The following is a 111010-nucleotide window of genomic DNA, read 5'->3' as shown; positions in this document are numbered from 1 at the left end:
CCCGGCGACGACGGCCGCTTCGAGCATCTCGCCGCTGGCCCGGGGGTCACGCCCGACGATCGCCAGCGGCTGGTGGCTGCTGTCGCTCTCGACCAGGACGCGCGCGGCGGCGACCGCCACGCTGAGGGCCAGTTCCGGGGTGAGAAGCTCGCCGTTGGCCAGCCCCCGGACGCCGTCGGTGCCGAACAGTCGCCCCATGGCGGATTCCTTTGCGTCTGCGTTGCGGTGGAGAAAGGGGAGGGAACGCAAACGGCCGGGCGGCCCCTGAGAAACCCAGGGGCACATCCCGGCCGTGTCAGACTCGGCGCAAAATCAGCGCTTCGAGTACTGCGGAGCCTTGCGGGCCTTCTTGAGACCGTACTTCTTGCTCTCCTTGACGCGGGCGTCACGGGTGAGGAAGCCGGCCTTCTTGAGGGCGGGGCGGTCGTCGGGCTCGTTGGTGATGAGCGCCCGAGCGATGCCGAGGCGCAGCGCACCGGCCTGGCCGGTGATGCCGCCGCCACGGAGGTTGGCGATGACGTCGAACTGCTCGTCCTTCTCGGCGGTCACGAGCGGCTCGCGGATGAGCTGCTGGTGCACCTTGGAGGGGAAGTAGTTCTCCAGGTCACGGCCGTTGCAGACGATCTTGCCGGTGCCGGGCACGAGGCGCACCCGGACGATGGCCTCCTTGCGGCGGCCAACGGTCTGGATCGGACGGTCACCGGGACGCGGGGCGCGGACCGGGGCCGGCGCGGGCGTCTCGACGACGACGACCGTCTCAGCGGGCTCCTCGACGGTCTCGACGACCTCGGGCTCGATGATGTCGGACATGCTGCTGCCTTCTCCCGCGCTCACTGCGCGATCTGGGTGATTTCGAACGGCTGGGGCTGCTGCGCCGCGTGCGGGTGCTCGGCGCCCGGGTAGACCTTCAGCTTCTTGATGATCTGCCGCGCGAGCTTGTTGTGCGGGAGCATGCCCTTGACGGCCAGCTCGATCGCCTTCTCGGGGCGCTTGCTCAGCAGCTCCTCGTAGCCGACCTGCTTGAGACCGCCCGGGTAACCCGAGTGGCGGTAGGCGACCTTCGTCTGCCGCTTGTTGCCGGTCAGGGCGACCTTGCCGGCGTTGATGATCACCACGAAGTCGCCGGTGTCGACGTGCGGGGCGAAGGTCGGCTTGTGCTTGCCGCGGAGGAGGTTCGCGGTGTGAGTGGCCAGGCGGCCCAGGACGACGTCAGAAGCGTCGATAATGTGCCACTGACGCTCGATCTCACCCGGCTTCGGGCTGTACGTACGCACAGAATTACCTTGTCTTGTCGTCGGTCTGGGGTCGCGCGCTGGTCGCGAGAAACGCGAACACCGAGCCTACCCGGAAGGGCGGGCTCGCAGCTGTCGCACAACAGCAGGCAACAATACCCGGCTGCGCGGCGCGTGGTCAAAACGTGCAAGGGTCAACACGATCGGTGGCCCCGCCCAGCGCTCGGACGCGACCTCCAAAAATAACCAACTGCCAGCATACCCGCTCCCATGACGCGCCCGGCAGCGGGATCCATGGTCAACAACCTTCGGGTGCCCGCACGTAGCGAAGGTCACAGGTCGATGCCTCTTAGCAGGCTCGAAACAAACGGGACGCAAGGGCGAAATTCCTCAACGGCACGCTTCCGACATGAGCAATGGTGCTGACACCTTCACGACGCGGGCCCACCGTGGCCGCGGCGTGCGGGGACGACGCACTATTGAGAAGCCACCGTCAGGGTTGAGGACGGACCTGACGGTGACCGCTGGACCGGCTTCCCGGCCCGGCGAGGAGGAGTCGTGGCGCGTGCCTGCCGGAGGTACGGCGGAGAACGCAGGCGTGACATGGGAGCGGGTCGACGCTGAGGACGGCGATTTCCGAGCGTGCCCTTCGGTGGACCGGCGGGCCGCGCCGCGACTTCTCGTAACACTGACAACCGCCGCCGGGGATGCGGACGGATGACCGACCGTACGGGGGGAACGCGCCGGACGGTGATCACGGCAGCCGCGCTGGCCGAACCGGCCGCGTCGCTCTCCGGATACACGATCGGCGTCACCGCCGACCGTCGCCGCGACGAGCTCGCCAACCTGCTCGAGAGCCGCGGCGCCCGGGTGGTGCTGGCCCCGGCGCTGCGCATCGTCCCGATCGCCGACGACGCCGAACTGCGCGCCGCGACCCGGGCCTGCCTCGACACCCCGCCCGACATCGTGCTGGTCAACACCGGTATCGGCATGCGCGGCTGGCTCGAGGCGGCCGAGGGCTGGGGCCTGGCCGAACCGCTGCGCGCGGTGCTCTCCCAGGCCTACCTGGTCGCCCGCGGCCCCAAGGCGCGCGCCGCGATCCGCTCGGCCGGGCTGCACGACCAGTGGTCCCCCGAGGGCGAGAGCTACGAAGAGGTCGTCGACCACCTGCGGGCCCGGGGCATCGCCGGCCTGACCGTCGCGATGCAGCTGCACGGGGAGAGCCAGCCCGAATACACCGAGGCGCTGGAGCAGGCCGGGGCCCGGGTGATCGAGGTGCCGGTCTACCGCTGGGCGCCCCCGACCGACCCGGCCCCGCTGCACCGACTGGTCGACCTGATCACGGCCCGCCTGGTCGACGCGGTCACGTTCACCGCCGCGCCCGCCGTGCAGGCGCTGCTGCGGGCGGCCGGGCCGAGCTCCGACGCGGTGCTCGAGGCCTTGCGCTCCGACGTGCTGACCGCCTGCGTGGGCCCGGTCACGGCCGCGCCTCTGCGCCGGCACAACGTGCCCGTGGTGGCGCCCTCCCGGGCCCGGCTGAGCGCGCTGGTCCGCACGATCGTCGACGAACTGCCGAAACGGGCCGTCTCGCTGGAAGTGGCCGGCCACGCGCTGACCCTGCGGGGCCACGCCGCGATAGTGGACGGCGAGCTGCGCCCGCTGGCCCCGGCCCCGATGGCCGTGCTGCGGGCCCTGGCCGCCACACCGGGCCGCGTGCTCTCCCGGGCGGCCCTGCTGCACGCCCTCCCCCGCGGCGCCGACGAACACGCCGTCGAGATGGCCGTGGCCCGCCTGCGAGCCGGCCTGAGCGCCCCCGGCGTCATCCAGACCGTGGTCAAGCGCGGCTACCGCCTACCCGTATAGCCAAGATCGCGAGCCCAAGGCCAAGATCGCTGGGAGCAGCCGCCCCCTCCCCCGCCCGACAAAGGGTGGGCCGACCCTAGCGACCCCGGCGACAAGATCGTGCGAGGGCTGTGGATAAGTCTTTTTGGAGCGTCACCACTCACGCACGTCGCCGTGGTGGGTTTCGCGCTCTGGACGCGTCAGCGGCCAGCGAAACCCGCCGCGGTCCCCGCGGGAGCGGCGGTCTGTACCCACCACCCCGCGAGGACCGGAAGCCTTTGATCTTGCAGTGAAGCAGTGACGAATCAGCCGACCGGCGCCGGATATCCGCCCTGCTCGGAGATCAATGTCGCCATCGCGTGCTCGACCACCGCCACCAGCACCTGCTTCACCGAATCGCGGTGGCGGGCGTCGCACATGACCAGCGGCACGTGCGGCGGAATGGCCAGCGCCTCCCGCACCTCGTCCGGCTCGTAACGCGGCGCCCCGTCGAAGCAGTTCAGCGCGACCAGGTACGGAAGGTGACGGTTTTCGAAATAGTCGAGCGGCGCGAACGCGTCGGCGATCCGCCGGGTGTCGACCAGCACGGCCGCGCCGACCGCGCCGCGGATCAGCTCGTCCCACATGAACCAGAAACGGGTCTGCCCGGGCGTGCCGAAAAGGTAGAGGATCAGGTCGTCGGCCATCGTGATGCGGCCGAAGTCCATCGCCACCGTGGTGGTCCCCTTGCCGGGCACCTTGGAGGCGTCGTCGACCCCCTGACCGGCCGAGGTCATCACGGCCTCGGTGGTCAGCGGCTCGATCTCGGAGACCGCCCCGACCAGCGTCGTCTTGCCCACGCCGAAGCCTCCGGCGACGACAATTTTCGCGGAGGTGATCTCTTTGGGTTGCGCCCCCGCCCGCTCAGAGCTTGCGAAGTCCACTCAACACCCTTTCCAGCAGGTTCATCCGCTCCGAGAACCCAGTTTTGGGAGCGGCGCTGTGCAACGAGAGCAGTCCGTCGGCCACCATGTCGGCGACCAGGACCCGCGCCACACCCAGCGGTAGCCGGGTCAGCGCCGAGAGCTCGGCCAGCGATTGCGCCTTCGCCTCGCACAGCACGGCGATGCGGTATTTGTCATGCCCGGCGAACCGGGCCTCTTGCAGACCGGCCTGGCTGGCGACCAGGACCGCCTCGATCGGGATGTCCCGGCGTGGTTCGGTGCGGCCGCGGGTGACCGCGTACGGACGCACCAGGTTGCCTCTCGGATCCTGCGGCTGGCCCACGCGATCACCCCCTTCCGACGGACCGGCGACTAATGACTGACAGTTTCACGGGGGGCCGGCGACAGCGACGCGCCGACCCGCTCGACCAGCAGCGCCATCTCGTAGCCGACCTGACCCACGTCGCAGCTGCGCGCGGCCAGCACGGCCATCGAGGACCCGTCGCTGATCGTCATGAGGAACAGGTACCCGGAATCCATCTCGATGATCGTCTGCTGGACCTCGCCCGCGTTGAACATGCGGGACGCGCCCTCGGTCAGGCTGACCACACCGGACGTGATCGCGGCGAGCTGGTCGGCGCGGTCGGCCGGGAGGTCGCGCGAGGCCGCCAGCAGGATGCCGTCCGCGGACACCGCCACGACGTGGGCGATGCCGGCGACGCTGTTGGCGAAGTTGTTGAGCAGCCAGCCCATGTCCTGCATGGTGGGGGGCCTGGTCACGGTCAGTTCTCCTTAGCCTGGGAGGCGGTGGACTCGGCAGTGCCGTCCGTCCGCCCACGTTGCACTCCCCGGTGATACGCGGAAAGAAGCCCGCGGACCTCATCAGGACTGCGACGATTTTGGTTGCGCGGCCCGGCCTGGACGCCTCCAGGAACGAGTTGCGCCTGGGGAACGCGCTTGGGTAGCCCGGATCGCGTGGTGCCGGCGTCGACCGGTTCCGCCGCTGCCATCGCCTTCTGCCACCCGTCGTCAGCCGATGTCTTCCACCGGTCGTCCGCAGCCGCACGGGGCTTCGGAACCGACGGTCCATTGTGCCCTCTCGCCGCGGCGGGAGGTGCGGCGGGCGGCGACGTCGGCGCGGGCGGCGGCGGTGCCGCAGCCGGGGACGCGGGTGCGGCGGCCGGCTTCGGCGACGGCGTGGAGCCGTTCGGCGGTGGCGCGTAACCGGCGGTCGGCATGCCCCACTCCTCCTGGCTCGAGTTCTCGTGGTTGCGGAACCAGCTCTGCTGCATCTGCACGAAGATCGGCGCGTCGTTGCGTTCCTCGGCCGTCGGCGGCGCCGGCGTGGAGGGCACCGGCGGCATCGCGGCCAACGCGGCGCCCCAGCCGTTGCCGGTGGGGGCCGGCGGAGCGGACGCGACAAAGGGCGGTGCGGACGCCACGGGAGGCGCGGAGACCACCGGCGGCGCGGAGACCACCGGAGGAGCCGGCGTCGCGGCCGCGAACCCGTTCATCGTCGTGGACGTCTGGGTGGCGTCGATCGTCTTGGAGACGCGGTTCGGCAGCGGTGGCCGGTTCGGCGTCGGCCGCACGTCCGGTTCGGACGGTGGGCGCTGCGACGGGAACATCGGCAGTTGTGGGTGCGCGCTGGGCGGCGGCGGGGTGGGCTCGTGCCACGGCTCGGGCGCGATCGTCGGCAGGGTCGCGGTGGCCGCGCGGGCCGACCGGGCGTCCCAGCCACCGCCGTACGGCGCGGTGCCCAGTTCCTGCGGACGCGGGGGCGGGTCGAGGCGCCGGCTCGGCAGCACCACGATGCTGCTCGGCAGCGTGACCTGGGCGACGGTGCCGCCCTCGAGGTTGGCCCGCAGCTCGACGCGGATGCCGTAGCGCGAGGCGAGACGGCCGACCACGGCCAGACCCATCAGGCGGAACGCGGCCACGTCGACGCTCGGCGGCTCGGACAGCCGGCGGTTGAGCTGGTCCATCTGCTCCTCGGACATGCCGAGGCCACGGTCCTCCACCTGGATCACCACGTAGTCACGGATGCGGCGGCCGTCGGCGACCACGACCGTGTTGGGCGGTGAGAAGCGGGTGGCGTTGTCGAGCAGCTCGGCGACCAGACGCACCACGTCGTTGACGGCGAGCGCGGCGATCGAGATGTCGGTGTCGACCGTGCCGAACTCGATGCGGTTGTAGAGCTCGACCTCGGACTGGGAGGCGCGCAGCGCGTCAACCAGCAGGGCGTCCTCGCGACGCGGGGCGCTGGAGTCGGCACCCGCGAGGACCAGCAGGTTCTCGTCGTTGCGGCGCATCCGGGTGGCCAGGTGGTCGAGCTCGAACAGCTGGGCCAGGCGCTTCGGGTCCTCCTCGGTGCGCTCGATCTGGTCGAGCTCACCGATCATCCGGTCGACCAGCGACTGCGAGCGCCGGGCCAGGTTGAGGAACATCGTCGAGACGCTGGTGCGCAGCGCGGCCTGCTCGGCCGCGATCCGGACCGCCTCGCGGTGGACGACGTTGAACGCCTGGGCGACCTGGCCGACCTCGTCGCGGTTGGGCAGCTGGATCGGGTCGCGGACCGAGCGGACGATGTCGTCGGCGCCACCTTCGCCCAGGTTGCGGGCGTCGCGCAGCCGGGCCACGGCGTCGGGCAGGTCGCGGTTGGCCACCGCCAGGGCGCCCTCCCGCAGCCGGCGCAGCGACATGTTCAGCGAGCGGGCCAGGATGACGGCGAGCGTGATGGCGATGATCAGCACCAGCACGACCAGCGCGGCCTCGATCGCGGCCTGGCGCACGACGGCGTCGCGGTCGGACGACGCCTGCTCGACCACGTCGGACTCGAGCTCCTGCTCGGCCCAGCGCATCAGGTCGACCACCGCACCGAAGGCCTGCGCGATGTCGGACGGCACCACGGCGGCGGCGCTGGAGGCGCGGCCGAGCTGACCGGTGAGGTTGTCGACCAGGTTGACCGCGTCGCCACTGACCACGTTGTCGACCAGGGACCGCTGGGCCGGGCTGGCGACCAGGGAGAAGGCCTGCAGCGCCTCCTGCTGGCTGGTCTGGGTCGCGATGAACGTGGTGCGCTACTCGGCGCTGGTGTCCTTGACGACCTGGGCCGCGAAGGAGACCGCCTCCTGCTCGGCGGTGCCGGCCTTGGCCCGGGCGAACGCGGCGATCGCGCGCAGCTGGTCGGCGATGTCGCCGTCGCCCGCGAACTGGCTGACCGCTTCCACATAGGCGACCAGGTCGGTGATGACGACGCTGTAGCGCGAGACCGCCTCGGAGACCGAGATGTTGACCCGGTCGCCGACCGCGGTGCGCGTGGCGTCCATCGTGTCCAGGTGGTCGTCGATCCGGACGAGCCGGTCCTGCACCGTTCCCGGCGGGTTGTCGATCTCGCCCCGCTGCGCGCGGTAGACCTGGATCTGCGCGTCACTCGACCGCACGGCGGACTGGTACGCCTCTTCGGCGGACTTGGGATTCTCGGGGTCGGGCAGGATATTGCCGAGGTATGCGGCGGCAGCCATCCGCTCGACGTGCAGCATTTGGGTAAGGGCGGAGACGTCGGTCTCCAGTTTGGTCAGTTGCTCGACCTGTCCGGCGTCGGCGGCACGTTGCCCGACGTCGACGAGTCGAGTGGTGGCCAGCGCGATGACCGCGACAAGTGGAACCACCAGAATGAGAGCCAGTTTGGCGCGGATCCGGGCGTCTCGCAGACGGGGGAAGACACCACGGCGCGTCACCTGGGTCGAAGATCCGGTGCTCACGACTTCTCCTCCGTGGTCATCCCCGTGGCTCTTCGCCCGCAATTGCTCGCGCGGCCCGGGAATTTCATCAGAACGGACATCCGTTTGGGAAGTCTGCAAAGACCCGGAAACGAACTTCCTGCCCGACTGCCAGGAAAGGTGCCCGTTCTACATTCGACACTTTTGCTGCTTTGACGTGCACGAATATGTTTCCAGACACATTCAGTAACCGCACGATCACACGACACTCCCAAGATTCCAACCATTATGTGAGACAACCGTCTCGTTCCATCGATGGTGAGCCGCTTGACCAGGGGCCTTCACGTTGGCAAGGTTTGGCGCGATCGAACGGACACATTGTCCGTATCGGCATGCGCGCCGCCCAGCCACGATGCTCGGCAACGACGCCTTCCCCGCCCCCATAGGAGGCACCGCAGTGCGGCTCCCCCGCATCACCGCGGCCATCGCCGTGGCATCGATGCTCCTCGCCGGCGCGGCCGGCTGTACCTCGGACGACGACGAGGCCGACAGCGGCGCCCAGGTCGTGGTCGTCGCGGCCGACTTCAACAACTCGTCGCTGGTCGACCAGGCCTACGCCCGCGCTCTGCAGCTGCGGATCGAGCAGATCAACGCCTCGGGTCAGCTGGGCGACCGCGAGCTGCGACTGGTGACGAAGGACAACCGGAACGACCCGACGGTGTCGCTGCGCAACATCAGCACGTTCGCGGACGACCCGGCGGTCGCCGCGGTGGTCACCGGCTCCTGCGACGAGTGCGTGGTCCGGGCGTCCAAGACGATCAACGACAAGACCGTGCCGGTGATCGCGCTCGCCGCGTCCGACCAGGTGGCCAGCCCGGTTCCCGAGCGGCAGTACATCTTCAAGCTCAACCCGAACTCCGCCGACAGCTCGGCCGCCCTGGTCAACGAGCTGGTCCGGGCGAACGCGCGCAAGATCGCGGTGCTCTACTCGAACGACCTGTACGGGGTCGACGCGAACCGGGCGCTGGGGGCGGCCCTGGAGAACACGCCGGGCTTCAACGTCACGGTCGCCCGCGCGGTCAAGCCGGGCTCGACCGACATCACGCAGTCCGTCGGCACGCTGACCGACACCGAGCCGGACGCGCTGGTCGTGCTCACGCCGCCCGACCTGGCCGCGCTGGCCGCGACCAGCGCCCGGCGCGGCGGTTTCACCAAGCGCCTGCTCTTCGACGCGGCGGCGGCGAGCGACCTGTTCATCGCGCGCGACGCGGCGGCCGCCACGAACAGCGCGACCATGGTGTTCACCCAGATCCTGGCGATCGACGACGTGGTCGCGACGACGCCGGCGAAGTCGGCCCGCAAGCAGTGGTTCCGTGACTACACCTCGCGCTACGGCAGCTACTCGGGTGTGGCCTCGTTCGCCGCCGACGCCGCCGACCTGATCGCCGACGCGGTGGCCCGGGTCGGCGCCGACCGTCCGCGGATCCGCGAGATCCTCGAGACGTCCCAGGTCGACGGTCTGTCCGGTCCGATCCGCATCACCCCCGACAACCACTCCGGCCTGATGCCGCAGGCGCTCACCCTGCTGGTGGCGCGCAGCGGCCGGTGGCGGCTCGCGTCATGATCCGGATCAACCAGGTCTCCCGCACGTTCACCGGGCGCTCGGGCACGGTCGAGGCGCTGCGCGAGGTCAGCCTGGACGTCGCCGACGGCGAGTTCGTGGCCGTCGTGGGCCGTTCCGGCTGCGGCAAGTCGACGCTGTTGCGGCTGATCGCGGGCCTGCTGCCGCCGACCGGGGGCGGCATCGAGGTGGGCGGGCAGGCGGTGCACAAGCCACGCCGCGACGTGTCGATGATGTTCCAGCGGCCGGCGCTGCTGCCCTGGCGTTCGGTGCTCGACAACGTGCTGCTGCCGGTGCAGATCTTCGGCTGGCGCAAGGCGCAGTACCGCGACCGGGCCCACGAGCTGCTGGCGTTGACCGGCCTGACCGGGTTCGAGAAGCGGCTGCCGCACGAGCTCTCGGGCGGTATGCAGCAGCGGGTGGCGCTCTGCCGCGCGCTGATCGGCAAGCCGCAGGTGATGCTGATGGACGAGCCGTTCTCGGCCCTCGACCCGCTGATCCGCGAGGAGCTGTCGGTCGAGTTGCAGCGCATCCACATGGAGCAGCGGGCGACCACCGTCTTCGTCACCCACTCGATCGACGAGGCGGTGCTGCTGGCCGACCGGGTGGTCGTGCTCAGCCCGCGCCCGGGCCGGGTCCGCGAGATCGTCGACGTGCGGATCCCGCGTCCGCGCACGCTGGGCCGCACGGCCCACTCGGACGAGGTGGCCCGGTGCAGCGGCCTGCTTCATGATCTTTTAATGGCCTGACCGGTCACTCTTCGTACAAATAACTAAGCGGGATTTTAAGAATCGACTCCCGCTGTTGAGCGCGCAGGCGAGGGAACCGTAACGTGCCAGTCATGGCTTTTCGGACCTGGGTGAAGTTGGTGGGAGCCGCGTTCGGCGCCGCCGCGCTGGTCGGCGCCGGTCAGCTGGGCCTGGCCTACGGACTGGGCATCCTCAGCTTCTCCCGTGTCGTCGAGATCACGGCGCGTGACGAGTGGACCGGCCAGCTGGCCTGGGTCGCCTGGTTCGCGCTGACCGCGGCCGCCGCCGGTGGAGTGGCCGCCCGCCCACGTCTGCCCCAGCAGGCCGGCGCCGGCACCCGGCTCGTCGGCGGGGTGGCCGCCGGCCTCGGCGCGGCGATGATCGTGCCGCTGACCATGCAGCCGGCCCGCGCGGCCGAGATCGCCGGCGTGAACGCGGTCTTCGTGATCGGGGCGTGCGCGTTGATCGGCGCGGCGGCGGGCATCTTCGCCGCGTACGCCGCCCTGGGCCGGTCCGCCGCCCGCTGGAGTCTCACGACGCTGAGCAGCGTGATCTGGGCCGTCGCGCTCGTCTCGGTGGCGCCCTCGCTGCGTTCCGGCGAGACCCTTCCCCCCGTACGCCTCGGCGTGCTCGACGCCACGTTCGTGCCCGACGGCGTGCTCGACCGGGTCGCGCTGCTCACGATGCCGGTGATCGCGCTGATCTGCGGCCTTGTGCTGGGGTTCACGGCCCGCAACCGCTCCCTGTCGACGACGGCGATCGCGCTGGCCGGGCTGCCCGGCCCGGCTCTGCTGACCGCTGCCTACCTGGTCGCCGGCCCGGGCACGACCCGCGCCCAGGAGATGCCCTACTGGGCCGCGATGACGGCCGCCGGCGCCGGGGTCTTCGGCTCGGTGCTGGCCGCCGTCCTGCGGCGGGGCCCGGCCACCGATCGCCCGGATTCGCCCGACGCGGCCGAGCCCACTCCGGACCGCCCGCCGCTGCCGCAGCGCGAGTCGCCCCGGCCCGATTCGGCGATCGCGAAGGCGGGCGGCTCACTGCCCGGCACCGGCGCCGCCCAGGCCGTCACCGGCCGCGCCTCGGTCGCGGCCCGCGCGACGGTCGCGGCCCGGGCCGCCGTGGCCGCCCAGCGCCCCGAGCACGAGCTGAAGCCCTCGGACACCGGCGTGATCACCATGCCGCCGTTCAACGGTTTCGCCCCGCCGGCCCCACCGCAGCGCCCCGACGGCGAGATCGCCGACTGGGTGAGCGGCCTCGGCCGCCCTCAGTAACCCATAGGCGAACATCAATGAAATGACTCATCGGGGAGGTACCGCGGCGGCGGACCGGCGCTGACGATGAAGGCATGAACGCCGACCGGCTCCCTCGCCTCCGCCGGCTCATCGCCGGCCTCGCCCTCGTCTTCGCGCTCTCGGGTCTGGCCCTGACCGGGCCCGCCGTGGTGGCGCCGACACACACCGACGCGGCCCAGGCCGCCGTCTACTCCAGCTGCACGATCTCCCGCTGCTCGGCGGCCCGCACGGCCCGCACCGGCTGGAGCTCGCTGGACTGGCCGACGAGCTCCGGCTGGTACTCGTGGCCGTACGGCCAGTACAACTACACCGGTGGCACATTCCAGAACCGTGAGCGCCAGCTGCCGCTGAACGCGACCTACAGCGAGTACGACGTCTATTCGCGGGCCCGGGGCGCGGCCCGTGACGCGTACCGGATCGTCGTCAACCGCTCGACGCGGGAGACGTGGTTCACCCCGGACCACTACGTGACCTTCTACAAGCTCTGACTCTCCCGGGTGGCCGGCAGCGGCACGTAGACCTGGCCGCCGCCGGCCACGAACTCGGCCGACTTCTGGCCCATCCCCTGCGCCTTGAGCTCGTGACTGATCTTCATCGAGCAGAACTTGGGCCCGCACATCGAGCAGAAGTGGGCGGTCTTCGCGGCCGCGGCCGGCAGCGTCTCGTCGTGGTAGGAGCGGGCGGTCTCGGGATCGAGGGCCAGCTCGAACTGGTCCTCCCAACGGAACTCGAACCGGGCCTTGGACAGCGCGTCGTCCCACGCCTGGGCGCCCGGATGCCCCTTGGCCAGGTCGGCCGCGTGCGCCGCGATCTTGTAGGCGATCATCCCGGCCTTCACGTCGTCCCGGTCCGGCAGGCCCAGGTGCTCCTTGGGCGTCACGTAACAGAGCATCGCCGTGCCGAACATGCCGATCATCGCCGCGCCGATCGCCGACGTGATGTGGTCGTAGGCCGGAGCGATGTCGGTCGTCAGCGGCCCGAGCGTGTAGAACGGCGCCCCGCCGCACAGCTCGACCTGCAGGTCCACGTTCTCCTTGATCTTGTGCATGGGCACGTGGCCCGGGCCCTCGACCATCACCTGTACGTCGTACTCCCAGGCCCGGCGGGTCAGCTCCCCCAGCGTGCGCAGCTCGGCGAACTGGGCCTCGTCGTTGGCGTCGGCGATCGAGCCCGGCCGCAGACCGTCACCCAGGGAGAACGTGATGTCGTAATCCGCGAATATCGCGCACAGCTCATCGAAGTTCGTATAGAGGAAATTCTCCTCATGGTGCGCGAGACACCAGGCCGCCATGATCGACCCGCCGCGCGACACGATTCCGGTCACGCGGGGGGCCGCCAGCGGCACGTGCGGCAGCAGGACTCCGGCGTGGACGGTCATGTAGTCGACGCCCTGTGCGGCCTGTTCCAGCACCGTGTCGCGGAACAGCTCCCAGGTCAGCTTGACCGGATCGCCCTTGACCTTCTCCAGCGCCTGATAGAGCGGGACGGTCCCGATCGGCACCGGCGAGTTCCGGATGATCGCCTCGCGCGTCTCGTGGATGCGCGGCCCGGTCGACAGGTCCATCACCGTGTCGGCGCCCCACCGCGTCGCCCACGTCATCTTCTCCACCTCCTCGTCCACCGAGGAGGTGACGGCCGAGGTGCCGATGTTCGCGTTGACCTTCACCAGGAACCGCGACCCGATCACCATCGGCTCGCTCTCCGGGTGGTTGCGGTTCGCCGGCAGCACGGCCCGGCCGGCCGCGATCTCGGAGCGCACCAGCTCGGCCGGCACGTTCTCGCGGATCGCCACGAACTCCATCTCGGGGGTCACCACGCCGGCCCGTGCCGACGCCAGCTGGGTGCGGCCGCTCACCCAGGGGGCACGTAAAGGCGGCAGACCCTCGGCGGCGACGCTGCCCGGTCCGGACGTGTCATACAGCCGTACGGGATCGTTGCCGTCGCTCAGCTCGACCGACATGAACGGCACCCGGATGTCCGGGCTCGACCCCTTGACGTACGTTTTACGCCTCATATACCTTTCCTCCCCGTCGGAGGGCGCACTGATCCCCTGCGGAGGCGCCCTCCCCTGTGGAGAGCACACCGATCCCCTGCGGAGGCGCCCTTTTTCTAAAAAGCGAAGTGATTCAGCGGCCCAGGCCCAGCGCCCAGCCGCCACTCACGCCCACCAGCAAGCGCGTCGGTCACATATCGCTTGGCGGCCCGCACGGCCACCGGCACCGGATCACCCAGGGCCAGCCGCACCGCGATCGCCGACGAGAACGTGCAACCCGATCCGTGGTTGTTGGCGGTGTCGACCGGCTCACCACGCAACGTCTCGGTGACCCCCTCGAAGCGCAGCACGTCGACCGCGAGCTCGCTGCCGGTCACCACCACGGCCCGCGCGCCCAGACCGGCCAGGTGTTCGGCCATCTCCGGCACGGACAGGTCAGGATTCGAGACCAGGGCCGCGGCCTCCAGCCGGTTCGGGGTCAGCACACAGGGCCGGGTGAGCAGCGGCGCGACCGACGCGGTCTCGGCCAGCCGGGCCCCCGACGTGGCCACCAGCACCGGGTCCACGACCAGGTTGGGCAGCCGGTCGGCCCACGAGGCGATCAGCTCCCCCACGGCCGGGTCCCCGATCATGCCGACCTTCACGGCCACCACCGGCAGGTCGGCCAGCACCGCCTCGAGCTGCGCCGCCACGACGTCGACCGGGATCGGGTGGATCGCGGTCACGCCGAGGGTGTTCTGCGCGGTCACGGCGGTGACGACCGAGGTCCCGTACGCCCCCAGGGCCGCGAACGTCTTGAGGTCGGCCTGGATCCCGGCGCCGCCCCCCGAGTCCGACCCGGCGATGGTCAGCACCACGGGCGGCGTCATGACAGGCCCGCCGTCAGCTCGGCGGCCACCGCGGCCGGATCGCCGGCCCGCATGATCGCGCCCAGGACGGCGACACCGCTCGCCCCGGCCGCGACGCACTCCTTGACCTCGGCGGCCGAGGTGACCCCGCCCAGGGCCAGCCACGGCACGGCGCCCGCGAGTCCGGCGGCGCGCGACGGGCCCAGGGCCGGTCCGTATCCCGGTTTGGTCGCGGTCGGGAAGACCGGTGACAACGTCACGTAATCCTCTGTGGACAGTCGGGGTACACCGTGGCACGAGCGGCCGATCAACCCCACGTCGTCGACCGGTAGCGGGTCGGCTCCGGCCAGATGCACCGCGTCGCCGCCGAGCGGGTCGGGGCCGGCGACGATCAGGCGGCCGGGCGGGACCACCTCGCGCAGCGCGTCGGCGAGGGCGGCCCGTTCGCCGTACGGGAGATCTCTCTCGCGCAGAACAACCCACGCCGCGCCGCCGCGGACCGCTTCCCGCACCACCGCAACCAGGGGTTCGCGGGCGATCCGCCGGTCGGTGAGCACCACCAGCCCGGCCGGCGTCACCACCGGGCCCGCCCCTCGTCCGATGTGGAGGCCAGCGCGTGGAACCGTTTCGGGATCCGCCCGGCCTCGAAGGCAAGCCGCCCGGCCAGCACCGCGTGTCTCATCGCGGCCGCCATCGCCGCGGGCTCGTCGGCCCGGGTGACCGCGCTGGCGATCAGCACCGCGTCGCAGCCGAGTTCCATGGCCAGGGCCGCGTCCGACGCCGTCCCGATGCCGGCGTCGAGCACCACCGGCACGTCCACGCTCTGCCGGATCAGCCGGATGTGGTGCGGGTTCGAGATGCCCAGCCCCGACCCGATCGGCGACCCGGCCGGCATCACCGCGGCGCAGCCCACGTCGGCCAGGCGGCGGGCCAGGATCGGGTCGTCGCTGGTGTACGGCAGCACGGTGAACCCGTCGGCGGCCAGTTCCTCGGCCGCCCGCAGCAGCTCGACCCCGTCCGGCAGCAGGGTGCGTTCGTCCCCGATCACCTCGAGCTTGATCAGGTCGGTCTCGAAGGCGTCGCGGGCCAGGCGGGCCGTCTTCACCGCGTCTCCGGCCGTGTAGCAGCCGGCCGTGTTCGGCAGCACCCGCACGCCGAGCCGGTCGAGCATCGGCAGCAGCCCGGGCCCGGCCGCGTCGACCCGGCGCAGCGCCACGGTGACCAGGTCGGTGCCGGACGCGACGATCGCCTCCTCCAGCGCGGCCAGGCTGTTGGCGCCGCCGGTGCCGAGGATGAGCCGCGAATTCTCGAAGAGGTCCATGGTCAGCCTCCCTGCGCCGCGGTCAGCACCTCGACCGAATCGCCGTCGCCGAGCTTCGTGACGTTCCAGGTCGAGCGCGGCACCACCTCGCCGTTCACCGCGACCGCGACCCCGCGCCGGGCCTCGGTGATCGACTCGACCAGCGCCAGCACCGACGGGGTGTCCCCTTCGAACGGTTTCCCGTTCACCGTCAGCCGCATCAGAACCTCCGGGGCGAGAAGTCGGCGACATCCTGGCCGTCGAGGACGACCCCGGCGATCAGGTCGGCGGTGACCGGGGCGAGCAGGATGCCGTTGCGGAAGTGCCCGGCCGCCACCACCACCCGGTCGTCGAGCCGGCCCAGCATCGGTGCGTTGTCCGGCGTTCCCGGCCGATGCCCGACCGTGGTCTCGGTGAGCTCGAACTCGGCCAGCCCGGGCACGATCTCGAGGGCCGCCCGCAGCAGGTCGTGGACGCCACCCGCGGTCACCAGCCGGTCGGTGCGCTCCTCCTGCGTCGCGCCCACCACCACCTCGCCGTCGGCGCGGGGCACGATGTAGACCTCGTTGCCGTCGACCGCCGCGTCGAGCACGTGCCGCAGCAGCCCCGGTTCGCCGCGCAGCCGCAGCACCTGCCCCTTGACCGGCCGCACGGGCAGGCCGGTGAGGGCCGCCGTGCCACAACCGGCCGCCACCACGACCACTCTCGCATCCACGTCGGAGAGCGACTCGATCCGCTTAGGCACGATCCGATCGCTCAGCCGCTCCCGCAGCGCGTTCACCACCCGGCGCGGGTCCACCTGACGCTCCCGGGAAGCCAGGACCCCGGCCCGTACGCGAACAGACAGCGCCGGTTCCAGCGACCGCAACTCGGAGGGCCGCAACAGCGGCAGCTGCTGCCGTGTCCACAGTCGAGCCCGCCCGGCCAGGTCGTCCGCCGTCAACGCCAGGCTCAGCGTGCCCGTCTTGTCGTAGCCGACGTCGACGCCCAGCTCCTCGGCGAAGGCGGGCCATAGGTCGGCCGACCGGTCGAGCAGCCGGATCAGCGCCGGGTCCTCGTGCTCGGACTCGCCACCGGGCGCGAGCATCCCGGCCGCCACATGCCAGGCGCCCTCGTCCCCGCCGTCGAGCACGGTCACGTCGGCGCCGCGGGCCACGAGCCGCCAGGCGATCGAGAGCCCGATGATCCCGCCGCCGACAACGGTGATGTCGCTCATGCCCGGCCTCCCGGTGCCGCGGTCCCGACCCGGTCCGAGCGGGACGCGAGCGCCCGCAGGAAGTCCGCCGTCGCGCCGCTGGGGTCGGCCGCGACCGCCGAGATCGCGGCCACGCCGTAACACTCCAGCTCGGCGACCCGGTCGGGGGTGATGCCGGCGATCGCGATCACGGGAGTGCCCGGCACGGCCCGCGTCACCGCGGCGACGCCCGGTGGCCCGATCGGTTCCGGCAGCCCGGTCTTGGTGCGGGTGGCGAACGCCGGACCCACGCCGAGATAGGTCGCGCCGGCGGCCACCGCGGCCCGCGCAGCCTCGGGGTTGCGGCAGGTGGCGCCGAGCACGGCGGCCGGCCCGAGCACCCGGCGGGCGGCCGCGACCGGCAGGTCTTCGGCGCCCACGTGCACGCCGTCGGCCCCGGCCGCGAGCGCCACCCCGACCCGGTCGTCGACCAGGCAGACGGCCCCCGCGGCCCGGCACAGCTCGAGCGCCGCGGTGGTCAGGGCGTACGCGTCGCGGTCGCTGGTCTTGACCCGCACCTGGACGGCGACCGGGCCGTGCCCGAGAACGCCCCGCACGACGTCGAGCGAATCGGTGACGATGTGCAAACGCGGCAACAACAACGGAAGCTCCTCCCTGCGCCGGCATGATCCGGATCAGGTTCGACGGTCGGGGGCCGCGTCAGCCCCCCTCTCAGCCCGGTGCACCGGACTCCCGTGGGGTTGTTGCTTCGGACCATAACCCGGTCCGCCGAGGAAAACTAGCGCACGTCCCAAACCGGCGCCGGAGTCTCCACGACCTCGCCGTCACCCTGGAACAGCACGAAGCGGTCGAAGGAGCGGGTGAACCAGCGGTCGTGGGTGACCGCGATCACCGTGCCCTCGAACTTGTTCAGCCCCTCCTCCAGCGCCTCGGCCGAGGCCAGGTCGAGGTTGTCGGTCGGCTCGTCGAGCAGCAGCACCGTCGCCCCGGAAAGTTCCAGGAGCAGCACCAGGAAACGCGCCTGCTGACCACCCGAGAGGGTGCCGAACCGCTGGTCGCCCTGGGCCGCCAGCTCGTAGCGGTTGAGCGCCTTCATCGCGCCCGCCCGGTCCATTCCGGACCGGTGGTCGTCGCCCCGCCACAGGATCTCGACCAGGGTGCGTTCGAGCAGCTCGGGCCGGTCGTGCGTCTGCGAGAAGTGGCCGGGCCGCACCCGCGCGCCGAGCCGGGCCACCCCGTTGTGGGCCACGTGGGCCAGCGGAGCGCCGTCGACCGGTTTGTTCTCGGCCTCGGGATCGGACCCGCCGGCCGCCAGCAGCCGCAGGAAGTGCGACTTGCCGGTGCCGTTGGCGCCCAGCACCGCGACCCGGTCGCCATACCAGATCTCCAGGTCGAACGGGAAGGTCAGATCCTCCATCTCCAGCTGTTCGCAGATCACCGCGCGCTTGGCCGTGCGCCCGCCCCGCAGGTTCATCCGCAGCGACTGCTCCTTGGGCGGCAGCGGCGGCGGACCGGCCTCTTCGAACTTGCGCAGCCGGGTCTGTGCGGCCTGGTAGCGCGAGGCCATGCCGTCGTTGAAGGTCGCCTTCTGCTTGAGCGACAGCACCAGATCCTTGAGTTTCTGGTGCTCCTCCTCCCAGCGCCGGTGGTTCTCCTCCATGCGGTCGTGGCGGTGCACCCGGGCCTCGTGCCACGACGCGAACCCGCCCGGATGCGTCCAGGCTGTGCCGCCCTCGACCGCCACCACCCGATCGGCGGTCTGGGCCAGCAGCTCGCGGTCGTGCGAGACGTAGAGCACGGACTTCGGCGACTCGCGCAGCCGCGTCTCGAGCCAGCGCTTGCCGGGCACGTCGAGGAAGTTGTCCGGCTCGTCGAGCAGCAGCACCTCGTCGTCGCCGCGCAGCAGCAGGTCGAGCGCGAACCGCTTCTGCTGACCACCCGACAATGTCCGGACCGGACGGTGACGCACCTCGTCCCAGGTCTTGCCGAGGATCGCCACGGCGACGGTGTCGAAGAGCACCTCGGTGTCGTATCCCCCGGTCTCACCCCAATGAGCCAGAGCGTTCGCGTACGCGATCTGGCTGCGCTCGGTCTCGTCGAGCGCGGCGGACGCGGCCGCCAGTCGTTCCCCGGCCGCCCGCAGGTCGGGGCGCACGAGCGAGAGAGCCAGATCCTCCAGCGTACGGTCGTCGCCGATCATGCCGATGAACTGGCGCATCACGCCGAGGCCGCCGGAGCGCGCGATCGTGCCCTCGGGCAGCGCGAGGTCGCCGGCGACCATGCGGAGCAGCGTGGTCTTGCCCGCTCCGTTCGGCCCGACCAGCGCGACCTTGGCCCCCTCACCGACCCGGAACGCGACGTCGGCGAAGAGCCGGCGCCCGTCGGGCAGCACAAAACCGGCTCCGGCGACATCCACGTAACCCATGGCCGACATCTTCCCCGGCCGGGGCCGTTGTCGTCAGTCGGTTTTCCGGGCCACCCTCAGCACGCGGAAGCCCTTCTGGCTGGCCACACGCTCCACATCCCAGCCGCCCTCGACGAGCCAGGTGTGCAGCGAGTCACCACCGAGATGCCGGTTGATCACCAGCCAGGCCACGCCGCCGGGTGCGAGCCGGGGCAGCCAGCGCTCCATCAGCGCCCGCAGCTCGGCCTTGCCGACGTGGGTGGGCGGGTTGCTCCAGATCTGGTCGAAGCTCACCCCGTCGGGCACCTGGCCGGGCTCGACGACGTGGACGCGGGCCGCCAGCCCGAGCGTCCCGGCGTTGACCGCGGTCAGCTCGCGGGCGCGCGAGTTCACGTCGACCGCATAGACCGTCGCCCCGGGAGATTCGCTCGCGAGCACGCAGGTGATCGGCCCGTAGCCGCACCCGAGGTCGAGGAACGTGCCCGTGACCCCGGCCGACGGCAGGTCGCCCTTGCGAAGCAGCACGGCCGTGCCCGGGTCGAGCCGGCCCGCGCTGAACACGCCGGCGGCGACGGCCAGCCGGTAGTCACGGCCGGCGACGCTGAACTCGATCTCGCCGCGACGGTCGGGCGTGGTCGGCTCGGCGCTGAAGTAATGATCGGCGCTCACCGGACCAGTCTGCCGCCGGTCAACGCGCGAGCGCGCACGGGGGTGCCGCACAATCTGTGCGTTCATTGATCACCATGCGCTCCTAGCGTGGTCGCCATGCGGTACGGCACCCCTTCTCGAGCAGCCCACCGCGCGACCGCCGACGGCGGCCTGGTGCTCCTGGTCCGCGGCATCGGATCGGGCGGACAGCATCGGCCGTCGCCGGCGCCACCCCTCCCGCGCCCCCGCAAACCTCCGGGCCGGCGCCGGGCGGCGGTGGCTCCGGCGTTGATCGTCGAGCCGCAGCGGGCCGCGCAGTGGCTCACCCGAGGCCTGGCCGGGGTGATCATCCTCGGCCTGGCCCTGATGATCGGCTTCCTGGTGACGGGACCCGATCGGCGTCAACAAACCTCCGGCGCCGCGGCCGCGCCGGCGCTCGACTCATTGACCCTCGGCGAGATCTTTCCGGATCAGGACGATCTGCGACCGGCGGGCGCCACGGGGGCCTACCGGATCGAGATGCGGCACTTCGACACGGACTGCCGCGAGGCCACCACCGGGGAGCTGGGCGCGCTGCTGGCCCGCAACGGGTGCAGCGAGGTGGCGCGAGCCGGGCTGACCTCGCCGTACGGGGGTTACCGGGTCACCGCCGGGGTGTTCACGCTGGCCGACGCCCAGAGCGCCGCCACGGTGAACGACCTGGTGCGCGAACAGGTGGTCAGCGGGGCCGGCGGGTTCACGACGATCCCGGCCGGCGCCGGCGGTGACCCGGCGACGGCCTCGATCGGCTGGCACGTACGGGAGAACTTCCTGCTCTACTGCGTGATCACCCGGCCCGACGGGACGTTGGTGCACGACGACGACCCGTACGCGAAGAGGATCACCGCCGAGATCGTGGACAACCACCTCGGCGGGGTCCTGAGCGGCCGGGCGGCTCCCCCACAGCCGCCCGGTTCGCTCCTCTAAGAGCGCATCCTTCTCGTGGCCTCGGCCCGGGCGGCATAGTCGTCCTCGCCGGGATAGCCGACCTCGATCAGCGTGAGCCCGTGGGCCGGCGCCACCGTGACCTCGCTCGAGCGTTCCGTACGGGTGAGCAGCGTCGACGGCCAGCCCGGGTCACGCCGCCCGTCCCCCACGACCAGCAGCGCCCCGACCAGGCTGCGCACCATCGACTGGCAGAACGCGTCGGCCTGCACCGTGGCCACGACCACGCCGTCCGGGTCGCGCCGCCAGTCGAACCGCGTGATCGCCCGGATCGTGGTCGCGTGCTCCTTGCGCTTGCAGTAGGCCGCGTAGTCGTGCTCGCCGGTCAGCCCGCCCGCGGCCACGTTGAGCCGGTCGAGGTCGAGCGGCCGCACCCAGCCGATCGTGTCGTGGCGCCGCAGCGGTTCCGGGCCCCACCCGGTGTCGGCGACCCGGTATTCGTAGCGGCGGAACGTGGCCGAGAACCGCGCGTCGAACGTCGGCGGCACCGGGGTGACCGCCTTGACCCGGGCGTCGGGCGGCATCAGCGCGGCCAGCCTCCGCATCAGCGACGATTCGAGCTCCCCGTAGACGCCGGTCGGCAGGTCGATGTGGCAGACCTGGCCCGAGGCGTGCACCCCCGCGTCCGTACGCCCGGCGACCGTGAGGCCCAGCGGGGTGTCCACGCCCACGAGTCGCCCGAGCGCCTCCACCAGCACGCCCGCCACCGTGCGGCGCCCCGGCTGGGCGGCCCACCCGGAGAAATCGGCGCCGTCGTACGACACGTCGAGTCTCAACCGGACGGTTTCCGTCATCGCGCAGCTCTCCCCATGACAAAGAAAGAACCCGGCACCCCCGTACGGGGTGCCGGGCCTTCTGACAACCTGAGAACTCAGGCCTTGGTGTCGGTGTCTTCGCCCTCGGCCTTGTCGCCGGGACCCTCGGCACCCTTGTCACCGGAGGCGTTCACCGGCGGCTCGGCGTCCTGGTCGGCGGTCGCGGCCGGAGCCTCGTCCTCGCGGGCCAGAGCCTCGACCTTGTCCTGCTGCGCGGCGGCCTTGCGGGCCGCCTTCTTGGCCGGGGCGGTGGTCGCCGCGACCTGCAGCTCCTCGACCAGCTCGATGACGGCCATGGGAGCGGCGTCACCCTTGCGCGGGCCGGTCTTGGTGATCCGGGTGTAGCCACCCGGCCGGTTGCCGTAACGCGGAGCGATCTGCTCGAACAGGGCGTACACGACGTCCTTGTCCTTCACCGTGGCCAGCACCCGGCGACGCGAGTGCAGGTCGCCGCGCTTGGCCTTGGTGACGAGCTGCTCAGCCAGGGGGCGCAGCCGGCGGGCCTTGGCCTCAGTGGTCTTGATCTTCCCGTGCCGGAAAAGCTCGGTGGCCAGGTTGGCCAGGATGAGCTTCTCGTGCGCCGGGCTGCCGCCGAGGCGGGCTCCCTTGGTGGGCGTGGGCATTGCGAATGCTCCTTGTAAAAGGCGGCCGGGGGCTCTTTAGAGCTGCTCGGTCTCGCGGTAATCGTCGGTGTCGTAGTCCACGTCGCCGAACGAGTCCACGACGTGCGCGGGGTCGAAGGACGGCGCGCTGTCCTTGAGGCCCAGCCCCATTCCGGCGAGCTTCATCTTGACCTCGTCGATGCTCTTCTGACCGAAATTCCTTATATCCAGAAGGTCGGCCTCCGTCCGCCCGATGAGTTCACCAACGCTGTTGATGCCCTCACGCTTGAGACAGTTGTACGACCGGACGGTCAGGTCCAGCTCCTCGATCGGCAGCGCCAGATCGGCCGCGAGCTGCGCGTCCTGCGGCGACGGGCCGATGTCGATGCCCTCGGCGGTCTCGTCCAGCTCACGGCACAGGCCGAACAGCTCGACCAGGGTCGAACCGGCCGAGGCCAGCGCGGTGCGGGGCGAGATGGAAGCCTTGGACTCGACGTCGATGATCAGACGGTCGAAGTCGGTGCGCTGCTCGACACGGGTCGCCTCGACGCGGTAGGTCACCTTCATGACCGGCGAGTAGATCGAGTCGACCGGGATGCGGCCGATCTCGGCGCCGGCGCTCTTGTTCTGCGCCGCCGTGACGTAGCCACGGCCCCGCTCGACGGTGAGCTCCATGTCGAGCCGGCCCTTGCTGTTGAGCGTGGCCAGCTTGAGGTCGGGGTTGTGCACGGACACGCCGGCCGGGGGCTGGATGTCACCGGCGGTGACGTCGCCCGGGCCCTGCTTGCGCAGGTACATGCTGACCGGCTCGTCGTGCTCGGAGCTGACGGTGAGCTCCTTGACGTTCATGACCAGCTCGACCACGTCCTCCTTGACACCGGGGATCGTGGTGAACTCGTGCAGGACGCCGTCGATCTTGATGCTGGTGACCGCCGCGCCGGGGATGGACGACAGCAGGGTACGCCGCAGCGAGTTGCCGAGGGTGTACCCGAAACCCGGCTCCAAAGGCTCGATGGTGAACCGGGAGCGGGTCTCGCTGATCGACTCCTCGGAGAGGGTCGGCCGCTGGCTGATGAGCACGCGTTTCTTCTTTCTGTCAGGCCACCCACTATTTGATGGCCATCGGGATGATGCAGCCCAGTGCCGGCCCCGAGGGCCGGCACTGGGCGGAGCGCTACTTGGAGTAGAGCTCGACGATCAGCTGCTCCTGGACCTGGGTGTCGATGACACCGCGGGCCGGGAGCGAGTGAACGAGAACCTTCATCTCGCTCGGGATGGGCTCGAGCCACGCCGGCACGGGCCGCTGACCGGCCTGGGCCTGGGCGACGACGAAGGGGGTCATCTCCTTCGACTTCTCCCGCGTGGTCACGATGTCGTGCTCCTTGACGCGGTACGACGGGACGTCGACCTTCACGCCGTTGACCAGGAAGTGGCCGTGCTTGACCAGCTGCCGGGCCATGTCCCGGGACTGCGCGAGGCCGGCCCGGTAGACGACGTTGTCGAGACGCGACTCGAGGATCTGCAGCAGCACCTCACCGGTCTTGCCGGGCTTGGTGACAGCCTCCTCGTAGTAACCGCGGAACTGCTTCTCGAGCACGCCGTAGACGCGGCGGGCCTTCTGCTTCTCGCGGTGCTGGAGCAGGTACTCGGTCTCCTTGGTCCGGCCACGGCCGTGCTGGCCGGGCGGGAAGGGACGCGACTCGAACGGGCACTTGGGCCCGTCGCACTTGCTGCCCTTGAGGAACAGCTTCATCTTTTCGCGGCGGCAGCGCTTGCAGTCCGCACCTGTATAACGAGCCATCTCTATCTCTCTCTCAGACCCGGCGGCGCTTCGGCGGGCGGCAACCGTTGTGCGGCTGGGGCGTCACGTCACTGATCTGCCCGACCTCGAGGCCGGCGGCCTGGAGCGAACGGATCGCGGTCTCGCGGCCGGAGCCGGGACCCTTGACGAAGACGTCGACCTTGCGCATGCCGTGCTCCATCGCCCGGCGAGCGGCGGCCTCGGCGGCCAGCTGCGCGGCGAACGGGGTCGACTTGCGCGAGCCCTTGAAGCCAACCTGGCCCGAGGAGGCCCAGGAAATGACCGCACCGGTCGGGTCGGTGATCGACACGATGGTGTTGTTGAAGGTGCTCTTGATGTGCGCCTGCCCGTGGGCGACGTTCTTGCGTTCCTTGCGCCGGACCTTCTTGACTGCGGCCCCTGCGCGTGCCTTCGGTGGCATAAGTCAGTGCGCTCCTATTACTTCCGACCCGGCTTCTTCTTACCAGCGACCGTGCGCTTCGGACCCTTGCGCGTACGCGCGTTGGTCCGGGTGCGCTGACCCCGCACGGGCAGACCCCGGCGGTGACGGATGCCGGCGTAGCAGCCGATCTCGACCTTGCGGCGGATGTCCGCGGCGACCTCGCGGCGCAGGTCACCCTCAACCTTGAAATTGCCCTCGATGTAGTCGCGGAGCTGGACCAGCTCCTCGTCCGTGAGGTCCTTGGCGCGCTTGTTCAGGTCGATCGCGGTGGCAGTCAGTGCCTCGACGGCACGGGTGCGACCGATCCCGTAGATGTAGGTGAGCGCGATCTCCATACGCTTCTCGCGTGGGAGATCGACGCCGACGAGTCGTGCCATAAGTGGGCGTACTCCTCAGGATCAATTCGGAGGTCTGTGCCCCTCCCACCCCGTCTGCCCGGACGGGCCCCGGCCTCCGCGCCGGGGGTACGGCCACTGACGTGGCCCTGGGACGAGCTTGTTCGTGATGCCGGATCTGGCAGCTTTACCGGGGACTCAGCCCTGGCGCTGCTTGTGGCGCGCGTCGGTCTTGCAGATGACCATGACGCGGCCGTGCCGCCGGATGACCCGGCAGTTGTTGCAGATCCGCTTGACGCTCGGCTTGACCTTCACGGTTTGCCTTAACTCTCAGTCGGACGGGAACTAGTTGCTCCCCGTACCCCACACTCGATGAACCGCTCCGAGGAGGACCAGCTCACTTGTAGCGGTAGACGATTCGCCCACGGGTGAGGTCGTACGGCGAGAGCTCGACGACGACTCTGTCCTCGGGAAGGATGCGGATGTAGTGCTGCCGCATCTTGCCGGAGATGTGTGCAAGAACCTTGTGACCATTGGCGAGCTCAACGCGGAACATGGCGTTCGGCAGGGGCTCGATCACGCGGCCCTCGATCTCGATGGCTCCGTCTTTCTTAGGCATGTCCTCCGCTACCTGACATTGGGGTTCGGGTCTGGCTGTGCAGCGTCTTACCCGAGTACGGTGTGCGAACTCGGACCAGCCGCGGCTCCCCGCCGCCCTCGAAGCGCTGAGGACATGCGGGAGTGGACGCTGCGCGCCAGCTAGCCAGTGTACGCGCGCCGCAACGGCCACGCCAAACCGAGGTCGCCCTGACCCGGAGTCGGGTGTGTCGGCCCGTTAAAAATCGGACAGAGCGGCCGAATTCACTCGCCGGTGGCCGGTCGGCGGGGCTTCGGCGGCAGATCACCCCGCGAGACCGCCTCCGCGATGAACGCCTTGCGCTGCTCCTTGGTCGGCTTCGCGGGCAGTTCCCCGGCCGCGATGGCCCGGTTGTAGAGCGCCTTACGGTCGCGCTTGTGTTCCCGCAGCCGGCGCCGGTGCTCCTGCTCGGCGGCGTGCTTGCGCGGCTCGCCCTGGGCCAGGCCCCCGGCCGTGCGCAGCAGCAGCACGACACCCCACGGCCCGAGCACCCAGACCGGCCAGTAGAAGATCGTCTCGTTGCTCGCCAGCGCGGCGACGCCCCAGATCAGCGTGAAGAAGACGGCGGCCTTGGCCCACGCGCCCCACACGTGCGCCATCCAGGCCCCGGTGGCCTTCTCGGTGGCCTTGTCCCCGGTCATGACCGGGGAGGGCGGCTGCGGGGCCGCCGGCACGATCGGAGCCGCGTTGGGCAGGTCGGTCAGCAGACGGTCGAGGTCGGCGTAAGTCTTGGCCGAATAGGCCCCCTGGACCCGCTCGTCGTACTCGGTGAGGTCGAGCCGGCCCTCCTCGAGCGCGAGCTGCAACTGCTCGGCGACCTTCCGGCGGTCCTCGTCGGCTGCCCGCATTCCCTCCCGGCCCATGCCTTCCATGGTGACAACCCTCTTCCAGTACGGGTCGGGTCAGTGCCCGCGGCCGCCGAAGCGCTGCCCGAAGAAGCCGAGGATCAGCGGGATGAGCATCCAGACCGGCCACGGGTAGATCCAGTGGCCCGACGCCACCATGGTGAAGACCCAGATCAGCGTGCAGACGACCACGACGCCCGCATATCCGCCGACCCACTGCCGGGGGCTGGGTTCGGGCGCGGCCGGTGCTCCCACGCCGGCTGCCGGCGAGGGCGGCGCGGCGGCCGGCTGGACCTGCGAATGCTGCACGGGCACCGTGCCGGGCAGGTCGTCGAGCAGCCCGTCGAGGTCGGCGTAGGTCTTGGCCCCGTACGTCTTCTGGAGCCGCTCGTCGTACTCGTGGAGATCGAGACGACCTTCGTCGAGCGCCGTCTTCAACTGTTCCGCGACCGCCTTACGGTCGGCGTCGCCCGCCCGCATGTCTTCCCGACCCATGCGTCCCAGCATGCCCGAGAGAATCACCCATCGGTAGTCAGGGCTGACGCGAGGTGACGAGATCGCCGAGCCGGGCCCGGCCCCCGTCGACCGCGGTGGTCACCCAGACGCCGTCTTCGAGGAGGCACATCGTGTGCTCGACGTGGGACGCGATCGAGTTGTCGCGGGTCACCACGGTCCAGCCGTCCGACAGCTCGGCCGTGCGGGGCGAGCCCATCGTGATCATCGGCTCGATCGCCAGGCACAGGCCGGGCTCCAGGCGCGGACCCTTGCCGGGCTTGCCGTGGTTGAGCACATGCGGGTCCTGGTGCATCTCGGTGCCGATGCCGTGCCCGCCGTAGCCGTCGACGATGCCGTAGCGGCCCGCCTTGCGAACCGTCTTCTCGACGTTGAACGAGATGTCGGTGAGCCGGCCCCGGCCGTTGGCCGCTCCCCGGGCCGCGGCGGCGATGCCGGCCCACATGGCGTCCTCGGCCACCTGGGCCATCTTGAGCAGGGCCGGGTCGGTCTCACCGACCCCGACCGTGATGGCCGAGTCGCCGTGCCAGCCGTCCAGGATCGCGCCGCAGTCGAGCGAGATCAGGTCGCCCTCGCTCAGCACCTGCTCGGCGCTCGGGATGCCGTGGACGACCTGCTCGTTGACCGAGGCGCAGATCGAGGCCGGGAAGCCGTGGTAGCCCTTGAACGAGGGCACCGCCCCGGCGTCGCGGATGACCTTCTCGGCGATCGCGTCGAGGTCGGCCGTCGACACACCGGGCGCCACGGCGTCCCGCATCGCGTCGAGCGCGGCGGCGACCACCAGGCCGGCGCCGCGCATCTTCTCGATCTGTTCCGGGGTCTTCAGCTGGATGTCCAGCTGGGGGCGGCGCATGTCAGCCCCCGTAGGACCGCAGGGCGTCGATGGCGCGCACCGTGACGTCCTCGACCGGTCCGGTCGCGTCGATACCTACCAGCTTGCCCTGAGCGCCGTAGAAGTCGACCAGAGGTGCGGTCTTCTCGGCGTACTCGACCAGGCGGTTGGCGATGGTCTCGGCCTTGTCGTCGTCCCGCTGGAACAGCTCCGACCCACAGCGGTCGCAGATGTTCTCCTTGCTGGTCGGGTCGAACTCGACGTGCCAGATCTTGCCGCAGCCCCGGCAGGTCCGGCGGCCGGACAGCCGCCGGATGACCTCGTCGTCGTCGACCACGAGCTCCATCACCAGGTCGAGCGCCGTTCCGAGGTCGGCCAGCAGCTTGTCGAGCGCCGAGGCCTGCGGGACCGTGCGCGGGAAGCCGTCGAGCAGGAAGCCGTCACCGGCGTCCGGCTCGGCCAGCCGGTCCCGGACCATGTTGATGGTCACTTCGTCCGGAACCAGCTGACCCGCGTCCATGTACCGCTTGGCTTCGACCCCCAGCGGCGTGCCCTGGGAGACGTTGGCGCGGAAGATGTCGCCTGTCGAGATCTTCGGTACGGCCAGATGGGCGGCGATGAACTCAGCCTGGGTCCCCTTGCCGGCCCCCGGAGGGCCCACCAGTACCAGCCGCACCTACATCGCCTCGCTTCGGTGAGAACGAGCCTCGCATACCGCCGACGCAAGAGCCCCCCGGCTCCGCGTCCCCACTACCGGAGGAACCCTTCGTAGTTGCGCTGCATCAGCTGGCTCTCGATCTGCTTCACGGTCTCCAGACCCACACCCACCATGATCAGCACTGCGGTACCGCCGAACGGGAAGTTCTGGTACTGCTGCTGGTTCAGCCAGATGAAGAAGAAGTTCGGCAGGACCGAGATCAGACCAAGGTACAGCGCGCCCGGCAGGGTGATCCGGCTGAGGATGAAGTCCAGGTAGTCGGCGGTGGGCTTGCCCGGGCGGATACCCGGAACGAATCCACCGTACTTCTTCATGTTGTCCGCGACCTCGGTCGGGTTGAACGTGATCGAGACGTAGAAGTACGTGAAGAAGATGATCAGCAGGAAGTAGACCCCGATGTACAGCGCGCTCGTGGGGTCGGCCAGCCACTTCTGGATCCAGACCTGGTAGCCCTTGAGGTTGTTCGGGTCGAAGAACTGCAGGTACAGCTGCGGCAGGTACAGCAGCGACGACGCGAAGATGACCGGGACGACACCGGCCTGGTTGACCTTCAGCGGGATGTAGGTCGACGTGCCGCCGTACATCCGGCGGCCGATCATGCGCTTGGCGTACTGCACGGGGATGCGCCGCTGCGCCTGCTCGATGAAGACCACGAGGCCGATGATGACCAGAACCAGCAGGATGACCAGGATGAACTTGGCGACGCCGCTCGACTCCTTGATCGTCCAGCCTTCACCGGGGAGGCGGGCCGCGATCGACGTGAAGATCAGGACGGACATGCCGTTGCCGACGCCGCGGTCGGTGATGAGCTCGCCGAGCCACATCACCATGCCGGTGCCGGCGGTCATGGTCAGAACCAGGACCGAGAGCGTGAGCCACATCGGCAGCCCGGTGTTCTCCGGGATGATCTGCAGCGTGGCGTCGTTCTGGTCACAGGCGTTGCCGAAGAGCTGACCGGTCCGCGCCAGGGCGACGAACGCCGAGGACTGCAGGACGGCGAGCCCGAGAGTGAGGTACCGGGTGTACTGCGTGATCTTTGCCTGGCCGGACTGGCCCTCCTTGCGAAGCTGCTCGAGGCGGGGAATGACCACGGTCAGCAGCTGCAGAATGATGGAGGCCGTGATGTACGGCATGATGCCCAGCGCGAACACCGACAACTGGAGCAGCGCGCCACCTGAGAAGAGGTTCAACAGGTTGAGCACGCCACCGTCGGCGTTCTGAGAGTTCACGATGTCGAGGCACCGCCGCACGTTGGTGTAGGAGACACCAGGGCTGGGCAAGGTGGCACCGAGCCTGTACAGCGCAATGATAAAGATCGTGAACAGCAGTTTCTTGCGCAGGTCAGGCGTCCGGAACGCACTGGTAAAGGCGGAGAGCAACTTCTTCCTCCTGCGCGAGGTTACCGTCGAAATCGACGGGTGGGGGAAGGCATCGGTCCGGACGACCGATATCCCTAGCTGGGAACGGACTCTAACAGTCTTGGCGCAACGCGGTGAGTCACGGTAGCGCTCACCGCGCGTAGGCATTTGACCGGCTTGCGAAACCGCAGGTCAGACGCCACAAAGGGGATGCTGCCCGAGCGACGCGTTTTGCGGCGCCCGGGCAGTCACCCCCACAAGCCTCACAGCTGGGTGGTGGACCCACCAGCAGCGGCGATCTTCTCCTTGGCCGACTCGCTGAACGCGTGCGCGCTGATCGTCAGCGACACGCCGCCCAGCTCACCCGAGCCGAGGACCTTGACCGGCTGGTTCTTGCGAACCGCGCCGGCCTCGAACAGCTCGTCCGGTCCGACCTCGCCGCCGTTCGGGAACAGCTCGGCGAGACGGTCCAGGTTCACGACCTGGAAGACGACCTTGTTGCGGGGCCGGTTCTTGAGCCCCTTGAGCTTCGGCAGGCGCATGTGGAGGGGCATCTGCCCACCCTCGAACGCCGCCGGCGTGTTCTTCCGGGCACCGGTGCCCTTGGTGCCGCGACCGGCGGTCTTGCCCTTGGAGCCCTCACCACGACCCACACGGGTCTTGGGGGTCTTGGCTCCGGGCGCCGGACGCAGGTGGTGGACCTTGATCGCCATTACTCGACCTCCTCAACAGTCACGAGGTGGTTCACGGCGAAGATCATGCCCCGAATCTCGGGGCGGTCCTCCTTGACCACCACATCATTGATCCGCTTCAGCCCGAGCGACCGCAGGGAGTCCCGCTGGTTCTGCTTGCGGCCGATCTCGGACCGGATCTGGGTGACCTTCAAACGGGCCATCAGTGCACCGCCGCTTCCGCACGCGCCGCCAGCATGGCCGCCGGCGCCACGTCCTCGACCGGGAGGCCACGGCGGGCCGCGACCTGCTCCGGCGACTCGAGGCCCCGCAGGGCCGCGACGGTCGCGTGCACGATGTTGATCGGGTTCGACGAGCCCAGGCTCTTCGAGAGCACGTCGTGGATGCCCGCGCACTCCAGCACTGCACGCACCGGGCCACCGGCGATGACACCGGTACCAGCCGAGGCCGGCTTGAGGAGCACGACACCCGCGGCAGCTTCGCCGGTGATCGGGTGCGGGATCGTGGCGCCGATCCGCGGAACCTTGAAGAAGTGCTTCTTGGCCTCCTCGACGCCCTTGGCGATGGCCGCGGGCACCTCCTTGGCCTTTCCGTATCCGATACCGACGGTGCCGTCGCCGTCGCCCACGATCACCAGAGCGGTGAAGCTGAAGCGACGACCACCCTTGACCACCTTGGCGACACGGTTGATCGCGACGACCCGCTCGAGGTGCGGGGTCTTCTCGACGGGCGCGTTGCCGCGGCCGCCCTCACGGCGGTTGTCCCGGCGGTTGCCACCCTCGGTGTTACCGCCGGACCCGCCGCCTCGGCGCTGCTGACCAGGCATTGGTCAATTCCTCCTAGAACTCGAGTCCGGCTTCGCGAGCGGCATCGGCAAGCGCGGCGATACGCCCCGCGTACTTGTTGCCACCGCGGTCGAAGACGACCTTGGACACGCCAGCGGCCTTGGCCCGCTCGGCGAGGAGCGAACCGACCTTGCCGGCCTGAGCGCTCTTGTCACCCTCGCCGCCCCGCAGGGACGAGTCGAGGGTCGACGCCGAGGCCAGCGTGTGGCCCTTGAGGTCGTCGATGATCTGCGCGGTGATGTGCCGCGAAGAACGGGTGACGACCAGGCGGGGACGCTCGGCGGTGCCACGGACGTTCCGGCGGACCCGGAAGTGCCGACGCGCCTTTCCGACAGCCCGCTTGGCGGCGGCACCCGCGCCATTGCGACGCTTGAGCAGCGTGGCGGTCACTTCTTACCTGCCTTTCCGGCCTTGCGGCGGATGACCTCGCCCTGGTACTTCACGCCCTTGCCCTTGTAAGGCTCCGGCGGGCGGATCTTCCGGATGTTGGCGGCGACCTCGCCGACCAGCTGCTTGTCGATACCCGCAACCGTGAACTGGGTCGGCTTCTCGACAGAGAAGCTGATTCCGGCCGGCGGCACGACGTTGACCGGGTGCGAGAAGCCCAGGGCGAACTCGAGGTCCTTGCCCTTGGCCGTGACCCGGTAGCCGGTGCCGTTGATCTCCAGCGTCTTCTTGTAGCCCTCGGTGACGCCGATGATCATGTTGGCGACCAGGGTACGCGAGAGGCCGTGGAGCTCCTTGGCCTTGCGCTCGTCGTTGGGGCGGTTGACGTGCAGCTCGGCACCCTCCTGAGCGACCGTGATCGGCTCGGAGACGGTGTGCGAGAGCTCGCCCTTGGGGCCCTTGACCTTGACAGTCTGGCCCGTGATGGTGACATCGACGCCGGCCGGGACCGGGATCGACTTACGTCCGATTCGCGACATGGTTTCTCAGTCTCCAGTTACCAGACGAAGGCGAGGACTTCCCCGCCAACGCTCCGCTTGCGGGCCTGCCGGTCGGTCAGCAGTCCCTGGGACGTCGAAATGATCGCGACGCCCAGGCCACCGAGCACCCGGGGGAGCTCGTCGGACTTGGCGTAAACCCGGAGGCCGGGCTTCGAGACGCGCTTGATGCCGGCGAGGCTGCGCTCGCGGTTCTGGCCGTACTTGAGCTCAACGACCAGACGCTTGCCGACAGCGCCTTCCTCGGGCTCCTCAGCCGTCCAGGAGGCGATGTAGCCCTCGCTCTTGAGGACCTCGGCGATGTTCGCCTTGATCTTCGAGAAGGGCATGGTCACCTTGTCGTGGTACGCCTGGTTGGCGTTACGCAGACGCGTCAGCATGTCTGCGATCGGGTCCGTCATCGTCATGGGTGTTCGTCAACCTTTCTCGCCGGGGTTCCCACCGTGGGGGCAGGCCTACGGCGAAGCGGTGTATCAACCCGGCCTTCAGTCCGCTTTTGGGCGGTGGGCTGGGGCGGTTGGATGGGGTTACCAGGAAGCCTTCGACACGCCGGGCAGCTCGCCGCGGTGGGCCATGTCCCGCACACAAACGCGGCACAGGCCGAACTTGCGGTAGACCGAGTGCGGGCGACCGCACTTCTGGCAGCGGGTGTAAGCACGCACGGCGAACTTCGGCTTCGCGGCCGCCTTGATGATCAGCGCCTTCTTAGCCATGCTCAGTTCTCCTTGAACGGGAAGCCCAGGAGCTTGAGCAGCGCCCGGCCCTCGTCGTCGGTCTTGGCGGTGGTGACCACGGTGATGTCCATACCGCGCGGACGATCGATCCGGTCCTGGTCGATCTCGTGGAACACCGACTGCTCGGTCAGACCGAACGTGTAGTTGCCGTGGCCGTCGAGCTTGCGGCCGTCGAGCCCGCGGAAGTCGCGGATACGCGGCAGCGCGATCGACAGCAGCCGGTCCAGGAACTCCCACATCCGGTCGCCGCGGAGGGTGACCTTCGCGCCGATCGGCATGCCCTCGCGCAGCTTGAACTGCGCGATGGACTTGGTCGCCCGGCGAACCAGCGGCTTCTGACCGGTGATGGTGGTCAGGTCACGCACGGCGCCGTCGATCAGCTTGGCGTCCCGCGCGGCCTCGCCGACACCCATGTTCACGACGACCTTGACCAGGCCGGGAATCTGCATGGGGTTGGCGTACTGGTGCTGCTCCTGGAGCCCCGCAACAACCTCGTTGCGGTACTTCTCCTTGAGACGGGGCAGCGTCTTGGTCTCGGTGGCGGCAGTCATCAGAGTTCCTTACCGGTCGTCCGAGCGATACGGACCTTGTTGCCGTTCTCGTCGACCTTGTAACCGATGCGCGTCGGCTTGCCCTGGTCGTCCACGATCTGCACGTTCGAGATGTCGATCGCGGCTTCCTGGGTGACGATGCCACCGGTCTTCGAACCACGCTGGGTGGTGCGGATGCGTTCGTGCTTCTTGACGCGGTTGACGCCCTCGACGAGGACCTTGTTACGCGTCGGGTAGGCCGCGATGACCTTGCCCTTGGCGCCCTTGTCCTTGCCGGCGATGACGACGACCGTGTCGCCCTTGCGAATCTTCACGGTCAGAGCACCTCCGGCGCCAGGCTGATGATCTTCATGAACCGCTTGTCGCGCAGCTCGCGCCCGACCGGGCCGAAGATGCGGGTACCGCGGGGGTCCCCGCCGTCCTTGATGATGACGGCGGCGTTCTCGTCGAAGCGGATGTACGAGCCGTCGGGACGGCGACGCTCCTTGGCGGTGCGGACGATGACGGCCTTGACGACGTCACCCTTCTTCACACCGGCGCCCGGAATGGCGTCCTTGACCGTGGCCACGATGACGTCGCCGATGCTCGCGTAACGGCGACCGGAGCCGCCGAGCACGCGGATGCACAGGATCTCCCGGGCACCCGTGTTGTCAGCGACGCGCAGTCGCGACTCCTGCTGAATCACGTCTGTCTCCTATGTCTGCCAGTTCTCCGGTGGGGCACCGAAGCTTGGCGGAACGATGGTGGGCCGGGCCGGCCGGAGCCGGCCCAGCCGCACTCACTTGGCCTTTTCGAGGATCTCCACGACACGCCACCGCTTGGTGGCCGACAGCGGACGGGTCTCCATGAGCAGAACCCGGTCGCCGACGCCGCACGCGTTCTGCTCGTCGTGCACCTTGAGCTTGCGGGTACGACGCAGAACCTTGCCGTAGAGGGCGTGCTTCACACGGTCCTCGACCTCGACGACGACGGTCTTGTCCATCTTGTCGCTGACCACGAGACCCTCGCGGACCTTGCGGTTCGCGCGGACCGTGGCCGTGCTCTCGTCACTCATGCTGTCACCTCATCCGGCGCAACCGAGAGCCCCAGCTCGCGCTCACGCATGATCGTGTAGATCTTCGCGATGTCCTTGCGGACGACCTGCAGCCGACGGTGATTGTCGAGCTGGCCGGTCGCGCCCTGCACGCGAAGGTTGAACAGCTCCGCCTTGGCCTCCCGCAGCCGCGAAACCAGCTCCTCACCGGAGAGTTCGCGCAGCTCGGCTGCCTTAACGCCCGCTGCCATCAGCTTTCACCCACTTCGCGTGTCACGATGCGGCACTTCATCGGGAGCTTGTGGATCGCGCGGCGCATCGCCTCGCGCGCGATCGTCTCGTTCGGGAACGACATCTCGAAGAGGATGCGTCCCGGCTTGACGTTCGCCACCCACCACTCGGGAGAACCCTTACCGGAACCCATGCGGGTTTCGGCCGGCTTCTTCGTCAGAGCGTTGTCCGGGAAGACCGAGATCCAGACCTTGCCGCCACGCTTGATGTGACGGGTCATCGCGATACGAGCCGACTCGATCTGCCGGTTGGTCACGTACGCGGGCTCCAGCGCCTGGATACCGAACTCACCGAAGACGACCCGCGTGCCGCCCTTGGACGCGCCGTGGCGGTCCGGGTGGTGCGGCTTGCGGAAGCCCTTCGGGGGCTTACGCGGCATCAGCATTGGTCAGCCCTCCTGCTGCGTTTCGGCCGCGGCCGGAGCAGCGGCGGTGTCGTTCTGCGGCGCGGCCGGCGCGTCAGCGTTAGCTGCGGCCTGCTGCGCGGCCCGACCGGCCTCGGTCCCGCCGGCGGTCGTGCCGGACGAACCGGAACGGCCACGACGCGGACGCTCGGGACGGTCACCGCGGTCGCGGCGCGGGCGCGCGGGCGCCTCCTGCACGGCCTCGCGGCCGGGCACGGCGTCGCCCTTGTAGATCCAGACCTTCACGCCGATGCGGCCGAACGTCGTACGGGCCTCGAAGAAGCCGTACTCGATGTTGGCGCGCAGCGTGTGCAGCGGGACGCGACCCTCACGGTAGAACTCCGTGCGGCTCATCTCCGCGCCGCCCAGGCGGCCGGAGACCTGCACCCGGATGCCCTTGCAGATCGGGTTCTTCATGGCCGACTGCATGGCCTTGCGCATCGCCCGGCGGAAGCTGACCCGGGAGGACAGCTGCTCGGCGACGCCCTGCGCCACGAGCTGAGCGTCCGACTCCGGGCTCTTCACCTCAAGGATGTTGAGCTGGACCTGCTTGCCGGTGAGCTTCTCGAGCTCGCCACGGATCCGGTCGGCCTCCGCGCCCTTGCGGCCGATGACGATGCCCGGCCGGGCGGTGTGGATGTCGACCCGGACCCGGTCACGGGTCCGCTCGATGTCCACCTTGGAGATGCCGGCGCGCTCGAGGCCCTTGGACATCATGCGGCGGATCTTGACGTCCTCGCCGATGTAGTCCTTGTAGAGCTTGTCCGCGAACCAGCGGCTCTTCCAGTCGGTGGAGATGCCGAGGCGGAATCCGGTGGGGTGAACTTTCTGGCCCATTACTCGGACTCCTCCGTGGTCTGGGTCTGGGCAGCCGGCTCCGCCTTCTTGGCCGGAGCGGCCTTCTTCGCCGCGGCGGCCTTCTTGGCCGGGCGGGCGACCTGGACCGCCTCGACGGCGATCGTGATGTGGCAGGTGCGCTTGCGGATCCGGTACGCCCGGCCCTGCGCCCGCGGACGGAACCGCTTGAGCGTCGGACCCTCGTCCACGAACGCCTCGCTGACCAGGAGCGCGTCCGGGTCGAGCCGCTCGTTGTTCTCCGCGTTCGCGATAGCGCTCGCGAGCACCTTGTAGACCTGCTCGCTCGCGGCCTGCGGCGCGAACTGCAGGACCGTGAGAGCCTCCTTCGCGGGCAGACCGCGGACGAGGTTGATCACACGGCGAGCCTTGTTCGGCGAGATGCGGACGTGCTTCGCAACCGCGCGACTGCCCGGCAGAGCCGGAGCGTCGTTCTTTGCTGGCATCGCTGTAACCCCTTTCTTATCCGTGGACTGACTAGCGCCGACGGCTCTTGCGGTCGTCCTTCTCGTGACCCTTGAACGTGCGGGTCAGAGCGAACTCGCCGAGCTTGTGACCGACCATGGCCTCGGTGATGAACACCGGGACGTGCTTGCGCCCGTCGTGCACGGCGATCGTGTGCCCGAGCATGTCGGGGATGATCGTCGAGCGCCGCGACCAGGTCTTGATGACGTTCTTCGAGTTCTTCTCGTTCTGGACTTCCACCTTCTTGATCAGGTGGTCGTCGACGAACGGGCCCTTCTTCAGGCTGCGTGGCATCTTCTAACTCCCGTTACCCGCGCTTGCGGGTGGCGTAGCGGCGGCGAACGATCAGCTTGTCGCTCTCCTGGCCCTTGCGGCGGGTACGGCCCTCGGGCTTACCAGCCGGGTTGACCGGGTGGCGACCACCGGAGGTCTTACCCTCACCACCACCGTGCGGGTGGTCGATCGGGTTCATGGCGACACCACGGACGGTCGGGCGCTTGCCCTTCCAGCGCATGCGACCGGCCTTGCCCCAGTTGATGTTCGACTGCTCGGCGTTGCCGATCTCGCCGACCGTCGCGCGGCAGCGGATGTCGACGCGCCGGATCTCGCCGGACGGCATACGCAGCGTGGCGTACGCGCCCTCACGGCCGAGCAACTGGATGCCGGTGCCGGCCGAACGGGCCAGCTTGGCGCCACCGCCGGGACGAAGCTCCACACCGTGGATCGTCGTACCGACCGGGATGTTGCGCAGGGGAAGGTTGTTCCCCGGCTTGATGTCTGCGCCCGGGCCGGACTCGACGCGGTCGCCCTGCTTGAGGTCCTTCGGCGCGAGGATGTAGCGCTTCTCGCCGTCGGCGTAGTGCAGCAGTGCGATGCGGGAGGTGCGGTTCGGGTCGTACTCGATGTGCGCGACCTTGGCCGGCACGCCGTCCTTGTCGACCCGCTTGAAGTCGATGAGCCGGTACTGGCGCTTGTGGCCACCGCCCTGGTGCCGCGTGGTGATGCGGCCGTGGACGTTGCGACCACCCTTCTTGGGCAGCGGAACCAGCAGCGACTTCTCCGGCGTGGACCGGGTCAGCTCGGCGAAGTCGGCGACGCTGGAGCCACGACGGCCCGGCGTGGTCGGCTTGTACTTACGGATAGCCATTGTTTTACAACCCCTTAGCTGACCGGGCCGCCGAAGGCCTCGATACGGTCACCGTCAGCCAGCTTGACCATCGCGCGCTTGGTCGCCTTGCGCTGACCGAAGCCGGTCCGGGTGCGCTTGCGCTTGCCCTCGCGGTTCGCGGTGTTCACCGTCAGCACGCGGACGTTGAAGATCTGCTGGATCGCGATCTTGATCTGGGTCTTGTTCGCGTCCGGGTGGACGAGGAACGTGTACCAGTTCTGGTCGAGAACGCTGTAGCTCTTCTCCGACACGACCGGCTTGATGATGACGTCGCGCGGGTCGGCGATCGTGCTCACTTGTTCTCCCCCTCGGCGGTCGCCGGCGCGCCCAGGAACTCGTCGAGCGCGTCCTTGGTGAAGACCACCTCGTCGGCGACCAGCACGTCGTACGTGTTGAGCTGGCCCGCCTCGAGCAGGTGCACGGTCGCCTCGTTGCGCAGCGAGAGCCAGTTCAGCTCGTCGGTGCTGCTCAGCACGACCAGGACCTTGGTGGACTCGGTGGCCTTGCGCAGGGTGGCGATCGCGGCCTTGGTCGACGGCTTGTCGCCGCTGACGAACGCCTCGACCACGTGCACGCGGCCGTCGCGGGCCCGGTCGGAGAGGGCGCCACGCAGGGCGGCGGCCTTCATCTTCTTGGGGGTCCGCTGGCTGTAGTCGCGCGGCACGGGACCGTGCACGACGCCACCGCCGGTGAACTGCGGCGCGCGGATCGAGCCCTGGCGGGCGCGACCGGTGCCCTTCTGCTTGTACGGCTTCTTGCCGCCACCGGCGACCTCACCGCGGGTCTTGGCCTTGGCCGTGCCCTGACGGGCGGCGGCGAGCTGGGCCACGACGACCTGGTGCATCAGCGGGATGTTGGCCTGGACGTCGAACACCGAGTCCGGCAGCTCGACCGAGCCGGCCTTGTTGCCCTCAACGTTGATCACGTCGACCGAGCTCACTTGGCACCGTCCTTCTTCGCCGCGGAGCGGACGAGAACAAGCGCACCCTTGGGTCCGGGCACAGCGCCCTTGACCAGGATCAGGTTGTTCTCCGCGTCCACCGCCTGCACGGTCAGGTTCTGCACGGTGAAGCGCTGGCTACCCATGCGACCGGCCATCCGCACGCCCTTGAAGACGCGACCGGGGGTCGCGCAGGCGCCGATGGAGCCGGGCGAGCGGTGCTTGCGCTCGACACCGTGGCTGCTCTTGAGGCCGTGGAAGCCGTGCCGCTTCATGACACCGGCGTAGCCCTTACCGCGGGTCTTGCCGGTCACGTCGATCACCGAGCCGACCGCGAACGAGTCGACCGTGACCTCCTGGCCGAGCTCGTACTCGCCGGCGTCGGTGGTGCGCAGCTCGACCACGTGCCGCCGCGGCGAAACGCCCGCCTTCGCGAAGTGACCGCCCTCGGGCTTGTTCACCTTGCGCGGGTCGATGGCGCCGAACGCCAGCTGGACGGCCGAGTAGCCGTCCTTCTCGTCAGTGCGGACCTGGGTCACGACACAAGGGCCGGCCTGGACCACGGTCACGGGGACAACCTTGTTGTTGTCCCAGACCTGGGTCATGCCGAGCTTGGCGCCCAGGATCCCCTTTACTTGCCTGTCCATTAGTCGCAGATCCCTACAGCTTGATCTCGATGTCGACGCCAGCCGGCAGGTCGAGGCGCATGAGCGAGTCGACCGTCTTGGGAGTCGGGTCGATGATGTCGATCAGCCGCTTGTGCGTGCGCATCTCGAAGTGCTCGCGCGAGTCCTTGTACTTGTGCGGCGAGCGGATGACGCAGAAACGGTTGATTTCCGTGGGCAGCGGCACCGGGCCAGCAACCTGCGCCCCGGTACGCGTCACCGTCTCGACGATCTTCCGCGCCGAGGAGTCCACGACCTCGTGGTCATAGGCCTTGAGCCGGATGCGGATCTTCTGTCCCGCCATGGTGGCTTCTGTTTCCTTCTCTCGATGCCGCTACGTGCGAAAGCGGCGGCTCTCGCATGCCCGCAGGACCGTTGATCCTGCGTTGTCCGACCCCCGCGGTCGGGCGTGTCGCGCTGACTCTCAGAAAGCTGCGCAGGGCAGCACTCTAGATCGCGGGGATCTTGAGGTGTCCCGGGCCTGAATCAGACCCAGTGCAGGGCGGCTCGTAAACACACCCAGACACCCGGCGAGGGTGGCCGGCTGCACAAGGCAGCTGACCACCCCGCTCGGACGCAACCTGACTAGTATGCCGGATTCTCTCCAGCAATGCTAATCGGGGGTTACCGACGCCTGTCTCAGACGTTGATCTTCGTGACCGTGCCGGCGCCGACGGTGCGGCCACCCTCACGGATCGCGAACTTCAGGCCCTGCTCCATGGCGATCGGCTGGATCAGCTTGACCGACATGCTGGTGGAGTCGCCCGGCATGACCATCTCGGTGCCCTCGGGCAGCGTGACGACGCCGGTGACGTCCGTGGTGCGGAAGTAGAACTGCGGGCGGTAGTTCTGGAAGAACGGGGTGTGCCGGCCGCCCTCTTCCTTCGAGAGGATGTAGACCTGGCCCTCGAACTCCGTGTGGGGAGTCGTGGTGCCCGGCTTCACAACAACCATGCCGCGCTCGACGTCCTCGCGCTTGATACCGCGGAGCAGCAGACCGACGTTCTCACCCGCGCGGGCCTCGTCGAGCAGCTTGCGGAACATCTCGATGCCGGTGCAGACGGTCTTCGTCGACTTCTCGCGGATGCCGACGATCTCGACCTCCTCGTTCGGCTTGAGGATGCCGCGCTCGGCGCGACCCGTGACCACGGTGCCACGACCGGTGATCGTGAAGACGTCCTCGATGGGCATGAGGAACGGCTTCTCGGTCTCACGCTCGGGCTGCGGGATCGCGGTGTCGACCGCGTTCATGAGCTCGAGGAGCTTGGCGGTCCACTCCTTGTCGCCCTCCAGCGCCTTGAGCGCCGAGACACGCACGACCGGCAGGTCGTCGCCCGGGAACTCGTAGGTGCTGAGCAGCTCGCGGACCTCGAGCTCGACGAGCTCGAGGAGCTCCTCGTCGTCCACCATGTCGCTCTTGTTCAGGGCGACGACGATGTACGGAACGCCGACCTGGCGGGCCAGGAGCACGTGCTCCTTGGTCTGCGGCATCGGGCCGTCGGTCGCGGCGACCACCAGGATCGCGCCGTCCATCTGGGCGGCACCGGTGATCATGTTCTTGATGTAGTCAGCGTGGCCGGGGCAGTCCACGTGCGCGTAGTGACGCGCCGCGGTCTGGTACTCGACGTGCGCGATCGAGATCGTGATACCACGGGCCTTCTCTTCAGGCGCCTTGTCGATCTCGTCGAACGGGGTGTACGGGTTCAGGTCCGGGTATTCGTCGTGCAGGACCTTCGTGATGGCCGCAGTCAGCGTCGTCTTACCGTGGTCGATGTGACCAATGGTGCCGATGTTGACGTGCGGCTTAGTCCGCTCGAACTTCGCCTTCGCCACTGGTGTCCTCCTGTGGACTGTGGAATAACTTTCGCCCGGCACGCCCGATAAGGCGATGGGGACTCTGTCGACTGCTCGTGCGCGTGCGGCCCTCGACGGACCGCACGCGCCTCAACGCGTCAGGCGCCGGTGGCCTTAGCGATGATCTCCTTCGCGACGCCCTGAGGGACCTCGGCGTAGGAGTCGAACTGCATGCTGTAGCTAGCCCGGCCGGCCGTCTTCGACCGCAGGTCGCCGACGTAGCCGAACATCTCGGACAGCGGCACCAGCGCCTTGACGACTCGGGCGCCGGAGCGCTCCTCCATCGACTGGATGATGCCACGCCGCGAGTTGAGGTCGCCGATCACGTCGCCCATGTTGTCCTCGGGCGTGGTGACCTCGACGGACATCATCGGCTCGAGCAGCGCGGGGTCGGCCTTGCGGGCCGCTTCCTTCATCACCATCGAACCGGCGATCTTGAACGCCATCTCGGACGAGTCGACCTCGTGGTACTGGCCGTCCAGCAGGGTCAGCTTGACGCCGACCAGCGGATAGCCGGCGAGGACGCCGTACTGCAGGGAGTCCTGCGCGCCCGCGTCCACCGACGGGATGAACTCGCGGGGGATGCGGCCACCGGTCACGGCGTTGACGAACTCGTAGGTCGGGCCGTCGGCCGCGAGCGGCAGCGGCTCCACCGAGACGACAACCTTCGCGTACTGGCCCGAGCCACCGGTCTGCTTCTTGTGCACGTAGTCGATCTTCTCCACCTTGCGGCGGATCGTCTCGCGGTACGCGACCTGCGGCTTACCGATGTTCGCCTCGACGTTGAACTCGCGACGCATGCGGTCGACGAGGATGTCGAGGTGGAGCTCGCCCATGCCGGCGATGATGGTCTGCCCGGTCTCCTCGTCGTTGAAGACGCGGAAGGTCGGGTCCTCCTCGGCCAGACGCTGGATCGCGGTGCCCAGCTTCTCCTGGTCCGACTTGGTCTTCGGCTCGATGGCGACCTGGATGACCGGCTCCGGGAAGGTCATCGACTCCAGGATGACCGGGTTGGCCGGGTCGCTGAGCGTGTCGCCGGTGGTGGTCTGCTTGAGACCCTGGACGGCGATGATGTCGCCGGCCTGCGCCGTCGGACGCTCTTCACGCTTGTTCGCGTGCATCTGGTAGATCTTGCCGATCCGCTCCTTGCGGTCCTTGGTGGAGTTGACCACCTGGGAACCGGAGTCGAGCGTGCCGGAGTAGACCCGGACGTAGGTGAGCTTGCCGAGGTGCTTGTCCGTCTGGATCTTGAACGCCAGGCCGGAGAACGGCTCGGAGTTCGACGGCTTCCGCAGCATCGGCGTCTCGCCGTCGGTCGCGGTGCCCTCGATGGCCGGGATGTCCAGCGGCGACGGCAGGTAGTCGACCACGGCGTCGAGCATGGGCTGGACGCCCTTGTTCTTGAACGCCGAGCCGCACAGCACCGGGTTGGCCTTGCTGGCGATCGTGGCGCGCCGGATGGCGGCCTTGATCTCCTCCAGCGAGAGCTCCTCGCCCTCGAGGTACTTCTCCATGACCGCGTCGTCGACGTCGGCCAGGGTCTCGATCAGCTTCTCGCGCCACTCGTTCGCGGAGTCGGCCAGGTCGGCCGGGATCTCCTCGATCGCGTAGTCCTCACCCTTCTGGGTCTCACCACGCCAGGTGAGGGCGCGCATCTCGACCAGGTCGACGACGCCGATGTGGTCGCCCTCGAGCCCGATCGGGATCTGGAGCACCAGCGGCGTCGCGTTCAGCCGGTCGATCATCATCTGCACGCAGCGGAAGAAGTCCGCGCCGGTCCGGTCGAGCTTGTTGACGAAGCACATCCGGGGGACGTTGTACTTGTCCGCCTGACGCCAGACGTTCTCGGTCTGGGGCTCCACGCCGGCAACGCCGTCGTAGACCGCGACCGCGCCGTCGAGCACGCGCAGCGACCGCTCGACCTCGACCGTGAAGTCGACGTGGCCGGGCGTGTCGATGATCTGGATCGTGTGGCCCTTCCACTCACACTTGGTAGCAGCGGAGGTGATGGTGATACCACGCTCCTGCTCCTGCTCCATCCAGTCCATCGTGGCGGCGCCGTCGTGGACCTCACCGATCTTGTACGTGATACCGGTGTAGAAGAGGATCCGCTCAGTGGTGGTGGTCTTACCGGCATCGATGTGCGCCATGATGCCGATGTTGCGTACGTTGGCGAGCGCGTCTGCGGCGGCCACTTCAATCCCTACTTTTCTTCGTCGTCGTCTCGTGAACCGGTACGACTTGCGCTGGGGCCCGGCTTGTCACCGGGCCCGGCAGCAGCGGGGTCTTACCAGCGGTAGTGCGCGAAGGCCTTGTTGGACTCCGCCATCTTGTGGGTGTCCTCACGCCGCTTGACGGCGGCGCCGAGACCGTTGCTGGCGTCGAGCAGCTCGTTCTGGAGACGCTCGATCATGGTCTTCTCACGGCGGGCCTTGGAGTACTGGACCAGCCAGCGGAGACCGAGGGTGGTCTGACGCGGCGTACGGACCTCGACCGGCACCTGGTAGGTCGCGCCACCGACGCGGCGGCTGCGGACCTCGAGGGTCGGCTTGACGTTGTCCATGGCACGCTTGAGCGTCACCACGGGGTCGGTGCCGTTCTTCTCGCGGCAGCCCTCGAGGGCGCCGTACACGATGCGCTCAGCGAGCTGACGCTTGCCGCCGACCAGGATCTTGTTGACCAGCTGGGTCACCAGCGGCGAGTTGTAAACCGGGTCCGCGACCACTGGGTGGCGCGGAGCAGGGCCCTTGCGCGGCATGTCAGCTCTTCTCCTTCTTCGCGCCGTAACGGCTGCGAGCCTGCTTGCGGTTGCGGACACCCTGGGTGTCCAGCGAACCGCGGACGATCTTGTAGCGGACGCCGGGGAGGTCCTTCACTCGGCCGCCACGCACGAGCACGATCGAGTGCTCCTGCAGGTTGTGGCCGACACCCGGGATGTACGCCGTCACCTCGATCTGGCTGCTGAGCTTCACACGAGCGACCTTGCGCAGCGCAGAGTTCGGCTTCTTGGGGGTGGTGGTGTACACGCGCGTGCACACGCCGCGCCGCTGAGGACTTCCCTTCAGCGCCGGCGTCTTGGTCTTGCTCGTCTTCGCCTGGCGGCCCTTTCGGACCAGCTGCTGGATCGTGGGCACCGGGTTTCTCCGCTCCCTTCGGCCGCTTCCTAGGCGGCCGCACCGTCTGTTTCTGCCTTTGTGTGCTGGTCAGCTCCCCCCGATGGGGAGTTGTCCGGCACCCGCGGTCGGGCGTGTCGTCCGGCTCACGGTCCCGCCGCGCGCTTGTCACGCGCACCGGGTCTTGTCTTGGTCGATGCCGCGATGGACACCGGCTCGGCGTATCGCCACCAAGTCGCGGAGTAGGCGACTCGGGCGCACGCACGAGTTGCCCGGGCAAGCCCGGGCACGAGGGGAAAGATTACCCACCCCGAGCACCCAGGTCAAAATGAGCCCTGGCACCACGCGACGGATATCTCCGATACAAGTGTACCGGGTGCCTCACGGAAGCAACGCCGCGGTGCCAGATCCGGCCCCTCAGGCAGATAACTGCAACACCAGAGTCAACGCCAGAGACAGCAGTGCGATTCCCGCACCGCACGACCCGCACACCATTCCCGCCATACCCAGCCCGGCGCCGGTGAACCGCACCTGGCCGGTCTGACCCGAGCGGCGGACCTGACGGCGGGCCACGATGCCGATCGCGACCGCTCCCCCGCCCACGAGGACGCTGAGCAGCGTGAAGGCACCCGACACCCAGCCGCCCCAGCCGGAGGCCGAGCCGGCCACACCGAAGCAGAGCACCAGGAACGAGGCCAGGATCGAACCGATGCCGGCGATGAGCGATCCGATGGCCAGGCCCGAGGTGATCGGCTCGACCCGCAGCTGGACCAGCCCGAACTCGGTGCCGGGCAGCGCGTCGACCCGTTCCGGACGCCACCGGCCCGAGGGCGGCGGCGGGGGCACGGCGCTCGGGTAGGGCGCCTGCGGCGGGGGCGGGACCGTCATATCAAGAGCATGTCACCCGTACGGGGCGAGCCGCACCCCGCCTAGTCGGTGCCGGGCGAGAAGTCGGGGCCACCGGGCGAGCCGGCCAGGTGCAACAGGCCGGCGATCGACGCGATGACCAGGGAGGTCAGGGCGAGGACGATGCCGGCCCAGGCCAGCCGTCGACCCCGCCGGATCCACGCCGAGCCGGTCAGATAACCCTTCGCCTCGTACGCCTGCCGGGCCGTCTGCCGGGCCAGCAGCAGCGCGACAGTGGCGGGAATCACACCGCCGACGAAGGCGCCGGTCAGGAAGCCCACCAGCCCCAGCGCGAAAACCGCCCGCGCCTTCGACGAGGGCTCCGGATCGGGGTCCATCGGGTGGCGGGTCGGAACCTGGGCGGGAACAGTCACCACCCCATCTTAGGAACGCCGAAAGGCGGCCGCGCACCAGCGCGACCGCCTTTCGAACGGTGGACCTTAGCGGTACGACCCGAAGTCGAAGTCGTCCAGCGGCACAGCCTGCCCGCTGGCCGGCCCGAAGCCGTAGTCGGTCTCCGGGTATCCGGTCATCGAGTAGACCTTGGCCTTGGCCTCCTCGGTCGGCTCGACCCGGATGTTGCGGTACTTGCTGATGCCCGTACCGGCCGGGATGAGCTTACCGATGATCACGTTCTCCTTGAGGCCGACGAGCGAGTCGCTGCGCGAGTTGATCGCCGCGTCGGTCAGCACCCGGGTGGTCTCCTGGAAGGAGGCCGCCGAGAGCCAGGAGTCCGTGGCCAGCGAGGCCTTGGTGATACCCATCAGCACCGGGCGACCGGCGGCGGGCTCGCCACCCTCGCCCACGAGCCGGCGGTTCTCCGACTCGAAGAGCGCCCGGTCGACCAGCACGCCCGGCAGGAACTCGGCCGCGCCGGAGTCGATGACCGTCACCCGCTTGAGCATCTGGCGGATGATGATCTCGATGTGCTTGTCGTGGATGAGCACACCCTGCGAGCGGTAGACCTCCTGGACCTCGGAGGTCAGGTGGACCTGGACCGCCCGCGGACCCATGATCCGCAGAAGCTCGTGCGGGTCGATGGTGCCCTCGGTCAGCTTCTCGCCGACGCCGACGTGGTCGCCGTCGTGGGCGCGGAGCTTGACGCGCTTGGAGATCTTGTCGTAGACGATCTCCTCGCTGCCGTCGTCCGGCACCACGATGATCTTCCGCGAGCGCTCGCCGTCCTCGATGCGGATGCGTCCCGGGGTGTCGGCGATGGGCGCCTTGCCCTTGGGAACGCGGGCCTCGAAGATCTCCTGCACACGCGGCAGACCCTGGGTGATGTCCTCACCCGCGACACCACCGGTGTGGAAGGTACGCATCGTCAGCTGGGTACCCGGCTCACCGATGGACTGGGCGGCGATGATGCCGACCGCCTCACCGATGTCCACGCCCTTGCCGGTCGGCAGCGAACGGCCGTAGCAGGCCGCGCACACACCGAGCTTCGACTCACAGGTGAGCACCGAGCGGACCCGGACGTTCTCGACGCCGGCGGCGACCAGCTGGTCGACCAGGATCGAGTTGAGGTCCGCGCCCCGCGGGACGACCAGGTTGCCGTTGGCGTCCTTGATGTCGTCGGCCAGCGTCCGGGCGTGCACACCGGTCTCGGCGTGCACGTGCACGACCAGGGTGCCGTCGGCCTCGCGCTCGCCCACCTGCATCGGGATCGCGCGGTCGGTGCCGCAGTCCTCCTCGCGGATGATGACGTCCTGCGAGACGTCCACCAGACGACGGGTCAGGTAACCCGAGTCGGCGGTACGCAGCGCGGTGTCGGCCAGACCCTTACGGGCACCGTGCGTGGAGATGAAGTACTCCAGCACGGTCAGACCCTCGCGGTACGACGAGGTGATCGGCCGCGGGATGATCTCACCCTTGGGGTTGGCCACCAGGCCGCGGATCGCGGCGATCTGCCGGAGCTGCAGCAGGTTACCGCGGGCACCCGAGTTGATCATGACCCAGAGCGGGTTCTCGTGCGGCAGCGAGTTCTCCATCTCCTTGGAGATCTCGTTGGTCGCCTTCGTCCAGATCTCGATGAGCTCGCCGCGACGCTCCTCGGCGGTCATGAGACCCCGCTGGTACTGCTTGTCGATGCGGTCGGCCTCGACCTGGTAGCGCTGCAGGATCTCCGGCTTGCGCTCCGGGCCGATGACGTCGCCCATACCGATCGTCACACCCGACCAGGTGGCCCAGTGGAAGCCGGCCTCCTTGAGCGCGTCCAGGGTCGCCGCGAGGCTGACCTTGGGGAAGCGCTCGGCGAGGTCGTTGACGATCGCCGACAGCTGACCCTTGCGGATCTCGTAGTTCACGAAGCGGTAGCCCGGGGGCAGCGTCTCGTTGAAGATGACCCGGCCGAGCGTGGTCTCGACGAGCAGCGGCTCGCCCTCGGTCCAGCCCTCGGGGGCCTCCCACTTCTCGGCCTTGGCGCCGTTGTCGACACCGATGACCTCGTGGAGGCGGATCTTCACCGGCGCCTGCAGGTGCAGTTCGCCGTTGTCGAAGGCCATCCGCGCCTCGGCGTCCGAGCTGAACACCCGTCCCTCGCCCTTGGTGCCGGGCGTCTCGTGGGTCAGGTAGTACAGACCGATGACCATGTCCTGGGTCGGCATGGTGACCGGCTTGCCGTCGGCCGGCTTGAGGATGTTGTTCGACGAGAGCATCAGGATCCGGGCCTCGGCCTGCGCCTCGGCCGACAGCGGCACGTGCACCGCCATCTGGTCACCGTCGAAGTCGGCGTTGAACGCCGTACACACGAGCGGGTGGATCTGGATCGCCTTGCCCTCGACCAGCTGCGGCTCGAAGGCCTGGATGCCCAGGCGGTGCAGGGTCGGCGCACGGTTCAGCAGCACCGGGTGCTCGCTGATGACCTCTTCGAGGACGTCCCACACGACCGGCCGCTGACGCTCGACCATGCGCTTGGCCGACTTGATGTTCTGCGCGTGGTTCAGGTCGACCAGGCGCTTCATCACGAACGGCTTGAACAGCTCCAGCGCCATCTGCTTGGGCAGACCGCACTGGTGCAGCTTCAGGCGCGGGCCGACGACGATGACCGAACGGCCGGAGTAGTCGACGCGCTTGCCGAGCAGGTTCTGACGGAACCGGCCCTGCTTGCCCTTGAGCATGTCGGACAGCGACTTGAGCGGGCGGTTGCCCGGACCGGTGACCGGCCGGCCGCGGCGGCCGTTGTCGAACAGCGCGTCGACGGCCTCCTGCAGCATCCGCTTCTCGTTGTTGACGATGATCTCGGGCGCGCCGAGGTCGATCAGTCGCTTGAGGCGGTTGTTGCGGTTGATCACGCGGCGGTACAGGTCGTTCAGGTCGGACGTGGCGAAACGGCCACCGTCGAGCTGCACCATCGGGCGCAGATCCGGCGGGATGACCGGGACGCAGTCCAGCACCATGCCGAGCGGCGAGTTGCGCGTGTTCAGGAACGCGGCGACGACCTTGAGGCGCTTGAGCGCACGGATCTTGCGCTGGCCCTTACCGGTGCGAATGATCTCGCGCAGGTTCTCGGCCTCGGCGTCCAGGTCCATGTTCTGCAGCAGCGCCTTGATCGCCTCGGCGCCCATGCCACCGGTGAAGTACTCACCGAAGCGGTCCCGCAGCTCGCGGTAGAGCAGCTCGTCGGTGACCAGCTGCTTGGAGTCGAGCTTGCGGAAGGTGTCGAGCACCTCGTCGAGCCGGTCGATCTCGCGCTGCGCCTTGTCACGGATCTGGCGCATCTCGCGCTCGCCGGCCTCCTTGACCTTGCGGCGCACGTCGGCCTTGGCACCCTCGGCTTCGAGCTCCGAGAGGTCCTGCTCCAGCTTCGCTGCCCGCTTCTCGATCTCGGAGTCGCGGCTGTTCTCGGACTGGCGCTTCTCGGCGAAGATCTCGTTCTCGATGGTGGACAGGTCGCGGTGACGCGCCTCGGCGTCAACGCTCGTGACCACATACGAGGCGAAGTAAATGATCTTCTCGAGGTCCTTGGGCGCCAGGTCGAGCAGGTAGCCCAGCCGGCTCGGCACACCCTTGAAGTACCAGATGTGCGTGACCGACGCGGCCAGCTCGATGTGGCCCATGCGCTCACGGCGGACCTTGGACCGGGTCACCTCGACGCCGCAGCGCTCACAGATGATGCCCTTGAACCGGACCCGCTTGTACTTGCCGCAGTAGCACTCCCAGTCCCGCTGAGGACCGAAGATCTTCTCGCAGAAGAGTCCGTCCTTCTCGGGCTTGAGCGTGCGGTAGTTGATCGTCTCGGGCTTCTTGACCTCGCCGTGCGACCACTGCCGGATGTCGTCAGCGGTGGCCAGGCCGATGCGCAACTCGTCGAAGAAGTTGACGTCGAGCACTTGGTCTATCCCTCGTATTTCTTGCTCGAATGGGTTCCAGGCCGGCGGTGACGGCCCCGGGGCTCACACCCCGGGGCCGTTTCCGTCAGATCTCTTCGACGCTGCTGACGCCCTCGTTCGGGCGCCGTGACAGGTCGATACCGAGTTCCTCCGCGGCCCGGAAGACCTCGTCGTCCGTCTCGCGCATCTCGAGGGCAACACCGTCGCTGGAGAGCACCTCGACGTTCAGGCACAGCGACTGGAGCTCCTTGAGAAGCACCTTGAAGGACTCGGGGATTCCCGGCTCCGGGATGTTCTCGCCCTTGACGATGGCCTCGTAGACCTTCACGCGACCGAGGACGTCGTCGGACTTGATGGTGAGCAGTTCCTGCAGCGCGTAAGCGGCGCCGTAGGCCTGCATCGCCCAGCACTCCATCTCGCCGAACCGCTGGCCACCGAACTGCGCCTTACCACCCAGCGGCTGCTGCGTGATCATCGAGTACGGGCCGGTCGACCGAGCGTGAATCTTGTCGTCGACCAGGTGGTTCAGCTTGAGGATGTAGACGTACCCGACCGAGACCGGGTCCGGCAGCGGCTCGCCGGAGCGGCCGTCGAACAGCTGCGCCTTGCCGTCACCGTTGACCAGCCGCTTGCCGTCGCGGTTGACCAGCGTCGACTCGAGGAGGCCCTTGATCTCCTCCTCCTGCGCACCGTCGAAGACGGGGGTCGCGACGTTCGAGTCCTTGGGGGACTCGTGCGCCTCGATCGCGCGCAGCTGGCGCTTCCACTCGGCGTCGTCGCCCTCGACCTCCCAGCCGGTCTTGGCGATCCACCCGAGGTGGGTCTCCAGAACCTGGCCGATGTTCATACGCGAGGGCACACCGAGCGGGTTGAGCACGATGTCGACCGGGGTGCCGTCCTCAAGGAACGGCATGTCCTCGACCGGCAGGATCTTGGAGATGACGCCCTTGTTGCCGTGGCGGCCCGCGAGCTTGTCACCGTCCTGGATCTTGCGCTTCTGGGCGACGTAGACCCGGACCAGCTCGTTGACGCCCGGGGGCAGCTCGTCGCCGTCCTCGCGCGAGAACGTGCGGACGCCGATGACCGTGCCGGTCTCACCGTGCGGCACCTTCAGCGAGGTGTCCCGGACCTCCCGGGCCTTCTCACCGAAGATCGCGCGGAGCAGCCGCTCCTCGGGGGTCAGCTCGGTCTCGCCCTTGGGCGTGACCTTGCCGACCAGGATGTCGCCGGGCACGACCTCGGCACCGATCCGGATGATGCCGCGCTCGTCCAGGTCGGCGAGCATTTCCTCGCTGACGTTGGGGATGTCGCGGGTGATCTCTTCCGGGCCGAGCTTGGTGTCGCGGGCGTCGACCTCGTGCTCCTCGATGTGGATCGAGGTGAGGACGTCCTGCTGGACGAGGCGCTGCGACAGGATGATCGCGTCCTCGTAGTTGTGGCCCTCCCAGCACATGAACGCGACGAGCAGGTTGCGGCCGAGGGCCATCTCCCCCTCGTCGGTGCACGGGCCGTCGGCGATGACCTGGCCGGCCTCGACCCGGTCACCCTCGAACACGACCGGCTTCTGGTTGACGCAGGAGCCGGCGTTGGAGCGGCGGAACTTGTGCAGCAGGTACGTGCGGCGGTGGCCGTCGTCCTGGTGGACCGTCACGTAGTCGGCGCACAGGTCCTCGACGACGCCGCCGACCTCGGCGACGACCACGTCACCGGCGTCGACCGCGGCGCGGTACTCCATGCCCGTGCCGACCAGCGGCGACTCGGCCTTGACCAGCGGCACGGCCTGACGCTGCATGTTCGCGCCCATGAGGGCGCGGTTGGCGTCGTCGTGCTCGAGGAACGGGATCATCGCGGTCGCGACCGAGGTCATCTGACGCGGCGACACGTCCATGTAGTCGACCTCCGTGCCGGGCACGTAGTCGACCTCACCGCCCTTCCGGCGGACCAGGACGCGGTCGTCGGCGAAGGTGCCGTCGCTCTTCAGCGTGGCGTTCGCCTGCGCCTTGATGTAGCGGTCCTCCTCGTCAGCCGTAAGGTAGTGCACCTCGTCGGTGACGGTGCCCGCCTCGACCTTCCGGTACGGCGTCTCGATGAAGCCGAACGGGTTGACCCGGGCGAACGTGGAGAGCGCGCCGATCAGACCGATGTTCGGGCCTTCGGGCGTCTCGATCGGGCACATCCGGCCGTAGTGGGACGGGTGCACGTCGCGGACCTCGAAGCCGGCCCGCTCACGCGAGAGGCCACCGGGGCCGAGCGCGGACAGACGACGCCGGTGGGTCAGGCCCGCCAGCGGGTTCGTCTGGTCCATGAACTGCGACAGCTGCGACGTGCCGAAGAACTCCTTGATCGCCGCCACCACGGGACGGATGTTGATCAGGGTCTGCGGCGTGATCGCCTCGACGTCCTGGGTCGTCATGCGCTCGCGGACGACGCGCTCCATCCGGGACAGGCCGACGCGGACCTGGTTCTGGATGAGCTCGCCGACCGTGCGCAGGCGCCGGTTGCCGAAGTGGTCGATGTCGTCGGCCTCGTAGCCCTCCTCACCGGCGTGCAGCCGGCAGAGGTACTCGACGGTCTTGACGACGTCTTCCTCGGTGAGGGTGCCGCGGACGATCGGGACGTCGATGTCCAGCTTCTTGTTGAACTTGTAACGGCCGACCTTGGCGACGTCGTACCTCTTCGGGTTGAAGAAGAGGTTGTCGAGCAGGGTCTGCGCGTTCTCCCGGGTCGGGGGCTCGCCGGGGCGGAGCTTGCGGTAGATGTCGAGCAGGGCTTCGTCCTGCCCGGCGATGTGGTCCTTCTCCAGGGTGGTCATGAGCAGCTCGGACCACCCGAACCGCTCACGGATCTGGTCGGCCGACCAACCGATCGCCTTGAGCAGGACGGTGACGGCCTGCCGGCGCTTGCGGTCGATGCGGACGCCGACGGTGTCGCGCTTGTCGATGTCGAACTCGAGCCAGGCGCCCCGGCTCGGGATGACCTTGACGCTGGAGAGGTCACGGTCGGAGGTCTTGTCCGGCTCCTTGGTGAAGTACACGCCCGGCGAGCGGACGAGCTGGCTCACCACGACGCGCTCCGTGCCGTTGATGACGAACGTCCCCTTGGGGGTCATCATCGGGAAGTCACCCATGAACACGGTCTGGCTCTTGATCTCGCCAGTGGTGTTGTTGGTGAACTCCGCGGTCACGAACAGCGGCGCGCAGTAGGTCAGGTCCTTCTCCTTGCACTCCTCGATCGAGGCCTTGACCTCGTCGAATCGGGGAGACGAGAAGGACAGCGACATTGTGCCGGAGAAGTCCTCAATGGGACTGATCTCTTCGAGGATCTCTGCGAGGCCCGAGTGGGCGTGCGGGTCGTCCGTCGACCGGGCCTGCCAAGCCTCGTTCCCGACCAGCCAGTCGAAGGACTCCGTCTGGAGGGCGAGGAGGTTGGGGACCTCAAGTTGCTCGGTGATCCTGCCGAAAGAGACACGGCGGGGTGCGTAAGCGCTCGACGTACGGCTGGTCTTCGCAGGGCGGGAAGCTGCCAAGATGCGTCCTTCCGAGGACCGGTGCTGCTGATGCGGCTGCAGCTGCGGTATGCAACTGTCTGCGTGCACTCCAACGAGCCCCCAGGAATTCATCCGGATGGATGTCCAGGCAGGGCTCAAGACAGAAGGCAGCGCAAACTAGCAGTGTAGCCGCTCGGCTAACCGCTGTCCAGCCCACACCTGAGGGTGCCTGCGGAGCGTGTCCCCACAGCCTCTGACCTGCGCCTCATCGGGCCAGGGCCACCAGCGGGGCCGCTCGGAACGCGGCAACTCTCCCTCGGGTGCCTTGCCGCGGGACCTGATTGCCCACGGGTCGGCTGTCGCAAGCGCGGAAACTTGCTGTCATCAGCGTGCCTGTCAGGGGACACACAGTCAAGGGTTGCGACGTGGGTCAGCCCCTCGCCGTCGCCCGCCCGGCGCGCTGTAGCGACCATACTCCACGGCTTGCCCGATTGGGCCCGGTTTGTGCGTCGGGAGCCGGACAGCCGGCATCAGGCCCCTGACCAGCGACGACAGCGAAAACAGACGAATGGCGAGGACCCACACACGGGGTCCTCGCCATTCGCAAGAGAAAGCGGTGGAGCGTTAGATCACTTGAGGGTGACCTTGGCGCCTTCGCCCTCGAGCTTGGCCTTGGCGGCCTCGGCCTTCTCCTTGTTGACACCCTCGAGGATCGCCTTGGGGGCGGACTCGACGGCGTCCTTGGCCTCCTTGAGGCCCAGGCCGGTCAGCTCGCGCACGACCTTGATGACCTGGATCTTCTTGCCACCGTCACCCTCGAGGACAACGTCGAACGAGTCCTGCTCGACGGCAGCCTCGGCGGCACCGCCGGCGGCCGGGGCAGCGCCCGCGATCGCGACGGGGGCAGCCGCGGTGACCTCGAAGGTCTCCTCGAACTGCTTCACGAACTCCGACAGCTCGATCAGCGTCATCTCCTTGAACGCGTCGAGCAGCTCGTCGGTGCTGAGCTTCGCCATATCTGGCAACCTTTCCTAGCTTCTGATCAAAAAGTCTTGCTGGTTCGCGGTGGCTCAGGCCTCCGCGGGACCGTCCTTCTCGCGCTTCTCCTGAAGAGCGGCCGCGAGGCGTGCCACCTGCGAAAGCGGGGCCTGGAACAGACCGGCCGCCTTGGTCAGGTTGCCCTTCATGGCGCCGGCCAGCTTGGCCAGCAGAACCTCACGCGACTCGAGGTCAGCGATCTTGTTGACGTCAGCCGCCGTGATCGCCTTGCCCTCGAAAACACCGCCCTTGATGACCAGGACGGGGTTGGCCTTGGCGAAGGCCCGAAGACCCTTGGCTGCCTCGACCGGGTCGCCGCTGATGAAAGCGAGCGCGGTAGGACCGGTGAACAGCGTGTCGAGGCCCTCGATGCCCGCGTCGGTAGCCGCGCGCTTCGCCAGGGTGTTCTTCGACACCGCGTACTTGGTGTCGCTGCCCAGCGAACGGCGCAGCTCGGTGAGCTGCTTGACCGTGAGACCGCGGTACTCGGTCAGCACGGTGGCCGACGAGTTACGGAAATCGTCGGTGAGCTCGGCAACGGCGCTGGCCTTGTCGGCCCGGACCGGCTTGTCCGCCATGTCCCTCCTCTCTCAGTGCTCGAACCACTGGTCGAACTCGAAGGAGGGGTGGAACGAGAAACGCCCCGGCGCAGGGCGCACGGGGCGGAGCAGGCACATTCGGCTTTCGCCGCAGCCCGATCACGAACCGTTCTCCCCTGCGCGGGCCGCCCGCATTCGCGGAACCTTCGACCGGAGCATCTGTGTCAGAAGACAAGAGCCACGGCGACCAGCGGTCTATGGGTGGAACTTCGACAACGAACTGTACGCGACACATCCGGCACCGCCAAATCGGCCCCGGTCAGGAACGGGTGCGGCGGAAGTGGGCGTAGAGCGTGAAAGATACGGCGGACCACAGGGTGGCCCAGGTGACGAGCAGGACCAGAGTGGCCGCGGGCGGGGCCTTGACGTCGTTCAGGGCCCGCGCGGTGGCCATGACGGGTGGGACCAGCCACGGGGTGATCGAGCCCTGCAGGCCCAGCACGACCACCAGGACGGCCGCGGTGACCAGGACGGCGACGCCGTTGCGGACGCCCCGGGTCACGGCCCGGCTGGCCAGGGCGCCGACGGCCACAGCGGGCGGAACGGCCAGCAGGTGAGCCAGGACGCCGAGCGCGGTGCCGGAGCCGACGGCCTTGGTGGTGTCGATGCCGTGGAACAGCCAGGGGGTGACCATGGCCAGGGTGCAGACGACCAGAGCGAGCAGGGCCGCCGCCAGCAGGCCCGCGGCGGCCTCGGAACGGGGGCCGACGGCGACGCGGGCCAGGCGGCGCTGCACGTCGGGCTCGGTGTCCAGCAGAAGCTTGGTCTGCCAGGCCAGCACGGGGAAGAGCGCGGCGGCCGAATAGCCGTAGGCCACCGCGGCCGGTGAGGCTCCGCCGCCGTAGATGACGCCCAGCACGACCAGGACGGCGATCGCGGGCGGAAGGATGCGGCCGCCGCGCAGGAAGCCGGCCAGACGCATCCGGATCAGGGCGCTCACCGGCCCGCCTCGCGGACGCCCAGGACGGCGTGGCCCTGGGCCCGCAGCCGGACCACCGCCTCGTCGGCGTCGGCCCGGCGGACGGCCACCTCGATGACGACCTCGTCGCGGGCCGGGGCAGGTGGCGGTGGGGCCGGCGCGAGCGTGGCGTCGGCGACCTGCCAGTGGATCGCGCCGGGGATGCGGGCCGTCTCGCCGCGGTGGTCGCTGAGCAGGACCATGCCACCGGCGGCGGTCACCTCGGCCACGATGCCCGGGATCAGGGTGCGGGCGACGGCGTCGAGGCCCTCCCACGGCTCGTCGAGGATGAGCAGGCCGGGGCGGGCGATCAGGGCCTGGGCGAGGCCGACCTTCTGGGCGGTGCCCTTCGAGAGGTCGCTCAGACGGGTGCCGGTGTGGTCGGCGAGCAACAACCGCTCGATCCACTCGTCGGCCTGGCTCGGGTCGTGGCCGCGCACGAGGGCCATGCGGTGCAGGTAGTCGCCCGCGGTGAACGGCTGGTCGGCCGGGAAACGCTCGGGCACCCAGCCCACGACGGGCGGACGGTCACGCACGGCGCCGCGGGACGGCCGCAGGACCCCGGCGGCGAGCTGCAGGAGGGTGGACTTGCCGGCGCCGTTGCGACCCAGCACGACGACCGTCTGGCCGGGCTCGACCGAAGCGTCGACGGCCTGCAGCGTCCAGTCGGCGCGACGACCGTATCGGAACCAGAGCCCCTCGAAACGCACGACGGAACTTTGCCACAGAAAAGCCCCCGGGGATGTCCCCGGGGGCTTCCGTGTTCAGCGATCAGGCCTCGGCGTTGGTCAGGCCCTTGACCACGTTCGGGTCGACCGGCACGCCGGGGCCCATGGTGGTGGTGACGGTGACCTTCTTGAGGTACTTGCCCTTGGCGGCGGACGGCTTGGCCCGCAGGACCTCGTCGAGAACCGCGGCGTAGTTGTCGGTCAGCTGCTCGGCCGTGAACGACGCCTTGCCGATGATCAGGTGCAGGTTCGAGTGCTTGTCGACCCGGAAGGTGATCTTGCCGCCCTTGATCTCGTTGACGGCCTTGGTCACGTCCATGGTGACGGTGCCGGTCTTCGGGTTGGGCATGAGACCACGCGGGCCGAGGATGCGGGCGATACGACCGATCTTGGCCATCTGGTCGGGGGTCGCGATCGCCGCGTCGAAGTCGAGCCAGCCACCCTGGATGCGGGCGACGAGCTCGTCGGTGCCGACCTCGTCGGCGCCGGCCGCGACGGCCTCCTCGGCCTTCGCGCCCTGGGCGAAGACGATCACGCGGGCGGTCTTGCCGGTGCCGTGGGGCAGGTTGACCGTGCCGCGGACCATCTGGTCGGCCTTACGCGGGTCGACGCCCAGGCGCATGGCGACCTCGACGGTCGCGTCGAACTTGGTGGGGCTGGTCTCCTTGGCGAGCTTGATCGCGTCGGCCGGCTCGTAGAGCTTGTTCTGGTCGATCTGCTCGGCGCCCTTGCGGTAGCCCTTGCTGCGCTGCATGTTCACTTACTCCTGTGGTAGATGGCGGGCCCCCACGGATTCGAGGGCCCTCCCACTGACTTGCTCTTGCTTGTCAGATCTTGGCGACCTGGTTGAAGTTGAGCTCCACCGGCGTCTCACGGCCGAAGATGGAGACCAGAACCTTCAACTTCTGCTGGTCGGCATTGATTTCGCTGATCGAGGCGGGCAGCGAGGCGAACGCGCCGTCGGTGACCGTGACCGAGTCGCCGACCTCGAAGTCGAGGACCTTGACCTCGGGCTTGGCCTTCTTCTCCTCCTGCTCGACGGCCGGCGCCAGCCACTTCAGCACCTCGTCGAGCGAGAGCGGGGCCGGGCGGTCGACGCGGTCGGTCGCACCCACGAAGCCGGTGACGCCGGGCGTGTTGCGCACGCAGGAGTACGACTCGGGGCTCAGGTCCATGCGGACCAGGATGTAGCCCGGGAAGACCTTGTTGTTGACCTGGACGCGCTTGCCGCCCTTGACCTCGACCTCTTCACGGGTCGGGACCTCGACCTGGAAGATGAAATCCTCCATGTCGAGGCTGGTGATGCGGGTCTCGAGGTTGGTCTTGACCTTGTTCTCGTAACCCGCGTAGGAGTGCACGACGTACCAGTCGCCCGGGGCGTAGCGCAGCTTCTGCCGCAGCTCCTGCACCGGGTCGTAGTCTTCGTCGTCTTCCGCGGCCGGCGCGGCGACCGGCTCGGCGGCCTCCGCCTCGGGCGCCTCCGGCTCAGCGGCCTCGACCGACTCGTCGGTGTCCGCCGTGGCCACCGACGACTGCTCGTCGACGGCCTGCGCGGTCTCGTCGTCGTACTCAGGCACGCTCGCTCACTTCCAACTAAGTCTTCTCAAACGGCGGGGTCAGCCGCCGAACGCCCAGAGGATGGCCTTGCCCAGGCCGAGGTCCAGCAGGCCGACGATGGTGGTCATGACCGCCACGAACACGATCACGATCGTCGTGTAGGTCAGGAGCTCCTTGCGCGTGGGCCAGATGACCTTACGCAGCTCGCTGACGACCTCACGGAAGAAACCACCGATACGTCCGAAGAAGCCCGTCCGGCGAACTTCCTTCTTCGGCTTGGCCGAACGCTCGGCGACGGCGGTGCCGCCCCGGCCTACCGGCTCGGCGTCGTCGTCGGGCTGGTCCTTGTCGTCCTCGACGGCGTCGTCGAACACCTCGTCGTCGGCAGGGTCGCCGGCGTCACCGGGTCGGTTCCTGTCGGCCATGGCGCCCTACTTCCGTCATCGGTGGTGGGGGTCCCCTGTCGGCGCTCGCCACGGGCGCGGAGGTCGTGCGGACCGCGCACCGGGCGGGCACGTCTAGGAGGATTGCGCAGGGGTGACAGGACTTGAACCTGCAGCCTGCGGTTTTGGAGACCGCTGCTCTGCCAATTGAGCTACACCCCTTCGCGAGGCAGCTGAAAACCCCGATCCAGGCAGGCTGGTTCGGGGGTTCATTGCCCCACGGCGCACCAGTGTACGGGTTCACATCGGGTTCGCCCAACCCGGGCTCGCCCTGGGCCGTGTCTAGCGCTTCCGGATCGTCGCCTGGGCCATCGAGAGCACCTTCTCGCCCTGGCAGGTGGCGGTCAGCGCGAGCTTGGTGTGGCCCTCGTCGGTGGTGCCCTTCACCGTGGCGGTGACGACCACCTCGGTGCCCTCGTCGGTGTCGGGAACCGGCACCGGACGGGAGAACCGTACGCTGTATTCCACGACCGAATCGGGGGCGCCGGCCCAGGTGGTGACGGCCCGGCCGACCAGGGCCATGGTGAACATGCCGTGCGCGATGACGCCGGGCAGCCCGACGCTCTTCGCGACGCGGTCGCTCCAGTGGATCGTGTTGAAGTCACCTGAGGCGCCCGCGTAGCGCACCAGGTCGGCCCGGGTGATCCGGAAGGTCTGCGGCTCCAGCGTGTCACTCATCAGTGGTCCTCTCCCCGCTGCACGAGCTTGGACCAGACGGTGACCACGGGCTCGCCGTCGGCGGTGGTGACCTCGGTGCGGGTGGTCAGGAAGTCGTGCCCGCCGCGCGAGGTGATCTCGTCGACCGAGTTGACGCAGACCAGCGCATCGCCGGCCACGACCGGGCGGGTGTAGGCGAACTTCTGGTCGCCGTGCACGACGCGGCTGTAGTCGAGGCCCAGCGCCGGGTCGTCGATGATCTGCCGGCTGGACGTCATCGTGATCACGACCGGGAACGTGGGCGGCGCGACGACGTCGGCGTAACCGATCGCCCGCGCGGCCTCGGGGTCGTGATATTCGGCGTCGGTGGCGCCGATGGCGCGGGCGAACTCGCGGATCTTCTCGCGGCCGACCAGATAGGGCTCGGTGGGCGGCCAGCTGCGGCCGATGAAGGACGGGTCCAGGGGCATACCCAAGAACTTACTTCCTCGTCACGGCCCGGCCGAAACGACCGAGGACAGGCCGGAACGACACTGCGCCGCCCGGTCCAGGACCGAACGGCGCAGGGTGAAGAAAAAGGAAGATCAGCGGGTCTCGCGGTGCAGGGTGTGCTTGCCGTCGCGCGGGCAGAACTTCTTCAGCTCGATCCGGTCCGGGTCGTTACGCCGGTTCTTCCGGGTGATGTAGTTCCGCTCCTTGCACTCCGTACAAGCCAAAGTGATCTTCGGACGGACGTCGGTCGCCTTGGCCACGACGGGTTGCCTTCCTGCTAACGGGGTTGAACGACGCTCCAGACTACTTCGACTGGGCGCCGACATGCAAAGTGGGACCCCGGGTGGGATCCCTATTGCAAAGTAGCGGTGGCCGGACTTGAACCGGCGACACAGCGATTATGAGCCGCTTGCTCTGCCATCTGAGCTACACCGCCAGAGCCAGGCTCAAGTCCATCGCCTGTGGCGGGAACGAACCCGGTAGAGCCCCCTTACGGAATCGAACCGTAGACCTTCTCCTTACCATGGAGACGCTCTGCCGACTGAGCTAAGGGGGCCTGCGCGCGTTCTCTCGATTGCGGCGCGAGGGAAAGCTTACACGGCCTCCGACCGGGGGTGAAATCGACTCCCCCAAACCCGTGTCTTCGCAGGTCAGATTACTGCGCGGAGCCTGCGGACCTCGCCCGCGTCGGTGGTCGCCGGCTCGGTCTGGGCGCTGAACCAGGCCTCCAGGCGCTCGTACGGCAGGGGGCGGCTGAACAGATAACCCTGGCCGATCTCGCAGCCCATCTCTTCCAGCAGGTCGAGGGTGAGCTCGCTCTCGACGCCCTCGGCGACCACGGTGAGGCCGAACTCCCGGGCCAGGCTGATCACCGCCCGCACGATCGCGAGGTCGCCGGTGTCGGTCGCCATCCCCTGCACGAAGCTGTCGTCGATCTTCACCTCGTGCACCGGCCACTGCCGCAGATAGGACAGCGACGAGGCGCCGGTGCCGAAGTCGTCGACGCTGAGCCGCACCCCGAGGTCGCGCAGGCGATAGAGGGTGGGCAGCACCCGCTCGATGTCGCCCAGCATGCCGGGCTCGGAGATCTCGAACGTGACCTGGGCCGCGGCCACGCCGTACTGCTCGAGCAGCGAGGCCACCTGGTCGGGGAAGCGGGAGTCGAGCAGGGTGCGTACCGACAGGTTGACCGCGATCGAGAGCGGGCGTTCCTGGTCGGCCCACTCGCGGCAGCGGCGCAGGCCCTCGGTGAGCACCACCTCGGTGAGGCGGGACAGCTGGCCGGTGTGCTCGGCGACGGCGATGAAGTCTTCCGGCGCCACCTCGCCCTGGGCCGGGTGCTGCCAGCGGGCCAGGCATTCCACGCCGACCAGGTGGCGGTCGGTGAGCGTGACCTTGGGCTGGAAGTAGACGTCGAGGGCGCCGCTGTCGAGCGCCGTGCGCAGGTCGGCCGCGATGCCCAGACGGCGTACGGCCCGGGACTCGAGCGCGGGGTGGAAGAGCTGGACGCCGTACGGGAGGACCTTGGCCGCGTTGGCCGCCAGCTCGGCCCGCTGCAGCAGCGTCTCGGGGTCACCGCCGTGATCGGGGTAGACCGCCACGCCCACCGCGGTGTCGACGTCGAGAGTGAGGCTGCCGACCGTCATCGGGCCGCGCAGCTGCTCGCGCATGTCGGTGGCCAGCTGGACCGTGGCGTCGGTGCTCTCGGCGCGCAGCGTGACCACGAACTCGTCGCCGCCGATGCGGCCCACCAGGGCGCCCGGGCCGGCGATGCCGCGCAGACGGCCGGCCACCTCGGCCAGCAGCTTGTCGCCGGCGGCGTGACCCATCGACTCGTTGACGTCGCGCTGGCCGTCGACGTCGAACAGCAGAACCGCGACGACCTCGTCCTCGGCACGCACCTTGACCGACTCGGCGAGCGCGTCGGTGATGCGGCGGCGGTTGGGCAGCGCGGTCAGGCGGTCGTGGTAGGCGTCGTAGAGCAGGCGGTCGACCAGGCGGCCGTTCTCGACGGCGGCCGCGGCGTGGGCGGCGATCGTCTCGAGCACCTGGATGTCGGCGACCCGGAAGGAGCGGGTGTCGCCGAGCCGGTTGACCACCTCGAGAGTGCCGATCGTGGTCTGCCCGGAGCGCAGGGGGACGATCAGGATGTCTTTGATCTTCGCGGCGCGCAGCGGCTTCCTCTGCTCCTGCGTGTCGGCGAAGCTCGGGCCCACGGCCAGCGTGCCGCCGCTCGTGACCGCCTGCTCCCGCACCGAGGCCGGGGTCGGTGAGAGATCGAGCAGGCCCTGGTTCTCCACCCGGGCGGTGAGCAGCACCTCGGGGTGGCGGCCCTGGGGGGCGAGCCAGAGGGTCGCGTATTCCGAGCGCATCAGGGCCTGCACCCGGCCGAGCAGCACGTCGGGCAGACCGGAGTCGGCGCCCACCTCGCGCACGGCCTTGGTCAGCTCGTAGACCTCGGCCAGGGTGCGGTGCTGCCGGAAGAACTCGGCGAACGACCGCAGCATCAGGATCAGGGCGGCGACGAGAACGGCCAGCAGGACGGCGGACCAGCTGGTGGCCTCGAGCGCGACCAGGAAGACCAGGCCGATGACGACGTTGATGCTCGCGAAGATCAGGGCCGAGACGCCGCTGCGGAGCACCTCCTGCCCGGCCTTGAAGCCCTGCACCACGCTCATCACGCCGGCCAGGCTGGAGATGTCGGCCACGGTGTAGACCAGCAGGGCGGCGGCGAGGATCAGCCAGGCGCGCGGGTCGTCACCGCCGTACCTCGGGAAGGCGGCGATGACCAGGGAGGCCAGGGTGATGCTGGCGGCGCTCTTGGCGACGTTGAACCAGAGCTTGGACGGCGTGATGACGGCCGACCGGATGACCTGGGTGACCATGGTGGCGAGCGCGACGACGCAGATCACCATCGGGGGCGGCAGATAGAACAGAATCAGGACGAAGGGGACCTCGACCAGGACGATGCTGTAGGTGCTGCGCCGGATGACGACGTTGAAGACGCCGACGTAGACGAGGCAGACGCCGAGGAACGCGATCAGGCCGAACGCCCAGTCGGCATACCAGCGGTGGTCAGCCACCCAGAAGACGGCGAAACAGATGAGCGTGAAGACGGCCAGCGGGCCGGTGATGAGCCAGGCGTACTGGGCGGAGCGCGGCCGCACCTCTCGACGCTGGGCCATCCCGCTCCTCGTTGGTCAATGACGCCGGTTGAATCGTCAGTCAGCCGGCGATGAAACCTAGTCCCACTCGACGCCGATGTTTGTCGTCTGGGCAGGACCCGAGTTGGCCGTGCGCGCGGCTGCTGCGTTGGCACCGTCGGCGCTGTTCGCAGTTGCCGCTGCCACGCCCCCGAAAACGGCGGCGAGCACGAAAACCAAGCCGGCGAAACGGCCCAGCTTCCTCGCGATCATGTTTGTCTCCTGCGATTTTTACGCGTTCCGGTGGGGGTTCCATGATGGTGCCACACGCGGTGTGCGACTGGCAGTGTCCGACGCCGGGTCGAAACCGCACATGAGGAAATCCTGACCGAACGGTTGAGTTACGACCCCCACGGTTACGCGCAGAATTGACGACTTTACGTCCGAAATATTGGGAGAAGTGAGGGCAATTCGCATGTCCGGCGTCAGGCGATCTTGACGTCAGGCAGCCCTGACGCCATGCTCTCCCGCCGTGACGACCTCACCGGACGATCTCGAGCGACAGCACACCCTGTCGACCGCTACAACGCGCTACGACGAGTTGAGGATGCGTGACGCGCTGGCCGCGGTGGCCGGGGAACACGGCATGCCCCTCACCCAGGCCGAGGCGCTCGAGATGCTGGCGTTGAGCGAGGTCGTGACCCGCAAGGCCGGATATGGCCGCCAGTCGATGGTGCGGGCGGCCCGGGACGCCGGCGCCTCGTGGACCCAGATCGGGGCGGCGCTGGGCACCACCAAGCAGTCGGCGTGGGAGGCCTACAACCGCTGGGCCGAGGAGCAGGCCCGCGCCTAGGCGGTCGCGGCGGGGAGTTCGGTCGCGCTGTACTGCGACCACGAGCCGGGATAGAGGCGGCCCGGGGCGAAACCGGCACGTTCCAGGGCGAGCAGGTTGTGGCAGGCGGTGACGCCCGAGCCGCAGTAGGACACGACGTCGGCGCCGTCGGTCACGCCGGCCGCCACGAAACGCTGCCGCAGGATCTCGGCGGGAAGGAAACGACCGTCGGCGGTGACGTTGTCGCGGCACGAGACGTTGCGGGCGCCGGGAATGTGGCCGGGCCGCGGGTCGATCGGCTCGGTCTCGCCGCGGAAACGCTCGGGCTGGCGCGCGTCGAGCACCACGAACTCACCCGAGGTGGCGTCGGTCAGACCGGCCAGGCGTTCGGCGGGCCACGGGCGTACGGGGAAAACCGCGCGGGGCCGGCCGGGTGCGTCGGTTTCGCGTTCCTTCCCGTACGCATCCAGCCCGCCGTCCAGCAGCGCGGCCTCGAGCCCCAGGGCCCTCAGCATCCACACGAGCCGGGCGGCCATCACGCCCCCGGCGTCGTCGTAGGCGATCACGGTGTCGTCCGCGCCGATGCCCAGCGCGGACATCCGCTCGGCGAAGTGGGCGGGATCGGGCAGCGGGTGGCGCCCGTCGGCCGGGGTCGGCGGGGCGGCCAGATCGGCGTCGAGGTCGACGAAGACCGCGCCCGGCAGGTGGCCCCGCGCGTACGCGTCGGCGCCCCGGCGCCCGTCGAGGTAGGCCCGCACGTCGGCGAGGATCACCCGGTCGTGGTTGTCGCGGACCCATTCGGCACTGACGACCGGCTCGATCACCCTCGGCGCTCCCTAACGGTTGACGGGTCTCCGGCGCCCGCGCGGCCGGAACCGGACCAGGGCGGTCCCGGCCATCGCCACCGCGATCACGGTGATCATGACGGTGACGACCGGGGCGTTGATGCTCGTGGCGATGACGACCAGCCCGAGCGCGGTGCCGAAGAGGAAGTGGTAGAAGCCGGCGTCCCGCACGTTACGGAAGGCCCGGGCGGTCGGCTCCGGCGCCCGGCCGGTCAGCAGAATGACCAGGCCGAACACCGCGAGAACCGCTCCGGCCACCCCGCCGGCCAGCATGGTCCACGAACTGGTGCTCATGGCCTCAGTCTGCGGCCATGAGCGGCGGGATCAGCGGTAATTCGTGAACTGGAGGGCGACGCCGAAGTCTTCGGCCTTGAGCAGGGCGATCACGGCCTGCAGGTCGTCCCGCTTCTTGCCGGTGACCCGCAGCTGGTCGCCCTGGATCTGGGCCTGGACGCCCTTGGGGCCCTCGTCGCGGATCTTCTTGCTGATCGCCTTGGCCTTGTCGGTCTCGATGCCCTCGATGACCTTGCAGTCGATCTTGTAGGTCTTGCCGGACTGCCGGGGCTCCCCCGCCTCGAGCGACTTCAGCGAGATGTTGCGCTTGACGAGCTTCTCCTTGAAGACGTCGAGGGCGGCGCTGGCCCTCTCCTCGGTCTCGGAGGTGATGGTGATGCCGGCGTCGCCCGACTTGGCGACGGTGGTGCCCGTGCCCCGGAAGTCGAACCGGGTGCCGAGCTCCTTTTCCGCCTGGTGGAACGCGTTGTCGACCTCCTGCTGGTCGACCTTGCTCACGATGTCGAAGGACGGGCTGGCTGCCATGATCAGGACTCCTGCGATGCGGGCTTCGTCGATGAAGGCGGGGCCCGGGAACCGGGCGCCGACATGCCGACCGTACCCGGTTGCGAATCCGCACCGCGGTACGGCTAAGCTGTTCTCCGCTGCCACGGGAGACCGTGGTGGTGTGCCCAGGCGGGTTGCCCGAGCGGCCAATGGGAGCGGACTGTAAATCCGTCGCGAAAGCTTCGAAGGTTCGAATCCTTCACCCGCCACAGGCAGACAGGAAGCCCCCGACTCCGGTCGGGGGCTTTCTTCGTTTAAATGTCTTCCCATGACGCTGCCGGAAAGCCATGAGCTGACCACCGCCGACGGGCGACTTCTCCGCTATTGCCTCTATGGGCCGGTGGACGGGACGCCGGCGATCTTTCACAGCGGGTCGCCGAGCTGCCGGTGGAAGCGGCCCGACCTGATCGCGACGATGGAACGCAGCAAGCTCCGCCTGCTCGTGTACGACCGGCCCGGGTACGGCGGGTCGAGCCGGCAGCCCGGGCGGACGGTGGCCGATGCCGCGTCGGACGTCCGCGAGCTCGCCGACGCGTACGGATGGGAAAGGTTCGGGATCTTCGGCGGCTCGGGTGGCGGGCCGCACGCGTTGGCCTGCGCGGCGCTGCTCGGCGATCGGGTGACCCGGTGCGCGGTGCTCTCCGGGATCAAGCCGCGGGACGGGGTCAGCGAGGAGTCCGTGGTGCGGTCGCGGATCGCCGAGAACACGGCCCACGTCATGGCGGCGGTCGATGCGGGCGGGCCGGAGATGGTCGGGCAGGCGGGGCCGCCCGCGAAGGACGACCCGGACGCGATGGCCCGGCTGCGGGCGACCTTCGTCGAGAGCCACGACGGCTGGGCCGACGACACGCTCGCCTTCGGGCGGCCGTGGGGCTTCGACGTCCGGACGATCGGGGTGCCGGTCGGGGTCTGGCGGGGGACGAACGACACCGCGGTGCCCGGTGCGGAGCCGGAGTGGCTGCTGGCGAACATTCCGGGCGCGGCCGGACACGTCTATGACGGCGGGCATCTGCCGGGACAGGACGTCTACGGCGAGATCTACGACTGGCTGTCGTCCAGCCAACTCACAGCCACGCGGGGATGAAACAGCAGGTTGGCGACGTTCCATGGATGCGTGGTCCTACCGGATCACCGATCTAAGGAGTCCCTGTTGCACAGCCATCACAACGGCCTCAAGACGGCCGCTCTGCTGGGTCTGCTGACCGCCATCATCCTGGGCGCCGGCTATTGGCTCGGCGGCAGTGGCGGTCTGGTCTTCGCGGTTCTCATCTCGCTGGCCATGAACGCCGGCACCTATTTCTTCTCCGACAAGCTGGCGCTGCGGGCGATGCGCGCGCAGCCGGGCAGCGAGGCGCAGTTCCCCGAGCTCCATCAGATGGTGCGCGAGCTCTCCTCGGCCGCGCGGCAGCCGATGCCCCGGCTCTACGTCTCCCCCACGATGCAGCCCAACGCGTTCGCGACGGGTCGTAACCCGCAGCACGCGGCGGTCGCCGTCACCGAGGGGATCGTCCGGCTGCTCAGCCCGCGCGAGCTGCGGGCCGTGATCGGTCACGAGCTGTCGCACGTGTACAACCGCGACATTCTGATCTCGAGCGTGGCCGGCGCGCTGGCCGGCATCATCACGATGCTGGCCCAGCTGGCGATCTTCCTGCCGCTCGGCGGGTCGGACGACGAGGACAACCCCAACCCGGCCGCCCTGCTGCTCATGCTGATCCTCGGACCACTGGCCGCGAGCGTCATCCAGCTGGCGATCAGCCGCAACCGCGAGTTCCAGGCCGACGCGGACGGCGCCGAGCTGACCCGTGACCCGCTGGCCCTGGCGAGCGCCCTCGAGAAGATCCACTACGGCGCGCAGCGGCTGCCGTTGCCGGCCGACAACCGGCTCACCAGCGCCGCGCACCTGATGATCGCCAACCCGTTCCGGGGCGGCGGCCTCGCGAAGCTGTTCTCCACCCACCCGCCGATGGAGGAGCGCGTCGCCCGCCTGCGCCAGCAGGCCGGCGCCATCCAGTACGCCCGCTGACCCCACTGAAGTACGAAAGGGCCGCCCGGTTCGGGCGGCCCTTTGCTGTGAGCACCCCTGTGTTTCCCGACACCACTCCGCATATTGCGGATGTGTTTCGAGCGGCCCCGGCGTTAGGGTCCGAAGGCCGTAACGGTCGTTACGCATCGAGCGAAGGAGGACGGGAAAGTGACCGCGTTGCGTCAGTACCTCAGCGTTTGGCAGTTGCCGGGCGGGCGGGTTCTCCTCAGCGTAGGGATCTTGGCCCGCCTCGGGATCGGCATGACCCCGCTGGCCCTGCTGCTGCTCGTGCAGCAGGCGACCGGCAGCTACGCCGCGGCCGGCCTGGCCGGTGGCGTCTACGCGCTCGCGGGCGCCGCGCTCAGCCCGGTCGCGGGCCGGCTGGCCGACCGCATCGGCCCCTCCCCGATCCTCACCGCCACCGCCGTGCTGCACCCGCTCGCGCTGGTGACGCTGGTGCTGACCAGCCGGGGCGGCGCCGGCGTGCTGCCCTGGATCTTCGTGATCGCGGCCGTGGCCGGCGCGACCTACCCGCCGCTCACCGCCGCCATCCGGCGCGCGTGGACGGACATGACCGAACCCGGCGGCGGGCAGCATCACCTGCGCGGGGCGGCCATCGCGGCCGAGACCTCGCTGTTCGAGCTGGTCTTCGTGCTGGGCCCGATGCTGGTGGCGGCCTTCGTGGTGGTCACCAGCCCGGGTGCGGCGCTGCTGGGCGCGGCGGCGGCCACGTTCGCGGGCACACTGTGGATCTCGCGGCTGCCGGTCATGCGGCAGCACCACCGGCACGAGGCGGACGACACGGCCCGCGGGCTGGGCCCGCTCAAGGTGTCGGGCTTCCCCGCCCTGCTGGTCTGCGTGATCGCGCTGGGCATCGGGTTCGGGGCGGCCGGGGTGATCGTCCCGGCCTACGCGAGCCAGCACGGCGGCGGGGACGGCCTGGGCGGCGTACTGCTGGGAATCTGGGGTGTCGGCAGCGCGATCGGCGGCATCTGGTTCGGCACCCGGCGACCCGCGATGGAGCTGCCCCGGCAGTTCGCGTGGCTGCTGGGCGCGGTCTCCCTGAGCTTCCTGGTGCTGGCCTTCATGCCGAGCCCGGTCTGGCTGGGCACGGCCCTGGTGCTGGGCGGCGCGGTGATCGCCCCCGCGCTGACCGTGGAGACCAACCTGGTGGGCCGTCTGGCGCCGCCCGCGATGCTGAACGAGGCCTACACCTGGGTCGTGACCGTCTCGGTGGCCGGCAGCGCCGCCGGCGGCGCGGTGGCGGGCGCGATCGTCGACCAGCCGGGCGGGCTCGGCTGGGCCTTCGCCTTCGCGGCGGTCGTGCTGATGGTGGCCGCGCTGGTGGCGGCCGTGCCGCACGGATCGATCGCCCGCGCCGACCGCCGGGCCACCGCCCGCCTGCAGGAGGCCCTGGGCGGCTAGACCCCTTTCACGAGGGTGAGGGCCTGGAAGCGGATGCCGGCCCGGTCGTCGTAGACGTGGAAGTCGAGGATCTCGAAGGCCTCGGCGGCATGGGCCAGCAGCTGGCGGTCGGAGCGGAACGAGAAGAAGCGCGGGGGGACGTGCTGGTCCTCGCCGGCCACGCCCTCCTCCTGGTCGCCGCCGAAGACGCCCAGATAGAAGAGGCCGCCGGGAACCAGCACGGCGCGGATGGCCCGTAAGGCGGCGTCCAGGTCGGTGTTCGGCACGTGCAGGAGCGTGTTCAGCGAATAGACCGAGTCGAACGACCCCTCGGGCAGACCGAGGGCGACCACATCGCGTACGAAGGCCCGGATGCCCTTGGCCCGGGTCTTCTCGACCATGGCGGGCGACAGGTCGACGGCGGTGACGTCCAGGTCCTCGGACTGGAAATAGGCGCTGTCCTGGCCGGTACCCGAGCCGACCTCGAGCAGGGTGCGGGCGCCGGCCACCCGCAGGCGGTCGAGGAACGCGGCCCGCTCGTCCACTTTCCAGCTCGACTTGGGACTGGCGTCGCGCCGGGCGGCGGCGTCCGCGCCGTACGAGGCACGGTTCCGCTCGATCACCGCGTCGTACCCCGTCGGGCCGGCGTTCTCGAGGCGCAGTCTCATGGTTTCTCCCCCTGCCGATCGCTCCTGCCGCTCGGATAGCCTGACCCCATCGACGGGGGTGCGTAAAGGAGCGTCCGATGGCGAAACAGGTCCGGGCCGACATCGAGACGATGCGGGCCGCCGACGCAGATCGGCAGAAGGTCGCCGACCAGCTGAAGACGGCGCTCGACGAGGGCCGTCTCACGCTCCACGAGTACGACGAGCGGGTCGGGCTGGCGTATTCGTCGAAGACCTACCAGGAGCTGCTGATGCTCCTCACCGACCTGCCCCGCCCGGGTCTGAGCGCGAGCGAGGTGCGCGCCCGGCACGACGCCGAGCGCCGTCGCGCGGCCCGGAGGCTGCCCACGGCGATGCTCGTGCTGTGGACCATCTGGGCGTCGCTGACCGTGGTCAACCTGGTCGTCTTCGCGCTCGTGGTGGCCGGTGCGAACGACGACATCTACCCGTGGCCGGTGTGGATGCTCGTGCCCGGGGCGGCGCTGGCGGCGGTGACCGTGGGTGTGCAGGTCATCCGCCACCAGCAGCAGCACTAGCGGCGTCTACGAGGCCGGGAAGAGCGCCCGGTTGAGCAGCGGGGCGATCGCGTGGGCGTACGCGAGCGTCATATGGCTGTTGTCCTTGTAGACCAGCACGTTGCCGACCACGATCGGGCACTTGGTGGCGTTGCAGAACCACGGCGTCGGGTCGATCACGCGGATCTTGTCGGCGCGGGCGGCCTCGGCGACGAGCTGACGCCGGTTCTTCTCGGCGATCGCCTTGGTGACGGTCCGGTCACACTTCGCGAGCCGGCGGGCGTTCACCGCCGCGCACTCGGGCGCGTCCTCGGCCGGCCACGGCGTGTCCTGCAGCAGCACCTTGGGGATGCCGTCGAGCTTGTCCCAGGTCTGCTGCCAGCGCTGCACCCAGATCGGGTCGTCCTCGAGCCCGGTGCGCTCGACGGTCTCGCCGCTGTCGAGGATGATGCCGCCGTTGTCGAGGTCGTTGGAGGCCATCACGACCAGGTCGGGCTTGGCGTCGGCGACCCGCTGGATGATCTGGTCACGCCAGGTGATGCACTCGGTGTAGGGCCGCTTGAGCGCCGAGTTGAACGTGAGCACCTGCGGCAGCTGGCAGGCCGCCTTGGTCAGCGCCACCAGCCGCCAGCCCTGGCTCTTGGCGACGTCGTCGACGGCCGGGAACCAGTGCGCGGCGTGCGAGTCGCCGATCAGGTACATGGTCTTGGCGCCGGCCGGATCGCCGTACACGCATTCCTTGTTCTGATTGACCTGCGTGTAGTTGAAGTGGCACTGGTCGTCGTAGATCTGCGGGCTCTGCGCGCCCGCGTCGGGCACGGCCGGCGTCAGGTTCTTCGGCAGCTTGGCCCCGCCGATCGAGGCGGTGATCAGCTCGGTCATGCGGGCCTGCGGGTCGGCCGCGTTCGCGATCTCGGCCTGCGTGTCGGGGGCGGCCGGGCCGGCCGGCAGCGGCGGCGTGAACTGGCCGATGATCAGCGCGAAGCCGGCCACCGAGGCCGACAGGACCAGGCCCAGGGTCAGGCCGCGGCGGGCGCGGTCGCGCAGGTAGGGCCGCATCCGGACCGGGTTCTCGACCGTGTGGTAGGTGACCCAGGCCAGGCCGAGCGCGGCGACCGCGAAGACCAGGTTGCTCTTGATGCTGGGGTCGCGCGAGAACGCGGCCGGCCAGATCATCAGGACCGGCCAGTGCCACAGGTACCAGCCGTACGAGAGCTTGCCGATGAACCGGAACGGGCCGGTGCCGATGAGCCGGCCCGCGCCCCACCCCTCGGCGCTCGTGCCACCGGCGATCACCGCGGCGGTGCCGAGGACGGGCAGCAGGGCCATGTAGCCGGGGAAGGCGGTCGACTCGTCGTAGGTGACGGCGGCGATGACCACCGCGACCAGGCCGCCCCAGGTGAGCACGGCGGCCAGGGCTTTCGGCGTACGGCGGAGGAAGCCCGCCCCCACCGCGACGAGCGCGCCGATGCCCAGCTCCCAGGCGCGGGTGTGCGAGCCGAAGTAGGCCCACGGCGCGGCACTGGCGGTCTGCTGGATGCTGACCACGAGCGAGACCACGACCAGGGCGCTCAGCGCGAACAGGGCCCGCCGGTTGGCCCGGCGCCCGGCCCAGACGACGAGCAGCAGCAACGGCCAGATCAGGTAGAACTGCTCCTCGACCGCGAGCGACCAGAGGTGCTGCAGCGGAGAGGGCGCGGCGGTGGCGTTGAGGTAGTCGGTGCCCTCGTACGCGAGCCGCCAGTTGATCCCGTAGAACGTGCTGAACAGGGCGTCCAGCGAGATCGATTTGAAGCGGGTGGCCGGCAGCCACAGCCAGGCCGCGACCACGGTGGCGACGACCACCACGGTCGAGACCGGCAGCAGGCGGATCGCGCGCCGGGCATAGAAGCCGGGCAGCGAGATCGTGCCGGTCTTACCGAGCTCCTTGAGCAGCAGCGTCGTGATCAGGAAGCCGGAGATCACGAAGAAGACGTCCACACCGACATAACCGCCGGCGAAGGTGCTGATCCCGGCGTGGCTGAGCACCACGAGGACGACCGCGATGGCACGAAGGCCTTCGATGTCGGGCCGGAACCCGATGTGCGGCCCCGAGGCACGCGGGGTCGCCGGAGGCGCCGAGGAGCCCTGCCCATCCTCGGTCGAGGACGGAGGCCGCTGGCCGACGATGGGGGTATGGACTGAATAATTCATGGTCGCCGCACAAGATACTCATCAGCTGGGCCCAGCTCCACCTGAACTGGTCCGCGCTAGGGTCGAAATGTGACCTTGACCGATCGTGTTCCACTGTCCGTTCTTGACCTGGCCACGGTCCGTGAAGGGCACTCGAGCGCCGATGCTCTGCGCGGCACGATCGCGATCGCACGCACCGCCGACGAGCTCGGATACCGAAGGTTCTGGGTAGCAGAGCACCACAACATGCCTGCCGTAGCTTCGACGACGCCTCCCGTCCTGATGGCTTCCGTGGCCGCACAAACCAGAACGATCCGGGTCGGATCGGGTGGCGTGATGCTGCCCAATCACATGCCGTTCGTGGTCGCCGAGCAGTTCGCCATTCTCGAAGCGCTGCATCCGGGACGTATCGACCTCGGCATCGGTCGCGCGCCCGGAACTGATCAGGCCACGGCGGCCGCTTTGCGAGGTGTGTCGCCCTATCTCACGGTCGAGCAGTTTCCCGACCATCTGCGGACGGTGCTGGCACTCCTCGGCGACGACCGGATCGACGCCGGCCCGGCCGCCCGGCTGCGCGCCACGCCCGTCACCGAGAGCTATCCGGAGATCTGGATGCTCGGTTCCTCGACCTACGGGGCCCAGGTTGCCGCCGCCCTCGGACTTCCTTTCTGTTACGCATATCACTTCGCGGCGACCTCCGACGTGGATCACGCCCTGGACCTCTACCGGAGCGGTTTCCAGCCGTCGCCGCGCTTCCCTCAGCCGTACGCGATGGTCAGTGCCTCGGTGATCGCGGCCGACACGACTTCCGAGGCCCAGTTCCTGGCCGGGCCCAGCCGCGTCATGGTGCAGAGCCTGCGGTCCGGTCGCCTCGGGCCGATCGTCGCGCCCGAACACGTCGACCTCGACCCCGCCCTGCCCGGCACGCAGTACGCCGGGACGGCCGACGAGGTCGTGGCGGCGCTCGACGATCTGGTCGCGCGCACGGGCGCGCAGGAACTGATGCTGGCCGGGACGGTTTATGACCCTGCGACCAGGCAGGACACTCTTGCCCGAATCGCGAAAGCTTGGGGGCTTTAGGCAGCACGGGGTCGCGGTTTCACTCACCGCGACGACATGATCGCTCTATGAGCTGGCAGCTGACCGACGACGTCGAGACCTTCGCCGCCACCGCGGGCGACTTCCTGCGCTCCCGCCCGATCGAGCACACCGTCCTGCTGACGGTTGTCGGGACGCTCCAGAGACGCGGCCCCTACGCGTACGGGCCGAAAGCTCCGGTCCTCGGCTGGTGGAGCACGCCCGCCGGTCAGGTCGCCGGGGTGCTGGTGCAGACGCCGCCCCACCCGGTGATGTTCAGCGAGCTGCCGCCCCGGGCCGTGCCGGCCGCCGTGCTGGCGCTGGAGGGGCATGCGCTGCCCGGGGCGAACCTGCCGGCCGACGCCGTGGACGGGTTCGCCTCCGGCTGGCGGCGACGGGCCGGGGTGCGCACCCACATCGTCCGGCGCACCCGGCTCTACCGGCTCGGGTCCCTGATCTTCCCGCCGGAACCGCCGTCCGGGCACGCCCGCTTCGCCAGGCCCGAAGACAGCGGACTCGTCCAGGGCTGGCTGCTCGCCTTCCACGACGAGATCGGTGAGCGGCGGCCCGCCGACCCGGCCGCGGCCGTCGACGACCGGGTGGCGTACGGCGGTGTGCTGCTCTGGGAGGACGGAGGTCAGCCGGTGGCGATGGCGATGTGCTCGCAACCCGAGGCGGGCATGGTTCGGGTTCAGATCGTCTACACGCCGCCGGTACGCCGTGGGCGGGGTTACGGCGGGGCGGTGACCGTGGTCGCGACCCAGGCCGCGCTCGACTCCGGGGCACGCGATGTTGTGCTCAACACAGATCTGGCCAACCCGACCAGTAATGCTTTGTATCAGCGGCTGGGCTACCGCCCGGTCGAAGATCGAGTGATCGTGGAGTTCACGGCATGACAGACGGCAAGGTGCTCTCGGTGAACGTCGGCGTCGCCCGGCCCAACCCGGCCAAGCGCAGCGGCGGCATGACCGGCATCGACAAGCTGCCGGTCGAGCACGCGGTCGACGTGCGCGCGCCCGGCCCGAAGACGACCGGCCTGCACAGCGGCGTGGTGGGCGACCCGATCGGCGACATCAAGAACCACGGCGGCGACGACCAGGCGGTCTACGCGTACTCGCGCGAGGACTACGACTGGTGGGAGGCGTCCCTGGGCCGGTCGCTGCCCGCCGGCATGTTCGGCGAGAACATGACCACGGTCGGCCTCGACCTGAACGAGACGCAGATCGGCGAGGTCTGGCGGGTCGGCGACACGCTGGAACTGCAGCCGTCGTTCGGTCGCATCCCGTGCTCGACGTTCCAGGCCAAGATGGGTGAGAAGCAGTGGCTGAAGCGCTTCGCGCGCGAGGCCCGCACCGGCACCTACCTGCGCGTGATCACCCCCGGCCCGCTCCGCGCCGGCGACGGCATCACGATCGTGCACCGCCCGGCGCGCAGCATCGGGGTGTCGGAGGCCTTCGACATCTACATGCACCGCTCCGAGGAACTGGCCCGCCTGCTCGAGGCGGAGGCGCTGCCGGCCGGCCTGCGGTCCGAGATCGAGCGCCGCCTGTGACAGTCCTGGTGCTGGGCGGCGCCGGGGTCGACCACGTGGCGTACGTGCCGTCACTGCCTCTGCCGTCGGGCGACTCGGTCCACGTGCCGTCGGTGCACACGCGGGCGGCTCAGACCGGTGACTTCGTGGCGCTGGGACTGCACGCGCTGGGGGTGCCGGTCACCCACCTCGACGTGATCGGCGACGACGTCGAGGGGCAGCTGGTCCGCGATCTGCACGAGCGGGCCGGTGTGCCGTTCGTGGCGGTCACGACCCCGGCCGGGACCAAGCGGTCAGTCAACCTGGTCGGCCCGGACGGGCGGCGGTTGTCGCTCTACGACACGAGCCGTTCCGCCAGGGTGACGCCGTTCCCGGCCGATCTGGTCGCTTCGCTGGCGGCGGGTGCGCGGCACGCCCACGTCTGCATCACAGCGCCGTGCGACGCGGCGATCCCGGCGTTGCGCGCGGCCGGCCTGACGATCTCGACCGACCTGCACGACTGGGACGGCCGGAACCCGTACCACCGCGCTTATGCCGACGGCGCCGACGTCGTCTTCCTGTCCGCGGTCAACCTGCCCGATCCGCCGGCCGCGATGCGGTCGCTGAACGCCCGGACCGTGGTGGCCACGGCGGGCGCTGAGGGCGGCTGGGCCCTGATGGACGGCGTGGTGCGCCGCTTCCCGGCCGCCCTTCCCCCGGCCCCGGTCGTCGACTCGAACGGCGCCGGCGATGCGTTCGTGGCGGGTTTCCTTTTCGGCCACCTCAACGGCGAGCCGGTCGAGCGCTGCCTCGAGTTCGGCGCGGTTGCCGGCGCTCACGCGTGCACGGTCCCGGCCACCGAGGTCAACCCGATCACCCGCGACGCCCTCCGGGTGTCAGGACAGGGCGTCGAAGAGTAGCTGGGGGGCGAAGCCCAGGACGACGGCGGCCGCGGCGGCGGTGATGAGGGCGGCGGCGACCGGGCGGGTCACCGGGAAGCGGGGGTGGGTGGCGGCCTCGAGGAGGGTGGGGTCGGCCACCGGGATGCCGACGCGTGGTGGGGTGCTGTAGAGCAGCGCGGCCACGCGGACGTAGTAGGCCAGGGCGATCACCGCGTTCAGGGCCACCACCACGGCCAGCCAGGTCTGGTCGCCGTCGATCAGGGCGTCGACGATGGTGACCTTGGCGAACAGGCCGGCCAGGCCCGGGGGCAGGCCCGCGAGGCCGGCCAGGGCCAGCACCAGGGCGGCGCCCAGCCAGGGGGAACGGCGGGCGGCGCCGCGGTAGGACGTGATGTCGCCGCCGTCGGTGCCGGGTGGGCGCAGGGCCACGACCACGCCGAAGGCGATGAACTCGAGGATCACGAAGAAGACGGCGTACGCGGCGGCGGCCCGCACGCCGTCGGCGGCCAGGGCCAGCGGGGCCAGGATGTAGCCCGCCTGGGCGATCGAGGACCAGGCCAGCAGGCGGACCATGCGGGTCTGACGCAGCGCCACCAGGTTGCCGACCGTCATGGTCAGCAGGGCCAGGAAAGCGGTCAGCGCGGCCGCGTCGAGGCGGATCACGACCGCGGCCAGGGCCAGCACACCGCCCAGCTTGGAGGCCGTGGAGAGGTAGGCGGCCACCGGCAGCGGGGCGCCCTCATAGGTGGGTGGGGCCCAGGCGTGCAGGGGGACGGCGGCGACCTTGAAGGCCAGGCCGATCACCAGCAGGGCCACGCCGGCCTGGGCCACGGGAGCGGTCGGGCCGGCGCCGTCGATCAGGCGGTCGAAGTGCAGGGCACCGGTGGCGGCGTAGTTCAGGGCCGCGCCCAGCAGGGCGATCGCCGTGGAGACGACGCTGATCAGGAAGAACGTGACCGAGGCGGAAGCGGCCGAGGTGGTCACCTTCTCGCCGGGCGCGAACCGGCGCAGGCCCACCAGCAGATAGAGCGGCAGGGTCAGGGTCTCCAGGCCGACGATCAGGGTGATCAGGTCGCCGGCGTAACCGACCACGACGCCGCCGGTCATCGAGGCGGCCAGCAGGAAGCAGTACTCCCCGACCGGTGCCGTGCCCAGTCGCAGCGCCGGAACCGACAACGCCAGCACGCCGACCGTCAGCGCGGCGAAGACGACCGCGGCGGTGGCGGCCAGCGGGCTCGGCACCCACGAGCAGGCATCGCCGGCCGGGGAACAGAACGTGCCGGCCCGGGAGCCGGTGATGATCGCGCAGACCGCCGTGGCAAGACCGCCGCCGCCGAGAGCACCGAGAACCGCGGCCCGGCGCCCCACCAGCAGGTCGGCCAGGAGTACCAGCACGGCGGTGCCGGCCGCGGCGTACAGGGGAAGCAGTGAGATGTGGTCGACGGCCTGGGCCTTCATCGGAACGCCTCCGTCAGGGCTCGCACGGGAGCGCTCGTCGCGGCCAGCACCAGGGTCGGCGCCAGGCCGACGGCCAGGGTCAGGGCGGCCAGCGGCGACCAGGCCAGCCATTCGGCGCCGGAGATCTCGGCGGGCACGGTCTGCTTCGAGGGGCCATGAGTGACCTTGCGGAGCAGACGCAGGAAGTACGCGGCGGTGAGCGCGCCGCCGATCGCGGCCAGCACGGCCAGCGTGACCCAGAGGCCGCCGCCCCGCTCGACGGCCGCGACCACGGCGAACGCCTCGCCCCAGAAGCCGGCCAGCCCGGGCAGGCCGAGCGATGCGATGGCGGCGAAGCCGAGCAGGGCGGCCAGCCGGGGCGCCGACTCGCGCAGGCCACCCAGGTCGGCCAGCTCGCCGGTGTGCGCCCGGTCCTTGATCGCGCCGGCCAGGAAGAACAGCAGGCCGGTGATCAGGCCGTGGGCGACGTTGCCGAGCAGCGCCGCCTGCAGGCCGGTGGCGGTCAGGGTCGCGATGCCGAGCAGGACGAATCCCATGTGGCCGACGCTCGAATAGGCGATCAGGCGTTTGAGCTCGGTCTGGCGCAGGCAGATCAGCGCGCCGGCCAGGATCGCGGCGGCGGCGAGGATGCCGAGCACGGGGGCGGCCCACTCGGCACCCTGGGGCGTCACGCCGACACCGATGCGGATCAGGCCGTACGTGCCCATCTTGAGCAGCACGCCGGCCAGGATCACCGAACCGACCGTCGGGGCCTGGGTGTGCGCGTCGGGCAGCCAGGTGTGCAGCGGCCAGAGCGGGGCCTTGACCGCGAACGCGACGGCGAACAGGGCGAACGCCGCGTACTGGGTGGATCGGCTCAGGCCGGCGCCGCCGGTGAGCTGGACCAGGTCGCCGGTGCCCGCGGTGACGGCGACCAGGACGACGCCCAGCAGCAGCAACACCGAGCCGAACAGCGTGTAGAGCACGAATTTGCGGGCCGCACGCCGTCGGTCCTCGCCGCCCCAGCCCGCGATCACCGCGTACATGGGAAGCAGGACGACCTCGAAGAAGAGGAAGAACAGAATGAGGTCGAGAGCGAGGAACGTGCCCAGGATGCCGGTCTCGAGGACCAGCAAGAGAGCGATCAGCGTACGGCCGGAGCCCCCGCTCGGCACGCGCCAGACCGTGTACGCGCAACAGAGCAGGGTGAGCAGGCCGGTGAGCGCCACCAGCGGGTACGACACACCGTCGACGCCGAGGTGGAAGTCGAGGCGCAGGGCGGGAACCCAGGAGACGTCGAGTTCGGCCCACGGGCGTACGGCCAGAGGGTTGACCGAGTAGGACGTCCAGGTGTCGTTGCAGGCGAAGGGCAGCACGACGATCGGGACCAGCGCGGCGGCGGCGAAGATCGTGCCGGTGACGCGGGCGGCGTGGTCCTTCCCGGCCGGGAAGAGCGCGAGGACGGCCGCGCCGAGCGCGGGGATCAGCAGGACGGCGATCAGGGCCACGCTCATGCGGCGGCTCCGGATAGGTCTTTGTGCAGCGCCGTGCTCATGCGGCGGCTCCGAACAGGACGGCTACGGTGCCCAGCAGCAGGGCGCCGGCGAGGACGGCCGCGGCCGCCGCGGGCAGCGGGATGCGGTGGGCGTAGGCGAGGGCGGCGCCGACGGTCGACGTGGTGCGGCCGGTGCCCTCGACGGCCGCGTCCACGACCTTCTCGTCGACCGTGGTCACCGCTCGGGCGAGCGCGCGGACCGGCCGTACGAGGAAACGGTCTTGCATCTCGTCGAGCCGGAAACCGGACGCCAGCAGGGGACGCGCACGCCCGAGGGCCATCGCCGGATCAACGCCGGGCACCTCGCGCCACAGCCACCAGGCGGCGGTCGCCCCGGCCGCGAGCAGGATCAACGGCAGGACGACGGCGACGCTGAGGTGCGGATCCTCGAGTTCGAGGGCGGTGCGGAACCCCGGCGCGTACGCGGCCAGGCCGAGCAGCACCGAGGGAACCGCCAGCAACAGGATCGGCCAGCGCATGGCCGCCGGGGGATCGTGCGGCGCCTCGGGCTCGGTGTAGCGGGCGTCGTCGAAGCCGACCTCCCAGTCCGGGCCGTCGGGGCCGTGCGCCCGCGAGATGCCGAAGAAGACGCGGAGCAGCAGGCGGGTGGCGTACCAGGCGGTGACCGCGACGGCGAACAGCGCGGCGATCCAGACGACCCAGCCCACCCAGACCGGTGTCGCCCCGCCGCCCTCGGTGGCGTGCGCGGCCGCGGTCAGCACGTTCTCCTTCGACCAGAAACCGGCCAGCGGAGGCAGCCCGGCCAGCGCGCCCAGACCGACCACGAACGACCAGAACGTGACCGGCATGTGTTCGCGCAGACCACCCATGCGGGACAGATAGTTGGTGCCGACCGCGTGGATCACCGCCCCGGCCGCGAGGAACAGCAGCGCCTTGAACGCCGCGTGAGTCAGCAGGTGGAACAGGGCGGCGGCGGGCGATCCGACGGCCAGCGCGCCGGTCATGTAACCGATCTGACTGACCGTCGACCAGGCCAGGACGCGTTTCAGGTCGTCCTGGGCGGTGGCGCTGAGCGCGCCGAGCAGGATCGTGATCGCGGCCATGACGCCGAGGACCGCGAGGGCGGCCGGCGACTGATCATAGAGCGGGTAGAGCCGGAAGACCACATAGACACCGGCGGCGACCATCGTGGCCGCGTGGATCAGCGCGGAGATCGGGGTGGGGCCGGCCATCGCGTCGGGCAGCCAGGTGTGCAGGGGGAACTGGGCGCTCTTGCCGGCCACTCCGGCCAGGATCAGGATCAGCGCGGCCGGGTGCGGCGGGTGGGCCAGCACGGCGGAGATCTCGCTGGTCCGGGCGTCGACGATCAGGATCGCGACGCCGAGCAGGAAGCCGACGTCGCCGACCCGGGTCACCAGGAACGCCTTGACCGCGGCGGCCGGGGCCTCGGGGAGCCGGCGGTCGTGACCGATCAGCAGGTAGGAGCAGGCGCCCATCACCTCCCAGCCGACCAGCAGGGTGATCAGGTCGCCGCTCGTGACGACCAGGAGCATCGCGCCGGTGAAGAGGCTGACCTGGGCCGCGTACGGGGCATAGCGCGGATCGTCGTGCAGATAGGCGACCGAATAGACCTGGACGGCCAGGGCGACGACGCTGACCGCGAGGGCGATGTAGAGGGCGGCGTGGCCGGCGCTGACACCGAGGGTGAGCTGGATGTCGCCGAGGCTCACCCAGTGTGCTGTCCACTCCTGTGTACGGCCGGTGATGAGGCAGCCCAGCGTCACTACCAGTGCGATCGCGGCGCCGGTGATGCCGAGGATGGCGGCGGGGCGGCGGCGGTCCTCGTCGTCGCCAGGTTTCAGCAGCAGACCGATCAGGCCCAGGAGCAGAGGTACGGCGGGAATCAGCGCGGCGGCGGTCAACTCGTCACCTGCGCGTTCTGGTCCTGCTCGTGGTCGTGCTCGTGCAGCGCCACTTCATCGAGCACCACGGCGCGGCGGAGGCGGTAGTACTGCAGGACGATGGCCAGGCCCACGCCCACCTCGGCGGCGGCCAGGACGATCACGAACAGGGCGAAGATGGCGCCCGCTCTCGGCTCGGGGACGGCGTAGGCCCAGGCCTCGGGCTGGACGTCGGTGAGGGCGGCCTTGATCGTGCTGTCGGCCGCCACGAGGATCAGGTTGACGGCGTTGAGCATGAGTTCGACGGCCATCAGGACGAGGATGGCGTTGCGTCGCCGGAGGACTCCGTAGACACCCAGAGCGAAGAGCAGAGCGGCTACGACGTACGGGATCACGGCGTGCATCAGGTCCACTCGCCTTCCCGCTTCGGGTCCTGGCCGCTGGGCAGTTCTCTGCCTTCGCCGGCCCGGGGGTGCTCGTTGCCGGCGTTGGTCGGCAGGGCGGGGCGTCGGGGCGCGGCGGGGCGGGCGCCTTCGATCGCTCGCTGCTCGACCACCTCCACCTCTTCTCCCACCACCTCCCCCTCCACGAACATTTCGGATTTATCCGTCTCGCCCAGCTTGGGGCGAGCCTCGTGAGCCCGGAAGACGACGTCGTGGGCCTGGTCCTTGAGCAGATCCTCGCGGGTGGGCTCGCGCCTCGGGCTGTTCTCGTCGACCAGCTCGCCCTCTTCGCCCTCCTCGGCCGCGCGTTCGGCGGCGCGCTGGGCTCGGAGGCGGGTCTGGGCCGCGGCCTGACGGGCGGCGATCCGCTCCAGACGGGCGACCACCTCGGGCGACTCCCCGACCGGGCCCGGGGTGACCGGCACGGCGCCGGCGTTCGGGTCGGGGCGGGCGCCGATGTCCGGGCGGGACAGCACGATCGCGCCGACCAGGGCGGCCAGCAGCAGGATCGACAGCACCTCGAACGGCAGCACCCAGGCGCCGAAGATCTGCTCCCCCACGCGGGCGCCGGTGCCGGGCGGGGGCAGTTCGTACTCGGTCCAGCGGAACGCGTCGACCAGCAGCACGGTGAGGCCGAGCCCGACACCGCCCCCGATCAGTGCGGCCGGGAGGGCCGGGCGGTCGAGATCCTTCGACGGCCCGATGGGTGCGCGGGTCAGCATGACGGCGAAGAGCAGCAGCACGACCACGGCGCCGACATAGACGAGGATCTGCACCCAGGCCACCAGTTCGGCGCCGAGCACGAGGTAGAGGCCGGCGACGGCGCCCAGGCTCACCACGAGGTAGAAGCCGGAGCGGACCAGGTGGGCGCTGGTGACAACCAGGGCACCCGAGCCCACCGCGATCGCGCCAAGAGCCAGCATCAGCGCGTCGGCGACGGTCACCGCTCCCGCTCCGGTCCGTCCGGGGTGGTGCCCCCCGGCGCTTCAGGGGTCGTTTCCGCGGGTGGCGTGGCCTTCGCGGGCGGCGCGGCTTTTGCCGGCGGCGACGCGGCGGGGGCGGCGGCCTTGGTCGGGGGCGTGGCGGTGGTGGCGGGACGGCGGGCTGTCTTGGCGGCGGTGGCCGCGCCCGGGCCGGCGGCCTTGCGGGCGGCGGTGGCCTCCTCCTTGGAGGGCTCGCCGAGCACGTCGTGGGCCGGGGGCGGCGGGACCGTACGCATCCAGTCGCCCAGCCGGTCCTTCGTGTGCAGCAGGTCGAGGACGTCGGTCTCGGCGTATTCGAACTCGGGCGTCCAGTGCAGCGCGTCGAACGGGCAGACCTCGATGCAGATGCCGCAGTACATGCAGAGCGAGAAGTCGATGTCGAACCGGTCGAGCACGTTGCGCTGCCGCGCCCGCGCCGCGCCGGGAACGACGACCTCTTCCTTGTGCGAGTCGATGTAGATGCACCAGTCGGGGCACTCCCGGGCACAGAGCATGCAGACCGTGCAGTTCTCCTCGAGGAGCGCGATCACTCCCCGGCTGCGCGGCGGAAGCTCGGGCTCGACATCGGGGTACTGCTGGGTCGTCGACCGCTTGGTCATCGTCTTGAGGGTGACGGCAAGCCCCTGCACAAGGCCCTTGCCGGGCGTGCTCCGCTCCCCGTCGTTACTCACAAACGCATATCCTGCCCCGTCGCCCCATTTGATGCGAGCACACCCCCATCAGATCTTCCGGTAGCCTGATTGCGGGGTCAGAAATCCGCGCCTAGGAGGCATCGCATGACCGCTGCTACCAGCGACATGCCGCCTCACGGCGTGTGGACTGCTGCGGATCTTGACCGCACGCCCGAGGACGGTATTCGTCGCGAAATCTACGACGGAGAACTCCACGTGACCCCCTCCCCCTCGATCATCCATCAGGCACTTTCCGGACGCCTGTTCGCTGTTCTGGACGCGTCCTGCCCTGAACACCTCTTCGTCACCCTGGCCAACGACGTGATACTCGGCCCCGACCGGACCCACATTCCCGATCTGCTGGCGGTCAACTTCGAGGCCGCCAGGTCGGGGTCGCACAAGTTCGCGGCACGAGATGTCGTCCTGGCCGTGGAGATCGTTTCCCCGAGCACACGAAGCACCGATCAGGTGAAAAAGCCGAAGTACTACGCCTTGGCCGGCATCCCGTTCTACTGGTTGATCAAAACCAGCGACGGCCTCACCGTCACGGCGTACGAGCTCGACACGGAGACGCGGACCTACGAGCCGATCGGCATCTTCCGCGGTGACGACACGATCCGCCTCGACCGGCCCTGGCCGGTCGAGATCCCGCTGAGCACCATCCGTCCTCGCAACCTCTGACACCGCGGCCGCCGCACAGACCGCTGCGCGTGGTCGGGGCGGAACGCGTCGTGCCCGGCCACCGGGAACATCCCGGTCGCGCGCTACGGCCGTTCGTTTCGCCTCGGTCGCGCGCGGCAGCCGCCGAAGGCGGAGGGCTGACCTGCTGTTTTTCGAGACTCGGGGCGCCGTACGGAATGGGTCGGATTGTGATCTTGAGACTGGATAACAGTAAAAGTGATTAATATAGAAGATCATCTGTTTAATGCCCGGGTGTCCGGTTAATGGCTGCGTGACCGCTTCATCCGAGCGAACGGAGATCTGAGAATGACGAGCAGGACCGGACGGATGGCCTTGGCCCTCGTGGGATCGGCCGGACTGGTCGGGGCGCTGGCGGCGCCCGCGGCAGCTGCGGAGCCGGAAACTCTGGCGACACCCTGTGTGCAGAAGGTGAGTGTCGTCAACAACGGTGGGTTCGTGATGAACTTCCAGCTCACTACGCGTGATGGGCAGCTGTCGGCCCCGACCGACGACTACCCGATCAACCAGTGGCGGATCGTCGACCTCGCCTCGACGCCGTTCGCCGAGGGCGTCGACGTGCGCCCGCTGGTGCACGCCCAGGCCGGCAACACCGTGCCGGGCAACGTGTTCGTGTCGTACTGCGCGAACGGGCAGACGGCGACCTACACGGCCAGTGGAACGACCCTGAACTACTCGGTCACGCTGCTCACGTGAGCACCTTGACCACCGTGGTCAGCACGAGCTGACCCAGCGCCACCGGCACGAGGACCAGCCAGCAGAGACGCTGCAGCTGGTCCTCGCGCAGGCGCGGGTAGGTCACGCGGAACCAGATGATCACGAACGAGACGGCGAAGACCTTGACCAGGGTCCACAACCAGCCGAGCTGGTCGGCGAACGGTCCGTGCCAGCCGCCCAGGAACAGCACGGTGGTCAGGGCGGCGATCACGATGATGCCGACGTATTCGGCGAGCAGGAAGAACGCGAAACGCAGGCCGGTGTACTCGGTCATGTAGCCGAAGACCAGTTCGGAATCGGCGATCGGCATGTCGAACGGCGGGCGGCGGATCTCGGCCAGCCCGGCGACGAAGAAGACGATCGCGGCGGGGGCCTGCCACAGCAGCCACCACGGGCGCCACGCCTCGACGATGCCGGGCAGGCTGAGCGTGCCGGCGGCCATTGCGACGCTGGCTGCGGCCAGCACCAGCGGAAGCTCGTAGCCGAGCAGCTGGGCGGCGCCGCGCAGACCGCCGAGCAGGCTGTATTTGTTGGCCGAGGCCCACGCGGACATCAGCACGGCGAGCACACCGACGCCCAGCACGGCCAGGACGAAGAACAGGCCGACGTCGAGCGCCTGGGCGACCAGACCGTTCGGACCGAGCGGGATGGCGAGCAGGACCAGGAGGTACGGGAACAGGGCGACGATCGGGGCGAGCCGGAAGACCCGCCGATCGGCCTCGCCGGGAGCGACGTCCTCTTTCTGGACGAACTTCACGCCGTCGGCGACCAGCTGGGCCCAGCCGTGGTAGGCACCCGCGTACATCGGACCGAGTCGGCCCTGCATGTGGGCCATGACCTTGTGCTCGGCCTGGCCGACGACCAGCGGCAGCACGAGGAAGGCGACCACGACCGCGACCACCCGGACGATGAGATCGAGCCAGATCGGCATCAGTCGGCGTCCCGGGCGGGGCGGCGCGCGGGGCGGGCCGGTCGCTCCGGCGCGGGTGGAGCCTGGCCGGCTCGGGGGCCCCACTCGTTCGGGTCGGGGACGCCGGGCGGGCGCATCGGGGCGCGCTTGGCGGTGCCGGCCTCCGACTCCCCCGGCTCCTTGGCGCCCGGCCACGACTTGGCGACCCGGGACGCCAGCACGAACTCCTTGCGCAACGGATGCCCCTCGAAGCCGGGCGGCAGCAGCAGGGGACGCAGGTCGGGATGCCGGGCGAAGGTGATGCCGAACATCTCGTACGTCTCCCGCTCGTGCCACGCGGCGCCCGGGAAGAGCTCGATCACCGACTCGACGACCGGGTTGTCACGGGGCACGAGCGTGCGCAGCAGCAGGGAGTGGCGGCGGCGGGTCGACCACAGGTGAGCGACGACCCGGAAGCCGTCGTCCTGCTCGTCCACGGCCGACAACCAGTCGAAGAAGTCGCAGCCGAGGGCGCCGTTGTGCTTCGCCGTGCCCACCGTCTCCCACCAGCGGGCGACCGGCACGTCGACGACGGCGCGCTCGTGGCCGGGGCCGCCGCCCGAGAGGCCGGCGACGATCTCGCCCGGCGGCGCGTCCGGCGAGTCGTCCGCCAGCAGCGCGACCAGGCGCTCGCCGACCTCTTCAGGCGTCATGGGGTCATCCTATGAGTTGCGGCGGTCACAGCCCGGGCAGGCGGCCGTTCCGGAAGACGTCGACGAAGTCCTGGTGGTCCTCGCGGGCCTGGTCGCCATAGCGGTGGGCGAACTCGACCAGGTGCCGTACGAAGCCGGCCTCGTCCTTGTCGATCTCGGCGACGATCGCCTCCTCGGTGGAGAAGTCGACCAGGTCGTGGCTGGACTCGTCGTCGGCCACGGAGTGCATGCGGGCGACGGCCCGGCCCAGGTCGGCGATGACACCGGCCAGCTCCTCGGGCTCGTTGACGTCGGCCCAGTCGAGGTCGGCCGCGTACGGGGAGACCTCGGCGACGAGCTGACCCACACCGTTGAGCGTCGTGTAGCCCACCCACGGGTCGGCGTGGGCCTGCAACGCGTGCTGCGACTCGGCCGTACGGTGGCCCTGGTGCTGGAAATAGGACCGCACCCGCTCGTCGTCGATCCAGCGGGCGACGGCCGGGACCTGCGCCTGCTTCATGTAGATGACGACGTCGTTCTCCAGCGCCTCGGTGTGCCCCTCGAGCAGAAGGTTGTACGAGGGCAGGCCGGCCGATCCGATGCCGACACCCTTGCGCAGCTTGATGTCCTTGATGTTGGTCGACACCGGGCGGGTCGCCTTGGGCAGTGTCGGAAGGTAGCGCTCGAACGCCTCGCGGACGGCGCTGACGGTGGGCTCGTCGACCTCGTAGACGCCGTCGGCCAGCGCGAACCGGCGCTCGTAGTCGTCGATCGTGGTCTGCGAGTCGAGCAGGTCGATGCGGGTGCTGAGACGGGCGTCCTGCAGCACGCGGCGCAGCGCCCCGTCCGCGTTCTCGAGGGTGATCGAGCCGATCGCGTCGTCGCCGCCCTGAGCGATGGCGCGCAGCTCGGTCAGGTAGGAACGGGCGAACCCGGTGACCAGCGCGGTGATGTGCTCGTCGGAGAGAGCCTTGGAGTAACCGATCAGGGCGACGCTCGCGGCGAAGCGCTTGAGATCCCAGGAGAAGGGTCCCACGTACGCCTCGTCGAAGTCGTTGACGTTGAAGACGAGGTGGCCGGAGGCGTTCATGTAGGTGCCGAAGTTCTCGGCGTGCAGGTCGCCGTGGATCCAGACCCGGCTCGTACGGTCGTCGAGGAAGCTGGTGTCGGCGTACCCCGCGGACAGGTCGGCATAGAAGAGCGAGGCACTGCCCCGGTAGAACGCGAACGGCGAGGCAGCCATCTTGCGGAACTTGCGCCGGAAGGCGGCCGGATCGATGGCGATCAACTCGCCGAATTCCCTGGTCAGAACGTCGATGATGAAGTCCGCGCGAGACTGATCCGTCATAGTGCGGAGACTAGTCCCCACTTGCACGTGGCGGAGCCACCATCGGGGCAGTCAATGCCGCCGCCTCGGCGGTCTTCGCGGCGCCGGCGGTTTGCGCGGCCCCGGCGGTCTGCGCGGCCAGCGGGTCGGGCCGCGGCACGCCCCCCGGCCCGGCCTGCTCGGCGGCGATCTTCTCCTGGAGGCGGAGGATGCCGTGCAGCAGCGCCTCGGGCCGAGGCGGGCAGCCCGGGACGTAGACGTCGACCGGAATGATCTGGTCGACGCCCTTAGTTACCGAGTACGAATCCCAGTAGGGGCCGCCGCAGTTCGCACACGAGCCGAACGAGATCACGTATTTCGGCTCGGGCATCTGGTCGTAGAGCCGCTTGATCGCCGGAGCCATCTTGTCGGTGACCGTGCCCGAGACGACCATGAGGTCGGCCTGGCGCGGACCGTGGGCGAACGGGATGACACCCATGCGCATGAAGTCGTGCCGGCTCATGCTCGACGCAATGAACTCGATCGCGCAGCACGCGAGCCCGAAGTTGAACACCCAGAGCGAGTAACGCCGCCCCCAGTTCAGCACGAACCGAATGGGTTCCCCGAGCACTCCTGGCAGACCGGCCACGACGTCAACCTACTCCGTCGGCGGGGCGGGGCGCTGGAGCAGGCTCAGGAAGCCGGTGAGCAGCGCCTCGCGCAGGGGCGGCGGGGCGACATTGAGCAGCGAGTTCACCGCGGCCATGCGGGTGAAGTCGCCGCCACCCAGCCCCAGGCCGTCGGCCAGGCCGGCGATCAGCTCGGGCGTGACCATCTCGGGTGTCAGCGCCGCGGCCGCCTCGAGCAGGGGCGCGGGCAGGTCGGCCGGGCCCTTCGCCCGAGCGGCGGCCACGGCGTCGGCCAGGTCGAGCGCGAACTCGCCGACGGTCGCAGCCACAGCGGCGGTCACGGTGAGATGGATGGTCGCGGGCATTTCCCCGTACGCCATCTGGGGCTGCGTATGCCACCCCCGCGCGGCAAGCTCGTCGGCCAGCACAAACAGGTCGACGCCCGCCTCGAAACCGTCGCCTGCGGCCCTGCTCGTGGAGTCGTCGCCCGCCTCGAAACCGTCGCGCGCGTGCCTGCTTGTGGACAGGCACACGACGGTGGTCTCGGGCGGGGCGAACAGCCGCACGCCGTCGGTCTGCCGCACCGCCTCGGCCAGGGTCGCGACCGCGGCGCGGGTCTGCTGGGCCAGCTCGAGGTAGCCGGCGTCGCCGATGTGGCGCAGGGTGGCCACGGCGGCCGCGATCGGGCCGCCTGAGCGGGTGGACGAGATGACCGGGTTGATCATCGTGTAGCCCGGCCAGCCTGCGTACGCGAAATACTGCGGCCGGCGCAGAGCCTCGTCGCGGTGCAGCAAGAGCGAGACGCCCTTCGGCGCGTACGCGTATTTGTGCAGGTCGACCGAGATGCTCGTGACGCCGGGGACGCCGAAGTCGAACGCGGGCAGGTCGGCGCCGAGGCGTCGCAGGTAGGGCAGCACCCAGCCGCCGAAACACGCGTCCACATGGAACCGCACGCCCCGCTCGGCGGCGATCGCGGCGAGCTCGGGGATCGGGTCGACGACCCCGTGGGCGTACGAGGGGGCGGACGCGGCGACCAGCACGGTGTCGGCGGTGATCGCGGCCCTCGTCGCGGCCGGATCGGCACGCAGATCGTCGCCCACCGGGACGACGTCGAGCGCGACCCGCAGATAGTGGGCGGCCTTGGCGAAGGCGGCGTGGGCGGTCGACGGGATCACCAGGCGCGGGGTGGCGAGCTCGGGGCGGGAGTCGCGGGCGGCCTTGACTGCCAGGATCAGCGACTCGGTGCCGCCGCTGGTGACGCTGCCTCTGGTCTCTTCGTCGCCGCCCAGGAGCCGCGCCGCCGCTCCGACGAGGGCGTTTTCCATCGCCAGCAGGGACGGGAAGGCGGTCGGGTCGAGGCCGTTGACGTGTGCCGAGATCGCGTGAGCCTGGCGGGCCAGTTCGTCGAGGCCGTCGAGCGCCGGGTCGTAGACATAGGCGAACAGCCGGCCGCCGTGCGTGGGCAGGTCGGCCGCCCGCAACTCGCGCAGCTCGGCGAGGATCTGCTCCCCCGGAACGCCCTTCTCGGGCAGCGCCTCCAACATGCCGATCACGCTATCCCAGGCCGCGGGCCCGGAGGACCGCCGAAGGTGGGGCCTCGACCCAGTACCAAAGGCGCTGGGCGGGGGCGCCGGCATGCGTTTTGCTGTGGCGGTCGCCCGAGCTGGGCCCGGCCCAGGCGACATCCGATGGGAAGCGCGCGATGAGAGGAGTCGCCAGGTGAGAGCGCGAGCCGTTGTGGTCAGGGGTGGCGGATCAGCGCGAGCCCCGCGGAGCGACCCGAGCGGGAGCGGAGGCGCTGCGGTCAGGGGTGGCGGATCACGTCTCGGTAGGAGCGGAGAAGGACGACGGCGGCGCCCACGAGCAGGGCCGGGACGACGGTGAAACCGAGCAGCACGCCCAAGCGGGCGGTGTCGTTCTGCTGGGCGGCCTCGCCGGTCGAGGAGGAGACATAGCCGAAGAGCTGGAGGATCAGGGCGTAAAGGCCGGGGCCCAGCGCCAGCCCCAGGGTCTCGCCGGCGGTCCACAGGCCGGTGAAGACGCCGGCCTGGCGGCGGCCGGTGCGGGCGGTGTCATAGGCGATGCAGTCCGGCAGCATCGCCATCGCGAAGACCTGCTGACCGGCGTAACCGACGCCGATCACCGCGACGATCAGATAGACCGCCGCGGGTGGCAGGGCCGGCGCGCTCAACAGGGCCAGGGCGCCGGCGGCGAAGAGCAGCGAGCCGGCGGCCAGAGAGGCGGGCTTGCCGAAGCGGTTGCCGACCCGGGTCCAGAGGGGCATGACCAGCAGGGCGGGGCCGACGAAGGCCGCGAACAGGAAGGTGGCGCCGGAGGCGCGTTCGACGACGTGGTCGGCGAAGTACTGCACGCCGGCCAGCATCGTGCCGATGCCGACCGCCTGGACGATCCAGAGGAGGAGCAGTGCGCGGAACGGACGATTGGCGGCGGCGACCCGCAGCTGAGTGCGGAGGTCGGGCTCGACCGCCTCCACCGAGCGGGAATCGGCGCCGCGGGTTCCGAAATAGACGCCCAGCGTGCCGGCCACGATGAGGGCGCCGACGAAGACGCCCGACCAGCGGTGACCCGCGATGCCGCCGCCGGTCTGCTCGACGACGAGCGGGGCCAGGGCGCCCGAGATGAGGATGGCCAGCGCCAGCACGGCGACACGCCAGGTCATCAGGCGGGTGCGCTCGGCGTAGCCGTCGGTGAGCTCGGCCGGCATGGCGACATAGGGGACCTGGAAGAACGCGTACGCGGTGGCGGCGGCGAGGAAGGCGAGCGCCACGTAAGCGCCGGCGCCGGGGCCGCTGCGCACGGGGCCAGCGAAGATCGCAGCGAACAGGACCGCCAGCAGCAGTCCACCGGTGAGCAGGAACGGACGCCGGTCACCGCGGCGGTCGGAGATCCGGCCGGCGACCGGATTGACGAGCACGTCCCACGCTTTCGGCAGCAGCACGAGGAGGCCCGCCACGCCAGCCGCGACACCTAACGTATCGGTCAGATAGGGCAGCAGAAGCAAACCCGGCACGGTGCCGAAGGCACCCGTGACCAGCGAACCTAGGGAATATCCCGCCAAAACACGACGTGGGAGGGCGGCCGCCGACCGTACTCCGGGAGTGGGATCAGCGGTCGTCATGAACGCGGATGGTAACCACGATCATGTGATCCCGCCTACGCTTCGCCAGATGAAAAAGGTTGCGGCCGGGGTCGCCGCCAGCCACCTGGCCACGGCCAGGGCCGGGCAGCGGATCCTGCGGGACGGCGGAACGGCGGCGGATGCCGCGGTCGCAGCGGTGCTGGCCTGCTGCGCGGCCGAGACGATCTATACCGGGCTGGGCGGGGGCGGCTTCGCGACGTACTTCGACGCGGCCACCGGTGAGGTCACCTGTCTCGACTTCTTCGTCTCCGTGCCGGGCACCGACGGTGACTGTGAGCCGGGTCCGATGGTGGCGGTCGACGTCTTCTTCGGCGGGATGCCGCAGGTCTACTCGATCGGCGGGGCGAGCGTCGCGGTTCCCGGAGTGCCGGCGGGCTGCGGCGAGGTGCATCGGCGCTGGGGGCGGCTGCCGTGGGCTGAGGTCGTGGCGCCGGCGGTCGAGCTGGCGCGCGACGGCGTCCCGGTGCCGGCCGCCCACGCCCGGACGCTCGACTCCTGCGCCCCGGCGCTGGCCTGGGGTGAGGGCGCCGCCGTCTACACCCCGAATGGCCGCCAGCTGAAGGGCGGTGACCTGCTGTTCCACGATGGACTCGGTACCGCGATGGCGCGACTGGCCGAGGCCGGGCCACAGATCTTCTACACGGGCGACTATGCCGAGATCATGGTCGACACCGTACGTGCCGCCGGAGGCTGTCTGGGGCCGCGTGACCTGGCCGATTACCGGGTGCTGGAGACGCCGGTCGATCACGCGATGATGGCCGGGCATCGGGTGCTCGCCCGCCACGACATGAACCGTACGGTCGACACGATCGCCGGGCTGCCCGATGATCTGTCCCGGCCGGGGCGGGCCGTCGGTGTCGCCTCCGCGCTGCGTGACCAGGGGCGGCAGAAGATCGGGGACACGACCAACGTCTCGGTGGTCGACGCCGACGGCAACGCCTGCGTGATCACGACGACGTTGGGGCTGGGGGCCGGGGTCTGGCTGCCGGGGCTGGGGATCAACCTGAACTCCATGCTCGGCGAGGGTGAGCTGGTCACCGACGACATGCAGCCGGGCAAGCGGATGTCGTCCAACATGTGCCCACTGGTGGTGATCGACCCCGAGGGCCACCTCGCCGTGGCGGCCGGGTCGGCGGGGGCGAGCCGGATCCGTACGGCGCTGGTCGACACCCTGCTCGGTGTGCTGGCCGACGGGCTCGAGATGGGCGAGGCGATCGGGCGGCCGCGCTTCCACGTCGTCGACGACACCGTGCACGTCGAGCCGGGCTATCCGCGCGACGAGCTCGGGGCGCTGGCCGCCGCGGGCTGGCAGATCAAGCAGTGGCCCGGCCTGAACCACTACTTCGGCGGGGTGACCGCCGTCGGCCAGGCCGGCGCGGCCGGCGACCCTCGCCGCGGCGGCGTCGGCCTGCTCCTGTGAGTCACCAAGAGCGTCATGGTGAAGCGCCGAGCGTCATCGTGAAGTGCCGAGCGTTGTGGTGAAGTGCCGAGCGTTGTGGTGAAGTGCCGAGCGTCATCGTGAAGCGCCAAGCGTCATCGTGAAGCGCCAAGCGTCATCGTGAAGCGCCAAGCGTCATCGTGAAGCGCCAAGCGTCATCGTGAAGCGCCAAGCGTCATCGTGAAGCGCCAAGCGTCATCGTGAAGCGCCAAGCGTCATCGTGAAGCGCCGAGCGTCATCGTGAAGCGCCGAGCGCTGTGGTGAAGCGCCGAGCGTCGTAGTTAAACGCGAGCTCAATGCCGTCGGCCGAGAAGCATCGGGCCGGCTGTGAGTCTTCTGATCCCCTGTGGATAACCCACTTCTACGGGTTGACAAGGCGTAAGGTCGGCCGTACTTCCCTGGGCGGGCGGGGGAGGTGGCGGCTGCTCCGTAGAACCGGCGATGCGGCGGCCACTCCAAGAGCCAGCGACGCAGCCGCCGCCCCGCGAACCGGCGAGACGGCGGCCACTCCTGAATGCCGACGGGGAAACGACGGCCACCCCCAAGAACCGGCGCCGGGCATCACATCGTTCGGGCGGCGATGGCCTTGGCGTCTTCGGCTGTTTCGCGGATGCCGACCTCGATGGGGGTGGGCTGCAGGCCGAAGGTGCGCTCGGTCAGTGAGCTGTCCATGTGGAACGGCCGGTAGAACTGGTAGTCCATCTCGGCCAGTTCGCGGGACATCGGGTGCACCAGGCCGGCCGTCCGCATCACGAAACGCGGCAGCTTGTGCATGGTCAGGTGGGGCTTGCCGACCAGGTCGCAGTAGCGGTCGGCCAGCTCGCGGATCGTGATCGCGGGGACCGTGGGCGCGTGCCATGCCTTGCCCCAGGCCCGCTCGTCGTGGGCGAGGGTGACCATCGTGTTCGCCATGTCGCCGGTGTAGGTGAAGCTGTGCGGCAGGTCGGGGTCGGCGGTTGCCCAGGCGGCCCGGCCGGCGTTGACGGCGGGCAGGATGCTGTACGAGAAGACGCCGACGGCGCCCGCGCCGATGTAGTCGGAGCCGCGCACCTCGACCGTGCGGACGCCGCTGGCCAGCGCGTCGCGCCACATCTTGATCCGCACCTGGCCCTTGCGGCCGACGGCGGCGAGTGGGCTGTTCTCGGTCATGTGCCCGCCGGGCTGCGGGCCGTAGACGTAGAGGTTTCCGGTGATCACGTAGACCGCGCCGGCTGCCTTGGCCGCGGCGATCATGGCGTCGTTCATCGGGAACCAGAGCTTCGTCCACTCCGTGTACTTCGGGTTGGCGCAGTTGTAGATCGTCTCGGCGCCCTGGGCGATCTCGGTCAGGCGGCGGGCGTCGGAGGCGTCCGCGGCGATCAGCTCGATCTGCGGGTGCGCCGGGCCCCGGCCGCTGCGGGTGACCATGCGGACCTGGTCGCCGCGGGCGACGAGGAGACGGGCGACGGACGAGCCGATCGGACCGGAACCGACGATGACGTGGGTCGACATTGCTGTTCTCCTTTGCGAGCACCGCTCTCTGTTGAGAACAACGTTCCCACGCGCGCCGTCAAAAAGCAAGAGCACTGCTCTCGTTATGGCACACTGGTCCGCATGAGCGCCTCCGGAGTACGTGCCCGCGTCCGGGCCGAGATGACCGACGAGATCAAGGCCGTGGCCCGCCGTCACCTGGCCACGGACGGGGCGAACTTGTCGCTGCGCGCGGTCGCCCGCGACATGGGGATGGCCTCGTCGGCGGTCTACCGGTACTTCGCGAGCCGCGACGAGCTGCTGACCGCGATGATCATCGACGCCTACAACTCACTGGGCGAGGCGGCCGAGCAAGCCGCGCAGGGTGCGGCCGGAAAAGCGACAGGAAAAGAGGCCGGAAAAGAGGCGGCGGAGCAGAACGGCAAGACCGAGCTCGACCGATTTCTGGCGGCCACCCACGCCGTACGGGAATGGGCCCTGGCCGACCCGCACCAGTGGGCGCTGATCTACGGCAGCCCGGTTCCGGGTTATCAGGCGCCGCAGGACACGATCGGCCCCGCCACCCGGGTGATCCTGCTGATCGCGGACATCGTGAAGAGCGCCTACGACAGTGGCCGGATCGCCGAGCGGCCGCCGATCACCGGGCAGTTCGCCGAGGAGCTGCGCGTGGTGGCCGACAACTACGCCGCGGGCACCCCACCCCGCGCGGTCGCGGCCGCCCTGTCCGCCTTCCTGCACCTGAGCGGCGCGGTCAGCTCGGAGCTGTTCGGCCAGCTCAACAAGTCGGTCGAGGAGGACCGGCGCGGCTTCTTCGAGTTCCAGATGCGCGGCGCGGCGTTCCTGATCGGGCTGACCGACAACCTGTAGCAGGGCTGACCGACAACCTGTAAGCAGGGCTGACCGACAACCTGTAAGCAGGGCTGACCGACAACCTGTGACCAGGGCTGACCAAGGCAAGCTGTAAGCAGGGCTGACCAAGGCAAGCTGTAAGCAGGGCTGACAAAACGAGCTGTAAGCAGGGCCGACCAAAATCAGCGGCGAGCTCTGAGCACGTGACCGCCCGCCGTTCCGGGCGGCACATCGGTGCGGCCGAAGTAGCGGGCCGCCAACTCGGACGGCCCAAGATCCTCGATCTCGCCGAACTCGGAGGCCCCGAGCAGAGAAGCAACCTCCTCCGGCTCGAAGTAGGTCAGCCACGGCTCGCCCAGCTTGGCGACCCGCGCGGCCCGGGCCTCGAGCCACTCCCGCCGCTCGGCCGGCATCTGCGACGGCGGCTGCGCATAGTCGAAGACCATCTCGTTGCCCTCGCGCGCGGCCACCACCCGTACCGTCTCGCGGAACCCGTCGAGCGTCAGATAGGGCACCACGCCGAGCCAGAGGAAGAACGCCGGCCCGTCCAGGTGCAGCCGATCGGCCAGCGACTCCTTCTCGAAGTCGACACCCAGATAGGTGAGCGACGACGGCGCCGAAATGCCCGATCCGGCCAGCCGCTCCCGCTTCCAGGCCTGCGTGTCCGGATGGTCGACCTCGGTGACCCGCAGACCGGGGTGGGGATTGCGATAGGCGAACGTGTCCAGACCGGCGCCGAGGACAACCATTTCCCGTACGCCGTGAGCCACCGCCGTGGCCAGGGCATCTTCGGCGAAGCGGGTCCGGGCGGCGATGAACAGCCGCATCCCCCGGCGGGGCGCGTCGGCCAGCAGGTCCGGCTCGGCGACGCCCAGGATCCGTACGGCCAAGGGGTCTCTGAAGATCTCGCCGCCCTCGAGGATCTGGTGCGCCGCCCGATAGCGGGCCGCACTCATCGCCGTACGGCTCGGCTGACCGCGCCGCATCAGAAAAGACCGGTCATCAGGGCCGCCAGCTCGCTCGGGCCATGTCCACGTGTTCCCCCTTCAGAGGTACGCCCTCGGACAGCAACCGCTCGCGCGCCTCCTGCTCGTGGCCGGGCGGCATGCGTCCGGAGCTGTTGACCACCCGGTGCCAGGGGACGCCGCCACCGTGCCGGGCCATGATCGTGCCGACCTGCCGGGCCGAGTTGCGCCCCGAGGCGTCGGCCAGGGCGTCGGCGATGGCGCCGTACGACATCACGTGGCCTTCCGGGATGCGCTCCACGAGGGAAAGCACCTCTTCGACGTACTCCTGAGGTGTCACCCGGGCCACGATATAGGTGACACCCGGGCCACGATATGGGATCTCGGCCCGGTTCGGCCGGCCCGCCCGAGCACAATTGGCCGGTGCGTGAACTGGTGACCGGAGCGCGCCGGATCGTGGTCAAGGTGGGTTCGTCCTCGCTGACCACGGCTTCCGGCGGGATAGACGAGCAACGCGTCGACATGCTGGTCGACGTGCTCGGCGGCCTGGCCGCCGGCGGGCGTGAGGTGGTTCTGGTCTCGAGCGGCGCGATCGCCGCCGGCCTGGCCCCGCTGCACCTGCGCCGTCGGCCGCGCGACCTGGCGACCCAGCAGGCGGCCGCGTCGGTCGGGCAGGGACTGCTGATCGGGCGCTACGCGGCGGGCTTCGCGCGGCACGGGCTGCAGGTCGGCCAGGTGCTGCTCACCGCCGACGACGTCACCCGCCGCGCGCACTACCGCAACGCGTACCGCACGCTGCGCAAACTGCTCGACCTGGGCGCGCTGCCGATCGTGAACGAGAACGACACGGTCGCCACCGACGAGATCCGCTTCGGTGACAACGACCGGCTCGCCGCCCTGGTCGCCGCGCTCGTCCAGGCCGACCTGCTGGTGCTGCTCTCCGACGTCGACGCGCTCTACACGGGCAGCCCGTCCGACCCGTCGTCGCGCCGCATCGCCTACGTGGGCGACGAGTCCGACCTCGAGGGCATCAACATCACCACGCCCAGCAAGTCGAAGGTCGGCACCGGCGGCATGGTCACCAAGGTCGAGGCGGCCCGCATAGCGACCGGTTTCGGCATCCCGGTCGTGCTCACCGCCGCGCCCCTGGCCGGCGCCGCATTGGCCGGCGACGACGAGGTCGGCACCCTGTTCCGGCCGGCCGACAACCGCCCGACGGCCCGGCTGTTCTGGCTCGCGCACGCGACCGCCCCGCGCGGCCGGCTCCACCTCGACCCGGGCGCGGTGGCCGCGGTGGTCGCGCGGCGCAAGTCGCTGCTGCCTGCCGGCATCACCGCGGTCGACGGCTCGTTCGCCGCCGGCGACCCGGTCGACCTGGTCGACGCCGGTTCGGGGGCGCCGGTCGCCCGCGGGCTGGTCAACTACGACGCCGTCGAGCTGCCCGCGCTGCTGGGACGCTCGACCCCCGAGTTGGCCGCCGCTCTGGGGCCGGGATATGAACGAGAGGTCGTGCACCGCGACGACCTCGTCCTCCTATAAAGGGATCCGTCATGACGACTGTCCTGCAGCAGGCCGCCGACGCACGAGTGGCCGCCATCGACCTCGCTGCCGCCACCCGTACGGAGAAAGACCGCGCCCTGCTGCTGATGGCCGACCGCCTGGTCGAGCGCTCGGCCGACATCGTCGCGGCGAACGAGGTCGACGTGGCCAACGCCCGTTCCGGCGGCCTGTCCGAGTCGATGATCGACCGGCTCACGCTGACCCCGGCGCGGGTCGAGGCGATGGCCGAGGGGCTGCGGGAACTGGCCGCCCTGCCCGACCCGGTGGGTGACGTGGTGCGCGGGTCGACGCTGGCCAACGGGCTCGAGCTGCGTCAGGTGCGGGTGCCGTTCGGGGTCGTCGGCATCATCTATGAGGGCCGGCCCAACGTGACCGCCGACGCCGCGGGCATCTGCCTCAAGTCGGGCAACGCGGCGCTGCTGCGCGGTTCGGGCTCGGCGCTCAGCTCGAACGCCGCGATCGTCTCGGTGCTGCGCAAGGCGGTCGCCGACAGCGGTCTGCCGGCCGACACGATCCAGCTGCTCGACGCCACCACGCGCGACTCGGTGAAGGAACTGATGCGGGCGCGCGGGCTGGTCGACGTGCTGATTCCCCGCGGCGGCGCTTCCCTCATCCGTACGGTGGTGGAGGAATCGACCGTGCCCGTGATCGAGACCGGGGTCGGCAACTGTCACGTCTATGTGGACGAACACGCCGATCTGGAGAAGGCCCTCGCGGTGGCGGTGAACTCCAAGACGCAGCGTCTGTCCACCTGCAACACCGCCGAGTCGCTGCTGGTGCACGCCGACATCGCCGAGCGGTTCCTGCCGCTGGTGCTGCCCGAGCTGGCCGAGGCCGGCATCACCGTGCACGGCGATCCGCGCGTGGCGGCGTACGGGGAAACGGTTGTCCCGGCCACCGACGAGGACTGGGGCAAGGAATACCTGTCGGCCGATCTCGCGGTGGCGATCGTCGACTCGCTGGACGACGCGCTCGACCACATCCGCCGCTACGGCACCGGGCACACCGAGGCCATCGTGAGCGAGTCGGTGACGGCGACCCGGCGGTTCACGGCTCGCGTCGACGCGGCCGCGGTGATGGTGAACGCGTCGACCCGGTTCACCGACGGGGGCGAGTTCGGGTTCGGCGCCGAGATCGGCATCAGCACCCAGAAACTGCACGCCCGCGGGCCGATGGGGCTGCCCGAGCTGACCTCGACGAAATACATCGTGACGGGCAACGGCCACATTCGACGGTAGTTCTCTACGACTCCGCCGGCGTCGGAGTCGCCTCGGCCGTGATCTCCACGGGCGGCCGGGGCGACTCCGACGTCGTCTTTTCCGGGGCGGGTTCCGTGGTAGCGGGCGGAACCGGCTCCACCGACCGCGTCGGCTTCGGCTCCACCGACCGCGACGGCTCCGGCTCCGCGGAGCGCGAAGGCGTTGCCGAGGGCGAGGGCGTTGCCGAGGGCGAAGCGGTCGGTTCCAGCGCCGGTGACTTTGTGGGCTCGACGGCCGGTGTCGGGCTCACGGTCGGCGCCGGAGTCGTGGGGGTTACGGGAGTCGGGGCGGCAACCGGCAGCCGGACCGGCTGCGCCTCACCCACGGTGACGGGCGCGGCGACACCCGGGGTGGACCGCCAGTCGCCGCCGACGAGAGCCACGACGGCGTACGACCAGCGGCCGCCGGGGACATCGCCCTCGGTGCAGCGGGTCCGGGTGACGACACCCGAACAGCCCCGCTCGGCCTCGACGGTCTGCCCGGTGGTCCGGTTCGTGCGGGAGACCCGATAGCCACGCACCGACACGCCCGGCACGGCGATCGCCGGCCAGTCGACGGTGACCGCGGACCCGTGCACCTCGACAACGGGCGCGACGGCCGGAGGCAGGGCACCCGCCCGCGCACCGGCCGCACCACCGGCGCCGGCACCGGCGTCCCAGGCGGCCAGCGCGGCCGAGCCGTCCGCCAGCAGGCCGGCGGTGATCAGCCCGGTCGTGACCAGCACCGTGGTCATCCTCATCGGAGCTCCCTCACAGAACAGGACAAGCCGGCGGCTCGCCGTCAGCGCGCCGCCGGCTCGTGATCAGCGCGCGACGACGCTCTCGCCGGTCGCCTTCAGCGGGATGCTGAAGGTCGCGCCCTGGCAGCCGTTCTCGGCGTTGTTGATCATGCGGACGGCCTTCTTCAGCTCGAACGACTTGCTCTCGCCGCCCGGGACGTAGAGGTCGAGGCCGGACAGCACACCACCGGAACCGATCGTGCTGGTGCTGAAGTCTCCGAAGTAGACACCGTTGTTGCCGCACACCGAGCCGGCGACGGTCGCGACGGTCTGGACGCCGTCGCTCGGCTTCCACGTGAGCTTGTCGACCGAGACCGCGTACGGGTTGGGGTTCTCGATGGTGACCCAGGCGTTGCCGACGGTCTCGGGGAACAGGCTCGCGTCGGGCGTGGCCGAGGTGACCACCAGCTCCTGGGCGGTGCCGGCCTTCGCGGCGGCGGTGCCGGTGCCGTTGGCCAGCCACGACGCCCAGGCGGCACTCGCGCCGCCGGCGACGGCGAGGGTGGTGGCGATGACGACGACGCGCTTGGTCGACTTACGCATGATGGCGTTCCTCCGAAGTAGACGAATCTTCGTAGGCGCCGGTTTCGCCACTGACTCCCCGCCGGACTGTGGCGACCAATCTCATCGCCCAGCGGATCTCTGCCTCGCCCAGGCCCCGGTCGGGCCTGGCATGAACTGTGCCGTAACGGTGAGCCACGGTTCAAGCCGTCACCCGGGTATCCGTACGGTAGCCATTCGGCCGGTTATGGGTGCAATTCGGTTGCAGCCGTTGACCCGGGGCCGGAACGCCGTCAGCGACAGGCCCGCAGGACGGTCAGGGTGGTGTTCACGTCGAAGTTCGGGCCCTCGGCGCTGTCCCATCCGCCGTCGGTGCGCTGGGTCTCGCCCAGCCGCTTGCGGGCGCTCTGCAGCAGCCAGTCGTCGCCCAGGTTGATGCGGCGCAGCGCGGCCGCCATCGAGGCGATGTCGGCCGGCGTCATGTCGGGCATCCGGTCGCCGAGCACGAGCTGCACCCGCGCCGACTCGTAGAAGTACTGCTGGCCGTAGAGCAGCCCGGCCGCGTGCCAGCCGGTGGCGAGGAAGGACGGCCACGTGCCGTCGGGCTGGATCTGACCGACCACCCACTGGGCCGCGGCGCCGAGCGTGTGACCGTAGCGGGCGGGAACGTCGAACTGCGGGTGCGCCTCGAACTCGGCCAGGGTCATCCAGAAACCCGCGACGGCGGTGAGATAGAGCGTGGCCTCGGGATCGCCCGGCATCGCCCAGGCCGGCGCCACCGGGGCCAGTTCGGCCGCCTCCTGCCAGGTGCCGTCGCGCCGCTGCGCCGTGGCCAGCCAGGAGAGGGCCCGGTCGACCGGCTCGCCGCGCAGGCCGCCGAGATCGTCCAGCTCGTTGAGGCGGAAGCAGGTGGCGTCGATCGAGTCGACCGCGGCCTCGGCCGAGGCGGGCCAGCCACCGGCCTCGGACTGCTCGGCGGTGATCCGGTCGATCACCTGCGGATCAGGAGGCTGACCGGTGCGCAGATAGGTCAGACGCGCCCGCTCGACCGGGTCGCCGTGCGCGACGACGTAACCGATCGCAGCGTCGATGTCTACCACGACGGTGACGCTACAACCCGCTCATGAATTCCGCTGCGCCGTCTCGACATCTGTCTAATACGTCCGATCCGTGAAAGCACAATCACCCTGAGGAGTCATCGTTCGGCTCCCCAGGGTGATCGCGTGGCTACAGATCAGTAAGACGGCTGCGACGGGTCGATGGTGTTGACCCACGAGACGATGCCGCCCTGAAGGTGCACGGCGTCTTTGAAGCCGGCCGCCTTGATGGCCGCCAGCGCCTCGGCCGAGCGCACACCCGACTTGCAGTGCAGCACGATCTGACGGTCTTGCGGGAAGCGCGACAGCGCCTCGCCCGAGAGGATCTCGCCCTTGGGGATCAGGGTCGCACCCGGGATCCGGTTGATCTCCCACTCGGCCGGCTCGCGGACGTCGACCAGGAACAGGTCCTTGCCGGAGTCCTGCCAGTCCTTCAGCTCGCGGGCCGTGATGGTGGCGTTGAGCGTGGCCTCCTCGGCCTCGGCCGACACCGCGCCGCAGAAGTCCTCGTAGTCTTCCAGCAGGTCGGTGACGGTCGGGTTCTCGCCGCAGAGCGCGCAGTTCGGGTCCTTACGGACCTTGATCTTGCGGTATTCCATCTCGAGGGCGTCGTAGACCATCAGCCGGCCCACCAGCGGCTCACCGATGCCGGTCAGCAGCTTGATCGCCTCGTTGACCTGGATCGAGCCGATCGAGGCGCAGAGCACACCCAGGACGCCGCCCTCGGCGCAGCTCGGCACCATGCCGGGCGGCGGGGGTTCCGGGTAGAGGCAGCGGTAGCAGGGGCCGTGCTCCTCCCAGAAGACCGAGGCCTGGCCGTCGAAGCGGTAGATCGAACCCCAGACGTACGGCTTGCCGAGCAGCACCGCGGCGTCGTTGACCATGTAACGCGTCGCGAAGTTGTCGGTGCCGTCGACGATCAGGTCGTACTGGCTGAAGAGTTCCTTGACGTTGTCGCGGTCGAGCGCGGTGTTGTGGATGACCACGTTCACCAGCGGGTTGACCTCGGCGATGCTGGCCGCGGCGGACTCGGCCTTGGGCCGGTCGATGTCGGAGACGCCGTGGATGATCTGGCGCTGGAGGTTGGACTCGTCGACCGTGTCGAAGTCGACGATGCCCAGCGTGCCCACACCGGCGGCGGCGAGGTAGAGCAGCGCCGGCGAACCGAGGCCGCCCGCGCCGACGACCAGGACCTTCGAGTTCTTCAGCCGCTTCTGACCGTCCATCCCGACATCCGGGATGATCAGGTGCCGTGAATAGCGGCGGATCTCATCGACGGTCAGCTCTGCGGCCGGCTCGACGAGCGGGGGCAGTGCCACGTTAACTCCCCGGGTTGACGGTAAGGATCGGTCACCATTGTCACTCGCGACCGCGGTGAACTGCCATGACGTTGAACACCGGCCCGACATGCGGGACACGGGAATTTTTCCGCCCGTTCACAACCGCGGGCCGCTCAACATCTTCCCATTCCGGCGCGGCCACGCGTACGACTTGCAGCCGCGCAGCGTGAGGGTCTGCTGCACCATCACGGGGGCCGGTCCGCCCGCCCGCGGGCAGCCCTCGTGCCGGTGGCCCAGCTCGTGACCGACCTCGTGGTTGATCACATATTGCCGATAGGTCGCGAGGGAGACCTTGGCTTCCACGTACGGGGGTGCCGACAGCCGCCACCGGTCCAGGTTGATGATCGCCTTCCCGGTGGTCCGGCACGACGTGTACGGCCGTCCGCCGATCCGGATGTTGGTGCCGCCGCGCAGGCACATCTTGCCGGCGGTGTCCCGCGTGGCCAGGTAGACCGTGAAGTCGGCCGCGTCCGAGCCGCTGACCAGTTGCAGGCGCACCTGACCGCCGCCGGTCCAGCTGCGCGGGTCACCCAGCGTGTCCGCGACCGCGGTGGCGAACTCCTCCGGGTTCTCGTTGCTGCCCTTCTCGACGGCCACCCGGAAGCGCCGCAGCTCGCCCTTCGCGCCGAAGACCGGGCCGCGCGAGGTGGCGTACGAGAATTGGCCGGAACCGCGGGTGGGCACCGCGCCCGGCAGTTGCAGCGTGCTCGACGCCAGCGTGGCCTTCTCGGGCGCCCGCGAAGGCGTCTGTGCGGGCTTCTGTGAGGGCGTCGGTGACGGCGTGCTCTCCACGACCGGCGGCGCGGCGCTGGACGGCGACGGCACGACCGAGGCGACCGGAGCCGGGGCGGCGTTGCTCTGCTCGATGCGCCGGCCCACCGCGACACCGCCCGCGATGAGGATGACCACCGCGAAGGTGACAAGCCACCACTGGCGCCACCGGTCGCGACCGGAAGGCGGCGGGACAGCGGGCGGCGCCGTGACTTCGTCGATCATCGCTCGCCAGCGTCGCACACGCCGAGGAACGCTGTCTGCCCCAATGGATCTTGTGAGATCCGCGTCGCGGGTGGTTATCCCCCCACCGGGCTGCGGATGTCATCCAGGAGGCCGACCACCGCGCGGGCGACCAGCCGCGGCACCTCCATCTGCGCCACGTGACCGACGCCGGGCAGCATGAGCAGCCGGGAGTCCGGGATCGCGCGGGCCACCACGGCGGGCACCCGGGCGTCGACCAGCTTGTCGTTGAGGCCACCGACCACCAGCGTCGGCGCCTGCACCCGGGCCGCCAGCCGCCACTGCGAGTTCTCGCCCGGCAGATAGGCCCGCAGGAAGCTCGACACCAGCCCGCGCAGCGTGCCCAGATAGGCCTTCGGGTAATGCTCCACCGTGTAGCGCAGGCGGATCTCCTCCATCGCCTCGGCCCGGCGCTGCGGAGTGACCTTGCGCGTGTCACCGAAACAGGCGGCCAGCACCTGCTCGGCCATCTCCTCGGCGGTCAGGCGGGCGAAGGCCCATCCGAGCACCCGGTCGGCGCGGGGCAGAGCCAGAAGCGGAAGAGCACGAGCTTGCGCCGTACGCCGTACGTCGAGGAACGGCATGGCCGGCGAGACCAACGTGAGCGTACGGACGAGGTCGGGCCTCAGGGCGGCCACACGCACCGCGATCGAGCCGCCGAGCGAGTTGCCCACCAGGTGCACCGGGCCCCGCCCGTCGTGCTCCAGATAGGCGATCAGCGTGGCGGCGAACGCCGGGATCGAATAGCGCGGGCTGGGGTCGCTGTAACCGAAGCCGGGCAGGTCGACGGCCTGGCCCTCGAACCGGTCGGCGAGCAGGCCGGCGAAGTCGGTGAAGTTCTGGGAGGACCCACCGAGCCCGTGGACATAGACGGCGGGTTCGGCGTCGGGCCGGGTGGCCGGCGTGTCGCGGACGTGGAGCATCGCCCCGCCGATGGTGACCCGGCGGGCGGGCCAGGGTGCAGGTTGTTCACCCTCCGGCAGCAGCGCGCTGTCGGAGGCCAGGTTGGCGCCTCTCATCTGTTCAACAGTGCCTCAAGCCGGCGGTTCACCGCGGCCAGAGTGGCGCGCACCATGGCGTGCCGGTCGTCGCTGGTGACCACGGCCGAACCGGCCAGCTGCTCGACCCAGCCACCACAGGAGAGCAGCAGCACGACGACGGCGACCTGGGCGGCGCCGAACGGGACCGCGGCCGCGTGCTCGACGAAGCAGCGGGCCGCGCCGTCCGGGTGGTTGTCGGACTCGGCGAGAAGCTCGTCGACCGCGCCGGCCGTCGCCATCGCGCACAGGCGCAGCAGGTAGCCGTCGACCGCGGGCCCACTGGCCGTTCCGGACGCGGTGCGGCCGTCGACGCCGAGCCGGACCTCCACCGTGGCGTCCGAGCCGAACGTGTTGACGTACACGTTCTCGATGACGACGCGCGGGCCGGGGTGCTCGGTGGGATAGAGCGGGCGCGGGGGCGCGGAGACGCCGGTGGGCACGACCTCGGCCGATTCCTCGAGGTCGGGGACGAGCCGGGCCGCGGCGGCGTGCCGGTCGCGGGCCTCCCGTTCCCGGATCTCCCGCTCGTGGTTCTCGCGGTCACGTATCCCCTGCTCGCGGGCCTCGCGCTCACGGGCCTCACGCTCACGGGTCTCACGTTCCCGGGTCTCGCGCTCACGGGTCTCACGTTCCCGGGTCTCACGATCACGGGTCTCACGTTCCCGGGTCTCACGTTCCCGGGTCTCGCGATCACGGGTCTCGCGCTCCCGGGCTTCGCGCTCGCGGGCTTCGCGTTCGGGCGCGATGCTGTCGGCGAGCGGGGTCGATGAGGCGAGCGACGTCGTCGATGCCGGCGGCGCCGAGGCCGGGCGGACTCGCGGAACCAGCGCGGACGGCGAGACCGGGGCTGCGGCCGGCGGCGCCGAGGCGGGCGGTGGCACCTCGCCCGGCATGGCCGCGTCGAGACCCATCCGGTCCTGCAGGAGGCGGGCCACGCGCCGGCTCACCTCGGCCGGGTCGGCCCCCTCGGAAAGATCCAGCCGCAGGCTGTGGGCGCCGGTCGGGGTCGAACGCAGCGACGCGTCCCGCACCCCGTCGACGCCCCGCACGGCGGCCAGGATCGCCTGCACGTCGAAACCTTCCTGCCTCTCCTGCGCCGGCAGCGTGTCACCTCGTCGCAGGTGGGTGGCGATCCGGGCCAGCGCCGGGGTTTCGGCGGTGGCCTCCACCAGCGGCGGTTCCGGAACGCCCTTGGGCACGTCGGGCTGGGCCGGGACGCGCTGGGGCAGCCCCGCCGACTCGCTCGCACCGGGGATGCGGGCGGTCGTCTCGCCGAAACCCGAGTACGACGCCGGCTGCGACTCGTAGGCCGACGACTGCGGGTCGTACGGCGGGGGTGGCGCGACCGGTTCGTACGGGGCGGGCGGCTCGTAGGACAAGCGGCGCGGGAAGCTCGACGGGTCGTAGGCCGGGCGGGTCGGACCGGGCTCGTCGGAAGCCACGCGGGGCACGCCCTGCACGGGGGTGCCGCCGATCAGCGCGTGCCGGGCGGGGTCGGTCGTCTTGTGCTCGGCCGTGCCCCAGTCGGCACGGCGGCCGCCGCCGGGGGTGGAGGGGCGCACCAGCGGGAAGGCGGCGCGCTGCTGGGCGATCGGCGGCGGGACCACGCGCTCCTGGGCGACGTCGTCGAGGTCGCCCTCGTACGGGTAGGGCGGGGCGCTGTTGGGCGTCGGCACGTCGTAAGCGCGCAGCGACGTGGGGCGGCCGGGCGTGAGGTTGCCGCTGCCGATACCGGGTTCGCGGCGTTCACCGGTGCTTCCGGTTCCCAGGCCGGGCTCGCGGCGCTCCGCTGTGCCCCCGGTTCCCAGACCCGGCTCGCGACTTCCCAGGCCCGGCTCGCGGCGTTCTCCCGTGCTTCCTGTTCCCAGGCCGGGCTCGCGGCGCTCCGCTGTGCCCCCGGTTCCCAGACCCGGCTCGCGACTTCCCAGACCTGACTCGCGACTTCCCAAGGCCGGCTCGCGACCTCCCAGGCCCGACTCGCGACGCTCGCCCACGCCCAGGCTGGAAAGACCGGAGCCCGCCGTGCCCAGGCCCGGCAGACCGGAGCCAGTGCCCAGGCCCGGGTCGCGGCGGTCGCCTGTGCCCAGGCCGGGCTCGCGGGCGGTGGCCGGGGCGGGCTGCGCAGGCGGAGCGGGTGTGGTCTGGGGGCGCGGGGGCTCGGGACGCAAGGGCTCCAACCGGGACGGCTCGGGGCGGGATTGTTCCGGGGCGGGGGTCGACGGGCTCAGCAGTTCGGAGAAGCGCGACCTGTCCCACCGGGAGCCGGGCTCCACGGACGGGGGAATTTCGCCGCTCGGCTTCGCATCGACAAAACCGGGCGGGGCCGGCGCGGGAGCGGGCGCCGGAATGCTCGACGAGGGCTGAGCCGACACGGGAACCGCCGATGACGGAAATGCCGGATTACGCGGAAACGAGCGCGTCTCGCCGCCCGCACGACGCCAGGACGGCACGTCACTGTCGGTCTCGACACCTGTCCCCTGGTAAGACCAGGGGCTGTCCGAAGTCGCCCAGCCGTTCATCCGAGCGCGCTCACGCGAATCGGCACCGTTGCCGCCCTCCGCGGCTCCGGTGTCTCCGGAATGCCCTGATTCATCCACCGCGTGCTCCTCGCTCGCCCCCGCTGAGGCTACCGTGTGCTTGCAGTGGCGATAAGTTGCAGCGTTGCGACAATTGCTGCAGAGGAGCAACACGCGCCGATACGGGCAATCCGCTCCGGCAAACGGGGAACCGACCCCCTGGAGGTTCGAGGAACATGACCGCTGCGTCCGGCGGAGCTCAGACGGCCCGTCCCACCCGTCTGCCCCGCTCCGCGCGCCGCAAGCAGCTGCTGGCGGCGGCCCAGCAGGTCTTCGTCGCACACGGCTACCACGCCGCGGCGATGGACGACATCGCCGAGCGTGCCGGGGTCTCCAAGCCCGTGCTCTACCAGCACTTCCCGGGCAAGCTGGAGCTCTACCTGGCGCTGCTCGACACCCATTGCGACGCGATAATCGCCAAGGTCCGCGACGCCATGCTGGCCACCTCCGACAACAAGGAGCGGGTCAAGGGCGCCGTCCGTGCATATTTCGACTTCATGGACCACGAGAGCGAGGCGTTCCGTCTCGTCTTCGAGAGCGACCTGCGCAACGACCCGCAGGTGCGCCAGCGGGTCGAGCGGGTCGAACAGGGCTGCATCGCCGCCGTCACCGACACGATCATCTCGGACACCAACCTGCGCGACGACGCTGCCCAGTTGCTCGCGTCGGGCCTCGTGGGGGCGGCCGGGCAGTCCGCGCAGTACTGGCTGGCGAACGGCCGGCGTACGCCTAAAGCTGAAGCCGAAGCGCTCGTAGCTGCGCTTATCTGGCGTGGGATCGCCAGCTTCCCGCTCCAGGGCGGCGCATCCGGCGGAACACCGGCCGAAATCGGATAACCTTTTCGACGGTAAGAGCCACGAAAAGGGAGGGCCCCGTGGAGGTCAAGATCGGCGTGCAGCACACGCCCCGTGAGCTGGTGCTCGAGAGCGCGCAGACCCCGGCGGAGGTCGAGCAGGCCGTGGCCGAGGCGATGGCCAAGGACAGCGTGCTGTCGCTCACGGATGAGAAGGGCCGCAAGGTGATCATCCCGATCGCCAAGGTGGCGTATGTGGAGATCGCTGAGTCGAACGCCCGCCCGTTCGGTTTCACCGCCCGCTGAGATAGTTCTCGAATCGCCGAGGGCGCCCCCGTCGCGGGGGCGCCCTCGGCGTGCTTTCGGCCCCGGAATCCGCTTGTCTCGGCCCTGAGATCCGCTTGTCTCGGCCCTGAGATCCGCTTGTTACGGCTCCGGAGTCCGCGCCTTCGCGCTTCGGAGTGCGCGTGCTTTCGGGTCCGAAGTCCGCTCTGAGGTGCACGATCGTTCGGTCAGGTAGACTGGTCGCGTTGCCGTCGACGTCGATCTTCACCGATCCGCCGCGGCGACCCGCGCGTGCGGCCCGCTCTCCAGCGTGTGGCCCGCGCCCTATCCAGACCGCGCCCCAGACTTCAAACGGGCGCACCACGAGAGGCACCCGTAAAACTTCATGACCGACATCGAGAACACCAGCGAACCCGCTCTGGTACCAGTAACCAACCGTGCACCGGTCCGCCCGGACAGCCCCACCTTTGCCGAGCTGGGAGTCCGCGCCGAGACCGTCGAGGCGCTGGCCAAGGCCGGGATCACCCACGCCTTCGCCATCCAGGAATACGCGCTGCCGATCGCCCTGCGCGGCACCGACCTGATCGGCCAGGCGCCCACCGGCACCGGCAAGACGCTCGGCTTCGGCCTGCCCATCCTCGAGCGGGTCACCTCGCCCGGTGAGGGCGCCGACGGCCGTCCGCAGGCCCTGATCGTCGTCCCCACCCGTGAGCTCGGCCTCCAGGTGGCCCGCGACCTCGCCGCGGCGGGCAGCACCCGGGGCGTCCGCGTGCTCCCGATCTATGGCGGTGTGGCGTACGAACCGCAGGTCGACGCGCTCAAGAAGGGCGTCGAGATCCTGGTCGGCACCCCCGGCCGCCTGCTCGACCTGGCCAAGCAGAAGCAGCTCAAGCTCGACTCGATCCAGGCGCTCGTGCTCGACGAGGCCGACCGCATGCTCGACCTGGGCTTCCTCGACGACGTCGAGAAGATCCTCGCGATGATCCCCGAGCAGCGGCAGACCATGCTGTTCTCGGCGACCATGCCCGACCCGATCGTGGCCCTGTCCCGCCGCTTCCTGCGCCACCCGGTGACGATCCACGCCGGTCACACGGCCGACAGCGGCCCGTCGCCGCTCACCAAGCAGGTCGTCTACCGCACCCACCCGCTCAACAAGGTCGAGATGGTGGCGCGCATCCTGCAGGCCCGCGACCGCGGCCTCACGATGATCTTCACGCGCACCAAGCGGGCCGCCGACCGGCTCGCCGAAGACCTCGACTTCCGCGGTTTCGCGGTCGCGGCCGTGCACGGCGACCTCAACCAGGGCGCTCGCGAGCGGGCCCTCCGCGCGTTCCGCAGCGGCAAGATCGACGTGCTCGTCGCCACCGACGTCGCCGCCCGTGGCCTCGACGTCTCCGGCGTCACCCACGTGATCAACTACGACTGCCCGGAAGACCCCGAGACGTACACGCACCGCATCGGCCGCACCGGCCGCGCGGGGGCGACCGGCGTCGCGGTGACCTTCGTCGACTGGGAAGACATGCCGCGCTGGGTTCTCATCGACAAGTCGATGGGCCTGAACATGCCGCAGCCGCCGGAGACCTACCACACGAGCCCGGCGCTCTACAGCGACCTGGACATCCCGACCGACATCTCGGGCACCCTGCCCACCGCCGACCGCAGCCGGGCCGGCCTGGCCGCCGAGGTCGAGGAAGACCTGGGTGGCGGTCGCCGTCGCCGGGAGCCGGGTGGGCGTGGCGGCCGGGGCGGACGGTCGCGGGGCGGTTCCGACTCCCCCGCTCCTTCCAGCGGCGAGACCGAGCGGCCCGCGCGTCAGCGGCGCCGGCGGCGGGTCGAGTCCTCTCCCGCGTCCTCCTCGCCCTCCTCGCCCGACGAGGCTGTGACCAGCGGAGACTCGCCGACTGAGCCCGCGGGTGACACCGAGACAGAGCGACCCGCCCGTACGCGGTCCCGCCGTCGCGTGGCGTCGCCGGTGTTCTCCGACGGCAGCGACGCTCCGGCGGTTGACGCCGACTCGACTTCGGACCCCGACACCGCCGCCTCCGACCCGGCCGACGACTCCGGTGACGACCGCCCGCGTCGTCGCCGTCGCCGCGGGGGCCGGGGCAGCCGCGGGGCCGGTTCGGCCTCCTCGGGTGCGGGTTCGGACGAGGGTGCACCCGCCGACATGAGTGGTGGATCGGAAGCCGGCGTGGGCACGACCGCCTGACATACCCCGTACGGGGAAAGCCCCTCGGTCTTGATCTCAAGACTGGGGGGCTTTGTCGTGGATGGGGCCGTCAGCGGGCGGTCTCGTGGGTGACCGGTCCTCCCGAGGCCGACCCCTCGCGGCAGAACCCTCGCGGCCGACCTCTCGCGGCAGAACTCTCGTGGCCAGTTTTTCTCGCGGCCGGGCTTGCTAGTGGCGGGGCTCCTGGCCGAGGGCCTCGCACGCGTCGCGGTACATGCGGACGGCCTCGGCTCGCACCTGGCGGCGTTCGGTGAGCCGCTCGGAGAACGGGACGCGAACCGGCACCTCGATGCCGTCGACCACCGCCTTGAACTCCATCGCGTCGGCATCCATCCCCGACATGCGGGCCGCGGTCGCCGCCGACACGCCGCCCAGAGCCCGCACGATCAGCACGTTGTCGTCGGCGTGGTCGTCGTTCATGTGCCGGGCGATCTGCTCGACCACCTCGGGCGGAAACGGATCGGTCACGGTGTCTCCCGTCAGCCCCAGCGGCTCTGCAGTTCGTCGAGCATGGCGATGTTGAGCCGGTAGGCCTCGGTGACCTCGGCGATGAACTCGCCCTGCTCGGCCCGGGACCAGGGCACCGAGTCGAGCAGGCTGCGGTAGTGGGTCTTGAAGGCCATCGGGTCGACGCCGTTGAAGATGAAGAAGCGGTGGCCGTCGGTGCCGGGCAGGCCGTACGACTGGGCGATCGCCGGGCCGAGATATTGGCCGCCGGAGAGGTCGCCGATGTAACGCGTGTACTGGTGGGCGACAAAACCGGTGGCGGCGCGGTGGGCCACGTCGCGCAGGCGCGTGCAGTAGACGGTGGTGGCCGGCAACGCGAACAGGTGGTCGGCCCACCTCGGGCCGTACAGGAAACTCAGGTCGGCCTCGATCGAGGGGAGCCGGCGCAGCTCGGGGAAGAGGAACGTGCCGACGACCGGATCGTCGGCCATCGTGGTGGCCGCGGACTCGAGCGCCTCGTAGACGAACCAGTGCTGCGCGGTCAGATCGGCGTACGCCTCCCAGGGCAGTCGGCCGGCCGCCAGCGCGTCGAGAAATCCGCTGCGCTGGGCCGCATCGTGGTCACCGAATGTGTTTCGGCGCACACGAACGGAGAGCCGGTCGGCCCCCGGCGGATCGGCCATCAACGACATCGGCAAGGCACCTCGCTTCCCGGCCTATCAGCCTATCTATAGATCCACTTACCACCGACGGCGGTCCTCACGCCGCGTGTGCCCCCGCGTGGGCCGGGACTATACGCCGCGTTGGTTTCCGGCGGCGGCACGGCAGAATGGATGCATGCCACAACCGCTCGCTGAAGCCCTCGCCGAAGTTCGGGAACTGCTGCTGGGACCCGGATTGGTCCGTGCCGTGGGGGCCGGGCGCCGTCGCGGGTTCACTCCTTCGGTGACCAGGGCCGAGGTGCGGCCGGTGACGCTCAAGGGTGGGGCGCGACTGC

The 111010-nt window shown here is 69.8% G+C and carries 121 protein-coding genes, 4 tRNA genes, 4 pseudogenes and 1 riboswitch (2 of these 130 only partly in view); of the genes and pseudogenes, 26 read left to right on the top strand and 103 right to left on the bottom strand.

Translation table 11 applies throughout. The features are described 5' to 3' along the window. From glmM to rplM, 3 genes are all read right to left on the bottom strand, one after another. A protein-coding gene (glmM, locus tag JIG36_RS27025) for a phosphoglucosamine mutase (protein WP_203379188.1) crosses the window boundary here: on the bottom strand, window positions 1-198 show its 5' end (the start). The gene continues 1155 nt to the left of window position 1, outside the view; only the first 198 of its 1353 coding nucleotides appear in the window; the start codon lies at window positions 196-198; its stop codon lies off the left edge, out of view. Window positions 199-312: 114 nt separating this feature from the next. Continuing rightward, window positions 313-810, bottom strand: a complete 498-nt coding sequence (gene rpsI, locus JIG36_RS27020; RefSeq protein ID WP_236048288.1) for a 30S ribosomal protein S9 — start codon at window positions 808-810, stop codon at window positions 313-315. Window positions 811-830: 20 nt separating this feature from the next. Beyond that, entirely contained in the window at window positions 831-1274 is a 444-nt protein-coding gene (rplM, locus tag JIG36_RS27015; RefSeq protein WP_133873190.1) for a 50S ribosomal protein L13, read from the bottom strand. Between the two features lie 675 nt (window positions 1275-1949). Between rplM and JIG36_RS27010 the strand changes: the two genes are divergently transcribed. Next, window positions 1950-3095: a uroporphyrinogen-III synthase gene (locus tag JIG36_RS27010; RefSeq protein WP_203379187.1), complete on the top strand. Its 1146-nt coding sequence runs from the start codon at window positions 1950-1952 to the stop codon at window positions 3093-3095. A gap of 284 nt (window positions 3096-3379) precedes the next feature. On the opposite strand, the gene JIG36_RS27005 is transcribed toward JIG36_RS27010, so the two are convergent. From JIG36_RS27005 to JIG36_RS26990, 4 genes and pseudogenes are all read right to left on the bottom strand, one after another. Then, window positions 3380-3997 (bottom strand): GTP-binding protein, encoded by a 618-nt coding sequence (locus tag JIG36_RS27005; protein ID WP_184953692.1) that lies wholly within the window; start codon window positions 3995-3997, stop codon window positions 3380-3382. Next, a complete protein-coding gene (locus JIG36_RS27000) occupies window positions 3978-4340 on the bottom strand; it encodes a DUF742 domain-containing protein (RefSeq protein WP_203379186.1) in 363 nt (120 codons plus the stop codon). Before JIG36_RS27000 ends, JIG36_RS27005 begins: the two co-directional genes overlap by 20 nt. Window positions 4341-4369: 29 nt before the next feature. Next, on the bottom strand, window positions 4370-4777 hold the full coding sequence (locus tag JIG36_RS26995) for a roadblock/LC7 domain-containing protein (RefSeq protein WP_203379185.1): 408 nt from the start codon (window positions 4775-4777) through the stop codon (window positions 4370-4372). A gap of 2 nt (window positions 4778-4779) precedes the next feature. Further along, window positions 4780-7761, bottom strand: a pseudogene (locus JIG36_RS26990) (sensor histidine kinase). A gap of 457 nt (window positions 7762-8218) precedes the next feature. Here JIG36_RS26990 and JIG36_RS26985 point away from each other — a divergent pair. The 4 genes from JIG36_RS26985 (at window position 8219) to JIG36_RS26970 (ending at window position 11869) form a co-directional block, all read left to right on the top strand. After that, window positions 8219-9343 carry an ABC transporter substrate-binding protein gene (locus tag JIG36_RS26985; protein WP_438870764.1) on the top strand — a complete coding sequence of 375 codons (1125 nt, stop codon included), beginning with the start codon at window positions 8219-8221 and terminating at the stop codon, window positions 9341-9343. Beyond that, window positions 9340-10089 (top strand): ABC transporter ATP-binding protein, encoded by a 750-nt coding sequence (locus JIG36_RS26980; protein ID WP_203379183.1) that lies wholly within the window; start codon window positions 9340-9342, stop codon window positions 10087-10089. Before JIG36_RS26985 ends, JIG36_RS26980 begins: the two co-directional genes overlap by 4 nt. Window positions 10090-10181: 92 nt before the next feature. Continuing rightward, window positions 10182-11360, top strand: a complete 1179-nt coding sequence (locus tag JIG36_RS26975; protein ID WP_203379182.1) for a hypothetical protein — start codon at window positions 10182-10184, stop codon at window positions 11358-11360. Window positions 11361-11434: 74 nt separating this feature from the next. Beyond that, window positions 11435-11869 carry a ribonuclease domain-containing protein gene (locus JIG36_RS26970; protein ID WP_203379181.1) on the top strand — a complete coding sequence of 145 codons (435 nt, stop codon included), beginning with the start codon at window positions 11435-11437 and terminating at the stop codon, window positions 11867-11869. Here the strand turns inward: JIG36_RS26970 and thiC are convergent. From thiC to JIG36_RS26925, 9 genes are all read right to left on the bottom strand, one after another. Beyond that, complete coding sequence (gene thiC, locus JIG36_RS26965) at window positions 11857-13395, bottom strand: phosphomethylpyrimidine synthase ThiC (protein ID WP_203379180.1); 1539 nt, start codon at window positions 13393-13395, stop codon at window positions 11857-11859. The two genes, JIG36_RS26970 and thiC, sit on opposite strands and share 13 nt — an antisense overlap. Window positions 13396-13490: 95 nt before the next feature. Beyond that, on the bottom strand, window positions 13491-14243 hold the full coding sequence (thiD, locus tag JIG36_RS26960) for a bifunctional hydroxymethylpyrimidine kinase/phosphomethylpyrimidine kinase (protein WP_203379179.1): 753 nt from the start codon (window positions 14241-14243) through the stop codon (window positions 13491-13493). Then, window positions 14240-14803: a thiamine phosphate synthase gene (locus JIG36_RS26955; RefSeq protein ID WP_203379178.1), complete on the bottom strand. Its 564-nt coding sequence runs from the start codon at window positions 14801-14803 to the stop codon at window positions 14240-14242. The genes thiD and JIG36_RS26955 overlap by 4 nt, the downstream gene beginning before the upstream one ends. Further along, complete coding sequence (locus JIG36_RS26950; RefSeq protein ID WP_203379177.1) at window positions 14797-15543, bottom strand: thiazole synthase; 747 nt, start codon at window positions 15541-15543, stop codon at window positions 14797-14799. Before JIG36_RS26950 ends, JIG36_RS26955 begins: the two co-directional genes overlap by 7 nt. Window positions 15544-15545: 2 nt before the next feature. After that, the gene (gene thiS / locus JIG36_RS26945; protein WP_203379176.1) at window positions 15546-15743 is read right to left on the bottom strand and encodes a sulfur carrier protein ThiS; all 198 of its coding nucleotides are present in this window, start codon (window positions 15741-15743) and stop codon (window positions 15546-15548) included. Next, window positions 15743-16738, bottom strand: a complete 996-nt coding sequence (gene thiO / locus JIG36_RS26940) for a glycine oxidase ThiO (protein ID WP_203379175.1) — start codon at window positions 16736-16738, stop codon at window positions 15743-15745. The genes thiS and thiO overlap by 1 nt, the downstream gene beginning before the upstream one ends. Further along, complete coding sequence (locus tag JIG36_RS26935) at window positions 16735-17358, bottom strand: thiamine phosphate synthase (RefSeq protein WP_438870762.1); 624 nt, start codon at window positions 17356-17358, stop codon at window positions 16735-16737. Before JIG36_RS26935 ends, thiO begins: the two co-directional genes overlap by 4 nt. Beyond that, window positions 17352-17463, bottom strand: a riboswitch (TPP riboswitch). (Overlaps the previous gene by 7 nt.) A 32-nt stretch (window positions 17464-17495) precedes the next feature. Further along, window positions 17496-19142, bottom strand: coding sequence for an ABC-F family ATP-binding cassette domain-containing protein (locus JIG36_RS26930; protein ID WP_203379174.1), 1647 nt, complete (start codon window positions 19140-19142; stop codon window positions 17496-17498). A 33-nt stretch (window positions 19143-19175) separates the two neighbouring features. Next, on the bottom strand, window positions 19176-19790 hold the full coding sequence (locus tag JIG36_RS26925; protein WP_203379173.1) for a class I SAM-dependent methyltransferase: 615 nt from the start codon (window positions 19788-19790) through the stop codon (window positions 19176-19178). 96 nt (window positions 19791-19886) lie between these two features. On the opposite strand from JIG36_RS26925, the gene JIG36_RS26920 reads away from it, so the two are divergent. Next, window positions 19887-20735, top strand: a complete 849-nt coding sequence (locus JIG36_RS26920) for a hypothetical protein (RefSeq protein ID WP_203379172.1) — start codon at window positions 19887-19889, stop codon at window positions 20733-20735. On the opposite strand, the gene truA is transcribed toward JIG36_RS26920, so the two are convergent. From truA to JIG36_RS26635, 57 genes are all read right to left on the bottom strand, one after another. Continuing rightward, entirely contained in the window at window positions 20732-21547 is an 816-nt protein-coding gene (truA, locus tag JIG36_RS26915) for a tRNA pseudouridine(38-40) synthase TruA (protein WP_203379171.1), read from the bottom strand. The genes JIG36_RS26920 and truA overlap by 4 nt on opposite strands. 77 nt (window positions 21548-21624) lie before the next feature. Next, window positions 21625-22191 carry a 50S ribosomal protein L17 gene (gene rplQ, locus JIG36_RS26910; protein WP_203379170.1) on the bottom strand — a complete coding sequence of 189 codons (567 nt, stop codon included), beginning with the start codon at window positions 22189-22191 and terminating at the stop codon, window positions 21625-21627. Window positions 22192-22227: 36 nt separating this feature from the next. Then, on the bottom strand, window positions 22228-23250 hold the full coding sequence (locus tag JIG36_RS26905) for a DNA-directed RNA polymerase subunit alpha (RefSeq protein ID WP_097322755.1): 1023 nt from the start codon (window positions 23248-23250) through the stop codon (window positions 22228-22230). 94 nt (window positions 23251-23344) lie between these two features. Then, on the bottom strand, window positions 23345-23971 hold the full coding sequence (gene rpsD, locus JIG36_RS26900; RefSeq protein ID WP_203379169.1) for a 30S ribosomal protein S4: 627 nt from the start codon (window positions 23969-23971) through the stop codon (window positions 23345-23347). A 13-nt stretch (window positions 23972-23984) separates the two neighbouring features. Next, window positions 23985-24392, bottom strand: coding sequence for a 30S ribosomal protein S11 (gene rpsK / locus JIG36_RS26895; protein ID WP_014440747.1), 408 nt, complete (start codon window positions 24390-24392; stop codon window positions 23985-23987). Window positions 24393-24409: 17 nt separating this feature from the next. Next, window positions 24410-24790, bottom strand: a complete 381-nt coding sequence (rpsM, locus tag JIG36_RS26890; RefSeq protein ID WP_133873210.1) for a 30S ribosomal protein S13 — start codon at window positions 24788-24790, stop codon at window positions 24410-24412. Between the two features lie 156 nt (window positions 24791-24946). Then, window positions 24947-25063: a 50S ribosomal protein L36 gene (rpmJ, locus tag JIG36_RS26885; protein ID WP_015619018.1), complete on the bottom strand. Its 117-nt coding sequence runs from the start codon at window positions 25061-25063 to the stop codon at window positions 24947-24949. A gap of 82 nt (window positions 25064-25145) precedes the next feature. Further along, a complete protein-coding gene (gene infA, locus JIG36_RS26880) occupies window positions 25146-25367 on the bottom strand; it encodes a translation initiation factor IF-1 (protein WP_007073013.1) in 222 nt (73 codons plus the stop codon). Between the two features lie 242 nt (window positions 25368-25609). Then, window positions 25610-26248: a DUF1707 SHOCT-like domain-containing protein gene (locus JIG36_RS26875; protein ID WP_236048286.1), complete on the bottom strand. Its 639-nt coding sequence runs from the start codon at window positions 26246-26248 to the stop codon at window positions 25610-25612. A 39-nt stretch (window positions 26249-26287) separates the two neighbouring features. Continuing rightward, complete coding sequence (locus tag JIG36_RS26870) at window positions 26288-26725, bottom strand: DUF1707 SHOCT-like domain-containing protein (RefSeq protein ID WP_236048285.1); 438 nt, start codon at window positions 26723-26725, stop codon at window positions 26288-26290. A 37-nt stretch (window positions 26726-26762) separates the two neighbouring features. Further along, entirely contained in the window at window positions 26763-27596 is an 834-nt protein-coding gene (map, locus tag JIG36_RS26865) for a type I methionyl aminopeptidase (RefSeq protein ID WP_203379168.1), read from the bottom strand. A 1-nt stretch (window position 27597) separates the two neighbouring features. Beyond that, window positions 27598-28251 (bottom strand): adenylate kinase, encoded by a 654-nt coding sequence (locus tag JIG36_RS26860; protein WP_030436520.1) that lies wholly within the window; start codon window positions 28249-28251, stop codon window positions 27598-27600. Between the two features lie 74 nt (window positions 28252-28325). Beyond that, the gene (gene secY / locus JIG36_RS26855) at window positions 28326-29672 is read right to left on the bottom strand and encodes a preprotein translocase subunit SecY (protein WP_203379167.1); all 1347 of its coding nucleotides are present in this window, start codon (window positions 29670-29672) and stop codon (window positions 28326-28328) included. Between the two features lie 242 nt (window positions 29673-29914). After that, window positions 29915-30364 carry a 50S ribosomal protein L15 gene (rplO, locus tag JIG36_RS26850; protein ID WP_203379166.1) on the bottom strand — a complete coding sequence of 150 codons (450 nt, stop codon included), beginning with the start codon at window positions 30362-30364 and terminating at the stop codon, window positions 29915-29917. Next, window positions 30364-30546 (bottom strand): 50S ribosomal protein L30, encoded by a 183-nt coding sequence (gene rpmD / locus JIG36_RS26845; protein WP_014687772.1) that lies wholly within the window; start codon window positions 30544-30546, stop codon window positions 30364-30366. The genes rplO and rpmD overlap by 1 nt, the downstream gene beginning before the upstream one ends. Then, on the bottom strand, window positions 30546-31169 hold the full coding sequence (gene rpsE / locus JIG36_RS26840) for a 30S ribosomal protein S5 (RefSeq protein ID WP_203379165.1): 624 nt from the start codon (window positions 31167-31169) through the stop codon (window positions 30546-30548). Before rpsE ends, rpmD begins: the two co-directional genes overlap by 1 nt. Before the next feature lie 13 nt (window positions 31170-31182). Continuing rightward, window positions 31183-31578 (bottom strand): 50S ribosomal protein L18, encoded by a 396-nt coding sequence (gene rplR, locus JIG36_RS26835; protein ID WP_438870761.1) that lies wholly within the window; start codon window positions 31576-31578, stop codon window positions 31183-31185. Further along, window positions 31575-32114 carry a 50S ribosomal protein L6 gene (gene rplF / locus JIG36_RS26830; protein ID WP_203379164.1) on the bottom strand — a complete coding sequence of 180 codons (540 nt, stop codon included), beginning with the start codon at window positions 32112-32114 and terminating at the stop codon, window positions 31575-31577. The genes rplR and rplF overlap by 4 nt, the downstream gene beginning before the upstream one ends. 17 nt (window positions 32115-32131) lie before the next feature. Then, window positions 32132-32539 carry a 30S ribosomal protein S8 gene (rpsH, locus tag JIG36_RS26825; RefSeq protein WP_203379163.1) on the bottom strand — a complete coding sequence of 136 codons (408 nt, stop codon included), beginning with the start codon at window positions 32537-32539 and terminating at the stop codon, window positions 32132-32134. Between the two features lie 120 nt (window positions 32540-32659). Then, complete coding sequence (locus tag JIG36_RS26820) at window positions 32660-32845, bottom strand: type Z 30S ribosomal protein S14 (RefSeq protein ID WP_014440734.1); 186 nt, start codon at window positions 32843-32845, stop codon at window positions 32660-32662. Window positions 32846-32847: 2 nt separating this feature from the next. After that, complete coding sequence (gene rplE / locus JIG36_RS26815) at window positions 32848-33417, bottom strand: 50S ribosomal protein L5 (RefSeq protein WP_203379162.1); 570 nt, start codon at window positions 33415-33417, stop codon at window positions 32848-32850. Next, the gene (rplX, locus tag JIG36_RS26810; RefSeq protein WP_203379296.1) at window positions 33417-33737 is read right to left on the bottom strand and encodes a 50S ribosomal protein L24; all 321 of its coding nucleotides are present in this window, start codon (window positions 33735-33737) and stop codon (window positions 33417-33419) included. Before rplX ends, rplE begins: the two co-directional genes overlap by 1 nt. Continuing rightward, entirely contained in the window at window positions 33734-34102 is a 369-nt protein-coding gene (gene rplN, locus JIG36_RS26805) for a 50S ribosomal protein L14 (RefSeq protein ID WP_023358185.1), read from the bottom strand. Before rplN ends, rplX begins: the two co-directional genes overlap by 4 nt. Before the next feature lie 93 nt (window positions 34103-34195). Next, window positions 34196-34471, bottom strand: coding sequence for a 30S ribosomal protein S17 (rpsQ, locus tag JIG36_RS26800; RefSeq protein ID WP_133873220.1), 276 nt, complete (start codon window positions 34469-34471; stop codon window positions 34196-34198). Next, on the bottom strand, window positions 34468-34701 hold the full coding sequence (rpmC, locus tag JIG36_RS26795) for a 50S ribosomal protein L29 (protein ID WP_127499785.1): 234 nt from the start codon (window positions 34699-34701) through the stop codon (window positions 34468-34470). Before rpmC ends, rpsQ begins: the two co-directional genes overlap by 4 nt. Next, window positions 34701-35126 (bottom strand): 50S ribosomal protein L16, encoded by a 426-nt coding sequence (gene rplP, locus JIG36_RS26790; RefSeq protein ID WP_203379161.1) that lies wholly within the window; start codon window positions 35124-35126, stop codon window positions 34701-34703. Before rplP ends, rpmC begins: the two co-directional genes overlap by 1 nt. Before the next feature lie 3 nt (window positions 35127-35129). After that, the gene (gene rpsC / locus JIG36_RS26785; RefSeq protein WP_203379160.1) at window positions 35130-35981 is read right to left on the bottom strand and encodes a 30S ribosomal protein S3; all 852 of its coding nucleotides are present in this window, start codon (window positions 35979-35981) and stop codon (window positions 35130-35132) included. Then, window positions 35981-36445, bottom strand: coding sequence for a 50S ribosomal protein L22 (rplV, locus tag JIG36_RS26780; protein ID WP_203379159.1), 465 nt, complete (start codon window positions 36443-36445; stop codon window positions 35981-35983). Before rplV ends, rpsC begins: the two co-directional genes overlap by 1 nt. Before the next feature lie 31 nt (window positions 36446-36476). Next, window positions 36477-36758, bottom strand: a complete 282-nt coding sequence (rpsS, locus tag JIG36_RS26775; protein WP_014440726.1) for a 30S ribosomal protein S19 — start codon at window positions 36756-36758, stop codon at window positions 36477-36479. A 13-nt stretch (window positions 36759-36771) separates the two neighbouring features. Continuing rightward, window positions 36772-37611, bottom strand: coding sequence for a 50S ribosomal protein L2 (gene rplB, locus JIG36_RS26770; RefSeq protein ID WP_203379158.1), 840 nt, complete (start codon window positions 37609-37611; stop codon window positions 36772-36774). Window positions 37612-37625: 14 nt separating this feature from the next. After that, window positions 37626-37928, bottom strand: a complete 303-nt coding sequence (gene rplW, locus JIG36_RS26765; RefSeq protein WP_203379157.1) for a 50S ribosomal protein L23 — start codon at window positions 37926-37928, stop codon at window positions 37626-37628. Then, entirely contained in the window at window positions 37925-38572 is a 648-nt protein-coding gene (rplD, locus tag JIG36_RS26760) for a 50S ribosomal protein L4 (RefSeq protein WP_203379156.1), read from the bottom strand. Before rplD ends, rplW begins: the two co-directional genes overlap by 4 nt. Further along, the gene (gene rplC, locus JIG36_RS26755; protein WP_203379155.1) at window positions 38569-39219 is read right to left on the bottom strand and encodes a 50S ribosomal protein L3; all 651 of its coding nucleotides are present in this window, start codon (window positions 39217-39219) and stop codon (window positions 38569-38571) included. Before rplC ends, rplD begins: the two co-directional genes overlap by 4 nt. Window positions 39220-39232: 13 nt before the next feature. Then, the gene (gene rpsJ / locus JIG36_RS26750) at window positions 39233-39541 is read right to left on the bottom strand and encodes a 30S ribosomal protein S10 (RefSeq protein WP_007073037.1); all 309 of its coding nucleotides are present in this window, start codon (window positions 39539-39541) and stop codon (window positions 39233-39235) included. A gap of 335 nt (window positions 39542-39876) precedes the next feature. Then, window positions 39877-41070, bottom strand: coding sequence for an elongation factor Tu (gene tuf, locus JIG36_RS26745; RefSeq protein WP_203379154.1), 1194 nt, complete (start codon window positions 41068-41070; stop codon window positions 39877-39879). A gap of 119 nt (window positions 41071-41189) precedes the next feature. Beyond that, the gene (gene fusA / locus JIG36_RS26740; protein ID WP_203379153.1) at window positions 41190-43286 is read right to left on the bottom strand and encodes an elongation factor G; all 2097 of its coding nucleotides are present in this window, start codon (window positions 43284-43286) and stop codon (window positions 41190-41192) included. 92 nt (window positions 43287-43378) lie between these two features. Beyond that, window positions 43379-43849 carry a 30S ribosomal protein S7 gene (gene rpsG, locus JIG36_RS26735; RefSeq protein WP_133873229.1) on the bottom strand — a complete coding sequence of 157 codons (471 nt, stop codon included), beginning with the start codon at window positions 43847-43849 and terminating at the stop codon, window positions 43379-43381. A gap of 1 nt (window position 43850) precedes the next feature. After that, entirely contained in the window at window positions 43851-44225 is a 375-nt protein-coding gene (rpsL, locus tag JIG36_RS26730; RefSeq protein WP_014440718.1) for a 30S ribosomal protein S12, read from the bottom strand. 396 nt (window positions 44226-44621) lie between these two features. Continuing rightward, complete coding sequence (locus JIG36_RS26725) at window positions 44622-45092, bottom strand: hypothetical protein (RefSeq protein ID WP_236048284.1); 471 nt, start codon at window positions 45090-45092, stop codon at window positions 44622-44624. A 41-nt stretch (window positions 45093-45133) separates the two neighbouring features. Further along, window positions 45134-45448: a hypothetical protein gene (locus tag JIG36_RS26720; RefSeq protein ID WP_203379294.1), complete on the bottom strand. Its 315-nt coding sequence runs from the start codon at window positions 45446-45448 to the stop codon at window positions 45134-45136. Between the two features lie 102 nt (window positions 45449-45550). Continuing rightward, entirely contained in the window at window positions 45551-49441 is a 3891-nt protein-coding gene (locus JIG36_RS26715) for a DNA-directed RNA polymerase subunit beta' (protein ID WP_203379152.1), read from the bottom strand. A gap of 85 nt (window positions 49442-49526) precedes the next feature. Then, window positions 49527-52967: a DNA-directed RNA polymerase subunit beta gene (gene rpoB / locus JIG36_RS26710; protein WP_203379151.1), complete on the bottom strand. Its 3441-nt coding sequence runs from the start codon at window positions 52965-52967 to the stop codon at window positions 49527-49529. A 590-nt stretch (window positions 52968-53557) separates the two neighbouring features. Next, complete coding sequence (gene rplL, locus JIG36_RS26705; RefSeq protein ID WP_203379150.1) at window positions 53558-53944, bottom strand: 50S ribosomal protein L7/L12; 387 nt, start codon at window positions 53942-53944, stop codon at window positions 53558-53560. 54 nt (window positions 53945-53998) lie between these two features. Beyond that, window positions 53999-54544 carry a 50S ribosomal protein L10 gene (gene rplJ / locus JIG36_RS26700; RefSeq protein WP_203379149.1) on the bottom strand — a complete coding sequence of 182 codons (546 nt, stop codon included), beginning with the start codon at window positions 54542-54544 and terminating at the stop codon, window positions 53999-54001. A 280-nt stretch (window positions 54545-54824) separates the two neighbouring features. Further along, a complete protein-coding gene (locus JIG36_RS26695; RefSeq protein WP_203379148.1) occupies window positions 54825-55505 on the bottom strand; it encodes a hypothetical protein in 681 nt (226 codons plus the stop codon). Then, on the bottom strand, window positions 55502-56233 hold the full coding sequence (locus tag JIG36_RS26690) for an ATP-binding cassette domain-containing protein (RefSeq protein WP_203379147.1): 732 nt from the start codon (window positions 56231-56233) through the stop codon (window positions 55502-55504). The genes JIG36_RS26695 and JIG36_RS26690 overlap by 4 nt, the downstream gene beginning before the upstream one ends. A gap of 61 nt (window positions 56234-56294) precedes the next feature. Beyond that, window positions 56295-57005 carry a 50S ribosomal protein L1 gene (gene rplA, locus JIG36_RS26685; protein WP_203379146.1) on the bottom strand — a complete coding sequence of 237 codons (711 nt, stop codon included), beginning with the start codon at window positions 57003-57005 and terminating at the stop codon, window positions 56295-56297. A 73-nt stretch (window positions 57006-57078) separates the two neighbouring features. Next, complete coding sequence (nusG, locus tag JIG36_RS26680) at window positions 57079-57828, bottom strand: transcription termination/antitermination protein NusG (protein ID WP_203379145.1); 750 nt, start codon at window positions 57826-57828, stop codon at window positions 57079-57081. A gap of 39 nt (window positions 57829-57867) precedes the next feature. Continuing rightward, window positions 57868-58233, bottom strand: a complete 366-nt coding sequence (secE, locus tag JIG36_RS26675) for a preprotein translocase subunit SecE (protein WP_203379144.1) — start codon at window positions 58231-58233, stop codon at window positions 57868-57870. A gap of 107 nt (window positions 58234-58340) precedes the next feature. Then, window positions 58341-58413, bottom strand: a tRNA-Trp gene (locus JIG36_RS26670). Between the two features lie 120 nt (window positions 58414-58533). After that, window positions 58534-58929 carry a MaoC family dehydratase gene (locus JIG36_RS26665; RefSeq protein WP_203379143.1) on the bottom strand — a complete coding sequence of 132 codons (396 nt, stop codon included), beginning with the start codon at window positions 58927-58929 and terminating at the stop codon, window positions 58534-58536. After that, complete coding sequence (locus JIG36_RS26660; RefSeq protein ID WP_203379142.1) at window positions 58929-59378, bottom strand: MaoC family dehydratase N-terminal domain-containing protein; 450 nt, start codon at window positions 59376-59378, stop codon at window positions 58929-58931. The genes JIG36_RS26665 and JIG36_RS26660 overlap by 1 nt, the downstream gene beginning before the upstream one ends. Window positions 59379-59492: 114 nt before the next feature. Then, the gene (gene rpmG, locus JIG36_RS53400; RefSeq protein ID WP_067495822.1) at window positions 59493-59660 is read right to left on the bottom strand and encodes a 50S ribosomal protein L33; all 168 of its coding nucleotides are present in this window, start codon (window positions 59658-59660) and stop codon (window positions 59493-59495) included. 103 nt (window positions 59661-59763) lie between these two features. Then, window positions 59764-59836: transfer RNA gene (locus JIG36_RS26650), tRNA-Met, on the bottom strand. Between the two features lie 47 nt (window positions 59837-59883). Beyond that, window positions 59884-59956 (bottom strand) — tRNA-Thr (locus JIG36_RS26645). Between the two features lie 94 nt (window positions 59957-60050). After that, window positions 60051-62585, bottom strand: coding sequence for a putative bifunctional diguanylate cyclase/phosphodiesterase (locus JIG36_RS26640; RefSeq protein ID WP_203379141.1), 2535 nt, complete (start codon window positions 62583-62585; stop codon window positions 60051-60053). 57 nt (window positions 62586-62642) lie between these two features. Further along, entirely contained in the window at window positions 62643-62816 is a 174-nt protein-coding gene (locus tag JIG36_RS26635; protein WP_203379140.1) for a hypothetical protein, read from the bottom strand. A 259-nt stretch (window positions 62817-63075) separates the two neighbouring features. Here JIG36_RS26635 and JIG36_RS26630 point away from each other — a divergent pair, with 259 nt between their 5' ends. Beyond that, window positions 63076-63396 carry a hypothetical protein gene (locus JIG36_RS26630; RefSeq protein WP_203379139.1) on the top strand — a complete coding sequence of 107 codons (321 nt, stop codon included), beginning with the start codon at window positions 63076-63078 and terminating at the stop codon, window positions 63394-63396. Here JIG36_RS26630 and JIG36_RS54815 read toward each other — a convergent pair. The 4 genes and pseudogenes from JIG36_RS54815 to JIG36_RS26615 form a co-directional block, all read right to left on the bottom strand. Beyond that, window positions 63393-63719: pseudogene (locus JIG36_RS54815) on the bottom strand (sulfurtransferase); the annotation flags it as partial. The gene JIG36_RS26630 and the pseudogene JIG36_RS54815 overlap by 4 nt on opposite strands. A gap of 168 nt (window positions 63720-63887) precedes the next feature. Then, window positions 63888-64133 (bottom strand): annotated as a pseudogene (locus JIG36_RS54810) (sulfurtransferase); the annotation flags it as partial. 78 nt (window positions 64134-64211) lie between these two features. Beyond that, window positions 64212-64514: a hypothetical protein gene (locus JIG36_RS26620; RefSeq protein ID WP_203379137.1), complete on the bottom strand. Its 303-nt coding sequence runs from the start codon at window positions 64512-64514 to the stop codon at window positions 64212-64214. 30 nt (window positions 64515-64544) lie between these two features. Continuing rightward, entirely contained in the window at window positions 64545-65039 is a 495-nt protein-coding gene (locus JIG36_RS26615; protein ID WP_203379136.1) for a YajQ family cyclic di-GMP-binding protein, read from the bottom strand. 149 nt (window positions 65040-65188) lie between these two features. Here JIG36_RS26615 and JIG36_RS26610 point away from each other — a divergent pair. The 4 genes from JIG36_RS26610 (at window position 65189) to JIG36_RS26595 (ending at window position 68508) form a co-directional block, all read left to right on the top strand. After that, a tRNA-Tyr gene (locus JIG36_RS26610) sits at window positions 65189-65269 on the top strand. 59 nt (window positions 65270-65328) lie between these two features. Further along, window positions 65329-66144, top strand: coding sequence for an alpha/beta fold hydrolase (locus JIG36_RS26605; RefSeq protein WP_203379135.1), 816 nt, complete (start codon window positions 65329-65331; stop codon window positions 66142-66144). A 66-nt stretch (window positions 66145-66210) separates the two neighbouring features. Beyond that, window positions 66211-67083 carry a zinc metalloprotease HtpX gene (gene htpX / locus JIG36_RS26600; RefSeq protein ID WP_203379134.1) on the top strand — a complete coding sequence of 291 codons (873 nt, stop codon included), beginning with the start codon at window positions 66211-66213 and terminating at the stop codon, window positions 67081-67083. Window positions 67084-67251: 168 nt separating this feature from the next. Beyond that, a complete protein-coding gene (locus JIG36_RS26595; protein WP_203379133.1) occupies window positions 67252-68508 on the top strand; it encodes an MFS transporter in 1257 nt (418 codons plus the stop codon). Here JIG36_RS26595 and JIG36_RS26590 read toward each other — a convergent pair. Then, on the bottom strand, window positions 68505-69155 hold the full coding sequence (locus tag JIG36_RS26590; RefSeq protein WP_203379132.1) for a class I SAM-dependent methyltransferase: 651 nt from the start codon (window positions 69153-69155) through the stop codon (window positions 68505-68507). The two genes, JIG36_RS26595 and JIG36_RS26590, sit on opposite strands and share 4 nt — an antisense overlap. A gap of 77 nt (window positions 69156-69232) precedes the next feature. Here JIG36_RS26590 and JIG36_RS26585 point away from each other — a divergent pair, with 77 nt between their 5' ends. After that, a complete protein-coding gene (locus JIG36_RS26585; RefSeq protein WP_203379131.1) occupies window positions 69233-69688 on the top strand; it encodes a DUF1707 SHOCT-like domain-containing protein in 456 nt (151 codons plus the stop codon). 6 nt (window positions 69689-69694) lie between these two features. On the opposite strand, the gene JIG36_RS26580 is transcribed toward JIG36_RS26585, so the two are convergent. Then, window positions 69695-71860, bottom strand: a complete 2166-nt coding sequence (locus JIG36_RS26580) for an acyltransferase family protein (RefSeq protein ID WP_203379130.1) — start codon at window positions 71858-71860, stop codon at window positions 69695-69697. Between the two features lie 69 nt (window positions 71861-71929). Between JIG36_RS26580 and JIG36_RS26575 the strand changes: the two genes are divergently transcribed. From JIG36_RS26575 to JIG36_RS26560, 4 genes are read left to right on the top strand one after another with little or no spacing between them, the layout of a single operon-like run. Then, window positions 71930-72919, top strand: coding sequence for an LLM class flavin-dependent oxidoreductase (locus tag JIG36_RS26575; RefSeq protein ID WP_203379129.1), 990 nt, complete (start codon window positions 71930-71932; stop codon window positions 72917-72919). Window positions 72920-72966: 47 nt separating this feature from the next. Beyond that, window positions 72967-73812 carry a GNAT family N-acetyltransferase gene (locus tag JIG36_RS26570; RefSeq protein ID WP_203379128.1) on the top strand — a complete coding sequence of 282 codons (846 nt, stop codon included), beginning with the start codon at window positions 72967-72969 and terminating at the stop codon, window positions 73810-73812. After that, window positions 73809-74468: an MOSC domain-containing protein gene (locus JIG36_RS26565; RefSeq protein WP_203379127.1), complete on the top strand. Its 660-nt coding sequence runs from the start codon at window positions 73809-73811 to the stop codon at window positions 74466-74468. Before JIG36_RS26570 ends, JIG36_RS26565 begins: the two co-directional genes overlap by 4 nt. Then, window positions 74465-75346, top strand: coding sequence for a PfkB family carbohydrate kinase (locus tag JIG36_RS26560; RefSeq protein ID WP_203379126.1), 882 nt, complete (start codon window positions 74465-74467; stop codon window positions 75344-75346). The genes JIG36_RS26565 and JIG36_RS26560 overlap by 4 nt, the downstream gene beginning before the upstream one ends. Here the strand turns inward: JIG36_RS26560 and JIG36_RS26555 are convergent. The 6 genes and pseudogenes from JIG36_RS26555 to JIG36_RS26530 form a co-directional block, all read right to left on the bottom strand. Continuing rightward, entirely contained in the window at window positions 75323-76786 is a 1464-nt protein-coding gene (locus JIG36_RS26555) for an NADH-quinone oxidoreductase subunit N (protein ID WP_203379125.1), read from the bottom strand. The two genes, JIG36_RS26560 and JIG36_RS26555, sit on opposite strands and share 24 nt — an antisense overlap. Continuing rightward, window positions 76783-78279 carry a complex I subunit 4 family protein gene (locus tag JIG36_RS26550; protein WP_203379124.1) on the bottom strand — a complete coding sequence of 499 codons (1497 nt, stop codon included), beginning with the start codon at window positions 78277-78279 and terminating at the stop codon, window positions 76783-76785. The genes JIG36_RS26555 and JIG36_RS26550 overlap by 4 nt, the downstream gene beginning before the upstream one ends. 37 nt (window positions 78280-78316) lie before the next feature. Next, entirely contained in the window at window positions 78317-80203 is a 1887-nt protein-coding gene (locus tag JIG36_RS26545; RefSeq protein WP_203379123.1) for an NADH-quinone oxidoreductase subunit 5 family protein, read from the bottom strand. Next, window positions 80200-80586 carry an NADH-quinone oxidoreductase subunit NuoK gene (nuoK, locus tag JIG36_RS26540; protein WP_203379122.1) on the bottom strand — a complete coding sequence of 129 codons (387 nt, stop codon included), beginning with the start codon at window positions 80584-80586 and terminating at the stop codon, window positions 80200-80202. Before nuoK ends, JIG36_RS26545 begins: the two co-directional genes overlap by 4 nt. Window positions 80587-81053: 467 nt before the next feature. Further along, window positions 81054-81569 (bottom strand): annotated as a pseudogene (locus JIG36_RS26535) (NADH-quinone oxidoreductase subunit J family protein); the annotation flags it as partial. Then, window positions 81566-82279, bottom strand: a complete 714-nt coding sequence (locus tag JIG36_RS26530) for a NuoI/complex I 23 kDa subunit family protein (protein WP_307872925.1) — start codon at window positions 82277-82279, stop codon at window positions 81566-81568. The pseudogene JIG36_RS26535 and the gene JIG36_RS26530, both read right to left, overlap by 4 nt. A gap of 105 nt (window positions 82280-82384) precedes the next feature. Between JIG36_RS26530 and JIG36_RS26525 the strand changes: the two genes are divergently transcribed. Both JIG36_RS26525 and JIG36_RS26520 read left to right on the top strand, forming a co-directional pair. Then, window positions 82385-82960, top strand: coding sequence for a Uma2 family endonuclease (locus JIG36_RS26525; RefSeq protein WP_203379121.1), 576 nt, complete (start codon window positions 82385-82387; stop codon window positions 82958-82960). 306 nt (window positions 82961-83266) lie between these two features. After that, window positions 83267-83674: a hypothetical protein gene (locus JIG36_RS26520; RefSeq protein WP_203379120.1), complete on the top strand. Its 408-nt coding sequence runs from the start codon at window positions 83267-83269 to the stop codon at window positions 83672-83674. Here JIG36_RS26520 and JIG36_RS26515 read toward each other — a convergent pair. From JIG36_RS26515 to JIG36_RS26490, 6 genes are all read right to left on the bottom strand, one after another. Further along, window positions 83667-84626, bottom strand: coding sequence for a complex I subunit 1/NuoH family protein (locus tag JIG36_RS26515; protein WP_203379119.1), 960 nt, complete (start codon window positions 84624-84626; stop codon window positions 83667-83669). The two genes, JIG36_RS26520 and JIG36_RS26515, sit on opposite strands and share 8 nt — an antisense overlap. Continuing rightward, window positions 84626-85297, bottom strand: coding sequence for an NADH-quinone oxidoreductase subunit C (locus JIG36_RS26510; RefSeq protein ID WP_203379118.1), 672 nt, complete (start codon window positions 85295-85297; stop codon window positions 84626-84628). The genes JIG36_RS26515 and JIG36_RS26510 overlap by 1 nt, the downstream gene beginning before the upstream one ends. A 25-nt stretch (window positions 85298-85322) precedes the next feature. Next, window positions 85323-86624 carry a DUF2252 domain-containing protein gene (locus JIG36_RS26505; RefSeq protein ID WP_203379117.1) on the bottom strand — a complete coding sequence of 434 codons (1302 nt, stop codon included), beginning with the start codon at window positions 86622-86624 and terminating at the stop codon, window positions 85323-85325. A gap of 10 nt (window positions 86625-86634) precedes the next feature. Next, entirely contained in the window at window positions 86635-87231 is a 597-nt protein-coding gene (locus JIG36_RS26500) for an NADH-quinone oxidoreductase subunit B (RefSeq protein WP_203379116.1), read from the bottom strand. A 9-nt stretch (window positions 87232-87240) separates the two neighbouring features. Continuing rightward, window positions 87241-88755, bottom strand: coding sequence for a pyridoxal phosphate-dependent decarboxylase family protein (locus JIG36_RS26495; protein ID WP_203379115.1), 1515 nt, complete (start codon window positions 88753-88755; stop codon window positions 87241-87243). Window positions 88756-89015: 260 nt separating this feature from the next. Continuing rightward, the gene (locus tag JIG36_RS26490; protein ID WP_203379114.1) at window positions 89016-90350 is read right to left on the bottom strand and encodes an MFS transporter; all 1335 of its coding nucleotides are present in this window, start codon (window positions 90348-90350) and stop codon (window positions 89016-89018) included. A 49-nt stretch (window positions 90351-90399) separates the two neighbouring features. On the opposite strand from JIG36_RS26490, the gene JIG36_RS26485 reads away from it, so the two are divergent. Beyond that, entirely contained in the window at window positions 90400-91791 is a 1392-nt protein-coding gene (locus tag JIG36_RS26485; RefSeq protein ID WP_203379113.1) for a gamma-glutamyltransferase, read from the top strand. Between the two features lie 579 nt (window positions 91792-92370). Here JIG36_RS26485 and JIG36_RS26480 read toward each other — a convergent pair. Next, a complete protein-coding gene (locus JIG36_RS26480) occupies window positions 92371-93300 on the bottom strand; it encodes an NAD(P)H-binding protein (RefSeq protein WP_203379112.1) in 930 nt (309 codons plus the stop codon). 102 nt (window positions 93301-93402) lie between these two features. Here JIG36_RS26480 and JIG36_RS26475 point away from each other — a divergent pair, with 102 nt between their 5' ends. Then, window positions 93403-94146 (top strand): TetR/AcrR family transcriptional regulator, encoded by a 744-nt coding sequence (locus JIG36_RS26475; RefSeq protein WP_203379111.1) that lies wholly within the window; start codon window positions 93403-93405, stop codon window positions 94144-94146. 164 nt (window positions 94147-94310) lie between these two features. Here JIG36_RS26475 and JIG36_RS26470 read toward each other — a convergent pair whose 3' ends face one another. Both JIG36_RS26470 and JIG36_RS26465 read right to left on the bottom strand, forming a co-directional pair. Then, window positions 94311-95114: a class I SAM-dependent methyltransferase gene (locus JIG36_RS26470; RefSeq protein WP_203379110.1), complete on the bottom strand. Its 804-nt coding sequence runs from the start codon at window positions 95112-95114 to the stop codon at window positions 94311-94313. A gap of 16 nt (window positions 95115-95130) precedes the next feature. Continuing rightward, on the bottom strand, window positions 95131-95433 hold the full coding sequence (locus tag JIG36_RS26465) for an MGMT family protein (RefSeq protein ID WP_203379109.1): 303 nt from the start codon (window positions 95431-95433) through the stop codon (window positions 95131-95133). A 35-nt stretch (window positions 95434-95468) separates the two neighbouring features. On the opposite strand from JIG36_RS26465, the gene proB reads away from it, so the two are divergent. Both proB and JIG36_RS26455 read left to right on the top strand, forming a co-directional pair. Then, a complete protein-coding gene (gene proB / locus JIG36_RS26460; RefSeq protein WP_203379108.1) occupies window positions 95469-96632 on the top strand; it encodes a glutamate 5-kinase in 1164 nt (387 codons plus the stop codon). Window positions 96633-96643: 11 nt separating this feature from the next. Beyond that, a complete protein-coding gene (locus tag JIG36_RS26455) occupies window positions 96644-97891 on the top strand; it encodes a glutamate-5-semialdehyde dehydrogenase (RefSeq protein ID WP_203379107.1) in 1248 nt (415 codons plus the stop codon). Window positions 97892-97895: 4 nt separating this feature from the next. Here JIG36_RS26455 and JIG36_RS26450 read toward each other — a convergent pair whose 3' ends face one another. The 7 genes from JIG36_RS26450 to JIG36_RS52220 form a co-directional block, all read right to left on the bottom strand. Beyond that, window positions 97896-98651, bottom strand: coding sequence for a hypothetical protein (locus tag JIG36_RS26450; RefSeq protein ID WP_203379106.1), 756 nt, complete (start codon window positions 98649-98651; stop codon window positions 97896-97898). 63 nt (window positions 98652-98714) lie between these two features. Next, on the bottom strand, window positions 98715-99233 hold the full coding sequence (locus JIG36_RS26445) for a hypothetical protein (RefSeq protein WP_203379105.1): 519 nt from the start codon (window positions 99231-99233) through the stop codon (window positions 98715-98717). A gap of 251 nt (window positions 99234-99484) precedes the next feature. After that, on the bottom strand, window positions 99485-100291 hold the full coding sequence (locus tag JIG36_RS26440) for a prenyltransferase/squalene oxidase repeat-containing protein (RefSeq protein WP_203379104.1): 807 nt from the start codon (window positions 100289-100291) through the stop codon (window positions 99485-99487). Between the two features lie 134 nt (window positions 100292-100425). Next, complete coding sequence (moeZ, locus tag JIG36_RS26435) at window positions 100426-101607, bottom strand: adenylyltransferase/sulfurtransferase MoeZ (RefSeq protein ID WP_203379103.1); 1182 nt, start codon at window positions 101605-101607, stop codon at window positions 100426-100428. A gap of 117 nt (window positions 101608-101724) precedes the next feature. Continuing rightward, on the bottom strand, window positions 101725-102624 hold the full coding sequence (locus JIG36_RS26430) for a DUF3152 domain-containing protein (RefSeq protein WP_203379102.1): 900 nt from the start codon (window positions 102622-102624) through the stop codon (window positions 101725-101727). 74 nt (window positions 102625-102698) lie between these two features. Then, window positions 102699-103661: an alpha/beta fold hydrolase gene (locus JIG36_RS26425; protein WP_203379101.1), complete on the bottom strand. Its 963-nt coding sequence runs from the start codon at window positions 103659-103661 to the stop codon at window positions 102699-102701. Next, window positions 103658-105955: a hypothetical protein gene (locus JIG36_RS52220; protein ID WP_307872924.1), complete on the bottom strand. Its 2298-nt coding sequence runs from the start codon at window positions 105953-105955 to the stop codon at window positions 103658-103660. The genes JIG36_RS26425 and JIG36_RS52220 overlap by 4 nt, the downstream gene beginning before the upstream one ends. A 479-nt stretch (window positions 105956-106434) precedes the next feature. On the opposite strand from JIG36_RS52220, the gene JIG36_RS26405 reads away from it, so the two are divergent. From JIG36_RS26405 to JIG36_RS26395, 3 genes are all read left to right on the top strand, one after another. Next, complete coding sequence (locus JIG36_RS26405) at window positions 106435-107094, top strand: TetR/AcrR family transcriptional regulator (protein WP_203379099.1); 660 nt, start codon at window positions 106435-106437, stop codon at window positions 107092-107094. A gap of 38 nt (window positions 107095-107132) precedes the next feature. Then, a complete protein-coding gene (locus tag JIG36_RS26400) occupies window positions 107133-107357 on the top strand; it encodes a DUF3107 domain-containing protein (protein ID WP_202993727.1) in 225 nt (74 codons plus the stop codon). 364 nt (window positions 107358-107721) lie between these two features. Beyond that, window positions 107722-109545: a DEAD/DEAH box helicase gene (locus tag JIG36_RS26395; protein ID WP_203379098.1), complete on the top strand. Its 1824-nt coding sequence runs from the start codon at window positions 107722-107724 to the stop codon at window positions 109543-109545. Window positions 109546-109734: 189 nt separating this feature from the next. On the opposite strand, the gene JIG36_RS26390 is transcribed toward JIG36_RS26395, so the two are convergent. Together JIG36_RS26390 and JIG36_RS26385 are read right to left on the bottom strand one after the other, a co-directional pair. Continuing rightward, complete coding sequence (locus JIG36_RS26390) at window positions 109735-110034, bottom strand: DUF2470 domain-containing protein (protein WP_307872923.1); 300 nt, start codon at window positions 110032-110034, stop codon at window positions 109735-109737. Window positions 110035-110045: 11 nt separating this feature from the next. Continuing rightward, entirely contained in the window at window positions 110046-110705 is a 660-nt protein-coding gene (locus tag JIG36_RS26385; RefSeq protein ID WP_203379097.1) for a biliverdin-producing heme oxygenase, read from the bottom strand. A 145-nt stretch (window positions 110706-110850) separates the two neighbouring features. Between JIG36_RS26385 and JIG36_RS26380 the strand changes: the two genes are divergently transcribed. Further along, window positions 110851-111010 carry the start of a class I SAM-dependent methyltransferase gene (locus JIG36_RS26380; RefSeq protein ID WP_203379096.1) on the top strand. 1127 nt of this gene lie beyond the right edge of the window, so 160 of the gene's 1287 nt are visible here — the first part of the coding sequence; it begins with the start codon at window positions 110851-110853; its stop codon lies beyond the right edge, outside the window.

It is taken from the genome of Paractinoplanes ovalisporus (assembly GCF_016834655.1).
Lineage (GTDB): Bacteria > Actinomycetota > Actinomycetes > Mycobacteriales > Micromonosporaceae > Actinoplanes > Actinoplanes ovalisporus.
Note: the sequence above shows the minus strand (reverse complement) of the source record. Positions and strands in the feature narration are given on the sequence as shown.

Bases quoted from the DNA above. Each gene is read 5' to 3' on its own strand.
- rpsI (WP_236048288.1), bottom strand. From the start codon at position 810: ATGTCCGACATCATCGAGCCCGAGGTCGTCGAGACCGTCGAGGAGCCC.
- JIG36_RS27010 (WP_203379187.1), top strand. From the start codon at position 1,950: ATGACCGACCGTACGGGGGGAACGCGCCGGACGGTGATCACGGCAGCC.
- JIG36_RS26985 (WP_438870764.1), top strand. From the start codon at position 8,219: ATGCTCCTCGCCGGCGCGGCCGGCTGTACCTCGGACGACGACGAGGCC.
- JIG36_RS26980 (WP_203379183.1), top strand. From the start codon at position 9,340: ATGATCCGGATCAACCAGGTCTCCCGCACGTTCACCGGGCGCTCGGGC.
- JIG36_RS26975 (WP_203379182.1), top strand. From the start codon at position 10,182: ATGGCTTTTCGGACCTGGGTGAAGTTGGTGGGAGCCGCGTTCGGCGCC.
- JIG36_RS26970 (WP_203379181.1), top strand. From the start codon at position 11,435: ATGAACGCCGACCGGCTCCCTCGCCTCCGCCGGCTCATCGCCGGCCTC.
- thiC (WP_203379180.1), bottom strand. From the start codon at position 13,395: ATGAGGCGTAAAACGTACGTCAAGGGGTCGAGCCCGGACATCCGGGTG.
- thiD (WP_203379179.1), bottom strand. From the start codon at position 14,243: ATGACGCCGCCCGTGGTGCTGACCATCGCCGGGTCGGACTCGGGGGGC.
- JIG36_RS26950 (WP_203379177.1), bottom strand. From the start codon at position 15,543: ATGGACCTCTTCGAGAATTCGCGGCTCATCCTCGGCACCGGCGGCGCC.
- thiS (WP_203379176.1), bottom strand. From the start codon at position 15,743: ATGCGGCTGACGGTGAACGGGAAACCGTTCGAAGGGGACACCCCGTCG.
- thiO (WP_203379175.1), bottom strand. From the start codon at position 16,738: ATGAGCGACATCACCGTTGTCGGCGGCGGGATCATCGGGCTCTCGATC.
- JIG36_RS26930 (WP_203379174.1), bottom strand. From the start codon at position 19,142: ATGGGTTACGTGGATGTCGCCGGAGCCGGTTTTGTGCTGCCCGACGGG.
- JIG36_RS26920 (WP_203379172.1), top strand. From the start codon at position 19,887: ATGCGGTACGGCACCCCTTCTCGAGCAGCCCACCGCGCGACCGCCGAC.
- truA (WP_203379171.1), bottom strand. From the start codon at position 21,547: ATGACGGAAACCGTCCGGTTGAGACTCGACGTGTCGTACGACGGCGCC.
- rplQ (WP_203379170.1), bottom strand. From the start codon at position 22,191: ATGCCCACGCCCACCAAGGGAGCCCGCCTCGGCGGCAGCCCGGCGCAC.
- rpsD (WP_203379169.1), bottom strand. From the start codon at position 23,971: ATGGCTCGTTATACAGGTGCGGACTGCAAGCGCTGCCGCCGCGAAAAG.
- rpsK (WP_014440747.1), bottom strand. From the start codon at position 24,392: ATGCCACCGAAGGCACGCGCAGGGGCCGCAGTCAAGAAGGTCCGGCGC.
- rpsM (WP_133873210.1), bottom strand. From the start codon at position 24,790: ATGGCACGACTCGTCGGCGTCGATCTCCCACGCGAGAAGCGTATGGAG.
- infA (WP_007073013.1), bottom strand. From the start codon at position 25,367: ATGCCTAAGAAAGACGGAGCCATCGAGATCGAGGGCCGCGTGATCGAG.
- JIG36_RS26875 (WP_236048286.1), bottom strand. From the start codon at position 26,248: ATGGGCCGGGAGGGAATGCGGGCAGCCGACGAGGACCGCCGGAAGGTC.
- JIG36_RS26870 (WP_236048285.1), bottom strand. From the start codon at position 26,725: ATGGGTCGGGAAGACATGCGGGCGGGCGACGCCGACCGTAAGGCGGTC.
- map (WP_203379168.1), bottom strand. From the start codon at position 27,596: ATGCGCCGCCCCCAGCTGGACATCCAGCTGAAGACCCCGGAACAGATC.
- rplO (WP_203379166.1), bottom strand. From the start codon at position 30,364: ATGGCGATCAAGGTCCACCACCTGCGTCCGGCGCCCGGAGCCAAGACC.
- rpmD (WP_014687772.1), bottom strand. From the start codon at position 30,546: ATGGCCCGTTTGAAGGTCACCCAGATCCGGTCCGAGATCGGCCGCAAG.
- rpsE (WP_203379165.1), bottom strand. From the start codon at position 31,169: ATGCCTGGTCAGCAGCGCCGAGGCGGCGGGTCCGGCGGTAACACCGAG.
- rplF (WP_203379164.1), bottom strand. From the start codon at position 32,114: ATGTCGCGAATCGGACGTAAGTCGATCCCGGTCCCGGCCGGCGTCGAT.
- rpsH (WP_203379163.1), bottom strand. From the start codon at position 32,539: ATGACGATGACGGACCCGATCGCAGACATGCTGACGCGTCTGCGTAAC.
- JIG36_RS26820 (WP_014440734.1), bottom strand. From the start codon at position 32,845: ATGGCTAAGAAGGCGCTGATCATCAAGGCGGCCGCGAAGCCGAAGTTC.
- rplE (WP_203379162.1), bottom strand. From the start codon at position 33,417: ATGACTGCCGCCACCGAGACCAAGACGCTGCCCCGTCTCAAGGAGAAG.
- rpsQ (WP_133873220.1), bottom strand. From the start codon at position 34,471: ATGAGTGACGAGAGCACGGCCACGGTCCGCGCGAACCGCAAGGTCCGC.
- rpmC (WP_127499785.1), bottom strand. From the start codon at position 34,701: ATGGCAGCGGGCGTTAAGGCAGCCGAGCTGCGCGAACTCTCCGGTGAG.
- rplP (WP_203379161.1), bottom strand. From the start codon at position 35,126: ATGCTGATGCCGCGTAAGCCCCCGAAGGGCTTCCGCAAGCCGCACCAC.
- rpsC (WP_203379160.1), bottom strand. From the start codon at position 35,981: ATGGGCCAGAAAGTTCACCCCACCGGATTCCGCCTCGGCATCTCCACC.
- rplV (WP_203379159.1), bottom strand. From the start codon at position 36,445: ATGCCAGCAAAGAACGACGCTCCGGCTCTGCCGGGCAGTCGCGCGGTT.
- rpsS (WP_014440726.1), bottom strand. From the start codon at position 36,758: ATGCCACGCAGCCTGAAGAAGGGCCCGTTCGTCGACGACCACCTGATC.
- rplB (WP_203379158.1), bottom strand. From the start codon at position 37,611: ATGGCTATCCGTAAGTACAAGCCGACCACGCCGGGCCGTCGTGGCTCC.
- rplC (WP_203379155.1), bottom strand. From the start codon at position 39,219: ATGGACAGGCAAGTAAAGGGGATCCTGGGCGCCAAGCTCGGCATGACC.
- rpsJ (WP_007073037.1), bottom strand. From the start codon at position 39,541: ATGGCGGGACAGAAGATCCGCATCCGGCTCAAGGCCTATGACCACGAG.
- rpsG (WP_133873229.1), bottom strand. From the start codon at position 43,849: ATGCCGCGCAAGGGCCCTGCTCCGCGCCACCCAGTGGTCGCGGACCCG.
- JIG36_RS26725 (WP_236048284.1), bottom strand. From the start codon at position 45,092: ATGACGGTCCCGCCCCCGCCGCAGGCGCCCTACCCGAGCGCCGTGCCC.
- JIG36_RS26720 (WP_203379294.1), bottom strand. From the start codon at position 45,448: ATGGACCCCGATCCGGAGCCCTCGTCGAAGGCGCGGGCGGTTTTCGCG.
- rplL (WP_203379150.1), bottom strand. From the start codon at position 53,944: ATGGCGAAGCTCAGCACCGACGAGCTGCTCGACGCGTTCAAGGAGATG.
- rplJ (WP_203379149.1), bottom strand. From the start codon at position 54,544: ATGGCGGACAAGCCGGTCCGGGCCGACAAGGCCAGCGCCGTTGCCGAG.
- rplA (WP_203379146.1), bottom strand. From the start codon at position 57,005: ATGCAGCGCAGCAAGGGCTACCGCAAGGGCGCCGAGCAGATCGACCAG.
- secE (WP_203379144.1), bottom strand. From the start codon at position 58,233: ATGGCCGACAGGAACCGACCCGGTGACGCCGGCGACCCTGCCGACGAC.
- JIG36_RS26665 (WP_203379143.1), bottom strand. From the start codon at position 58,929: ATGAGTGACACGCTGGAGCCGCAGACCTTCCGGATCACCCGGGCCGAC.
- JIG36_RS26660 (WP_203379142.1), bottom strand. From the start codon at position 59,378: ATGCCCCTGGACCCGTCCTTCATCGGCCGCAGCTGGCCGCCCACCGAG.
- JIG36_RS26640 (WP_203379141.1), bottom strand. From the start codon at position 62,585: ATGGCCCAGCGTCGAGAGGTGCGGCCGCGCTCCGCCCAGTACGCCTGG.
- JIG36_RS26635 (WP_203379140.1), bottom strand. From the start codon at position 62,816: ATGATCGCGAGGAAGCTGGGCCGTTTCGCCGGCTTGGTTTTCGTGCTC.
- JIG36_RS26620 (WP_203379137.1), bottom strand. From the start codon at position 64,514: ATGAGCACCAGTTCGTGGACCATGCTGGCCGGCGGGGTGGCCGGAGCG.
- JIG36_RS26615 (WP_203379136.1), bottom strand. From the start codon at position 65,039: ATGGCAGCCAGCCCGTCCTTCGACATCGTGAGCAAGGTCGACCAGCAG.
- JIG36_RS26605 (WP_203379135.1), top strand. From the start codon at position 65,329: ATGACGCTGCCGGAAAGCCATGAGCTGACCACCGCCGACGGGCGACTT.
- JIG36_RS26590 (WP_203379132.1), bottom strand. From the start codon at position 69,155: ATGAGACTGCGCCTCGAGAACGCCGGCCCGACGGGGTACGACGCGGTG.
- JIG36_RS26585 (WP_203379131.1), top strand. From the start codon at position 69,233: ATGGCGAAACAGGTCCGGGCCGACATCGAGACGATGCGGGCCGCCGAC.
- JIG36_RS26580 (WP_203379130.1), bottom strand. From the start codon at position 71,860: ATGAATTATTCAGTCCATACCCCCATCGTCGGCCAGCGGCCTCCGTCC.
- JIG36_RS26570 (WP_203379128.1), top strand. From the start codon at position 72,967: ATGAGCTGGCAGCTGACCGACGACGTCGAGACCTTCGCCGCCACCGCG.
- JIG36_RS26565 (WP_203379127.1), top strand. From the start codon at position 73,809: ATGACAGACGGCAAGGTGCTCTCGGTGAACGTCGGCGTCGCCCGGCCC.
- JIG36_RS26555 (WP_203379125.1), bottom strand. From the start codon at position 76,786: ATGAAGGCCCAGGCCGTCGACCACATCTCACTGCTTCCCCTGTACGCC.
- JIG36_RS26550 (WP_203379124.1), bottom strand. From the start codon at position 78,279: ATGAGCGTGGCCCTGATCGCCGTCCTGCTGATCCCCGCGCTCGGCGCG.
- nuoK (WP_203379122.1), bottom strand. From the start codon at position 80,586: ATGCACGCCGTGATCCCGTACGTCGTAGCCGCTCTGCTCTTCGCTCTG.
- JIG36_RS26525 (WP_203379121.1), top strand. From the start codon at position 82,385: ATGACCGCTGCTACCAGCGACATGCCGCCTCACGGCGTGTGGACTGCT.
- JIG36_RS26520 (WP_203379120.1), top strand. From the start codon at position 83,267: ATGACGAGCAGGACCGGACGGATGGCCTTGGCCCTCGTGGGATCGGCC.
- JIG36_RS26515 (WP_203379119.1), bottom strand. From the start codon at position 84,626: ATGCCGATCTGGCTCGATCTCATCGTCCGGGTGGTCGCGGTCGTGGTC.
- JIG36_RS26510 (WP_203379118.1), bottom strand. From the start codon at position 85,297: ATGACGCCTGAAGAGGTCGGCGAGCGCCTGGTCGCGCTGCTGGCGGAC.
- JIG36_RS26505 (WP_203379117.1), bottom strand. From the start codon at position 86,624: ATGACGGATCAGTCTCGCGCGGACTTCATCATCGACGTTCTGACCAGG.
- JIG36_RS26495 (WP_203379115.1), bottom strand. From the start codon at position 88,755: ATGTTGGAGGCGCTGCCCGAGAAGGGCGTTCCGGGGGAGCAGATCCTC.
- JIG36_RS26490 (WP_203379114.1), bottom strand. From the start codon at position 90,350: ATGACGACCGCTGATCCCACTCCCGGAGTACGGTCGGCGGCCGCCCTC.
- JIG36_RS26485 (WP_203379113.1), top strand. From the start codon at position 90,400: ATGAAAAAGGTTGCGGCCGGGGTCGCCGCCAGCCACCTGGCCACGGCC.
- JIG36_RS26480 (WP_203379112.1), bottom strand. From the start codon at position 93,300: ATGTCGACCCACGTCATCGTCGGTTCCGGTCCGATCGGCTCGTCCGTC.
- JIG36_RS26475 (WP_203379111.1), top strand. From the start codon at position 93,403: ATGAGCGCCTCCGGAGTACGTGCCCGCGTCCGGGCCGAGATGACCGAC.
- JIG36_RS26470 (WP_203379110.1), bottom strand. From the start codon at position 95,114: ATGCGGCGCGGTCAGCCGAGCCGTACGGCGATGAGTGCGGCCCGCTAT.
- proB (WP_203379108.1), top strand. From the start codon at position 95,469: ATGGGATCTCGGCCCGGTTCGGCCGGCCCGCCCGAGCACAATTGGCCG.
- JIG36_RS26455 (WP_203379107.1), top strand. From the start codon at position 96,644: ATGACGACTGTCCTGCAGCAGGCCGCCGACGCACGAGTGGCCGCCATC.
- JIG36_RS26450 (WP_203379106.1), bottom strand. From the start codon at position 98,651: ATGAGGATGACCACGGTGCTGGTCACGACCGGGCTGATCACCGCCGGC.
- JIG36_RS26445 (WP_203379105.1), bottom strand. From the start codon at position 99,233: ATGCGTAAGTCGACCAAGCGCGTCGTCGTCATCGCCACCACCCTCGCC.
- JIG36_RS26430 (WP_203379102.1), bottom strand. From the start codon at position 102,624: ATGATCGACGAAGTCACGGCGCCGCCCGCTGTCCCGCCGCCTTCCGGT.
- JIG36_RS26425 (WP_203379101.1), bottom strand. From the start codon at position 103,661: ATGAGAGGCGCCAACCTGGCCTCCGACAGCGCGCTGCTGCCGGAGGGT.
- JIG36_RS26405 (WP_203379099.1), top strand. From the start codon at position 106,435: ATGACCGCTGCGTCCGGCGGAGCTCAGACGGCCCGTCCCACCCGTCTG.
- JIG36_RS26395 (WP_203379098.1), top strand. From the start codon at position 107,722: ATGACCGACATCGAGAACACCAGCGAACCCGCTCTGGTACCAGTAACC.
- JIG36_RS26385 (WP_203379097.1), bottom strand. From the start codon at position 110,705: ATGTCGTTGATGGCCGATCCGCCGGGGGCCGACCGGCTCTCCGTTCGT.